Annotated in this window: 110 protein-coding genes, 1 tRNA gene and 1 riboswitch (2 of these 112 running past the window's edge); of the genes, 51 read left to right on the forward strand and 60 right to left on the reverse strand. The window is 72.5% G+C overall.

Annotated elements, in window-relative coordinates; genetic code table 11:
* Both ACE1OA_RS15510 and ACE1OA_RS15515 read left to right on the forward strand, forming a co-directional pair.
* Positions 1–671, forward strand: partial view of a heavy metal translocating P-type ATPase gene (locus tag ACE1OA_RS15510; RefSeq protein WP_432752918.1) — the end only. Its footprint begins 1603 nt before the window's first position; only the last 671 of its 2274 coding nucleotides appear in the window; the start codon falls outside the window, past its left edge; its stop codon occupies positions 669–671.
* 1282 nt (positions 672–1953) lie between these two features.
* Positions 1954–2313 (forward strand): hypothetical protein, encoded by a 360-nt coding sequence (locus ACE1OA_RS15515; protein ID WP_384874188.1) that lies wholly within the window; start codon positions 1954–1956, stop codon positions 2311–2313.
* A gap of 110 nt (positions 2314–2423) precedes the next feature.
* Here ACE1OA_RS15515 and ACE1OA_RS15520 read toward each other — a convergent pair whose 3' ends face one another.
* Positions 2424–3050 carry a LysE/ArgO family amino acid transporter gene (locus ACE1OA_RS15520; protein ID WP_386541312.1) on the reverse strand — a complete coding sequence of 209 codons (627 nt, stop codon included), beginning with the start codon at positions 3048–3050 and terminating at the stop codon, positions 2424–2426.
* Entirely contained in the window at positions 3047–3358 is a 312-nt protein-coding gene (locus tag ACE1OA_RS15525; RefSeq protein WP_356780850.1) for a DUF2087 domain-containing protein, read from the reverse strand. Before ACE1OA_RS15525 ends, ACE1OA_RS15520 begins: the two co-directional genes overlap by 4 nt.
* A 272-nt stretch (positions 3359–3630) precedes the next feature.
* On the opposite strand from ACE1OA_RS15525, the gene ACE1OA_RS15530 reads away from it, so the two are divergent.
* Positions 3631–4305, forward strand: coding sequence for an HD domain-containing protein (locus ACE1OA_RS15530; RefSeq protein WP_356609914.1), 675 nt, complete (start codon positions 3631–3633; stop codon positions 4303–4305).
* Positions 4306–4475: 170 nt separating this feature from the next.
* Positions 4476–5696, forward strand: a complete 1221-nt coding sequence (locus ACE1OA_RS15535) for a Cmx/CmrA family chloramphenicol efflux MFS transporter (protein ID WP_432754068.1) — start codon at positions 4476–4478, stop codon at positions 5694–5696.
* Between the two features lie 77 nt (positions 5697–5773).
* On the opposite strand, the gene ACE1OA_RS15540 is transcribed toward ACE1OA_RS15535, so the two are convergent.
* Together ACE1OA_RS15540 and ACE1OA_RS15545 are read right to left on the reverse strand one after the other, a co-directional pair.
* On the reverse strand, positions 5774–6070 hold the full coding sequence (locus ACE1OA_RS15540) for a DUF4031 domain-containing protein (RefSeq protein ID WP_356609912.1): 297 nt from the start codon (positions 6068–6070) through the stop codon (positions 5774–5776).
* Positions 6067–6423 (reverse strand): hypothetical protein, encoded by a 357-nt coding sequence (locus tag ACE1OA_RS15545; protein ID WP_356609910.1) that lies wholly within the window; start codon positions 6421–6423, stop codon positions 6067–6069. Before ACE1OA_RS15545 ends, ACE1OA_RS15540 begins: the two co-directional genes overlap by 4 nt.
* A gap of 125 nt (positions 6424–6548) precedes the next feature.
* Between ACE1OA_RS15545 and ACE1OA_RS15550 the strand changes: the two genes are divergently transcribed.
* The 3 genes from ACE1OA_RS15550 to ACE1OA_RS15560 all read left to right on the forward strand — a co-directional run bounded on the left by ACE1OA_RS15550 (position 6549) and on the right by ACE1OA_RS15560 (position 10085).
* Positions 6549–7502, forward strand: coding sequence for a MurR/RpiR family transcriptional regulator (locus ACE1OA_RS15550; protein ID WP_432752919.1), 954 nt, complete (start codon positions 6549–6551; stop codon positions 7500–7502).
* Positions 7503–7602: 100 nt separating this feature from the next.
* A complete protein-coding gene (gene murQ / locus ACE1OA_RS15555) occupies positions 7603–8535 on the forward strand; it encodes an N-acetylmuramic acid 6-phosphate etherase (RefSeq protein WP_384874201.1) in 933 nt (310 codons plus the stop codon).
* A gap of 38 nt (positions 8536–8573) precedes the next feature.
* Positions 8574–10085 (forward strand): PTS transporter subunit EIIC, encoded by a 1512-nt coding sequence (locus ACE1OA_RS15560; protein WP_432752920.1) that lies wholly within the window; start codon positions 8574–8576, stop codon positions 10083–10085.
* Between the two features lie 129 nt (positions 10086–10214).
* Here ACE1OA_RS15560 and ACE1OA_RS15565 read toward each other — a convergent pair whose 3' ends face one another.
* Complete coding sequence (locus ACE1OA_RS15565) at positions 10215–11702, reverse strand: alpha/beta hydrolase (protein ID WP_432752921.1); 1488 nt, start codon at positions 11700–11702, stop codon at positions 10215–10217.
* Positions 11703–13163: 1461 nt separating this feature from the next.
* The gene (locus tag ACE1OA_RS15570; protein ID WP_432752922.1) at positions 13164–13634 is read right to left on the reverse strand and encodes an SRPBCC family protein; all 471 of its coding nucleotides are present in this window, start codon (positions 13632–13634) and stop codon (positions 13164–13166) included.
* Between the two features lie 178 nt (positions 13635–13812).
* Here ACE1OA_RS15570 and ACE1OA_RS15575 point away from each other — a divergent pair, with 178 nt between their 5' ends.
* Both ACE1OA_RS15575 and ACE1OA_RS15580 read left to right on the forward strand, forming a co-directional pair.
* Positions 13813–15489: a hypothetical protein gene (locus ACE1OA_RS15575; protein WP_432752923.1), complete on the forward strand. Its 1677-nt coding sequence runs from the start codon at positions 13813–13815 to the stop codon at positions 15487–15489.
* Entirely contained in the window at positions 15479–17152 is a 1674-nt protein-coding gene (locus tag ACE1OA_RS15580) for a hypothetical protein (RefSeq protein WP_356609876.1), read from the forward strand. The genes ACE1OA_RS15575 and ACE1OA_RS15580 overlap by 11 nt, the downstream gene beginning before the upstream one ends.
* Before the next feature lie 87 nt (positions 17153–17239).
* On the opposite strand, the gene groL is transcribed toward ACE1OA_RS15580, so the two are convergent.
* The 4 genes from groL to thrC all read right to left on the reverse strand — a co-directional run bounded on the left by groL (position 17240) and on the right by thrC (position 21563).
* Entirely contained in the window at positions 17240–18868 is a 1629-nt protein-coding gene (gene groL / locus ACE1OA_RS15585; protein ID WP_147978538.1) for a chaperonin GroEL, read from the reverse strand.
* Positions 18869–19346: 478 nt separating this feature from the next.
* Positions 19347–19550 carry a cold-shock protein gene (locus ACE1OA_RS15590; RefSeq protein ID WP_005315736.1) on the reverse strand — a complete coding sequence of 68 codons (204 nt, stop codon included), beginning with the start codon at positions 19548–19550 and terminating at the stop codon, positions 19347–19349.
* Positions 19551–19944: 394 nt separating this feature from the next.
* Complete coding sequence (locus ACE1OA_RS15595; protein ID WP_147978539.1) at positions 19945–20223, reverse strand: MoaD/ThiS family protein; 279 nt, start codon at positions 20221–20223, stop codon at positions 19945–19947.
* A gap of 29 nt (positions 20224–20252) precedes the next feature.
* Complete coding sequence (gene thrC, locus ACE1OA_RS15600) at positions 20253–21563, reverse strand: threonine synthase (RefSeq protein ID WP_356609882.1); 1311 nt, start codon at positions 21561–21563, stop codon at positions 20253–20255.
* Positions 21557–21713: riboswitch (SAM riboswitch) on the reverse strand. It overlaps the preceding gene by 7 nt.
* Positions 21714–21872: 159 nt before the next feature.
* On the opposite strand from thrC, the gene ACE1OA_RS15605 reads away from it, so the two are divergent.
* From ACE1OA_RS15605 to ACE1OA_RS15620, 4 genes are all read left to right on the forward strand, one after another.
* Complete coding sequence (locus tag ACE1OA_RS15605) at positions 21873–22838, forward strand: glucosyl-3-phosphoglycerate synthase (protein ID WP_356609873.1); 966 nt, start codon at positions 21873–21875, stop codon at positions 22836–22838.
* 38 nt (positions 22839–22876) lie between these two features.
* On the forward strand, positions 22877–23239 hold the full coding sequence (locus ACE1OA_RS15610; protein ID WP_384870319.1) for a hypothetical protein: 363 nt from the start codon (positions 22877–22879) through the stop codon (positions 23237–23239).
* A gap of 68 nt (positions 23240–23307) precedes the next feature.
* Entirely contained in the window at positions 23308–24684 is a 1377-nt protein-coding gene (locus ACE1OA_RS15615; RefSeq protein ID WP_384870317.1) for an alpha,alpha-trehalose-phosphate synthase (UDP-forming), read from the forward strand.
* 101 nt (positions 24685–24785) lie between these two features.
* Entirely contained in the window at positions 24786–25739 is a 954-nt protein-coding gene (locus ACE1OA_RS15620; RefSeq protein ID WP_432752924.1) for an IS481 family transposase, read from the forward strand.
* A 209-nt stretch (positions 25740–25948) separates the two neighbouring features.
* Here ACE1OA_RS15620 and otsB read toward each other — a convergent pair whose 3' ends face one another.
* From otsB to ACE1OA_RS15635, 3 genes are all read right to left on the reverse strand, one after another.
* A complete protein-coding gene (gene otsB, locus ACE1OA_RS15625) occupies positions 25949–26791 on the reverse strand; it encodes a trehalose-phosphatase (RefSeq protein WP_356778664.1) in 843 nt (280 codons plus the stop codon).
* An 83-nt stretch (positions 26792–26874) separates the two neighbouring features.
* Positions 26875–27126, reverse strand: a complete 252-nt coding sequence (locus tag ACE1OA_RS15630; RefSeq protein WP_147978544.1) for a DUF3263 domain-containing protein — start codon at positions 27124–27126, stop codon at positions 26875–26877.
* Between the two features lie 114 nt (positions 27127–27240).
* Entirely contained in the window at positions 27241–28545 is a 1305-nt protein-coding gene (locus ACE1OA_RS15635) for an ABC transporter substrate-binding protein (protein WP_432752925.1), read from the reverse strand.
* Between the two features lie 218 nt (positions 28546–28763).
* Between ACE1OA_RS15635 and ACE1OA_RS15640 the strand changes: the two genes are divergently transcribed.
* The 3 genes from ACE1OA_RS15640 (at position 28764) to ACE1OA_RS15650 (ending at position 31955) form a co-directional block, all read left to right on the forward strand.
* Positions 28764–29756: an ROK family protein gene (locus ACE1OA_RS15640; RefSeq protein ID WP_386543212.1), complete on the forward strand. Its 993-nt coding sequence runs from the start codon at positions 28764–28766 to the stop codon at positions 29754–29756.
* Entirely contained in the window at positions 29756–30901 is a 1146-nt protein-coding gene (gene nagA / locus ACE1OA_RS15645; protein WP_356607082.1) for an N-acetylglucosamine-6-phosphate deacetylase, read from the forward strand. Before ACE1OA_RS15640 ends, nagA begins: the two co-directional genes overlap by 1 nt.
* Positions 30902–31028: 127 nt before the next feature.
* Entirely contained in the window at positions 31029–31955 is a 927-nt protein-coding gene (locus tag ACE1OA_RS15650) for a 1-phosphofructokinase family hexose kinase (protein WP_432752926.1), read from the forward strand.
* A 187-nt stretch (positions 31956–32142) separates the two neighbouring features.
* Here the strand turns inward: ACE1OA_RS15650 and ACE1OA_RS15655 are convergent, their stop codons facing one another.
* A complete protein-coding gene (locus ACE1OA_RS15655; RefSeq protein ID WP_356607086.1) occupies positions 32143–33114 on the reverse strand; it encodes a CBM35 domain-containing protein in 972 nt (323 codons plus the stop codon).
* Positions 33115–33221: 107 nt separating this feature from the next.
* Positions 33222–34865, reverse strand: coding sequence for a diguanylate cyclase CdgB (gene cdgB / locus ACE1OA_RS15660; RefSeq protein ID WP_356607088.1), 1644 nt, complete (start codon positions 34863–34865; stop codon positions 33222–33224).
* Between the two features lie 326 nt (positions 34866–35191).
* Here cdgB and ACE1OA_RS15665 point away from each other — a divergent pair, with 326 nt between their 5' ends.
* Entirely contained in the window at positions 35192–35758 is a 567-nt protein-coding gene (locus tag ACE1OA_RS15665) for a flavin reductase family protein (RefSeq protein WP_356607090.1), read from the forward strand.
* Positions 35759–35813: 55 nt separating this feature from the next.
* On the opposite strand, the gene arfB is transcribed toward ACE1OA_RS15665, so the two are convergent.
* Positions 35814–36278, reverse strand: a complete 465-nt coding sequence (gene arfB, locus ACE1OA_RS15670; RefSeq protein WP_147978551.1) for an alternative ribosome rescue aminoacyl-tRNA hydrolase ArfB — start codon at positions 36276–36278, stop codon at positions 35814–35816.
* A 150-nt stretch (positions 36279–36428) separates the two neighbouring features.
* Here arfB and ACE1OA_RS15675 point away from each other — a divergent pair, with 150 nt between their 5' ends.
* Both ACE1OA_RS15675 and ACE1OA_RS15680 read left to right on the forward strand, forming a co-directional pair.
* Positions 36429–37004: a TerD family protein gene (locus ACE1OA_RS15675; RefSeq protein WP_356607092.1), complete on the forward strand. Its 576-nt coding sequence runs from the start codon at positions 36429–36431 to the stop codon at positions 37002–37004.
* Between the two features lie 208 nt (positions 37005–37212).
* A complete protein-coding gene (locus tag ACE1OA_RS15680) occupies positions 37213–37725 on the forward strand; it encodes a GNAT family N-acetyltransferase (RefSeq protein WP_356607094.1) in 513 nt (170 codons plus the stop codon).
* 22 nt (positions 37726–37747) lie between these two features.
* Here the strand turns inward: ACE1OA_RS15680 and ACE1OA_RS15685 are convergent, their stop codons facing one another.
* On the reverse strand, positions 37748–39154 hold the full coding sequence (locus ACE1OA_RS15685) for a M1 family metallopeptidase (RefSeq protein WP_432752927.1): 1407 nt from the start codon (positions 39152–39154) through the stop codon (positions 37748–37750).
* Between the two features lie 289 nt (positions 39155–39443).
* Positions 39444–39983, reverse strand: a complete 540-nt coding sequence (locus ACE1OA_RS15690) for a GlcG/HbpS family heme-binding protein (protein WP_356607098.1) — start codon at positions 39981–39983, stop codon at positions 39444–39446.
* A gap of 165 nt (positions 39984–40148) precedes the next feature.
* Here ACE1OA_RS15690 and ACE1OA_RS15695 point away from each other — a divergent pair, with 165 nt between their 5' ends.
* The 4 genes from ACE1OA_RS15695 (at position 40149) to ACE1OA_RS15710 (ending at position 43924) form a co-directional block, all read left to right on the forward strand.
* The gene (locus ACE1OA_RS15695; RefSeq protein WP_432752928.1) at positions 40149–41378 is read left to right on the forward strand and encodes a sensor histidine kinase; all 1230 of its coding nucleotides are present in this window, start codon (positions 40149–40151) and stop codon (positions 41376–41378) included.
* Entirely contained in the window at positions 41375–41995 is a 621-nt protein-coding gene (locus tag ACE1OA_RS15700; protein ID WP_356607102.1) for a response regulator transcription factor, read from the forward strand. The genes ACE1OA_RS15695 and ACE1OA_RS15700 overlap by 4 nt, the downstream gene beginning before the upstream one ends.
* A gap of 66 nt (positions 41996–42061) precedes the next feature.
* Positions 42062–43273: an FAD-dependent monooxygenase gene (locus ACE1OA_RS15705; RefSeq protein WP_356607104.1), complete on the forward strand. Its 1212-nt coding sequence runs from the start codon at positions 42062–42064 to the stop codon at positions 43271–43273.
* A 150-nt stretch (positions 43274–43423) separates the two neighbouring features.
* Positions 43424–43924 carry a hypothetical protein gene (locus tag ACE1OA_RS15710; RefSeq protein WP_356778655.1) on the forward strand — a complete coding sequence of 167 codons (501 nt, stop codon included), beginning with the start codon at positions 43424–43426 and terminating at the stop codon, positions 43922–43924.
* Between the two features lie 209 nt (positions 43925–44133).
* Here the strand turns inward: ACE1OA_RS15710 and ACE1OA_RS15715 are convergent, their stop codons facing one another.
* Positions 44134–44799, reverse strand: coding sequence for a pentapeptide repeat-containing protein (locus tag ACE1OA_RS15715; protein WP_356607108.1), 666 nt, complete (start codon positions 44797–44799; stop codon positions 44134–44136).
* 97 nt (positions 44800–44896) lie between these two features.
* On the opposite strand from ACE1OA_RS15715, the gene ACE1OA_RS15720 reads away from it, so the two are divergent.
* Together ACE1OA_RS15720 and ACE1OA_RS15725 are read left to right on the forward strand one after the other, a co-directional pair.
* Positions 44897–46060 carry an NAD(P)-binding protein gene (locus tag ACE1OA_RS15720; protein ID WP_384870300.1) on the forward strand — a complete coding sequence of 388 codons (1164 nt, stop codon included), beginning with the start codon at positions 44897–44899 and terminating at the stop codon, positions 46058–46060.
* A 57-nt stretch (positions 46061–46117) separates the two neighbouring features.
* Complete coding sequence (locus ACE1OA_RS15725) at positions 46118–47122, forward strand: zinc-binding dehydrogenase (protein WP_432752929.1); 1005 nt, start codon at positions 46118–46120, stop codon at positions 47120–47122.
* A 151-nt stretch (positions 47123–47273) separates the two neighbouring features.
* On the opposite strand, the gene ACE1OA_RS15730 is transcribed toward ACE1OA_RS15725, so the two are convergent.
* Positions 47274–47750: a GNAT family N-acetyltransferase gene (locus ACE1OA_RS15730; RefSeq protein ID WP_356607114.1), complete on the reverse strand. Its 477-nt coding sequence runs from the start codon at positions 47748–47750 to the stop codon at positions 47274–47276.
* 269 nt (positions 47751–48019) lie between these two features.
* Here ACE1OA_RS15730 and ACE1OA_RS15735 point away from each other — a divergent pair, with 269 nt between their 5' ends.
* Together ACE1OA_RS15735 and ACE1OA_RS15740 are read left to right on the forward strand one after the other, a co-directional pair.
* A complete protein-coding gene (locus tag ACE1OA_RS15735) occupies positions 48020–49411 on the forward strand; it encodes an NAD(P)/FAD-dependent oxidoreductase (protein WP_432752930.1) in 1392 nt (463 codons plus the stop codon).
* A 264-nt stretch (positions 49412–49675) separates the two neighbouring features.
* Positions 49676–49804, forward strand: coding sequence for a hypothetical protein (locus ACE1OA_RS15740; protein ID WP_432752931.1), 129 nt, complete (start codon positions 49676–49678; stop codon positions 49802–49804).
* A 371-nt stretch (positions 49805–50175) separates the two neighbouring features.
* On the opposite strand, the gene ACE1OA_RS15745 is transcribed toward ACE1OA_RS15740, so the two are convergent.
* Positions 50176–50249 (reverse strand) — tRNA-Thr (locus ACE1OA_RS15745).
* 181 nt (positions 50250–50430) lie between these two features.
* On the opposite strand from ACE1OA_RS15745, the gene ACE1OA_RS15750 reads away from it, so the two are divergent.
* The 3 genes from ACE1OA_RS15750 to ACE1OA_RS15760 all read left to right on the forward strand — a co-directional run bounded on the left by ACE1OA_RS15750 (position 50431) and on the right by ACE1OA_RS15760 (position 52941).
* Complete coding sequence (locus ACE1OA_RS15750) at positions 50431–51528, forward strand: ABC transporter ATP-binding protein (protein WP_356607118.1); 1098 nt, start codon at positions 50431–50433, stop codon at positions 51526–51528.
* Positions 51529–51753: 225 nt separating this feature from the next.
* Positions 51754–52167 carry a hypothetical protein gene (locus ACE1OA_RS15755; RefSeq protein ID WP_147978565.1) on the forward strand — a complete coding sequence of 138 codons (414 nt, stop codon included), beginning with the start codon at positions 51754–51756 and terminating at the stop codon, positions 52165–52167.
* 57 nt (positions 52168–52224) lie between these two features.
* Positions 52225–52941: a nucleotidyltransferase family protein gene (locus ACE1OA_RS15760; protein ID WP_356607121.1), complete on the forward strand. Its 717-nt coding sequence runs from the start codon at positions 52225–52227 to the stop codon at positions 52939–52941.
* 194 nt (positions 52942–53135) lie between these two features.
* Here the strand turns inward: ACE1OA_RS15760 and ACE1OA_RS15765 are convergent, their stop codons facing one another.
* The 6 genes from ACE1OA_RS15765 to ACE1OA_RS15790 form a co-directional block, all read right to left on the reverse strand.
* A complete protein-coding gene (locus ACE1OA_RS15765; protein WP_356778643.1) occupies positions 53136–54740 on the reverse strand; it encodes a DoxX family membrane protein in 1605 nt (534 codons plus the stop codon).
* A 147-nt stretch (positions 54741–54887) separates the two neighbouring features.
* A complete protein-coding gene (gene rlmB / locus ACE1OA_RS15770; protein ID WP_356607125.1) occupies positions 54888–55847 on the reverse strand; it encodes a 23S rRNA (guanosine(2251)-2'-O)-methyltransferase RlmB in 960 nt (319 codons plus the stop codon).
* 76 nt (positions 55848–55923) lie between these two features.
* Complete coding sequence (gene cysS / locus ACE1OA_RS15775) at positions 55924–57321, reverse strand: cysteine--tRNA ligase (RefSeq protein ID WP_432752932.1); 1398 nt, start codon at positions 57319–57321, stop codon at positions 55924–55926.
* A gap of 198 nt (positions 57322–57519) precedes the next feature.
* Positions 57520–58044, reverse strand: a complete 525-nt coding sequence (gene ispF, locus ACE1OA_RS15780; protein WP_432752933.1) for a 2-C-methyl-D-erythritol 2,4-cyclodiphosphate synthase — start codon at positions 58042–58044, stop codon at positions 57520–57522.
* On the reverse strand, positions 58034–58783 hold the full coding sequence (gene ispD, locus ACE1OA_RS15785) for a 2-C-methyl-D-erythritol 4-phosphate cytidylyltransferase (protein WP_356607131.1): 750 nt from the start codon (positions 58781–58783) through the stop codon (positions 58034–58036). The genes ispF and ispD overlap by 11 nt, the downstream gene beginning before the upstream one ends.
* A gap of 357 nt (positions 58784–59140) precedes the next feature.
* Positions 59141–59623 carry a CarD family transcriptional regulator gene (locus ACE1OA_RS15790; RefSeq protein ID WP_003953493.1) on the reverse strand — a complete coding sequence of 161 codons (483 nt, stop codon included), beginning with the start codon at positions 59621–59623 and terminating at the stop codon, positions 59141–59143.
* 617 nt (positions 59624–60240) lie between these two features.
* Between ACE1OA_RS15790 and ACE1OA_RS15795 the strand changes: the two genes are divergently transcribed.
* A complete protein-coding gene (locus ACE1OA_RS15795) occupies positions 60241–60885 on the forward strand; it encodes a DUF461 domain-containing protein (RefSeq protein ID WP_356607133.1) in 645 nt (214 codons plus the stop codon).
* A gap of 78 nt (positions 60886–60963) precedes the next feature.
* Here ACE1OA_RS15795 and ACE1OA_RS15800 read toward each other — a convergent pair whose 3' ends face one another.
* Together ACE1OA_RS15800 and ACE1OA_RS15805 are read right to left on the reverse strand one after the other, a co-directional pair.
* Positions 60964–61644 (reverse strand): response regulator transcription factor, encoded by a 681-nt coding sequence (locus ACE1OA_RS15800; RefSeq protein WP_017242433.1) that lies wholly within the window; start codon positions 61642–61644, stop codon positions 60964–60966.
* A complete protein-coding gene (locus ACE1OA_RS15805) occupies positions 61641–62870 on the reverse strand; it encodes a sensor histidine kinase (protein WP_356607135.1) in 1230 nt (409 codons plus the stop codon). Before ACE1OA_RS15805 ends, ACE1OA_RS15800 begins: the two co-directional genes overlap by 4 nt.
* A gap of 265 nt (positions 62871–63135) precedes the next feature.
* Here ACE1OA_RS15805 and phoU point away from each other — a divergent pair, with 265 nt between their 5' ends.
* Positions 63136–63816, forward strand: coding sequence for a phosphate signaling complex protein PhoU (phoU, locus tag ACE1OA_RS15810; RefSeq protein WP_356607137.1), 681 nt, complete (start codon positions 63136–63138; stop codon positions 63814–63816).
* A gap of 524 nt (positions 63817–64340) precedes the next feature.
* On the opposite strand, the gene ACE1OA_RS15815 is transcribed toward phoU, so the two are convergent.
* Complete coding sequence (locus tag ACE1OA_RS15815; protein WP_384870287.1) at positions 64341–64811, reverse strand: GNAT family N-acetyltransferase; 471 nt, start codon at positions 64809–64811, stop codon at positions 64341–64343.
* 189 nt (positions 64812–65000) lie between these two features.
* On the opposite strand from ACE1OA_RS15815, the gene ACE1OA_RS15820 reads away from it, so the two are divergent.
* Positions 65001–65243 carry a hypothetical protein gene (locus ACE1OA_RS15820; protein WP_432752934.1) on the forward strand — a complete coding sequence of 81 codons (243 nt, stop codon included), beginning with the start codon at positions 65001–65003 and terminating at the stop codon, positions 65241–65243.
* 195 nt (positions 65244–65438) lie between these two features.
* On the opposite strand, the gene ACE1OA_RS15825 is transcribed toward ACE1OA_RS15820, so the two are convergent.
* The 3 genes from ACE1OA_RS15825 to ACE1OA_RS15835 form a co-directional block, all read right to left on the reverse strand.
* Positions 65439–65915, reverse strand: a complete 477-nt coding sequence (locus ACE1OA_RS15825) for a lamin tail domain-containing protein (protein WP_384870283.1) — start codon at positions 65913–65915, stop codon at positions 65439–65441.
* Between the two features lie 604 nt (positions 65916–66519).
* Positions 66520–67281, reverse strand: coding sequence for a MerR family transcriptional regulator (locus ACE1OA_RS15830; protein WP_432752935.1), 762 nt, complete (start codon positions 67279–67281; stop codon positions 66520–66522).
* A gap of 248 nt (positions 67282–67529) precedes the next feature.
* Complete coding sequence (locus ACE1OA_RS15835; RefSeq protein WP_147978577.1) at positions 67530–68288, reverse strand: phosphoglyceromutase; 759 nt, start codon at positions 68286–68288, stop codon at positions 67530–67532.
* A gap of 125 nt (positions 68289–68413) precedes the next feature.
* Here ACE1OA_RS15835 and ACE1OA_RS15840 point away from each other — a divergent pair, with 125 nt between their 5' ends.
* Complete coding sequence (locus ACE1OA_RS15840; RefSeq protein ID WP_432752936.1) at positions 68414–69868, forward strand: MDR family MFS transporter; 1455 nt, start codon at positions 68414–68416, stop codon at positions 69866–69868.
* Here ACE1OA_RS15840 and ACE1OA_RS15845 read toward each other — a convergent pair.
* The 3 genes from ACE1OA_RS15845 to mshA all read right to left on the reverse strand — a co-directional run bounded on the left by ACE1OA_RS15845 (position 69858) and on the right by mshA (position 73621).
* A complete protein-coding gene (locus tag ACE1OA_RS15845) occupies positions 69858–71543 on the reverse strand; it encodes a glycosyl hydrolase family 28-related protein (RefSeq protein WP_432752937.1) in 1686 nt (561 codons plus the stop codon). The two genes, ACE1OA_RS15840 and ACE1OA_RS15845, sit on opposite strands and share 11 nt — an antisense overlap.
* 232 nt (positions 71544–71775) lie before the next feature.
* Positions 71776–72285 carry a YbjN domain-containing protein gene (locus ACE1OA_RS15850; RefSeq protein WP_356607152.1) on the reverse strand — a complete coding sequence of 170 codons (510 nt, stop codon included), beginning with the start codon at positions 72283–72285 and terminating at the stop codon, positions 71776–71778.
* Positions 72278–73621 carry a D-inositol-3-phosphate glycosyltransferase gene (gene mshA, locus ACE1OA_RS15855; RefSeq protein WP_356607154.1) on the reverse strand — a complete coding sequence of 448 codons (1344 nt, stop codon included), beginning with the start codon at positions 73619–73621 and terminating at the stop codon, positions 72278–72280. Before mshA ends, ACE1OA_RS15850 begins: the two co-directional genes overlap by 8 nt.
* Positions 73622–73784: 163 nt before the next feature.
* Here mshA and ACE1OA_RS15860 point away from each other — a divergent pair, with 163 nt between their 5' ends.
* The 3 genes from ACE1OA_RS15860 to ACE1OA_RS15870 all read left to right on the forward strand — a co-directional run bounded on the left by ACE1OA_RS15860 (position 73785) and on the right by ACE1OA_RS15870 (position 77557).
* Positions 73785–74579, forward strand: a complete 795-nt coding sequence (locus ACE1OA_RS15860) for a class I SAM-dependent methyltransferase (protein ID WP_384870276.1) — start codon at positions 73785–73787, stop codon at positions 74577–74579.
* Between the two features lie 195 nt (positions 74580–74774).
* Entirely contained in the window at positions 74775–75857 is a 1083-nt protein-coding gene (locus ACE1OA_RS15865) for a C40 family peptidase (RefSeq protein WP_384870274.1), read from the forward strand.
* 455 nt (positions 75858–76312) lie between these two features.
* Entirely contained in the window at positions 76313–77557 is a 1245-nt protein-coding gene (locus ACE1OA_RS15870) for a PP2C family protein-serine/threonine phosphatase (protein ID WP_356607160.1), read from the forward strand.
* Positions 77558–77639: 82 nt separating this feature from the next.
* Here the strand turns inward: ACE1OA_RS15870 and ACE1OA_RS15875 are convergent, their stop codons facing one another.
* The 3 genes from ACE1OA_RS15875 to ACE1OA_RS15885 all read right to left on the reverse strand — a co-directional run bounded on the left by ACE1OA_RS15875 (position 77640) and on the right by ACE1OA_RS15885 (position 79161).
* Complete coding sequence (locus ACE1OA_RS15875) at positions 77640–77984, reverse strand: DUF2516 family protein (RefSeq protein ID WP_356607279.1); 345 nt, start codon at positions 77982–77984, stop codon at positions 77640–77642.
* An 87-nt stretch (positions 77985–78071) separates the two neighbouring features.
* Positions 78072–78632, reverse strand: a complete 561-nt coding sequence (locus ACE1OA_RS15880; protein ID WP_384870273.1) for a hypothetical protein — start codon at positions 78630–78632, stop codon at positions 78072–78074.
* A gap of 49 nt (positions 78633–78681) precedes the next feature.
* Positions 78682–79161: a helix-turn-helix domain-containing protein gene (locus ACE1OA_RS15885; RefSeq protein ID WP_356778632.1), complete on the reverse strand. Its 480-nt coding sequence runs from the start codon at positions 79159–79161 to the stop codon at positions 78682–78684.
* Between the two features lie 381 nt (positions 79162–79542).
* Between ACE1OA_RS15885 and ACE1OA_RS15890 the strand changes: the two genes are divergently transcribed.
* From ACE1OA_RS15890 to ACE1OA_RS15900, 3 genes are read left to right on the forward strand one after another with little or no spacing between them, the layout of a single operon-like run.
* A complete protein-coding gene (locus ACE1OA_RS15890) occupies positions 79543–80214 on the forward strand; it encodes a DUF4097 family beta strand repeat-containing protein (protein ID WP_384870272.1) in 672 nt (223 codons plus the stop codon).
* Positions 80215–80233: 19 nt separating this feature from the next.
* Positions 80234–81199, forward strand: coding sequence for an ATP-binding cassette domain-containing protein (locus tag ACE1OA_RS15895; RefSeq protein WP_356778631.1), 966 nt, complete (start codon positions 80234–80236; stop codon positions 81197–81199).
* A complete protein-coding gene (locus tag ACE1OA_RS15900; protein ID WP_356607170.1) occupies positions 81196–82008 on the forward strand; it encodes an ABC transporter permease in 813 nt (270 codons plus the stop codon). The genes ACE1OA_RS15895 and ACE1OA_RS15900 overlap by 4 nt, the downstream gene beginning before the upstream one ends.
* A 211-nt stretch (positions 82009–82219) precedes the next feature.
* Here the strand turns inward: ACE1OA_RS15900 and ACE1OA_RS15905 are convergent, their stop codons facing one another.
* Positions 82220–82714, reverse strand: a complete 495-nt coding sequence (locus ACE1OA_RS15905) for a hypothetical protein (RefSeq protein ID WP_432752938.1) — start codon at positions 82712–82714, stop codon at positions 82220–82222.
* Positions 82715–82849: 135 nt separating this feature from the next.
* Entirely contained in the window at positions 82850–84352 is a 1503-nt protein-coding gene (locus ACE1OA_RS15910; RefSeq protein WP_432752939.1) for an MFS transporter, read from the reverse strand.
* Between the two features lie 128 nt (positions 84353–84480).
* Between ACE1OA_RS15910 and ACE1OA_RS15915 the strand changes: the two genes are divergently transcribed.
* The 3 genes from ACE1OA_RS15915 to ACE1OA_RS15925 all read left to right on the forward strand — a co-directional run bounded on the left by ACE1OA_RS15915 (position 84481) and on the right by ACE1OA_RS15925 (position 87411).
* Positions 84481–85215: a TetR/AcrR family transcriptional regulator C-terminal domain-containing protein gene (locus ACE1OA_RS15915; protein WP_356607176.1), complete on the forward strand. Its 735-nt coding sequence runs from the start codon at positions 84481–84483 to the stop codon at positions 85213–85215.
* 123 nt (positions 85216–85338) lie between these two features.
* Positions 85339–85824, forward strand: coding sequence for a MarR family winged helix-turn-helix transcriptional regulator (locus tag ACE1OA_RS15920; protein WP_356607178.1), 486 nt, complete (start codon positions 85339–85341; stop codon positions 85822–85824).
* Positions 85825–85935: 111 nt separating this feature from the next.
* Positions 85936–87411, forward strand: coding sequence for a DHA2 family efflux MFS transporter permease subunit (locus tag ACE1OA_RS15925; RefSeq protein WP_432752940.1), 1476 nt, complete (start codon positions 85936–85938; stop codon positions 87409–87411).
* Positions 87412–87540: 129 nt separating this feature from the next.
* On the opposite strand, the gene ACE1OA_RS15930 is transcribed toward ACE1OA_RS15925, so the two are convergent.
* Positions 87541–88206 carry a TIGR03086 family metal-binding protein gene (locus ACE1OA_RS15930; RefSeq protein ID WP_432752941.1) on the reverse strand — a complete coding sequence of 222 codons (666 nt, stop codon included), beginning with the start codon at positions 88204–88206 and terminating at the stop codon, positions 87541–87543.
* 63 nt (positions 88207–88269) lie between these two features.
* On the opposite strand from ACE1OA_RS15930, the gene ACE1OA_RS15935 reads away from it, so the two are divergent.
* On the forward strand, positions 88270–89253 hold the full coding sequence (locus ACE1OA_RS15935; protein WP_432752942.1) for a helix-turn-helix transcriptional regulator: 984 nt from the start codon (positions 88270–88272) through the stop codon (positions 89251–89253).
* A gap of 86 nt (positions 89254–89339) precedes the next feature.
* Here ACE1OA_RS15935 and ACE1OA_RS15940 read toward each other — a convergent pair whose 3' ends face one another.
* Positions 89340–90380 carry a DMT family transporter gene (locus tag ACE1OA_RS15940; RefSeq protein WP_432752943.1) on the reverse strand — a complete coding sequence of 347 codons (1041 nt, stop codon included), beginning with the start codon at positions 90378–90380 and terminating at the stop codon, positions 89340–89342.
* 71 nt (positions 90381–90451) lie between these two features.
* Here ACE1OA_RS15940 and ACE1OA_RS15945 point away from each other — a divergent pair, with 71 nt between their 5' ends.
* Positions 90452–91351 (forward strand): LysR family transcriptional regulator, encoded by a 900-nt coding sequence (locus ACE1OA_RS15945; RefSeq protein ID WP_356607188.1) that lies wholly within the window; start codon positions 90452–90454, stop codon positions 91349–91351.
* A 113-nt stretch (positions 91352–91464) separates the two neighbouring features.
* Here the strand turns inward: ACE1OA_RS15945 and ACE1OA_RS15950 are convergent, their stop codons facing one another.
* The 3 genes from ACE1OA_RS15950 to ACE1OA_RS15960 all read right to left on the reverse strand — a co-directional run bounded on the left by ACE1OA_RS15950 (position 91465) and on the right by ACE1OA_RS15960 (position 94434).
* The gene (locus tag ACE1OA_RS15950; protein ID WP_361315195.1) at positions 91465–92709 is read right to left on the reverse strand and encodes a GNAT family N-acetyltransferase; all 1245 of its coding nucleotides are present in this window, start codon (positions 92707–92709) and stop codon (positions 91465–91467) included.
* Positions 92710–92807: 98 nt separating this feature from the next.
* Positions 92808–93794: an asparaginase gene (locus ACE1OA_RS15955; protein WP_384870257.1), complete on the reverse strand. Its 987-nt coding sequence runs from the start codon at positions 93792–93794 to the stop codon at positions 92808–92810.
* A gap of 46 nt (positions 93795–93840) precedes the next feature.
* Entirely contained in the window at positions 93841–94434 is a 594-nt protein-coding gene (locus ACE1OA_RS15960) for an ABC transporter substrate-binding protein (protein ID WP_356607194.1), read from the reverse strand.
* 122 nt (positions 94435–94556) lie between these two features.
* Here ACE1OA_RS15960 and dtd point away from each other — a divergent pair, with 122 nt between their 5' ends.
* Positions 94557–94982, forward strand: a complete 426-nt coding sequence (dtd, locus tag ACE1OA_RS15965; RefSeq protein WP_356607196.1) for a D-aminoacyl-tRNA deacylase — start codon at positions 94557–94559, stop codon at positions 94980–94982.
* A 52-nt stretch (positions 94983–95034) separates the two neighbouring features.
* On the opposite strand, the gene ACE1OA_RS15970 is transcribed toward dtd, so the two are convergent.
* The 6 genes from ACE1OA_RS15970 to ACE1OA_RS15995 all read right to left on the reverse strand — a co-directional run bounded on the left by ACE1OA_RS15970 (position 95035) and on the right by ACE1OA_RS15995 (position 100123).
* Positions 95035–96015 (reverse strand): YgfZ/GcvT domain-containing protein, encoded by a 981-nt coding sequence (locus ACE1OA_RS15970; protein ID WP_356778622.1) that lies wholly within the window; start codon positions 96013–96015, stop codon positions 95035–95037.
* 10 nt (positions 96016–96025) lie between these two features.
* A complete protein-coding gene (locus tag ACE1OA_RS15975; RefSeq protein WP_356607200.1) occupies positions 96026–96463 on the reverse strand; it encodes a Fur family transcriptional regulator in 438 nt (145 codons plus the stop codon).
* A 47-nt stretch (positions 96464–96510) separates the two neighbouring features.
* Entirely contained in the window at positions 96511–97083 is a 573-nt protein-coding gene (locus ACE1OA_RS15980; protein ID WP_356607202.1) for an FABP family protein, read from the reverse strand.
* Positions 97084–97317: 234 nt separating this feature from the next.
* Positions 97318–98337, reverse strand: coding sequence for a hypothetical protein (locus ACE1OA_RS15985; protein WP_432752944.1), 1020 nt, complete (start codon positions 98335–98337; stop codon positions 97318–97320).
* Positions 98334–99230: a hypothetical protein gene (locus tag ACE1OA_RS15990; RefSeq protein WP_432752945.1), complete on the reverse strand. Its 897-nt coding sequence runs from the start codon at positions 99228–99230 to the stop codon at positions 98334–98336. The genes ACE1OA_RS15985 and ACE1OA_RS15990 overlap by 4 nt, the downstream gene beginning before the upstream one ends.
* A 17-nt stretch (positions 99231–99247) precedes the next feature.
* Entirely contained in the window at positions 99248–100123 is an 876-nt protein-coding gene (locus ACE1OA_RS15995) for a hypothetical protein (protein WP_432752946.1), read from the reverse strand.
* A 105-nt stretch (positions 100124–100228) separates the two neighbouring features.
* On the opposite strand from ACE1OA_RS15995, the gene ACE1OA_RS16000 reads away from it, so the two are divergent.
* Positions 100229–100591, forward strand: a complete 363-nt coding sequence (locus tag ACE1OA_RS16000) for a DsrE family protein (protein WP_147978600.1) — start codon at positions 100229–100231, stop codon at positions 100589–100591.
* Positions 100592–100666: 75 nt separating this feature from the next.
* On the opposite strand, the gene ACE1OA_RS16005 is transcribed toward ACE1OA_RS16000, so the two are convergent.
* The 8 genes from ACE1OA_RS16005 to ACE1OA_RS16040 form a co-directional block, all read right to left on the reverse strand.
* Positions 100667–100930, reverse strand: a complete 264-nt coding sequence (locus tag ACE1OA_RS16005; RefSeq protein ID WP_356607211.1) for a DUF3099 domain-containing protein — start codon at positions 100928–100930, stop codon at positions 100667–100669.
* Positions 100931–101038: 108 nt separating this feature from the next.
* Complete coding sequence (locus ACE1OA_RS16010; RefSeq protein WP_356607213.1) at positions 101039–101326, reverse strand: DUF1416 domain-containing protein; 288 nt, start codon at positions 101324–101326, stop codon at positions 101039–101041.
* A 49-nt stretch (positions 101327–101375) separates the two neighbouring features.
* Positions 101376–102215 (reverse strand): sulfurtransferase, encoded by an 840-nt coding sequence (locus tag ACE1OA_RS16015; RefSeq protein ID WP_356607215.1) that lies wholly within the window; start codon positions 102213–102215, stop codon positions 101376–101378.
* Positions 102216–102362: 147 nt separating this feature from the next.
* Positions 102363–102443 (reverse strand): putative leader peptide, encoded by an 81-nt coding sequence (locus ACE1OA_RS16020; protein WP_350497993.1) that lies wholly within the window; start codon positions 102441–102443, stop codon positions 102363–102365.
* 194 nt (positions 102444–102637) lie between these two features.
* Positions 102638–103327, reverse strand: a complete 690-nt coding sequence (locus ACE1OA_RS16025; RefSeq protein ID WP_356607217.1) for an LmeA family phospholipid-binding protein — start codon at positions 103325–103327, stop codon at positions 102638–102640.
* Between the two features lie 92 nt (positions 103328–103419).
* Positions 103420–104655: a hypothetical protein gene (locus ACE1OA_RS16030; RefSeq protein WP_432752947.1), complete on the reverse strand. Its 1236-nt coding sequence runs from the start codon at positions 104653–104655 to the stop codon at positions 103420–103422.
* 10 nt (positions 104656–104665) lie between these two features.
* Complete coding sequence (locus tag ACE1OA_RS16035) at positions 104666–104920, reverse strand: MoaD/ThiS family protein (RefSeq protein WP_384870245.1); 255 nt, start codon at positions 104918–104920, stop codon at positions 104666–104668.
* A 45-nt stretch (positions 104921–104965) separates the two neighbouring features.
* On the reverse strand, positions 104966–105772 hold the full coding sequence (locus ACE1OA_RS16040; RefSeq protein WP_356778614.1) for an alpha/beta hydrolase: 807 nt from the start codon (positions 105770–105772) through the stop codon (positions 104966–104968).
* 260 nt (positions 105773–106032) lie between these two features.
* Here ACE1OA_RS16040 and ACE1OA_RS16045 point away from each other — a divergent pair, with 260 nt between their 5' ends.
* The 4 genes from ACE1OA_RS16045 to ACE1OA_RS16060 form a co-directional block, all read left to right on the forward strand.
* Positions 106033–106833, forward strand: a complete 801-nt coding sequence (locus ACE1OA_RS16045; protein WP_356607225.1) for a response regulator transcription factor — start codon at positions 106033–106035, stop codon at positions 106831–106833.
* Positions 106834–106857: 24 nt separating this feature from the next.
* Positions 106858–107880 carry a LacI family DNA-binding transcriptional regulator gene (locus ACE1OA_RS16050; protein ID WP_356607227.1) on the forward strand — a complete coding sequence of 341 codons (1023 nt, stop codon included), beginning with the start codon at positions 106858–106860 and terminating at the stop codon, positions 107878–107880.
* Between the two features lie 153 nt (positions 107881–108033).
* Positions 108034–109101: a S1C family serine protease gene (locus ACE1OA_RS16055; RefSeq protein WP_432752948.1), complete on the forward strand. Its 1068-nt coding sequence runs from the start codon at positions 108034–108036 to the stop codon at positions 109099–109101.
* A 71-nt stretch (positions 109102–109172) separates the two neighbouring features.
* Positions 109173–109572: the 5' portion of a response regulator transcription factor gene (locus tag ACE1OA_RS16060; protein ID WP_432752949.1), read on the forward strand. It continues 314 nt past the right edge of the window; only the first 400 of its 714 coding nucleotides appear in the window; it begins with the start codon at positions 109173–109175; its stop codon lies off the right edge, out of view.

The following is a 109572-nucleotide window of genomic DNA, read 5'->3' on the forward strand; positions in this document are numbered from 1 at the left end:
TGCTCGCCGACTGGGCGATGGAACTGCCCCCGGCCCTCAAGTCCGCCAAGGACGAGGCCGAGCAGGCGGGCCGGACCGCCATCGCGGTCGCCTGGGACGGTCGGGCCCGCGCGGTCCTGGAGGTCGCCGACGCCGTCAAGGAGACGAGCGCCGAGGCGATCCGCCGACTGCGCGCGCTGGGCCTGAAGCCGATCCTCCTCACCGGCGACAACGAGGCCGTCGCCCGGGCCGTCGCCGCCGAGGTCGGCATCGGCGAGGTGATCGCCGAGGTCATGCCCCAGGACAAGGTCGACGTCGTCAAGAGGCTCCAGTCCGAGGGCCGCAGCGTGGCCATGGTCGGCGACGGCGTCAACGACGCGGCCGCACTCGCCCAGGCCGACCTGGGCCTGGCGATGGGCACGGGCACGGACGCCGCCATCGAGGCCGGCGACCTGACGCTCGTACGGGGCGACCTGCGGGCCGCGGCCGACGCCATCCGCCTCTCCCGCCGGACCCTCGGGACGATCCGCTCCAACCTCTTCTGGGCCTTCGCCTACAACATCGCCGCCCTGCCACTCGCCGCGGCCGGCCTGCTCAACCCGATGATCGCGGGCGCCGCCATGGCCTTCTCCTCGGTCTTCGTGGTCGGCAACAGCCTGCGCCTGCGCGGCTTCCAGCCCACGGACAGGTGAGCGGGGGGGTGGGGGGAGGTGAGGGGGGCCTCGGGGTGTCTCGGGGTGGGGGTCTTCGGCGGGGGGCCCGGGGTGGGGGTGCTTGGGCGTCGAGCGTCACCTGGGGCGGGCGGACAGGATGGGGGTCTTCGCGCCGGGGGCCTGAGAGGGGGCGGGGACTTGGCGGGGGCGCTTGGTGTCGTCCGGTCTCCGTTTGTTTCTGGTGGTTGGCCGCCCTCTCTCCGAGTGTGGCGGGTTACGGCGCCGCATCAAGGGCGCTCCTTCGTCGCGTCGCTGCGCGATGGGCTGCGCCCACCCTTGACCCGTCACCTCCACCCGCCTTTTCACACTCGGAGGGCGGCCCGGGGAAGGGGCATCCGCTCCGGGGCCCGGTCCCTCTCGGGCGCCGTCGGCGGCCATCGGGCCCGGGGGTGGTTCCCGCACCCATTGAATGGGGTGACCCGGCACGGCTTAGCGGCAATCCCTCGCCCATTGGCTGGGATTCATGCCCCGCTGGTCACTCTCCGGGGGTGGGTGAAGCCGAATCCGGAGCCAGCGCCGCCAGTTCGGGTCAGGGGGCACGGGTCGCGTGGGGCGGCGGGCCGTAAGGATCCCATCCGCCCCACCCATCCCATCGCCAGTCCGGGATCGGCTGCTCACTGACGCTACGGCGTACATTAAGCCCCCCGAGAGTCCGATATGCCCGTGAAGTCCCTTATCCCGTCCCGGTTACCGCAAGTAATGTACGCCGTAGCGTCATTCGGGAGTCCCACTCGCCGGCGAGGGGTCGAGACCGGACTGGAGGGGGGCCGGCGCGCCCCATGCCCCCTGGCCCGAGCCGGCGATGCTGGCTCCGGATTCGGCTTCACCCACCACCGGGAATGACCAGCGGGGCATGAATCCCAGCCGAGAAACGAGCGGCATCCGCTAAGCGCCGCCGCGTCACCCCATTCAATGACTGCGGGAAGCCACCCCGAAAGCTGTCGGCCGCCTACGGCGCCCGAGGCACCCCGAACCCCCCGCCTGGCCCCTCCCCCAGGCCGCCCTCCGAGTGTGAAAAGGCAGCCGGGACCGGGCGGTCAAGGGTGGGCGCAGCCCATCGCGCAGCGACGCGACGAAGGAGCGCCCTTGAGGGCACGGACCCGGCTGCCACACTCGGAGAGAGGGCGGCCAACCACCAGAAGCCACCCAAGACCGGACGACACCAAGCGCCAGGCCCCCACCCCCCAAGCCCCGACAACACCAAGACCCAACCCCCAGACCCCCGCCCCCAGCCCCCCCCCTTCCTGCTTACGATCCCCCCATGCGCCCGAGCCAGCAGACCGACTCGCCCCTCTCGTCCCTCTCCCCCTCGTCCCTCTCCCTCTGGTCGAGGGACTCCGTGCTCTCCGTCGGGTCCGTGGGCTCCGTGCTCTCCGTCGGGTCCGTCGGGTCGGTCCTGTCCATCGGGTCCGTCGGCAGCGCCCTGTCCGTGGGCTCGATCGGCTCCGCTCTCTCGTTCGCCTCGGCCGGTTCCTGGCTGAGCGTCGGTTCCGTCCTGTCCGCGCAGTCGCGCTGGTCCGTCCTGTCCTATCGATCCCGGCAGGGCCTCATGGCCGCGGGCGCGATGGCGGCCGTCGCCGGCGTCGTACTGCTCACCACCCGCGAACGCGGAGCGCGCTAGGGGGCGTCCTGCCGATCTTGCCGGGCTCGCGGGGTCCTGCGACTCCGCGCCGGCCTGATCGACAAGACGCCCCCTGGGGGTTCCTTCAGCCCTCGCCGCTGCCACCCCGCCTACACCACCAGCGCGACCGCCAGTCCCGCGATCAGTGCGCTCGACAGCAGGGCCGTCACCAGTCGGCCCCGTGGTCCCGTGAGGCCTCGCCCCAGGAGCGCGCCACCGCCGGCCAGGAAGAGCTGCCAGCTCGCCGAGGCGGTGACCGCGGCCAGCACGAAGGCCGTCTGGTCCACCGCGGTGGTCGGGGCGCCGGGGCCGGTGGCCAGGATCAGGGCCACGAAGTAGATCACCGTCATCGGGTTCAGGACCGTGATGCCGAGGAAGGTCAGATAGGCGCGCAGCGGGGTGAGCGGATCCTTGCCGTCGTCCCTGGTCGCGCCGTCACGGATCCGGTAGGCGCGCAGCGCCGTCCACGCGGCACGGGCCGCCAGGGTCACGAGGACCACGGCCGACACCCAGCGCAGCGGGGTCATGACGGGCGTGAGCAGCGGCACGAGGGCCGAGCCGCCGAGGACCGCGACGAGTGCGTACAGCCCGTCGGCCGTGGCGACGCCGAGTGCCGCCCCCGCACCCGTACGCCAGCCGGTGCGGGCGGTGACGGCCACGAGGTAGGCGCCGACCGCGCCGACCGGGATCGCGATGCCGTAGCCGGCCACCAGGCCGGCCACGAGCGCGCCGGTCACGCGACGGAGCGGATCGCGCCTTCGGGGGAGCCGGTCTGCTGCTGTCGGCGGTAGGCCGAGCCGTCCTTCGTACGGGCCAGTTGGCCGCCGATCACGAGGTAGCGGCGCAGGGCCGGGAAGTCGCCGTGGACGGTGAGGAGGGCCTCGTTGACCTCGCGCTCGGTGTAGGAGCGGGCCGGCTCGAAGAGCGACTCGGCGAGATGGTCGAGGAGCTGCTCGCGTCGGGCGGGCTTGCGGGGGATGGCCTTCAGGCGTCCGTCGGCGGCGAAGAGGTCGGCGACGAGGCGCGGTGCGGGTGGGGTGTCCATGGGCGGAAGACTGGCGTCCGGCGCCCGGTTCCGGCAACGGGTTTTCGGTCGGTCCGCCACGGCTCGCGGTCCCGCGGCCCCGGACGACCTGCGCGGCGGCAGTGCGGGCGGATCCGGACGCCGGCGGCGGCGCACCGTCGTCCCCGGGCCGGGAGGTCGTCCTGCCCCGCACGGGAAGGGCTTTCATACCGGTGCGGGGTAGGGAGGGGGCAGGCTCGGGGAAGGGCCTCGGAAGCCGCGCTCACGCGCGCGGGAGCGGCAGAATGCTCCCCATGACCGCCGATGAAGAGCACGCACACGACCCCGAGCTGCTCCAGCGCTGGACCTCGACGCTGCGCGCCGCGCGGGCCGGCCGCGAGGGGCCGGACCCTCTCCCGTACGGCCGGAACCTGCTGGCCCGCTGGGCCGAGCCGCAGCGGAGGTACCACACGGTGGACCACCTGCGGGCGGTCCTGGACCGCATCGACGAGCTGGCCGATCTCGGGGGCGAGGGCGGGGAGTTGGAGCTCATCAGGCTGGCCGCCTGGTTCCACGACGCGGTCTACCGCCCGGACCGCTCCGAGAACGAGGAACGCTCGGCGGTGCTGGCCGAGAAGGCCCTGACCGAGGCGGGTCTCACGGTGCACGAGGTCGCGGAGGTGGCCCGCCTTGTGCGGCTGACCGTCAGCCACGACCCGGCCGACGGGGACATCAACGGCGAGGCCCTGTGCGACGCGGACCTGGCGATCCTGGCGAGCGCCCCGGACACCTACGCGAGGTACACCGCCGCGGTCCGCGAAGAGTACGCGTTCGTCCCGGAGGACGCCTTCCGCGAGGGCCGCGCCGCGGTCCTTCGCCACCTGCTGTCGCTGCCCCGGCTCTTCCGTACGCCCTACGGTGCGGCCGCCTGGGAGTCGGCGGCGCGCGGCAACATGGAGCGCGAGCTCAAGGCGCTGACGACTCCCTGATCCCGTCCCCCTGCCCCGCCCGGTGCCGGGCGGGGCAGGGGGACGCCACGGCTGTCCGCATGCCAAGACACCTTCGGCCCGGGGGAATGACAGGCACAAACACCCGGTTGACCCATGTCATGCCGTCTTTGCCTGCCGAGCCCGCCGCCGCCCCGGCTGCCGCCACCCGCATGCCCTTGGCCGTCTACATCCTCGGCCTCTCCGTCTTCGCGCTCGGCACGAGCGAGTTCATGCTGTCCGGCCTGCTGCAGCCCATCGCCGACGACATGAACGTCTCGATCCCCCGCGCCGGCCTGCTCATCTCCGCCTTCGCCATCGGCATGGTCGTCGGCGCCCCGCTCCTCGCCGGCGCGACCCTCCGTCTCCCCCGCAAGACGACGCTCATCGCCCTGATCAGCGTCTTCGGGCTCGGCCAGGTCGCCGGCGCGCTCGCCCCGAACTACGCCGTCCTCTTCGCGTCCCGGGTGGTGAGCGCCCTCGCCTGCGCCGGGTTCTGGGCGCTCGGCGCCGCCGTCGCCATCGCGATGGTCCCGGTCGGCGCCCGGGCCAAGGCGATGGCGGTCATGATCGGCGGTCTGTCGATCGCCAACGTCCTGGGCGTCCCGGCGGGCGCCTTCCTCGGCGAGCACCTCGGCTGGCGCTCCGCGTTCTGGGCGGTGGCGCTCGCCTCCGCGATCGCGCTGGTCGGCGTGGTCACCCGGATCCCGCACATCCCGCTGCCCGAGACGAAGCCCGTGCTCCGCCGCGAGCTCGTCATCTACCGCGACCGTCAGGTGCTGCTCTCGATCCTCGTCACCGCGCTCGCCGCCGGTGGCGTCTTCTGCGCCTTCTCGTACCTCGCCCCGCTGCTCACCGAGGTCTCGGGGCTCGACGCTGGCTGGGTCTCCGGTGTCCTCGCGCTGTTCGGCGTCGGCGCGCTGGTCGGTACGTACATCGGCGGCCGGGTCGCCGACGCGCACCTCTTCGGGGTCCTGCTCAGCGGCATCACGGCCTCGACGGTCTTCCTGGCCGGCCTGGCCCTCCTGGCCTCCAGTCCGGTGGCCACGATCACGCTGACGTTCCTGCTCGGCGTCTCGTGCTTCTACACGGCCCCGGCGCTCAACGCCCGCATGTTCAACGTGGCGGGCGCCGCGCCGACCCTCGCGGGCGCCACGACCACGGCGGCGTTCAACCTCGGCAACACCGGCGGCCCCTGGCTCGGCGGCACGGTGATCGACGCGGACCTCGGCTTCGCGGCGACGGCGTGGGCGGGAGCGGCGATGACGGTCGCGGCGCTCGGCACGGCCGTCGTGGCCCTGCGCCTGCACCGCCGGACCTCGACCAGCCACATCGTGGCCGCCTCGGCGTCCCGGCCGGAGGACCGCACCCCGTCCGCTTCCGCCTCCCACTGAGCCGGACCGCGCCCGCGCGTACACCGCCGGGCGCCGCAGCCCGGGTCGACAGGCACCGGCCGCCGGGCCGCCCGGGCCTACACGTCCTGACGCGGCAGCGTCTCGCCGGGCGCCGGACGGCCCTTCGGGCGCCGCAGCCCCGCCTCGGTGATCCGGCGGACCAGCTCCTTCGAGCCGATCTCGACCGCGCCGGCCGCGACGGCGTCCGCGTACCGCTCCGACGGGATGTCGTAGTGGTCGCGTTCGAAGGCGCGGGGCGGGGCGCCGATCGAGGCGGCGAAGGCGTGCAGTTCCTCGTGGGAGACGTCGCTGACCAGGTGCGACCACATGCGCCCGTGCCCGGGCCAGGTCGGCGGGTCGATGAAGAGCGTCACGTCAGTCCGCCGACCGGGGCGACGACCACGCCCGCCTTGCCGCAGACCCAGTGCGGGTCCGGGCCGAGCTCCGGTTCGACGTCCAGGGCGTGCGGGTCGCCGGCGGAGCAGACCGGGCACAGCGGCCAGCGGCCGTAGCGCTCCAGCAGGGCGTCCTGGACGTCCTGGGCGACGAGACCGGCGACGTACGTGACGCCCTCGGGCCACTGCTCGGCCCACCAACGGCGGTGCGTGACCGAGTCCTCCACCATCGAGACGACCTCGGCCGCGGCCACGTCGCGAGCCGCCAGATCGGCGAGGACCAGGGCGCGGGCGGTATGGAGAGCCTGCTCCAGGGGGTCGATGTCGTCCATGCAGTCATTGTCTCCCCACTCGCCCCGGGGACGAAGGCCGTCTCCGGGTCCGAGGACGAAGGCCCGGCCGCATCCGGGCCCGAAGAGGTCTTGACGCTCCCGGCTCCCGAAAATATCTTTCAAGAGTGACCAATGACGTGAAGGAAATTTTCACCGGGGTGGACGGCAGACCCGGTACCGCCGCCGGGGCCGGCAGCGCCCCGCCCGCGCCGGCCGCCCTCGCGGCCAAGGTGCGCACCCTCGCCCCGTCCATGACCCGCTCGATGCAGCGGGTCGCGGAAGCCGTCGCCGGCGACCCGGCCGGCTGCGCCGCCCTCACGGTCACCGGTCTCGCCGAACTCACCGGCACCAGCGAGGCGACCGTCGTCCGTACGGCCCGCCTCCTCGGGTACCCCGGCTACCGCGACCTGCGGCTCGCCCTGGCCGGCCTCGCCGCCCAGCAGCAGTCCGGCCGCGCTCCCTCCGTCACCGCCGACATCGCCGTCGACGACCCGGTCGCCGACGTGGTCGCCAAGCTCGCCTACGACGAGCAGCAGACCCTCGCCGACACGGCCGCCGGACTCGACACCGTCCAGCTCGGTGCCGCCGTCGCCGCGCTGGCGACCGCCCGCCGCATCGACATCTACGGCGTCGGGGCCTCCGGCCTCGTCGCCCAGGACCTCGGCCAGAAGCTGCTGCGCATCGGCCTGCTCGCGCACGCCCACAGCGACCCGCACCTCGCCGTCACCAACGCCGTACAGCTCCGCTCCGGCGACGTCGCCATCGCCATCACCCACTCCGGCTCGACCGGCGACGTCATAGAACCGCTGCGGGTCGCCTTCGACCACGGCGCCACCACGGTCGCGATCACCGGCCGCCCGGACGGGCCGGTCACGCAGTACGCCGACCACATCCTCACCACCTCCACGGCCCGCGAGAGCGAGCTGCGCCCGGCGGCCATGTCGTCCCGGACCAGCCAGCTGCTCGTCGTGGACTGCCTGTTCACCTGCGTCACCCAACGCACGTACGAGACGGCGGCCCCTGCCCTCGCGGCCTCGTACGAAGCCCTGGCCCACCGGCACTCACCGCGCACCCGCTGACGCCCCTCCCGCCGGATCCCGCACCCCGCACGAGACACACCCGCTGAACCCGCCGACGGCGTCAACGACGACGCCGAAGCACCGAAAGAGCCGCACCCCGATGACTTCCACGTACAGCCACCTCCAGGCGCAGCTGGCCACGCTCGCCACCGAGGCATTCCGCCCCGAGCTGGCCGACATCGACCGGCTGCCCACCGCCGAGATCGCCGCCCTGATGAACGCCGAGGACGCCGCCGTCCCCGCCGCGGTCGCCGCCCGGCTGCCGGAGATCGCCGCCGCGATCGACGCCACCGCCGCCCGCATGGCCCACGGCGGACGGCTCGTCTACGCCGGCGCCGGCACCGCCGGCCGGCTCGGCGTCCTCGACGCGAGCGAGTGCCCGCCGACGTTCAACACCGACCCCTCCGAGGTCGTCGGCCTGATCGCGGGCGGCCCGTCGGCGATGGTGAAGGCGGTCGAGGGCGCGGAGGACTCCAAGGAGCTCGCCGCCGAGGACCTCACCGCGCTCGGCCTGACCGAGCACGACACCGTGGTCGGCATCTCCGCCTCCGGCCGCACCCCGTACGCCATCGGCGCCGTGGAGCACGCCCGCGCCGCCGGGGCGCTCACGATCGGCCTGTCGTGCAACGCGGACAGCGCGCTGGCCGCCGCTGCCGAGCACGGGATCGAGGTCGTCACCGGCCCCGAGCTGCTCACCGGGTCGACCCGGCTGAAGGCCGGTACGGCGCAGAAGCTGGTCCTCAACATGATCTCGACGATCACGATGATCCGGCTCGGGAAGACGTACGGGAACCTCATGGTCGACGTCCGCGCCTCCAACGAGAAGCTCCGGGCCCGCTCGCGGCGGATCGTCTCCCTCGCCACCGGCGCCCCCGACGAGCAGATCGAGACCGCCCTGGCCGCCGCGGACGGCGAGGTGAAGACGGCGATCCTGATGCTCCTCGCCGACATCGATGCCAAGGCCGCCGACCAGCGCCTCACCGACTCGCAGGGCCACCTGCGCGCCGCCCTGCACGCCGACGGCGCGCGCTGAACGTCCCCCACCCCCGCACAGCGAGGCACCACCGCACCATGAGCACAGACGACAAGAACCGCGCCATCGCCGCCGCGATCCTCCCGCTCGTCGGCGGCGCGCAGAACATCGACTCCGTGGCCCACTGCATGACCCGGCTCCGGCTGGGGCTGCGCGACCGCTCGCTCGTCCAGGACGAGGCCCTCAGGGCCCTGCCGTCCGTGATGGGTGTGGTGGAGGACGACACGTACCAGATCGTCCTCGGCCCCGGGACCGTCGCCCGCGTGACCCCGGAGTTCGAGGCCCTGGTCGCCGCCGCCCCGGCCCCGTCCCCCGCGCAGGCGACCGTCGGCGCCGCGGCACACGGAGCGGACGGCCTCGCCGCACAGGGCGCGGCCCTGAAGGCGGCCCGGAAGCAGCGGAACGCCACCCCCTTCAAGCTCTTCCTCCGCCGGATCGCGAACATCTTCGTCCCGCTGATCCCCGCCCTCATCGGCTGCGGCATCATCGCCGGCCTCAACGGCCTGCTGGTCAACCTCGCCTGGCTGCCCTCCGTGACCCCCGCCCTCGCCGCGATGGCGAGCGGATTCATGGCACTGATCGCGGTCTTCGTCGGCTACAACACCGCCAAGGAGTTCGGCGGCACGCCGATCCTGGGCGGCGCGGTCGCGGCGATCATCGTCTTCCCCGGCGTCGCGAAGATCGACGCCTTCGGCCAGACGCTCTCGCCCGGCCAGGGCGGTGTGCTGGGCGCGCTCGGCGCCGCGGTGCTCGCGGTGCACGTCGAGAAATGGTGCCGCCGCTGGGTGCCGGAGTCCCTCGACGTCCTGGTGACCCCGACCCTCACCGTGCTCCTCTCGGGCCTGGTCACGATCTTCGGCCTGATGTTCGTCGCCGGCGAGATCTCGACCGCCATCGGCGACTTCGCGGACTGGCTGCTGGCGAACGCCGGCGCGGGCGCCGGCTTCGTCCTCGGCGGCCTGTTCCTGCCGCTCGTGATGCTGGGCCTGCACCAGGCCCTCATCCCCATCCACACCACGCTGATCGAACAGCAGGGGTACACCGTCCTGCTGCCGATCCTGGCGATGGCCGGCGCCGGCCAGGTCGGCGCGGCCATGGCCGTCTACCTCCGGCTGCCGCGCAACGGCTCGATCCGCCGCACCATCAAGTCGGCGCTCCCCGCGGGCTTCCTGGGCGTGGGCGAGCCGCTGATCTACGGCGTCTCCCTCCCGCTGGGCCGCCCGTTCGTGACGGCCTGCGTCGGCGGCGCCTTCGGCGGCGGCTTCGTCGGCCTGTTCAACATGCTCGGCGAGAAGGTCGGCTCCACGGCCATCGGCCCCTCGGGCTGGGCGCTCTTCCCGCTCCTCGACGGCAACAAGGGCCTCGGCGCGACGATCGCGATCTACGCCGGCGGCCTGCTGGTCGGCTACGTGGCGGGCTTCCTCGCGACGTACTTCTTCGGCTTCGGCAAGGCCCTCCTGGAGGAGTTCAACGTGGACACGGACCCGGAGACCGTCCCCGTCGCCTCCAACGCCCCGGCCGCGGACACACCCGAACCCGCGAAGGTCTGACACGGACACACGAGGGCCGCCCCCGGTACGCCACCGGGGGCGGCCCTCGGCCACGTCACCGGGCACGGCATCACGTTCCCCGGGGGCGAACACGGCGCACGTCACCGGCAGAAGACGCCCCCGCGCACATCACCGGCAGGTGACGTCGGCGGCCGGGCGCTCCCCGGTGCGGAGGAAGTCCGTCACCGCACGGTCCCCGCAGGCGTTGCCGTTGCCCAGGTACATGCCGTGGCCGCCGTGGTCCACCGAGACGAGACGGGCCCGGTCGCCCAGCGCCGCCCGCATCCTCAGGCCGGCGGCGTGGGGGGTCGCCGGGTCCCGCAGGCCCTGGACCATCAGGATGTTCGACGGGCCGCGGTCGGTGATCCGGACCGGCTTCTCCGCGGGCGCCTTCCAGAAGGAACACGGGGTGATGTTGGCCGGCATCCCCGCCGTGAGCGGATGCCGGACCCGGTCCGCGGCGACGGCCCGGCGATGGGCCGGGACGGACCCGGGCCACTTCACGTCGTTGCAGATGACGCCGATCGTGAGGGCCGCGTCCCGGTCGGTCAGCGCCGAGTCCAGACCCGGCGGGATCACCGGCTTCACCTTCGGGTCCCGCGCCGACGCGTCCAGGACCAGCCGGGCGAACGCCGGGAACGCGGCGTCACCGTAGAGGGCGTTCTGCAGCGCCTGCCGGAACACGTTGCCGGTCAGCGGCACGCCCGGGGTCGTGGACTCCCGCGGCTCCCGGTCGAGCCGCGCCGCGAGATCCAGGACCAGCGGCCTGACCTCCTCGGCACGCTCGGCCAGACGGAGCCGCTGGTCCGGCCGGTCCCGGTCCGGGTGCACCGCCCAGGCGGCGAATTCCGGGAACCGGTCCTCGGCCCCCTCCGCCATGTACTCCAGCCAGCCCCGCGCGACCCGCTTCGGGTCGGGGTCGCTGCTGCTGTCGAGAACCAGACGGTCGGTGCGCTGCGGGTACTTCTGCGCGTACACGGCAGCGACGTACGTCCCGTACGAGACGCCCCACGCCGAGATCCGCTCCTCACCCAGTGCCTGCCGCAGCCGGTCCAGGTCCCGCGCCTGGTTCTCCGTGGTGAAGCTGCGCAGCCGGGCGCCGCCGTTGCGCGCGCACGCCTCCGCGGTCCGGCGGGCACGGGCCACGTTCTCCTCGATCCCGCCGTCCGCCGCCGGCCAGCCGCGCAGGGTCACCAGCCACCGGTCGCCCTCGTCGAGCCCACAGCTCGCCGTCGAACTGCCACCGACCCCCCGCGGATCGAAGGCCACCAGGTCGTACGTGCCGCCGAGCTGCTCCCGCAGCGCCGCGCCCTTCTGCGACAGCCGCTTGACCCCGGAGCTGCCGGGGCCGCCGGGGATCACCATCAGGGTGCCGCGGCGTGCCGCCGGCTCCTGGCTGCGGATCCGGGACACGGCGAGGGAGAGCGTCGGGCCGCCGGGATCGGCGTGGTCCTGGGGGACGGAGAGGGTGGCGCACTCCTGGCCGAGACCCTCGGGCCCGCAGGACACCCAGTCGAGCCCGCCGACGGGGGCGGCGGCCCGGGCCACGGTGAGGGAGGCGGCAACGGCGGCTGCGGAGAGGGCGAGAACCAGGCTGGTACGAGCGTAAGTCGTCATGGGCCAAGCCTTGTTGACGAACACTCACGTTCCCATCCGGCAGCCGGTACGGCCCCGGGTGGGGGTATCCCCCGGGGGGCCTCGACTGGGGAGCTTGGGGGGCGGGTCCTGGCGCTTGGGGGGCGGGTCCTGGCGCTTGGGGGGCGGGTCCTGGCGCTTGGGGGGCGGGTCCTGGCGCTTGGGGGGCGGGTCCTGGCGCTTGGGGGGCGGGTCCTGGCGCTTGGGGGGCGGGTCCTGGCGCTTGGGGGGCGGGTCCTGGCGCTTGGGGGGCGGGTCCTGGCGCTTGGGGTGGGCCGGTCTTGGCGCTTGGGGTGGGCCGGTCTTGGCGCTTGGGGTGGGCCGGTCTTGGCGCTTGGGGTGGGCCGGTCTTGGCGCTTGGGGTGGGCCGGTCTTGGCGCTTGGGGTGGGCCGGTCTTGGGTGGCTTCTGGTGGTTGGCCGCCCTCTCTCCGAGTGTGGCGGGTTACGGCGCCGCTTCAAGGGCGCTCCTCGTTCCTCGTCGCGTCGCTGCGCGATGACCTTCGGCCACCCTTGACCCGTCGCCTCCACCCGCCTTTTCACACTCGGAGGGCGGCCCGGGGAAGGGGCATCCGCTCCGGGGCCCGGTGGGCCCCGGGCGCCGTCGGCGGCCATCGGCTTTCGGGGTGGCTTCCCGCACCCATTGAATGGGGCGGCTAGGCACGGCTTAGCGGATGCCGCTCGTCTCGCGGCTGGGATTCATGCCCCGCTGGTCATTCCCGGTGGTGGGTGAAGCCGTATCCGAGAGCCCTTGGAAAAGTCGACGCACCAGGCCGGCTGCCCTCTGGTCCGGTCTCGATCCTTCGCCGGCAGTGGGACTCCCGAATGACGCTACGGCGTACATTACTTGCGGTAACCCGGACGGCATAATGGTCTTCACGGGCATATCGGACTCTCGGGGGGCTTAATGTACGCCGTAGCGTCATTGACCAGCCGATCCCGGATTGCCGATGGGACTGCTGGGGCGGATGGGATCCGCGCGACCCGCCGCCCCGCGCGACCCGCGCCCCCTGACCCGAGCCGGCGATGCTGGCTCCGGATTCGGCTGCACCCCCCACCGGGAATGACCAGCGGGGCATGAAGCTCCGCCAAGACACGACGGATCGACGCTAAGCGCCGCCGGGTCACCCCATTCAATGGGTGCGGGAAGCCACCCCCGGAGCCGACGGACGCCGACGGCGCCCGAGAGGCACCGGGCCCCCGAGCGGATGCCCCTCCCCGGGCCGCCCTCCGAGTGTGAAAAGGCAGCCGGGGCCGGGCGGTCAAGGGTGGGCGCAGCCCATCGCGCAGCGACGCGACGAAGGAGCGCCCTTGAGGGCACGGCCCCGGCTGCCACACTCGGAGAGAGGGCGGCCAACCACCAGAAGCCACCCAAGACCGGCCCACCCCAAGAGCCAGGCCCCCCACCCCAAGCCCCCGAACCCCCACCCCCCAAGCGCCCCCCCTCACATCCGCGCCAAGTACCCCTCCAGGCGGTCGTACTCCTCCCTCACCCCCGCCTCCATGCCCGCCGCAAGCGCTTGGTCCCGGATCTCGGTCGTCGGCCAGTACGAGGTGCTCGTCAGTGCCGTGCCCCCGTCGGGTGTCGCGTCGAAGGCCAGGGTGACCAGGACCGGGTCCGCGTCCGGCATCTGCTCGAAGATCTCCGTGTAGACGAGGCGTTCGGCCGGGACGATCTCCTCGTACGTGCCGGAGAAGACGATCTGCTGCCCGTCCGGCGCGGTCTGGCCCCAGCGCCAGGCCCCGCCCGCCCGCAGGTCGATGTCGCAGACCGTGGTGGTCAGCCCGGCGGCCCCGTACCACCGGCGTACGTGTTCGGGCCGCGTCCACGCCTCCCAGACGCGTCCGACCGGGGCATCGAAGGTGCGGGTGACGACGACTTCCCGGTCCGCCGGTGTCGTCAGCAGAGTGATCATGGAACGCTCCCGTCCTGCCCGTCCCCCACCCGGTCGCCCCCTCCCAGGATCACCCCTCGCGGCGCCGGAATCACCTCGGCGAAACCCAGTGAACACGTTCAACCAGAAGGCGCTATCGTGCAGGCACGCGGCTGCGGTTCACCATGCGCCGCCTTCTGACCTGTGGGGGGTCCCTTTGATGCGCTCCACGCGCACGCTTCCGCGCGCCTTCGTGCGCGCGGCGGCAGTCTTCGCACTTTCGGCAGGTGTCACCCTGCCCGCCGTCGTCGCGGCCCCGTCCGCGTACGCGGCGACCGTCAGCCAGACCGTGACCCAGGACGACGGCCGGCTCACCCTGGGGCTCCCAAGCTACGCGCTCTGGGTGAAGGTGAGCGTGCTCGCCTCCACCGCCCCCGATGCCGCGGTCCTCGCCTCGACCGACGAGCTGACCTCGACGGGCTCCAACGCCTGGACCACCGACGCGCCGATCCGGCTCCCGGAGGGCACCGCGTTCGGCGACTACCCGCTGGCGGTGGACTTCCGTCTGCCCGGCGGTGTCGTCGAGCACTGGACCGGCGGCACGTTCGGCTACAAGCTGCACACCGGTGTCGGCACCGTCTCCTTCGACCGCAAGACCACCAGCTACGACCGGCGGGACGTCGTCCTGTCCGGCACGGCCACCACCTGGAACCCGGCGACCGGGGAGCGTACGCCCGCCGCCGAGGGCACCTCGGTGAGGGTCACGCTGAACCTGCGCGACGCCTACTCCGCGACGAGGACCGCCACGGCCCTCGCCACCACCGGCACCGACGGCGCGTTCTCGCTGCCGTTCACGCCGGACGCCGAGGTCACCGGCGGTACCGCGGTGGTCGACCCGGCCGCCGGTGTCGACCCCGACGCCGCACGTCAACTCCCCGCCGTGGGCGTGGAGAAGCTGACGTACCGGATCACCTCGGACACCGACAGGTTCCGTGTCCTCGCGGGCACCGACGTCCGGGTGACCGGACGGGTCGAGCGGCTGACCGGGGACGGCTGGCAGTCGTTCGCGGGCGCCCCGGTGGTCTCCACCGGCAGCGAGCCGCTGTCGTACGACACCGCGCTGCGCAACGAGATCGGCTCCGGCACCTCGCTGCCCGACGGTTCCTTCACCTACCAGGCGCGGGTCCAGTACACGACCGGCGCCGTCTACACCGGGCTGCGTCCTTCCGTCTACTACGGCAAGGGCAACGACCGTCCGTACGACGTGGCCGCCATCGCGGTCCCGCAGCAGTTCGCGTACACCCAGTACCGGATGAGCCTGGACGAGTTCGGCAAGGTCACCGCCTACGGGCAGCTGGGTGACGGCACCACCTACTGCGCCACCAAGCGCGACTGGGTCGCGCTCCAGGTGTCGCTGGACAACGGGCGCACCTGGGGCCAGCTGAAGTCCGCTCCGGTCGGCGACTACTGCACCTACTCGTTCGACGTCTGGGGCTACACGGACGGCCTCTACCGGATCTACCACCCGGAGACCGACCGCTTCGTCTCGAAGACGAGCACCCCGGTGCGTCTCGCCCGCAACCCGACCCGGATCGTCAACGTCACGATCAGCCCGTCGCGGCCGCGGACGAACACGCAGATGACGGTCAAGGGTCTCGTGCAGCAGAAGGTGAACGGGGTCTGGAAGGCCATGCCGGGCGCCAAGCTGACGCTGGTCTTCAAGCCCAAGGGCGACCCGAACTGGTACTGGGCCAAGAAGGACGTGGCGACGAACAGCTACGGCAACTTCAGCTTCGGCACCACCAATTACGGCGACGGCACGTGGGCCCTGTTCCTGCAGTCCAAGTCCGGTTACTTCTACAGCGAGTCGAGGACCATCTATGTCGATGCGCTCTGACCTCCGGTTCTCCGCCGTCTCCCTCGTCACCGCGCTCGCCATCGGCGCGGGGGCCGCTCCGGCCCTCGCCGACGAGACGCCCGGTGCGCCGGCCCCCGTGGGCATCGGGCGGGCCGTCACCGACGCCGACCAGCGCGGTGTCTTCCGGGTGACCGCGTGGACGGACGCGCCGCAGGCGGCCGTCACCTCGGTGTCCGCGAAGGTCCGGCAGGGCGACACCGTCCTCGCCGACGTGCCGGCGCTCGTCGAGCAGACGAAGGGCACGTTCGCCCTTCCCTCGGAGGCCACGCTCAAGCTGGCCGAGGACGGCGGGTCGATCCCGGCGCTCGGCAAGTACGCGATCGACGTGACGGCCACGGACTCGCTGGGCAACACGGTGACCCGTACGAACGCGGGCACGCTGGACTTCACGCTGCGGCCGCTGCTCACCTTCGCCGTCGGCGTGCCCGGGTGGAACGACCCGAACATCCGCCCGCAGGGCAAGCTGACGGGTGTCCAGCCCGGTTCGGGTGACGTGGTTCCGCTGCCGGGCCGCTCGGTCTCGTACCAGCGCTCGACGCCGGACGAGGGCCCGGTGCTGTCCGCGGTCACGACGGACGGCGGCGAGTTCTCCGGCGACCCGATCCCGGCGACGCGGCAGTACGAGTCCTACAAGGCCACGTTCAGCGAGGACAGTTCCGAGGTGCACGGCAGCACCTACGACTGGCGGTGGTTCTCGGAGTGGCAGGCCCGCAGGATGACGGTGACCGCCTCCGCCGACAAGACCCGTGCGGTCAGCGGTGAGGTCGTCACGATCACCGGCCGGGTCACCGACCCGGAGAACGGTGGGGCGCCGCTGGCCGACCAGCCGGTGCGGGTGGCCCTGGGCGCGCCGCACGACTACTACCACGAGGCCACGCCGTTCCCGCAGACGGTGCGGACCGACGCGGAGGGCGGCTTCACGGCGAAGCTGGTCGCCGCTCCAGGCCCGAACGCGGAGGGCTGGACGGTCTCTTCGGCCGACCTGTTCCAGGCGTTCTCGCCGGTGCAGGGCCGTCTGGTGATGCCGCTGGACTCGCGTACGGACGTCCTGAACTACTCGCTGGCGACCGACGCGCGCCTGACGGTGTGGGGAACGTTCCGTTCGACGTACGAGCGGTGGTCGGGCACCTCGTCGAACCAGACGGTGGTCCTGGAGCAGTCGCCCGACGGGCGGACCGGCTGGAAGAAGATCGGTTCGACCGACTTCTACTCCTCGGTCCGGGTGCCGTTCGGCATCGGCGCGTGGAACACGGGCGGCTGGTTCCGGGTCAGGCACCTGATCTCGGACCAGTACGCGGAGTCCGTGAGCAAGCCGTTCTACATCGTCCGCACGCCGACCCGGGTGCAGAGCGTGAACGCGGCTCCGGAGCCGGTCCGCAAGGGCGCGACGATCACGGTGACGGCTTCGCTCCAGCACGACAGCAGCGGCTGGCGGGCTCTCGGGGCCCAGCCGGTGAGCGTGTGGTTCCGGCCGTGGGGGCAGAGCACCTGGAAGAAGGTGGCGTCCGGCACGTCGGCTTCGAACGGCGCGGTCTCCCTGAAGACCACGGCGTCCGTCGACGGCTGGTACACGGTCCGCTACTACGGTGACGGGACGCACTTCCAGGCGTTCGGCGGCGAGGACTGGGTCGACGTGCGCTGACCGTACGCGGCAACGCGAGAGGGCTGCACCCCCGTGACGGGGGTGCAGCCCTCTTTCGCGTTCAGCGAGGAACTACCGAGCCGGGGCTCAGAAGTCCATGTCACCGCCCGGCATGCCGCCCGGAGCGCCGGCAGCGGCCTTCTCCGGCTTGTCGGCGATGACGGCCTCGGTGGTGAGGAACAGCGCGGCGATCGACGCGGCGTTCTGCAGCGCGGAGCGCGTGACCTTCGCCGGGTCGATGATGCCCTCGGCGATGAGGTCGACGTACTCGTTGGTCGCGGCGTTGAGGCCGTGGCCGACGGGCAGGTTGCGGACCTTCTCCGCCACGACGCCGCCCTCGAGGCCGGCGTTGACGGCGATCTGCTTCAGCGGGGCCTCGAGGGCCAGCTTCACGATCGCGGCACCCGTGGCCTCGTCGCCCGTGAGGTCGCCCTCGAGCTTCTCGAAGACCGAGGAGGCCTGCAGCAGGGCCACGCCACCACCGGCGACGATGCCCTCCTCGACGGCCGCCTTGGCGTTGCGCACGGCGTCCTCGATGCGGTGCTTGCGCTCCTTGAGCTCGACCTCGGTCGCGGCGCCGGCCTTGATGACGGCCACGCCGCCGGCCAGCTTCGCGAGGCGCTCCTGGAGCTTCTCGCGGTCGTAGTCCGAGTCGGAGTTCTCGATCTCGGCACGGATCTGGTTGACGCGACCGGCAACCTGGTCGCTCTCGCCGGAGCCGTCGACGATCGTGGTCTCGTCCTTGGTGATGACGACCTTGCGGGCGCGGCCCAGCAGGTCCAGGCCGGCGTTCTCGAGCTTGAGGCCGACCTCCTCGGAGATGACCGTGCCGCCCGTGAGGATGGCGATGTCGTTCAGCATGGCCTTGCGGCGGTCGCCGAAGCCCGGGGCCTTGACGGCGACGGACTTGAAGGTGCCGCGGATCTTGTTGACGACCAGGGTCGACAGGGCCTCGCCCTCGACGTCCTCGGCGATGATCAGCAGGGGCTTGCCCGACTGCATGACCTTCTCCAGGAGCGGGAGCAGGTCCTTCACGGAGGAGATCTTGGAGTTGACGATCAGGATGTACGGGTCGTCCAGGGACGCCTCCATACGCTCCATGTCGGTGGCGAAGTACGCCGAGATGTAGCCCTTGTCGAAGCGCATACCCTCGGTGAGCTCCAGCTCCAGACCGAAGGTCTGGGACTCCTCGACGGTGATGACGCCTTCCTTGCCGACCTTGTCCATGGCCTCGGCGATGAGCTCGCCGATCTGGGTGTCGGCGGCGGAGATGGAGGCCGTGGAAGCGATCTGCTCCTTGGTCTCGACATCCTTGGCCTGCTCGAGCAGGGCGGCGGAGACGGCCTCGACGGCCTTCTCGATGCCGCGCTTGAGGGCCATCGGGTTGGCGCCGGCGGCGACGTTGCGCAGGCCTTCGCGGACGAGCGCCTGCGCGAGGACGGTCGCGGTGGTCGTACCGTCACCGGCGACGTCGTCCGTCTTCTTGGCGACTTCCTTGACCAGCTCGGCGCCGATCTTCTCGTACGGGTCCTCGAGCTCGATCTCCTTGGCGATGGAGACACCATCGTTGGTGATCGTGGGGGCGCCCCACTTCTTCTCGAGGACGACGTTGCGACCCTTCGGGCCGAGGGTGACCTTGACGGCGTCAGCGAGCTGGTTCATGCCGCGCTCGAGACCGCGCCGGGCCTCCTCGTCGAACGCGATGATCTTGGCCATGTGAAGTGGTCCTCCCGGACATGGGGTGGATAACGCTCCAGGACCGCGCCGACGCCCGCGACGGACGGCCTGCGTGCCCGGCGGTTCCTTGCCCCACCTGGCCAGCGGGCCTCGTCTGCCCGATCCTCGTAAGCACTCTCACCTTCAGAGTGCTAACGCCAATGATTAGCACTCGACCCAGGAGAGTGCAAGGCCGTCCCATCGGTACGTCGATGCGGGGCGGCGGTCGGGTGACGGGCGGGGGCAAGCGCCACTCGGGGATCGGGCGGCTCGGCGGGGCGCGACGGGCGTGCGGGCGCCTCCCTGGGCCGGGCGGGGCGCGACGGGCGCGCGGGCCGGGCGCCGGCGCGGCTCCGGCGTGGCGGGGGAGGCGGGGACGCCGGGCGGGGCGTGGGCGGAGACGCACGAGGGGTCCGCATCCGGTCAGGATGCGGACCCCTCGGCGTGAGTGCGTATGTGGTGGCCGATCGCGCCGCGTTCAGACGGCGAGCTTGACCATGTCCGCCTGCGGACCCTTCTGGCCCTGCGAGATCTCGAACTCGACTCGCTGACCCTCTTCAAGGGTGCGGTAGCCGTCCATCTGGATCGCGCTGTAGTGGACGAAAACATCCGCACCACCGTCGACCGCGATGAAGCCGTAGCCCTTCTCCGCGTTGAACCACTTGACGGTGCCCTGAGCCATGCCTAACTCCCCTATTACTGGCCCTTGCGCGGGACCGCACTTCGCGACCCCGGGTCAGACCCTGCGCCGGAACGCGTCGACCGCGGCTGAATGTATCTGCCCAACTGCCCTCTGCAACAGGTCAATCGGACGAGAATTCTGGGCATGCAGGAAAGGAGAATTGCGGAGAATTCGCTGAATTACGGGGCAAGTCGGGCCCGGCAAAGTGGGCAGAAGGTACACAAGACTCGAACACTTTGGCTGCTTCTTGTCAGGTCCGGGCGCATTCTCATATGCGCCTGGCATGAGCAGCGGAGGGGACTTCCCCAACTCTATCGCGTTCAACCATGCAGAATTGCCCCCTCCGTTTCTCGACGGAAGGGGCAATTCAGGTGACTGCGGGTAACCCCTGGGCTCAGCAGCCCCCGGCGACGGCCGGGATGATGGACACGCCGGCGCCGTCCGGCGTCGCCGTCTCAAGGCCCTGCTCGAAGCGCACGTCGTCGTCGTTGACGTACACGTTCACGAAGCGGCGCAGCTTGCCCTGGTCGTCCAGGACGCGGGCGGCGATGCCCGTGTGGTTCTTCTCCAGGTCGGCGATGACCTCGGAGAGGGTGGTGCCCTCCGCCGGAACCTCGGCCTGACCGCCCGTGTAGGTGCGGAGGATGGTGGGGATGCGGACCTTGACGCTCATGGGGGTGCTGCCTTCCGTGACGGGGGTGGTCAGTGGGCCAGGCCGGCGTCGCGGAACGCGTCCAGGCTCGGGCGGATGGTGGCGGTCGCCTGGGAGGTATCGGCCACCGCGTCCAGGGTCTTGAGTCCGTCACCGGTGTTCAGGACGACGGTGGTCAGGCTCGGGTCGATGAGGCCCGCCTCGATCAGCTTCTTCGTGACGCCGACGGTCACGCCGCCCGCCGTCTCGGCGAAGATGCCCTCGGTCTGCGCGAGCAGCTTGATCGCGTCGACGACCTGCTCGTCGTTCACGTCCTCCACCGCGCCGCCCGTGCGGCGCGCGATGTCCAGGACGTAGGGGCCGTCGGCCGGGTTGCCGATCGCCAGGGACTTGGCGATCGTGTTCGGCTTCTGCGGGCGCACGACGTCGTGGCCGGCCTTGAAGGCCGCCGACACCGGGGAGCAGCCCTCCGCCTGGGCGCCGAAGATCTTGTAGGGCCGGTCCTCGACGAGGCCGAGCTTCACGAGCTCCTGCAGACCCTTGTCGATCTTCGTGAGCTGGGAGCCGGAGGCGATCGGGATGACGAGCTGGTCGGGCAGCCGCCAGCCGAGCTGCTCGCAGATCTCGTAGGCGAGCGTCTTGGAGCCCTCGCCGTAGTACGGGCGCAGGTTGACGTTGACGAAGCCCCAGCCCTCGCCGAGCGGGTCGCCGATGAGCTCGGAGCAGAAGCGGTTGACGTCGTCGTAGTTGCCCTCGATGCCGACGAGGTCGCCGCCGTACACCGCGGCCATGACGACCTTGCCCTGCTCCAGGTCGTGCGGGATGAACACGCAGGAGCGGAAGCCGGCGCGCGCGGCGGCGGCGCCGACGGCGCCGGCCAGGTTGCCGGTGGAGGAGCAGGACAGGGTGGTGAAGCCGAAGGCGCGGGCGGCCTCGAGGGCCTGGGCGACGACGCGGTCCTTGAAGGAGTGCGTCGGGTTGCCGGAGTCGTCCTTGACGAAGAGCTTGCCGGGCTCGACGCCGAGCTCGCGGGCGAGGTTGTCGGCCTGGACGAGCTTGGTCCAGCCGGGGTTCAGGTTCGGCTTCTCGGCGACGTCGGCCGGGACGGGCAGCAGCGGGGCGTAGCGCCAGATGTTGGCGGGGCCGGCCTCGATCCGCTTGCGCAGCGATTCGGGGTCGCCGAGGGGGAGGTCGTACGCGACTTCGAGGGGGCCGAAACACAGCTCACAGGCGAAAATCGGGCCGAGGGGGAAAACTTCGCCACATTCCCGACAGGAAAGCCCGGAAGCGGGACCGAGGTCGACCGTGGAAGCGGTGGAAACAGTCTGTACAGCCATGGAGGCGAGGCCCTTTCTCCTCATCTTTCCCATGGCGGACGTCGCCATGAGACGGATTTGGCACCTTCCCTAGCCGGGAGCCTCGCGGGCGCAGTGCGACGACTGCGGACGAGACCGACTGGAGGGTTGCCGGGGCTTCAACGGGCCGTTTCCCTCTGCCCCTCTGGATGAGCGGTATTCGATTGGGTGGTGCGGTTGTGTGGACGCCGGCGGCACCCCGACGTGCGTCGGACCTCGGCGTTGTTCAAGACTGTAACCGAAGGCGCGGACTGTTGAGATAGTCGTCCGAACCGCGAGATGGATCACACAAACGGCAACTGGGGAGTAACGGACGTGCTGGATGAAGTGGAGCGCTGGCTGGCCCGGCGGTCCTGGTCCGTGACAGACCGTCCGCTGGAGCAGCTCCTGGCCGCGAAGCGTGGCACGCGGGTCAGCGTCGTGCTGCCCGCGCTGAACGAGGAGGCGACGGTCGGGGACATCGTCGCGGTGATCCGGCGGGAGCTGATGTCGCGGGCGGTCCCGCTCGTGGACGAGCTGGTGGTGGTCGACTCGGGGTCCACCGACCGCACGGCCGAGGTGGCGGCGGCGGCCGGTGCCCGGGTCGTGGCGCGGGACGCGATCCTGCCGCGGATACCCGCCCTGCCCGGCAAGGGCGAGGTGCTGTGGCGGTCCCTGCTGGCGACGGACGGGGACGTCGTCTGCTTCGTGGACGCCGATCTGCGGGACTTCTCGGCGGACTTCGTGTCGGGGATCGTCGGCCCGCTCCTGACCGATCCGGGCGTCGACTTCGTCAAGGCGATGTACGACCGGCCGCTCGGGGACGCGCCCGGCCAGGGGGGCCGGGTGACCGAGCTGGTGGCCCGCCCGCTGCTGAACCTGCACTGGCCGCGGCTGGCCGGCTTCGTGCAGCCGCTTGGCGGCGAGTACGCGGTGCGGCGCTCGCTGCTGGAGCGGCTGCCCTTCCCGGTCGGCTACGGCGTGGAGCTGGGGCTGCTGGTCGACGCGCTGCACGCGGCGGGCCTGGACGCGCTCGCCCAGGTCGACGTGGGAGTGCGCAAGCACCGCCACCAGGACGAGCAGGCTCTCGGCCGGATGGCGGCGGCGATCTACCGGACGGCGCAGCTGCGGCTGTCCCGCGGGCATCTGGTGCGGCCCTGGCTGACGCAGTTCGAGCGGGCCGACGGGGGCGACGGGCCGGGCGCGCAGGGGGGCTTCGTGCCGCGGACGTACCCGGTGGACACGGAGGAGCGTCCGCCGATGGTCGAGATCGCGGAGTACGCGCGGCGCCGCGTGGCGTAACACCACCCGATGATCGGTTTTGCCTACATTTCGCTGTTATGCGACACACCTCTCACCTGGGCAGAACGGCGGTGGCCGGCGTGCTGACGGCGGCCGCACTCCTCCTCGCGGCGGCCGGTCCCGCCGCCGCGGACACGGCGGTGCCCGCCGCCGGGCCGTCCGTGGTCTCCGCGGACGAGCCCCGGTCGGCTGCCGGGCCCGCCGGGGACCGGCGGACGGAGGCCCGTCCCGCGGCGCGGACCCCCGGGCGGGCACCGGCCGCCGCGCACGGGTCCGGCGGCCGGATGCCGGGCACCGGGGCCGGCGACGCGCGGCTGTGGCTGCTCGGCGGTCTCGTCCTGGCCCTGGCGGCGACGGGCGCGGTGGCACGTGCGGCCCTGCGCGAGCGCGTCGATCACTGACCGTGGCCGAACACGGCTGTCTTGTATACGTACGTTTGAGCGTTTCCGGGACGGGCTAGGTTCGCCACATGGCTTCTGTGCTGGTGGCTTCCAACCGAGGACCCGTCTCGTACGCCGTGGGCGAGGACGGCGCGCTCGACGCCCGGCGGGGCGGTGGCGGTCTGGTCTCCGGGCTGAGCGCCGTGTCGTCCGAGGACAGCGTGTGGGTGTGCGCGGCACTCGGCGACGGCGACCGGGAGGCGGTCCGGCGCGGGATCGGCGAGCCGGGCGTACGGATGCTCGGCATCGACCCCGACGTCCACGCCGACGCGTACAACGGCATCGCGAACTCGGTGCTCTGGTTCGTCCACCACATGCTCTACCAGACCCCGCTGGAGCCGGTCTTCGACGCGGAGTTCCGGCGCCGGTGGGCGTCGTACGAGACGTACAACCGCGCCTTCGCCCGGGCGCTGGCGGACGAGGCGGACGACGGCGCCTGCGTCCTGGTGCAGGACTACCACCTGGCGCTGGTGCCGGGGATGCTCCGCGAACTCCGCCCCGACCTGCGCATCGCGCACTTCTCGCACACGCCCTGGGCGCCGCCGGAGTACTTCCGGATGCTGCCGGACGACATCGCGCGGCAGCTCCTGCGGGGGATGCTGGGCGCCGACCGGCTGGGCTTCCTGACCCGGCGCTGGGCGGACGCCTTCGCGGCCTGCTGCGCGGCGGAGGTGGGCGGCACGGGTGACACGCGGCTCGGGGTGTACGGGCTCGGCGCGGACGCGGACTTCCTGCGGGAGCGGTCCCGGCGGCCGGACGTGGAGGAACGCCTCGCGGCGCTGCGGGAGCAGGTCGGACCCGGTCGCCGGGTGATCCTCCGGGTGGACCGGACGGAGCTGTCGAAGAACATCGTGCGGGGTATGCACGCCTACCGGACGCTCCTGGAGGAGCATCCCGAGTGGCACGGCCGGGTGGTGCACGTGGCCTTCGCCTACCCCTCCCGGCAGGACCTGGCGGTCTACCGCGCCTACACCGAGGAGGTCGGCCGGGTCGCCGCCGTGGTCAACGCCCGTTACGGGACGGACGACTGGACCCCGGTCGTCCTGCACGTGAAGGACGACTTCGCCCGCTCGCTCGCCGCGTACCGCTTGGCGGACGTGGCCCTGGTCAACCCCATCCGGGACGGCATGAACCTGGTCGCGAAGGAGGTCCCGGTCGTCTCCGACGAGGGCTGCGCGCTGGTCCTGTCCCGGGAGGCGGGTGCCCACGAGGAGCTGGGCGAGGACGCGATCACGGTCAACCCGTACGACGTGACGGGCACGGCGCACGCCCTGCACGAGGCCCTGACGATGGGCGGTCCGGAGCGGGCGGAGCGCACCAAGCGCCTGGCCGCCGCGGCGACGGCCCTGCCGCCGCAGCAGTGGTTCCTGACGCAGCTGGAAGCGCTGCGGGCCGACAGGACCTAGGTGTATTGATCACGGACGTTGTTGACACGGTTGGGTCTTGAACATGGCGAAGGCCCCCGTGTGTGGTGGAGGTGTCGAATCTTCACCGCACGGAGGCCTTCGTGTCCCACCGTAATGCCCGACTGACCGTCTTCGGGAGACGACTGCTGGTCGAACGTGTCGAATCGGGCCGTCCGGTCGCTCATGTCGCGGCCGAGATGGGCATCTCCCGGGCCACCGCCCACAAATGGATCCGCCGTTGGCGAGCCGAGGGACAGGCCGGGCTGCACGACCGTTCCAGCCGCCCGCACTCGACACCGCACCGGACCCCGCCGGCGATCGAGGCCCGGGTCTGCGACCTGCGCCGGGACCGCAAACTCGGACCCGCCCGGATCGGCCCGATCCTGGGCCTGCCCGCCTCCACCGTCCACCGCATCCTCACCCGCTACCACCTGCACCGGCTCACATGGCTGGACCGGCCGACCGGCACGGTGATCCGCCGATACGAACGCGACCGGCCCGGCGAACTGATCCACGTGGACGTGAAGAAACTCGGCCGGATCCCCGACGGCGGCGGCCACAAGACCAACGGCCGCGAGGCCGGCCGGCCGATCCGCGGCATGGGCTTCGACTACGTGCACTCCGCCGTCGACGACCACTCCCGCCTCGCCTACAGCGAGATCCACAGCGACGAGAAGGTCGCGACCTGCGCAGGCTTCCTGACCCGCGCGGCCGCCTTCTTCCACAGCCACGGCATCGACCACATCGAGCGGGTCCTGACCGACAACGCCTGGGCCTACCGCAAGGGCCTGGCCTGGAAAAACGCCCTCGCCGAGCTCGGTGCGACCGGAAAGCTGACCCGTGCCTACCGGCCGCAGACCAACGGCAAGGTCGAACGCTTCAACCGCACCCTGCTCGACGAATGGGCCTACCTGAAGCCCTACACCTCAAACAACGAGCGCACCGAAGCCCTGGCAGACTTCCTCCACACCTACAACCACCACCGCTGCCACACCGCACTCGGCGGCAAACCGCCCATCACCCGTGTGAACAACCCTGCGAGTCAATACACCTAGGTCCTGTCCGGGCGATCTTCGAGGACCGGCCGCGGCGTCGGATGTGGTGTATCGCAAGGCGGAGGATCGCCCTCGTACTGGGCGTACTCGGGCGACTCCGACAACGCCGCGAGACGCCGCAGCCGTCGTCGCGGGCCCGAGAAGATCGCCCTGACAGGACCTAGGCGCCGGCCGCCCGGTGGGATCCCGGGCGGCCGTGAGCCGGGTGCTCAGCGGGCGTCCCGGACCGCCTGCGCGAGGTCCGTCAGGAAGCCGACGACGGCCGCCGGGCCGGGGACCGAGAGGTCGGCGCGCTCGGACAGTTCCGGGACCTCCGCCGAGCCGCTGCAGACCAGCAGGCCGGGCGTGCCGTTCGAGCGGAGCTTCTCCACGGCCGCGTAGGCCGGCAGGTCACCGAGGTCGTCGCCCGCGTACAGGACGGACTCGGCGCCCACCTCCCGGACGTACTCCGCGAGGGCGACGCCCTTGTCCATGCCCGGGGGGCGCAGTTCCAGCACCATGCGGCCCGGTTCGAGGACCAGGCCGTGCTGGGCGGCGAGGTCGCCGAGCGGGGCCTTGAGCGCCTCGAACGCGGCCTGCGGGTCGGTGGAGCGGCGGGTGTGGACGGCGACGGCGCGCCCCTTCTCCTCGATCCAGGTGCCGGGCCAGGCGCCGATGCCGTCCAGGAAGCCGGGGAGTTCGGCGCGGACGGCGGCCACTCCGGGGTGCGGGGCGGAGGCGTGGACGGTGCCGGTGACGGCGTCCCAGCGTTCGGCGCCGTAGTGGCCGAGGACCACGAGGTGTTCCAGTCCGGGGACCCCGGCGAAACCGCCGTAGCGCACCGCCACGCCCGCGGGGCGGCCGGTGACCACCGCGACGGAGGCGACGCGGGGGGCCAGGGCGGAGAGGGCGGGCACGGCGCCGGGGTGGGCGCGGGCCTGTTCGGGGTCGGGGACGATCTCGGCGAGCGTCCCGTCGAAGTCGAGGGCGACGACGGCTTTCTCGGGCCGCGCGAGGAGCGCGGCGAGGCCGTCGCGGCCGGCGGGTGTGGTCGGGTGCGGAAGGCTGACCATAGGACGACCCTACCGAGGGAGCGCGCCCGGGGCGACGGTGTCGGCAAGAGCCGCGGGCTTCCGGCCGGGTCGGGCCCGCCGGCTCAGCGGCGCTGCTCCTTCTCCGCGCGGACCCGGCGCAGGCGGTTGACCGTCACCGGGTCGTGGGCCAGGGCGCGCGGGTCGTCCAGGAGGGCGTTGAGGAGCTGGTAGTAGCGCGTGGGCGACAGGCCGAGCTGTTCGCGCACGGCCCTTTCCTTGGCGCCGGGGCCGGGCCAGGAGCGGCGTTCCACGGCGAGGACGGCGCGCTCGCGCTCTCCGAGGCCGCCGGGCTCGGCTCCGTCATCGATGGTCATACGACCCAACTTATGCGGTCGCCGCCCGGCCCGGCTCCCCCGGTCGTGGGACCGGGACCCGCAGGGGCCAGGGCCCCCGGGACGGGACCGCCCGGCCCGGGGGCAGGGCCGCCGCTACTCCGCGCTCTCCGCCGTCGACGCGTCCTGCGCGATCTTCCCGAGGACCTCCGAGGGGGTGTGCCCCGGCGCGACGGCCTTGCCGATGTTCTTCTTGACGCTGTCGCTGACCTTCGCCCAGGAGGTCTTGCCGACCGGCGGGAGCTGCGAGTCCGGCAGCTCCTTCAGGAACTCCCGCAGGCTCTCGTGCTCGGGGGACTCCTGCATCGCCGCGGACGCGCTGACGGTGACGGGCAGCAGATCGTTGTCACCCGCGAACTTCAGGACGTTCGCGTCGCTGAAGACGAAGTTCAGGAAGTTGCCGATCTCCTTGCGGTGACCGTTCTGCTTGAAGCCCATGATCCAGTCGGCGACGCCCATGGACGCCTTGGACTTCCCCTCGATGCCGGGCAGCGCGACCTTGCCGACCTTGACGCCCTTCTTCTCGGCCTCCTGCATCAGCGAGGGGTGGCCGTTGAGCATGCCGACCTCGCCGCGGGTGAAGGCGGCGAACGCCTGCTTGCGGTTCAGCTTGGCGGGGGCGATCGGGCCGGTCAGGTCCTTCTCGACCAGGTTCTCCTTGAGCCACTCGAAGGTGTGGACGTTCTGCTCGGAGTCGATCTTGTAGTGGTCGGTGAGGTCGGTGTAGCCCGCGCCACCGCTGAGCATCCACATCATCGACTCGGCCTGCGCCTCCTCCGGGCCGAGCGGCAGCGCGAAGGGGTACGGGACGTCGTCGTCCTTCAGCTTCTCGGCGTCGGCGGCGAGTTCGGCCCAGCTCGCCGGCGGCCTGGTGATGCCGGCCTTCTCGAAGAGGGTCCGGTTGTAGAAGAGCAGGCGGGTGGAGGCGACGAACGGCATGCCGTACTGGATGCGCTTCATCTCGCCGGCGTCGACGAGCGGGGCGAGGAAGTTCGCCTGGACGGGGATGGAGAGCAGCTCGTCCGCCGAGTAGAGCTCACCGGCGTCCGCGTAGTCGGCGTAGCCGCCGATCTGGGCGATGTCGGGGGCGTCGTCCGCGGCGACCATCTCGGCGACCTTGCGGTCGATGTCGTCCCAGGACTCGACCCGGACGTCGATCTTCACGCCCGGGTGCGCGGCCTCGTACGCCTTGGCGAGTCCGGCCCAGTACTGCTTGGTGGTGTCGCCGCCGTTGAGGTCGTAGTCGGCGGCGACGAGCTTGAGGGTCACGTCGCCGGCGGCCTCGCCGCCGTCGATGAGACCGCAGCCGGACAGCACGGCGCTCAGGCCGAGTGCGGCGACGGTCGCGGTCAGTCCAAGGTATCGCCGCTGCACAGCTCTGCCCCACCCTCTGCTCGTCATCGAGGTGCGATCTTCTCCCGGAAAAAGGCATGAGGTCTACACCACTCGGGTATCGCTTTCGCAACGCGCGCACCTACGGAAGCAGGCGCCCGACCGGCGGGTGGACGCCGCCGGCCGGCCGTCGGGGCGCCCCGCTCCGCATGAATTTGTATGCTCGCGCAACAATCTTCACCCAGTGGACTAGACCTTTATGCGGTTCACGCGCGAGACTGTCCCGCGTGAGACACGTCATCGCCCTCGATGTGGGCGGCACCGGCATGAAGGCCGCCCTCGTCGGGGCGGACGGCACACTGCTCCACGAGGCACGCCGCGCCACCGGGCGCGAGCGCGGCCCCGAGGCCGTGGTGGAGACGATCCTCGGCTTCGCGGCGGAGCTGCGGGCCCACGGCCTGGAGCGGTACGGACAGCCCGCCGCCGCCGCGGGCGTCGCCGTCCCCGGCATCGTCGACGCCGAGAACGGCATCGCCGTCTACGCCGCCAACCTCGGCTGGCGGGACGTCCCGATGCGTGCCCTGCTCAGCGACCGCCTCGACGGAGCCCCCGTGGCCCTCGGTCACGACGTCCGCACCGGCGGCCTCGCCGAGGGCCGGATCGGCGCGGGCAACGGCGCCGACCGCTTCCTCTTCGTGCCCCTCGGCACGGGCATCGCCGGCGCCATCGGCATCGGCGGCGCCATCGAGGCCGGCGCCCACGGCTACGCCGGCGAGATCGGCCACATCGTCGTGCGCCCCGGCGGCACCGACTGCGGCTGCGGCCAGCGCGGCTGCCTGGAGCGCTACGCCTCCGCCTCCGCCGTCTCCCTCGCCTGGGCCGAGGCATCCGGCGACCCCGAGGCGGACGCCGCCGACTGCGCCAAGGCGGTCGAGTCCGGCGACGCGACCGCCGTACGGGTGTGGCAGGACGCCGTCGACGCGCTCGCCGACGGACTGGTCACCGCCCTCACCCTGCTGGACCCCCGCACGCTCATCATCGGTGGCGGTCTCGCCGAGGCCGGGGAAACCTTGTTCACACCCCTGCGGGCCGCGGTGGAGGAACGCGTCACCTTCCAGAAGCTGCCCGCCATCGTGCCGGCGGCCCTCGGAGACACCGCCGGCTGCCTCGGCGCGGGCCTGCTCGCCTGGGACCTGCTCGCCGACCGGGGCCCCCTCGCCGAGGGGCCCGCCCACCAGCGCTCCACCCACAACGAGTCCGACTCGGAGGTATCCGCCTGATGGCCGATCGCAAGGTTCTCGCCGGCGCCCGCGTGGTGCTGCCGACCGGGATCGTCGAGAACGGACGCGTGATCGTCGAGAACGGCCGCATCGCGGGCAGCACCCCCGCCGAGACGCCCTCCGTCGACCTGAGCGGCCACTGGGTCGTCCCCGGCTTCGTCGACATGCACAACCACGGCGGCGGCGGCACCTCCTTCACCTCGGGCACGGTCGACGAGGTCCTCCACGGCGTCCACACCCACCGCCTGCACGGCACCACCACCGTCGTCGCCTCCTTCGTCACGGGCGACATGGACTTCCTCGGCCGCCGGGCCGGCCTGCTCTCCGAACTGGCGGAGCAGGGCGAGATCGCCGGCCTGCACTTCGAGGGCCCGTTCATCTCGCCGTGCCGCAAGGGCGCCCACGACGAGACGCTGCTGCGCGACCCCGACCCGGCCGAGGTGCGCAAGCTGATCGACGCGGCCCGCGGCCAGGCCCGGATGGTGACGCTCGCGACCGAGCTGCCCGGCGGCATCGACTCCGTACGGCTGCTCGCCGAGCACGGCGTGATCGCCGCCATCGGCCACACCGACGCGACGTACGAGCAGACGCGTGCGGCCATCGACGCGGGCGCGACCGTGGCGACCCACCTCTTCAACGCGATGCCCGCCCTCGGCCACCGCGCGCCCGGCCCGATCGCCGCGCTGCTGGAGGACGAGCGGATCACGGTCGAGCTCATCAACGACGGCACGCACCTGCACCCCGCGGCGCTGGAACTGGCGTTCCATCACGCGGGCGCGGGTCGCGTCGCGTTCATCACCGACGCGATGGACGCGGCGGGCTTCGGCGACGGGCGCTACTCCCTCGGCCCGATGGCCGTCGAGGTGAAGGACGGGGTCGCGCGGCTCGTCGAGGGCGGCTCCATCGCGGGCTCGACCCTCACCCTGGACCGGGCCTTCAAGCGGGCGGTCACCATCGACGGCCTGCCGGTCGAAGCCGTCGTGGAGGCCATCTCCGCGAACCCCGCGCGCCTGCTCGGAGTCGACGACAGGGTCGGCTCACTGGAGCCCGGCAAGGACGCCGACCTGGTGGTCCTCGACGGGAACTTCGACCTCAAGGGCGTCATGCGCAAGGGCGCCTGGGTGGTTGAACCCCAAGTGGGCTGATTTTGCCACGAATTGTTTCAAGCCGAACGAAAGGCGGTAGGCCCGAGGACTGGGCCTACCGCCTTCCGTTTGGCATGATCGGGGCGCGAACGGCAGGCGTTTGACACGGCGTACGGGGGGTGAACAGGTGATTCTCACGGTCACCCTCAACACGGCACTGGATCTCACGTACCGGGTGCCCGCCCTGACCCCGCACGCCTCGCACCGCGTCACCCAGGTCATCGAACGGCCCGGCGGCAAGGGCCTCAACGTCGCCCGCGTCCTCGCCGCCCTCGGGCACGAGACGGTCGTCACCGGCTTCGCGGGCGGCGCCACCGGCGACATGCTCCGGGCCCACCTCGCCGGCGGCCGGGTCCGCGACGAACTCGTCCCGATCGCCGGACCCACCCGCCGCACCGTCGCCATCGTCGACACCGCGTCCGGCGACACCACCCAGCTCAACGAGCCGGGGCCCACCATCACCGCCACCGAGTGGTCGGTCTTCACCGGCCGCTACGCGCAGCTGCTCACCGGCGCCTCGGCGGTCGCCCTGTGCGGCAGCCTGCCGCCCGGCATCCACGTCGGCGCGTACGCGGAACTCGTCCGCCTCGCCCGCGGCGCCGGCGTCCCGGTCCTCCTCGACACCAGCGGCGAACCGCTGCGGCGTGGCATCGCCGCCCGCCCGGACCTGGTCAAGCCGAACGCCGACGAGCTCGCGGCGCTCACCGGCTCACGCGAACCGCACCGGGCCACCCGCGACGCCCGCCGCCGCGGAGCGCACGCGGTGGTGTCCTCGCTCGGCCCCGACGGCATGCTCGCGGCCACCGGGGACGGCCTGTGGCGGGCGGCGCCCCCGGCCACGGTGAAGGGCAATCCCACCGGCGCGGGCGACTCGGCCGTCGCGGGTCTGCTCTCCGGTCTGGTCGACGGCCTCGACTGGCCGGAACGGCTGGCGCGCGCGGTGGCGCTGTCGGCGGCGACGGTCCTGTCGCCGGTCGCGGGCGAGTTCGACCGGGGCGCGTACGAGGAGATACTCCCCCGGGTCACGGTGACGGAGCAGGCCGCGGCGGCATGACCCCGTGATCGTGGCCGGAGGTCGTGGCCCCGGTGGGGTGACGGCCGGGTCCTTACGGGTGGCCCGCACACGGCGGGCGGGACGACCCGCGACGGGCGCCCGCATGCGGAGGACCACATGACGAAGGCCCCCGCGGAACCGTGTTCCGGGGGGCCGTTCGTCGGACGGAAGCCGGCGGGGGCGCCTGTCAGGCGCCCGACTCCGGTGTGATCTTCAGCCAGTCGAAGACCGCGTCGCACTGGTTGCCCTGCTCACACGCCAGCTTGATCGTGTTCGTGCCCTCCTTGAGGGTCACCGGCGCCCAGGTGGTCTGCCAGTTCTTCTCCAGGTTCGGGTCCGTGGAGTGGATGAAGTTCTTGAGGCCGATCGGGGAGCTGTTCGCCTTGTCGTTGACGACCAGGGTCGCGTTGGCGTCCACGGCCGGGATCGCGTAGCGGACGTACAGGCGGTACTTCCCCGCCTCGGCGACGTCGGCCTGCCAGGTCACTGAGGAACCGACGGCGTTGAAGCCCGTCACGTAGGCGCCGTCCGCGCCCTCCGCGCCCTTGATGTCCTTGGCGAGGAGCGCCGTGCCGCCCAGCTTGAGGGTGGCCGCGTCCTGCTGGGGCAGCTCCGCCTGGCTGGGCTTCGCGCTGGGCTGGGTGCTCGGGGTCTCCGTGACCTGCGACGCACCGTCGCTCGGCTTGCCGCCCGCGACGCCGCCGTTGTCCTCGTCGCCCCCGCTGTTGTTGATGACGGCGGCGGTGATGCCGATCACGACGACCGCGACGACCGCGATCGCGCCGATCAGCAGCCCCTTGGTGTTGGGGCCGCGGCCGCGCTGGGGCGGCAGCGGGGCCTGGCGGGTCCGCTCGCTGCCGGGGTAGGTCTCGGGCGCCGCGTAGGGGGCGTTCGACTGGCCGTACTGCTGCTGGCCGCCGTAGTTCGCCTGCTGCGGCACATGGGCGCCCGGCTGTCCGCCGCCGTACTGGCGCTCGCCGACCGTCCTGACCTGGTTGTACGACGTTCTGGGGACACCCGGCTGCGCGGCCGGTCCGGGGTAGCCGTAGCCGCCGGCCTGGCCGGGGTGCTGGGCGCCCGCCGCCTGGCCGTCCGCGTACAGGTAGCCGAACGGATCGTCGTTCTCGGGCGTGTTCGCGCCGTCGTTACCGGCAGCCATCCGGGTCACTCCTATCCATGCTCGCCAGCCGTCGCCGACCGGCCGAGCCTACCCCGAACGGGGAAGCGGACGATCCGGTCCTTGACATCCGGGCCTGGATCGGCGCGCTATCCGGCGCGGCGGTGGATCTTGGAGCGGGAGCGCTTCTCGATGTACATCCGCTGGTCGGCGGAGTTCAGGACCTCTTCGACGGTCATTCCGCACTCGGCCCAGCCGATGCCGAAACTCGCTCCCACCCGGACGGCCCGCCCGTCGACCCGGATCGGCGGGATGATCGCGTTCCGCAGGCGTACGGCCAGGTCGGCGGCGTCCGCCGCGCCGAGGCCGTCGGCGAGGACGACGAACTCGTCTCCGCCGAGCCGGGCGACGGTGTCGCCGTCGCGCACGCCGGTGGTGAGGCGGCGGGCGACCTCGATGAGGACGGCGTCACCGGTGTGGTGGCCGAAGCGGTCGTTGATCGACTTGAAGCCGTCGAGGTCGCAGAAGAGGACGGCGAGCCCCTTGGTGCCGTCGTCGACCTCGCCGCCGGAGGGGGCGACGATGTGGACGTGGTGGTCGTACGGGCCGCCGGCCCCGGCCGCCGCGCCGAATCCGAACCCGTGCTCGTGGCCGTAGGGCGCGTCGTAGCCGGCGTCGAGATACTCCGCCTCGGTGGCCCGGGCGGCGTTCGGGCGCTCGCAGATCCGGGCGCTGAGTCGGGAGCGCAGTTCGGCGCTGTTGGGCAGTCCGGTGAGGGCGTCGTGCGAGGCGCGGTGGGCGAGCTGGAGCTCGTGGCGCTTGCGCTCCTCGATGTCCTCGACGTGGGTGAGCAGGAAGCGGGGGCCGTCGGCGGTGTCGGCGACGACGGAGTTGCGCAGGGAGACCCAGACGAAGGTGCCGTCGCGGCGGCCGAGGCGCAGCTCGGCGCGCCCGCCTTCGGCGGAGGTCCGCAGCAGGGTCCCGATGTCCTCGGGGTGGACCAGGTCGGCGAAGGAGTAGCGGCGCATGATCGACGCCGGGCGGCCGAGGAGCCGGCAGAGGGCGTCGTTGGTGCGGAGCAGGCGGCCGTGCTGGTCGCCGCCCATCTCGGCGATGGCCATGCCGGAGGGGGCGTACTCGAAGGCCTGCCGGAAGGATTCCTCGCTGGCGCGCAGGGCCTGCTGTTCGCGCTCCAGGCGGACGAGGGCGCGCTGCATGTTGGCCCGCAGTCGGGCGTTGCTGATCGCGATCGCCGACTGGGAGGCGTACATCTGGAGGGCTTCCTGGCCCCAGGGGCCGGGGTGCCTGCCGTTGCGGGGCCGGTCGACGGAGATCACGCCGAGGAGCTCGCGGCCGGAGCCGGAGGCGTACATGGGGGCGTAGAGGCGGTCGTGCGGGTGCCACTCGTCCTCGAAGCGCGGGGCGGGGCCCTCGGTGTGCCACTGCGGGACGTCGTCCTCGATGAGGACCCAGCCCTCGGTGTGGGGTATGAAGCGCAGGTCGCCCCAGGCGACGCCCATCGACAGGCGGCGTTCCCAGGAGGCGCGGGAGCCGACGCGTCCGGTGATCAGGGCTTCGGCGGCGGGGCTGCCGGCGAAGGCGGCGACGACGAGGTCTCCGTCGGGGCGCACGAGGTTGACGCAGGCCAGCTCATAGTTGAGGCCGGCCACGATGCCGTCGGCGACGGTCTGCAGGGTGTCCGCCAGGCTGCGGGCTGTATTGAGGTCGGCGACGACCTGATGCAACTGCCGCAGAGTCGCAAGACGGACGTAGGGCTCCGACTCGGTCTCCATCGCTCGCTCTCCCCGAGACCTCGACAGCAACTCCAGGGTTCTCATCGGCACTCGTGCTGCATTGTCTCCGCCACTGAATCACAGCGAGCTGTGCACCCGGTACACAGGGTCAACAAATACTGGGCTCTGTGACTCAAGTCACAAAGGGTGGTGTGGGGTTGCGGGGGCGCGGAACGGGCGCCCGGGGAGGTGTCGGGGGCGCCCGGAACGGGGCGGTCTGACAGGCCCCGGGGCGGGGACCGGGGCGGGTCCTAGGACCCGCGAGGGGCCCGGGCTGGTCCCACGGCCCGATGTGGCACGCGCGGTCGGCGGACTAGCGTGCGAATGTGCTGCAGAAGACCATCCCCACCTCGCCCCCCGTCTCGGATCTGGCCATCCCTCATGCTGAGGGGGTGAGCAACGACGAGTTCCGGGCGGCGATGTCCCGCCTCGCGGCGGGCGTGGTGCTGGTGACGGCCCACGACCCGGACGACGGCCCGCGCGGCGAGGACGTCGGCATGACGGCGACCGCCTTCCTGTCGGTCTCCCTGGACCCGCCGCTGGTCCTGGTCAGCCTCCGCAACGACTCCCGCATGGACGACCTGCTGGCCGAGGTCCCGGTCTGGGCGGTGTCGGTCCTCACGGACGGCCAGCGGCACATCGCGGGCCGCTTCGCGATGAAGGGCCGGATCAGCGACCGCCTCCTCTTCGAGGACGTCGCGTACACCCGGGGCGAGGAGAGCGGCGCGCCCCTGATCGGCGGCGCGCTGGCCACCCTGGAGTGCCGTACGGAGTCCCGCGTGGTCGCCGGCGACCACACCCTGGTGGTCGCCCGCGTCCTGACGGCCGCGCTTCCCTCCTCGGAGGCGGGCCCGCTCACGTACTTCCGCGGCAAGTACCGCCGGCTGGACTGAGGCCGGGACGGAGGAGGCCCGGGTGCGGGCCTCGGCGGCGCCGCGGCGGACCGGGTCAGGACCAGTCGCGGCCCTGGCGGCCCCGCTTCGTCTCCGCACGCTGCTTCTTCACGCGCAGCCGGCGTTCGTTGATCCCGCGCGGGATCTTCGTCGCACGCCGGGGCTTGGGGGGCGGGGCCGTGGCCTCGGCCAGGAGCGCGGCGAGCCGGACCGCCGCCGTCTCGCGGTTGCGCCACTGCGAACGGTGGTCCGACGCCCGGACCGTCAGCACCCCGCCGACCAGCCGTGACGCCAGCCGCTCCAGCGCCCGCGCCTTCCAGACCTCCGGCAGCGCCTCCGTACGCGCCAGGTCGAAGCGGAGCTCCACCTGCGAGTCGCTCGTGTTCACGTGCTGCCCGCCCGGCCCCGACGACCGCGAGAAACGCCACATGAGCTCGGCCTCGGGCAGCGAGACGGAGCCGCGGATGAGGTGCTTCCCCGGGGGGCGCGCCCCGGGCCCCCGTACTTCGGTACCGGACATGTCATCCATGTTCCCCGCGGCGGGTCCCTCACGTCATCCTCTTTTCATGCCGTGCCCCCCGGATGGAACCGGCACGGCACCGTCCGCGTTATCCCGTGTGACGACACCACCCGTCACGAAGCATGAAGAACACGAAGAAAGGGACTTCCCATGGCTGTAAGCCTGTCCAAGGGCGGCAATGTCTCGCTGACCAAGGAGGCTCCGGGCCTGACCGCCGTCACCGTGGGCCTCGGCTGGGACGTCCGCACGACCACCGGCACGGACTTCGACCTCGACGCCTCCGCGATCGGCGTGGACCCGGCGGGCAAGGTCGCCTCCGACGCCCACTTCGTCTTCTTCAACAACAAGTCGACGCCGGACCAGACGATCGTCCACACCGGTGACAACCGCACCGGCGAGGGCGGCGGCGACGACGAGCAGATCAACGTCAACCTGGCCGGCCTCCCCGCGAACGTCGACAAGATCGTCTTCCCGGTCTCCATCTACGACGCGGTCAACCGCTCGCAGAACTTCGGCCAGGTCCGCAACGCCTACATCCGCATCGTCAACCAGGCCGGCGGCGCCGAGATCGCGCGCTACGACCTCTCCGAGGACGCCGCCGTCGAGACCGCCATGGTCTTCGGCGAGCTCTACCGCAACGGCGCGGAGTGGAAGTTCCGCGCGGTCGGCCAGGGCTACGCCTCCGGCCTCGAGGGCATCGCCCGCGACTTCGGCGTCAGCATCTGACGCACGCGTCCCGCGACCCACGGGTCGCGCGGCGTGCGCGTCGCCGCGGGCGCACCGCCGGCGCCCGACTCCTGACGTCGGGCGTCGGGCGTCGGGCGTCGGGCGTCGGGCGTCGGGCGGCGGGCGTCGGCTCGCCGCCGCCCGCCGCGACGCACCAGCGGCATGAGGAGAGCCCCGGCAGGAACGCCGGGGCCCTACCCTGTCCCGGATGATCGTCGAAGCGCTCACCCCCGGCGAGGCCCACGCCCTCCCCGGCCCGCTGCTCACCGAACTCACCGCGCTCTACGTGTCGAACCGCGCGTTCCAGGAGCTCAGCGGGGACTTCCCGGACCCCGACGACATCCGCCCCGAGCAGGTCGCCGCCTCCCTGGCCGACGAGCTGGCGCAGCCCGGCACCGAGGTCCTGCTCGCCCGTTCCGAGGGCCGCCTCGTCGGGATCGCCGTCACCCTCGCCACGCACCCCGACCCCGCCCGGCCGGATCCGTGGATCGGGCTCCTGATGGTCGACGCCCGCGCCCACCGCAGCGGTCACGGCAGCCGGCTCGCCGCCTTCGTCGAGGACCGTTTCCGCGCCGCCGGCCGCACGGGCCTGTGCCTCGCCGTCCTGGAGAACAACTCCCGGGCCCTCGCCTTCTGGACCTCCCTCGGCTATCGGGAGACCGACCGGCGCCGGGACCTCGCGCACGGCCGTCCTTGCGTCGTGCTGCGCAAGGCGCTCTGACGGGCCGGGGTCCGCGCCGCCCTCAGGGCTTGTCCGGCTTGTCGTCCCCGTACAGCCACACGTCCCACAGATCGCTCAGGTCCTCCCCCGCCACGTCCTCCACGTAGGTCGTGAAGTCCTCGGTGGAGGCGTTGCCGTGCCGGTGCTTCGCAGGCCAGCCCGCGAGGATCTCGTAGAACGTGTCGTCCCCGACCGTCTGCCGGATCTTGTGCAGGACCATCGCGCCCCGCTGGTACACGGGCGGCGCGAACAGGTCGCCTGCCGTCGGCGGTTCGGCGGGCGGGAACGCCCAGTTCGCGTCCTCGGCGAAGGCCTTCTCGAAGCTGCGCTGCGCCGGGGTGTCCTCGAAGTCCTCCCCGTACAGCCACTCCGCGTACGTCGCGAAGCTCTCGTTCAGCCACATGTCCTTCCAGGTGGCGGGCGAGACGGAGTTGCCGTACCACTGGTGCGCCATCTCGTGGACCAGCGTCCCGACGTCGAAGGAGCCCTGCGGGAAGACCGGCCGGGTCTGGGTCTCCAGGGCGTAGCCGGCGTCACCGTCCTGCTCGACGATCGCGCCGGTCGACGAGAACGGGTACGGGCCGAAGTTCTCCTGCTCCCAGGCGAGGAGTTCGGGGATGCGGCCCATGAGCCCGGCGCTCCCGGCGGCGACCGCGGGGTCGGCGGCGGTCAGCACGGGGATGCCGGAGGGGGTCGTCGAGGTCGTCGTCGTCCAGCGGCCGACGGCCACCGTCGCGAGGTAGCTCGCCATCGGCTGCGCCGAGTGCCAGACGGCGGTGGTGCGGCCGTCCACGGTCCGCTCCGAGGTCCGCACGCCGTTGGAGAAGGCCCGCAGCCCCTCGGGGACGGTGAGGGTGATGTCGTAGGTCGCCTTGTCGGAGGGGTGGTGGTTGCCGGGGAACCAGGCCATGGAGCCGATCGGTTCGCCGAGCGCGAGCGCCCCGTCCTTCGTCTTCAGCCAGCCCTCGGCGGAGCCGTCCGCGTCGGTCATCTTCCGCGGGGTGCCGGAGTACGTGACGACGGTCCGGAAGACCTCGCCCCGGTCGATGCCGTCGCGGGGCCGGAGGGTCAGCTCGTCGCCGGCCCGGTCGGCGGCGGCCTCGGCGCCGTCGACGGTGGCGCGGCGCACGGTGAGACCGGTCAGGTCGAGGTTGAAGGCGCTGAGGTCCTGCGTGGCCTGGGCGGTGATCTCGGCGGTGGCGTCGAGATGGTTACGCGCGGGGTCGTAGTCGAGGGTCAGGGCGTAGTGCCGGACGTCGTAGCCGCCGTTGCCGATGCGCGGGAAGTACGGGTCGCGCAGTCCCGCGGCGCCCGGGGTGCCGTGCCCGCTGCCGTGCCCGTCCTCCGCGCCGGTGCAGCCGGTGAGCGGGATCAGCAGGGCCGCCGCCGCGGCGAACGGGGCGATGCGGGCTCGGCTTCGGTGTCTCACCCACCGATCCTATGCAGCGACCTGGGCGCCGGCGCGGCGCCGACGTCCGTGTACGAACGGAGGCACCGGCTCCGCGCGCGGGGCGGTGTGACGGCGCTGCGGGCCGGGGTGGTGACGGCGGTACGGGCCGGGGCGCCGCGCCCGGCGGGCGGTACGGGCCGGGGCGCCGCGCCCGGCGGGCGGCCGGCGGGGAGCGGCCGCCCGGTGCCGTGCGGCCCACGTGCCCGGTGGCGCCCGGCGGGGATCCGGGGCGCCACCGGCGGGCAGGGGTGACGAGCACCCCTGGCGCCTACTGGTCCAGGGCCGCGACGCCCGCCTGTGCGAACTTCTCGTCCAGGTCGCCGCTCGGCGCACCCGCGACGCCGATGCCGGCGATCGGGGCGCCCTTGGCGGTGACGGGGGCGCCACCGGCGAGGAAGAGGGTGCCGGGGATGTCCTTCAGCTGGGGCGCCTGGGCGAGGCGGCCGGCCAGCACCGAGGTCGGCGCGTTCCAGGAGACCGCGGTGAACGCCTTGCGCTCGGCCGACTCGTAGGACTGCGGGCCGGCGCCGTCGCCGCGGAGGGTGACGACGGTGTTGCCGTTGCGGTCGACGACGGCGACGGACACCCGCTGGCCGGCGTCCTCGGCGGCGTCGAGGGTGGCCTGCGCGGCCTTCGTCGCGGCCTCGATCGTCAGGTGCGTGGACTGCTGCAGGTTCTTGTTCGCGGCGTCGGCCTTGACGGCGGCGGCGGGCGCGGCGGCCGGGGCGGAGGCGTTGGCGGAGACGGCGCCGAAGGTACCGGCGGCGACGACGGCGGCGGTGGCGGCACCGATCAGGATCTTCTTCATGGGGTGTTCCTCCAGGCTGGGCTTCGGGGGTCCTTCGCTCTGCCATCGATCCTCCGGCCGGATCCGGACCCCCACGGTCGACGGAGCGGATGCCTCCGCCGCGCGGTACGGGCGACACGCCTGTCAGCCGATCGGTTGATGCCGCGGTGGTCCACCAGGGCCACCATGGATACGTACACCCAGGTCAGGACCGTTCTCGAAGGGCACGTGATGGAGCAGGACCCGGACGCCCGCTGGCTGGCGCGGGTCATGCACGTCGCCTTCTTCCTCCTGCTGGGCGCGTCCCTCGCGCGGTTCCTGCTGCGTCACCCGTGGGAGGACCGCAGCCCCTGGATCGTCGCGCTGTCCGGCGCGCTCGCCGCCCTCTACCTCCTGGGACCGGTCCTCGGCACCCGTGCCACCCCGCGCCGGATCGCCTGGCTCTTCACCGTCGTCGCCGTCTGGATGGTCCTGGTCGTCCTCGCGCCCAGCTTCGCCTGGTGCGCCGTGCCGCTCTTCTACACCGGTCTGCGCACCCTGCCGCCGCGCGCCGCCCTGGTCCTGGTCACGCTGCTCACCGTCTTCGTCGTGGCCGCGCAGGTCCAGCTCTCGCACGGCGGCTGGGACCCGAACCTGATCGTCGCCCCGCCGGCCGTCGCCGCGATCGCCACCGCGGTCTTCGTCCACGCGCAGCGCCAGGCCGACCGCCAGCGGGCGCTGATCGACGACCTGATCCGCACCCGGCGCGAACTGGCCGCCACCGAACGCCGCGAGGGCACGCTCGCCGAACGCCAGCGCCTGTCGATGGAGATCCACGACACCCTCGCCCAGGGCCTGTCCAGCCAGCAGATGCTGCTCCAGGCAGCCGACCGCACGTGGGACGGCGACCCGGCGACCGCCCGCCGCCACGTGCGTACCGCCGAGTCGATCGCCGAGCGCAACCTGGCCGAGGCCCGGCGCTTCGTCCACGACCTCGCGCCCGCCGACCTCGCCGAGGGCGGCGGTCTGGAGCAGGCGCTGCGCGCGCTCGCGGACCGGGAGTTCGCCGCGTTCCGAGTCGACGGCGCTCCGGTGCCGCTGCCCGACCGGGTGCAGTCCGCGCTGCTGCGGATCGCCCAGGGCGCCCTCGCCAACGTCCGCGAGCACGCCGGCGCCGCGTCCGCCGCGCTGACCCTGACCTACCTCGACGACCAGGTCGTCCTCGACATCGCCGACGACGGCCGCGGATTCGACCCCGGGGCCGCCCGCGGCCCCGACACGCCGGGCGAGGCGGGCGGTGCCCGGGGCGTGCGCGGTCACGGCCTGCCCGCGATGCGGGTACGGGCCCGGCAGCTCGGCGGCACCCTCACCATCGAGTCCACCCCCGGCGAGGGCACCGTGCTCTCGGCCGCGATCCCCCTGGAGGCCGCGCCGTGACGGTACGGATCCTGCTCTGCGACGACCACGCCGTCGTCCGCGCCGGGCTGCTCGCGCTGCTCGGCAGCGAACCGGACATCGAGGTCGTCGGCGAGGCGGGCAGCGGCGAGGAGGCGGTCGCGATGGCCGCCAAGCTGCGCCCCGACGTCGTACTGATGGACCTCCAGCTGGGCGCGGGCATCGACGGAGTGGAGGCCACCCGCCGCATCACCTCCCCCGACGTGCACGTCCTCGTCCTCACCACCTACGACACGGACGCGGACATCACCCGCGCCATCGAGGCGGGCGCCACCGGTTACCTGCTGAAGGCGGAACGCCCCGAGGAGCTGTTCGCCGCGATCCACTCCGCCGCCCAGGGCCGCACCACCCTGTCCCCGCCGGTCGCCAGCCGGGTCATGGACCGGATGCGCGGCGCGGCCCGGCCGGCCCTCACCGACCGCGAACGGGACATCCTCGGCCAGCTCGCGCACGGCCTCGGAAACCGCGAGATCGCCCGCGCGCTGTTCATCAGCGAGGCGACCGTGAAGACCCACCTCGGCCGGATCTACGCCAAGCTCGGCGTCGACACCCGCGCCGGCGCCGTCGCGGTGGCCAAGGAACAGCGACTGCTCCCCTGACCCCTCTCACGCTGCTACCCTGCGTTGCCTGTCCATCGCAAGGTGTAACACCCCCGTGGAGCGCGCGTGAAGATCGCCTGCGTCGGAGGCGGGCCCGCGGGCCTGTACTTCGCGATCCTGATGAAGCGGCAGGACCCGTCCCACGAGATCACCGTCTACGAGAAAAACCCGGCCGGCTCCACCTACGGCTGGGGCGTCACCTACTGGGCCGGCCTGCTCGACAAGCTGCGGGACGGCGACCCGGAATCCGCCGAGGCGATCAGCGCGGCGTCGGTCACCTGGACCGACGGCGTCGCCATCGTCCGCGAGGAACGCACGGTGCACCGCGGCGACGCGGGCTTCGGCATCGGCCGCCGCACCATGCTGGCCCTGCTCACCGAGCGGGCCGAATCCCTGGGCGTACGGGTCGAGTTCGAGCACGAGATCACCGATCCGGCCGACGAGCTCGCCGACGCCGACCTGGTCGTCGCGGGCGACGGGGTGAACAGCGTGCTGCGCGAGCGCCACGCCGCCCACTTCGGCTCGGAGACCGTCCTCGGCCGCAACCAGTACATCTGGCTCGGCACCACCAAGGTCTTCGACTCCTTCACCTTCTCCTTCGTGGAGACGGACCACGGCTGGATCTGGTGCTACGCCTACGGCTTCAGCGGGGAGCAGTCGACCTGCGTCGTGGAGTGCTCGCCGGAGACCTGGACCGGGCTCGGACTCGACCGGCTCGACGAGGCGGACAGCCTGGCGCTGCTCGAGAAGCTCTTCGTCGGCCTCCTGGAGGGCCACGAGCTGATCGGCCGCGCGCAGGCCGGCGGCAGCGCGCAGTGGCTGAACTTCCGCACGCTGACGAACCGCTCCTGGCACCACGGCAACCTGGTGCTGCTCGGCGACGCCGCCCACACCACGCACTACTCGATCGGCGCGGGCACCACGCTGGCCCTGGAGGACGCCCTCGCCCTCGCCGAGGCGCTGCGCGAGGACACCGCGGACCTCGACGCGGCCCTGAGCCGCTACGGGCGCCGCCGCCGCGCCGAACTCCTCTCCGCGCAGAGCGCGGCCCGCTACAGCGCCCGCTGGTACGAGAACCTGCCGCGCTACATGCGGCTGGCCCCGGTCCAGATGTTCGCGCTCCTCGGCCAGCGGCACTCCCCGCTGCTCCCGCACATCCCGCCGCAGCTCTACTACCGGATCGACAAGGCGGCCGACCAGCTGGAGCCGCTGCGCCGTCTCAAGCGCTGGCTGGGCCCGCGGGTGGCCCGGACCCTGCACGCCCGCACGCGCGGCTGAACCGGGAGCGGGCACGGAGGCGGCGGCCGGGCCGGATCCGGACGGAGGGCGGGAGCCTCGGCCGGGGGCCGGTCTCCGCGCCGTGCCGCCCGGGCCGGGATCCCCGGGCGGGCGGAGGTCGCCCTCCGCCCGCCGTGGGACCATCGATCCGTGCTCGACATCGGCTACTCCCTCTCCCGACGCTTCCCCGACCCCCCGCAGACCGACTACCGCCGCGCGGACGTCCACGCCCTGCGCCACGACCTCTTCTGCGGGGACGTCTACCTCGCCGACCCCAAGGCCGACCGCGAGGTGTCCACAGCCTGGGGATGGGTGCCGGTCCTCGACTTCGCGTGGGCGCTGTGCGACATCGTCGAGCGGCTCGACCGCGACCCGCGCGGTAGCCGGGCCGCGAAGCCGCAGTACGCCGAGCTCGACTTCACCGAGTCCTCCGACCTCATGCTCTTCGAGCGCCGGTTCGGCTGGGTGGACGTCGAGGCCGACTGGATGCCGGGCGACGAGCCCCCGCTCACCTTCGGCCACGCCGAACTGCGCCGCGAGGCGCGCGACTTCCTGCACGACCTGATCGCCGACCTCACCGACATGCACGAGGGCCTCGGCGACAACCCCGCGGTCTGGGACCTCCAGGCCCGCTTCCCCCGGATCGCGTAGGTGCTGTCCGGGCGGCCCCCGAGCACGGCAGCCGGTACCGCACCCCACGGAGGCCGGCCGGGCCTTCGGCGTACCCGCGCCACGCGGTCGTGGACGTCGTGGACGTCGTGGCGCGCCGCCCGCCCGGACCTCAGCCGAAGCCTCGAAGCGGATCGCCGAGGCCCTGCCGGCGCCGGGCGGCGACACGGACCCCCGCACCGGTCACCCGGTCAGTCCTCCACCCGCACCCCCAGCTGCGCCGCGAACACCGGCGCCAGGTCCAGCAGCTGGGCCGTACTGATCACCGCGCCCGCGAGGGAGTCCACCCCGCGCGCGATCTCCAGCCGCTGCACCGTCCGCAGGTCCACGTCCTTCAGCCGGGCCGCGCCGAAGTCCACCCCCGTCAGGACGCAGTCGCGGAACTCCACCCGCTCCAGCGACGCGCCGCCGAAGTCCGGCTCGCTCAGCACGCACCCTTCGAAGACGACGTCCTTCAGCTTCGCCGCCCGCAGGTTCAGGTAGTCGATCTTCCCGCCCCGCACCAGCACCCGCTCCAGCACCGCCCCGTGCAGCTGCGCCCCACCGAGCCGCGCGTCGACGACCTCGACGTCACGCAGCGACGCCCCCACCAGGTCCGTCCCCACCCCGCGGATCCCGGTCAGCACCGAATCCAGCACCCGCGCGCCGGTGAGCCGCGTCCCGTCCACGGCGCACTCGCGCACCGCGCAGTCCAGGAACCGCGCCCCCGGCCCGTCCTGCTCCGACAGGTCGAGCCCGGCGAACTCCAGCCCGTCGTAGTCCCCGTCCGGCTCCAACGCGCCCTCGTACGCCGTCAGCGGCGGCAGCCGCACCTCCGGGCGCCGCACGACCGCCACCTTCTTCTTCCTCGCCACCATGCCCTCATTGTGAGGTGCGCCACCGACAGCGCCCCGATGTCACGAACCGCGCCACCGCCACCGTCCCCCCTGTGAGACCGACACCAGGGAGCGGCACATGAAGCACATCACCGTCGTCGGAGGCGGGTTCGCCGGGCTCACTGCGGCTGTCACCGCGGCCGAGGCGGGGGCCAGGGTCACCCTCCACGAGGCTCACCACACCCTCGGAGGCCGGGCCCGCACCGCCGAGGGCCCGTACCTCACCAACGAGGGGCCGCACGCCCTCTACCGCGGCGGACCGCACTGGACCTGGCTGAAGCAGCGCGACCTCCTCGGCCCGCTCGCGCCACTGCCCCTCCGCGAAGCGGCCCGCTTCCGCTTCCACCGCGCCGGGGCCCTGCGCCGCACCCCGCCGCTCGGCTTCCTGCGTCACACCCTCCGCACGGCCGACCGGGCTCCCGTCGACACCGACTTCCTCACCTGGGCCACCCGTGTCGCCGGCCCCACCGCCGCCCGCACCGCCGCCGCCTTCAGCGCCGTCGCCCTCTTCCACCACGACCCCGGCTCCCTCTCCGCCCGCTTCGTCCAGGAGCGCCTGCACCGGGCCGCCGCCGTGCCGCCCGAGGCCCACTACCTCCGCGGCGGCTGGGGACAGCTCGTGGACCGGATGGCCGCCCGTGCCTGGGATCTCGGCGTACGCATCGAGACCTCCTCCCGCCTCGACGAGCTGCCGCTCGGCGACGGCCCCGTCGTCGTCGCCACCTCCCTGCCCGCCGCCGCCCGCCTCCTCGGCGACCCCGACCTGACCTGGGACAGCGGCCGCACCGTCTTGTTCGACCTCGCCCTGCGCACCCGCGCCGGCGATCCCTTCGTCGTCTCCGACCTGGACGCCCCCGGCTGGATCGAGCGCTTCACCGCCCAGGACCCCTCCCTCGCCCCGGCCGGCCAACAGCTCCTCCAAGCCCAACTCCCGATCGCCCCCGGCCAGTCCAAGGCCGACGGCGTCGCCCACGCCGAACGCCTCCTCGACCTCGCCTTCCCCCACTGGCGCGAGCGCACCGTCTGGCGCCGCGAGGCCGTCAGCACCGGCCGTACCGGAGCCGTCGACCGCCCCGGCACCACCTGGCGCGACCGCCCCGCGATCGACCGCGGCGACGGGGTCTACCTCGTCGGCGACCAGGTCGCCGCACCCGGCGTGCTGTCCGAGGTCTCCTTCACCAGCGCCGTCGAAGCGGTGTCCCTGGCCCTGCGCGCCCACCGCCTTGACCTCAAGCGCGCTTGAGATTGAAAGCTGGGCTCACCGACGGACCACAGCACCACCGGAACAGGGGAGCCCGCCATGCACGCCATGCGCCTCCACGCCTTCGGCCCCGCCGAGAACCTCGTCCACGAGGAGACCGCCGATCCCGTACCCGGCCCGGGCCAGGTCCGGATCGCGGTCGCCGCGGCCGGTGTCCACCTCCTCGACACCGCCCTGCGCGAGGGCATGACCGGCCCCTTCCCCGCCCCCGCCGAACTCCCCACCATCCCGGGCCGCGAGGTCGCCGGCACCGTCGACGCCCTCGGCGAAGGCACCGACCCGAGCTGGCTCGGCCGGCGCGTCGTCGCCCACCTCGGCCTCGCCCCCGGCGGCTACGCCGAACTCGCCGTCGTCGACGCCACCCGGCTCCACGCCCTGCCCGACACCCTCGGCGAGGCGGAGGCCGTCGCCATGGTCGGCACCGGCCGCACGACCCTCGGCATCCTCCAGTTCACCACCCTCGGCCCCGAATCCGTCGCCGTCGTCCCCGCCGCCGCGGGCGGCATCGGCACCCTCCTCGTCCAGTACGCGAAGAACGCCGGCGCCACCGTCATCGGCCTCGCCGGCGGCCCCGAGAAGGTCGCCCGCGTCCGGGAGAACGGCGCCGACCTCGCCGTCGACTACACCCGCCCCGACTGGGCCGCACAGGTCCGCGCCCACCTCGACGCCCTCGGCAAGGACGCCACCGTCGTCTTCGACTCCGTCGGAGGCGACACCGGCCGCGCCGCCGTCGACCTCCTCGGCAAGGGCGGACAGCACCTCGTCTTCGGCTGGTCGGGCCAAGGCATCCACGACGGCGAACCCCTCAGCTTCACCGAGGAGGAACTCGCCGCCCGCGGCATCACCTCGGAAGGCGTCCTCGGCCCCGTCATGATCCGGAAGGCCGGCGGCGACGTCCGTGCCCTCGAACTCGCCTCCCTCGCCGAAGCGGCCGCCGGCCGCCTCCGCCCCGCCGTCCACCGCTTCCCCCTGGCCGAGGCCGCCGCCGCCCACCGCGCCCTGGAGAACCGGGGCACCATCGGCAAGGTCGTCCTCGTCCCGTAGTCGTCCCGCCCGCACCCGCACCCGCACCGGCACCGGCACCGGCACCGACCCACCGGCACGAACCCGGCGGCGCCGGTGCCCGCGCGCCCCCGAACCCGGCGGGCCGCGGCGCGCCCGGCCGCCCACCCGCCACCCGCGCCGACCCCTCCCCCTACCCCTCCGCGCCCAACGCCGCCAACGCCCCGTCGGTCAGCCGGTAGACCTCCCACTCCTCCTGGGGCCGCGCGCCCAACGACTCGTAGAACGCGATCGACGGAGCGTTCCACCGCAGCACCGACCACTCCAGGCGCTCGTAACCCCGCTCCACGCACGTCCGCGCCAACTCCCGCAGCAGCGCCTTGCCGTACCCACCGCCCCGCACCCCCGGCCGCACGTACAGATCCTCCAGGTGGATCCCGTGCACCCCACGCCACGTCGAGAAACTCAGGAACCACAGACTGAAGCCCACGACCTCGCCCTCGTCGGTCTCCGCGATGTGCGCGAACACCGCCGGGCACTCCCCGAACAACGCCTCACGCAACTGCTCCCGGGTCGCACGCACCTCGTGCAACGCCTTCTCGTAGTCGGCCAGCTCACGGACCATCGCGTGGAGCACGGGGACATCGGCGGGAGTGGCGGCACGAATCATGCGACCAGCCTGCACCGGATCACCGCGCACGGGAAAACGGCGTCCGGGCGATGGACACCTGGTCCGCGGCCGGCGCCTCCTCCCCGTCCGGCCCCACCCCGTCGAACCGGATGCGAGAAGCGGACAGTTCCTCCGGAATACGGATCACAGGCCGAGTACCGGCACCACCCGGCGCCGAGATGCGACGAAATCCGCAGGCCCACGCCCCGCGCCCATCCAGTAACCTCCGGCCCACGCACCCCAGAGGCCCCACAGGGACAGAGGACACCATGAGCAGCACGGTCAACGGCGGTATCTCGTTCTGGTACGCGCAGGAAGGCGCCCCCGCCCCCCGCGAACCGCTGCCCGGAGACACCACCGCCGACGTCTGCATCGTCGGCGGCGGCTACACCGGCCTCTGGACCGCCTACTACCTCAAGAAGGCCGTCCCCTTCCTCAACATCACCGTCCTCGAAGCCAAGTTCTGCGGCTACGGCGCCTCGGGACGCAACGGCGGCTGGCTCTACAACGGCATCGCCGGCCGCGACCGCTACGCCGCACTCCACGGCCACGAGGCCGCCGTCCGACTCCAGCAGGCCATGAACGCCACCGTCGACGAGGTGATCGACGTCTGCCGGACCGAGAACATCGACGCCGACATCCACCGCGGCGGCGTCCTCGAAGTCGCCCACACCCCCGCCCAGCTCTCCCGCCTCAAGGACTTCCACGCCGTCGAACTCGCCTTCGGCGAGAAGGACCGCGAACTCTACGGAGCCCGCGAGACCGCCGGCCGCATCCGCGTCGCCGGCGCCGTCGGCTCCACCTGGACCCCGCACGGCGCCCGCCTCCACCCCGTCAAGCTCGTCCAGGGCCTCGCCGCTGCCGTCGAAGCCCTCGGCGTCACCGTCCACGAGTCCACCCCCGTCACGGAGATCAAGCCCAAGCACGCGATCACCCCGTACGGCACCGTCCGCGCGCCCTACGTCCTGCGCTGCACCGAAGGGTTCACGGCCTCCCTCGCCGGCCAGCGCCGCACCTGGCTCCCCATGAACTCCTCCATGATCGCCACCGAGCCCCTCAGCGACGCCCAGTGGGACACCATCGGCTGGAACGGTCTCGAAACGCTCGGCGACATGGCCCACGCCTACATGTACGCCCAGCGCACCGCGGACGGCCGCATCGCCCTCGGCGGCCGGGGCGTCCCCTACCGCTACGGCTCCCGGACCGACAACGACGGCCGCACCCAGCCGCAGACCGTCGAAGCCCTCCGCGAGATCCTCATCCGCTTCTTCCCGTCCCTCGCCGGCCTCGGCATCGCCCACGCCTGGTCCGGCGTCCTCGGCGTCCCCCGCGACTGGTGCGCCACCGTCACGCTGGACCGCTCCACGGGCCTCGGCTGGGCCGGCGGCTACGTCGGCTCAGGCGTCGCCACGACGAACCTCGCGGCCCGCACCCTCCGCGACCTGATCCAGCAGGACTCGGGCCAGTCGGGCCCCACCGAACTGACGACGCTCCCCTGGGTCGACCACAAGGTCCGCAAGTGGGAGCCGGAACCGCTGCGCTGGCTCGGCGTCCAGACGATGTACGCGGCCTACCGCACGGCCGACCGCCGCGAGGCGGCGACCCACACGGCGACGACGGACCGCATCGCCACCCTGGCCGACCGCCTTTCGGGCCGCTGACCGCCGCGTGACCCACGAGTGCCCCGGACCAGGAGAGTCCGGGGCACATTCCGATTCACCGTGGGTTCAAATCCCACGCCCACCGCGGGTGAACGGCCCCTGACCAGCCAGTCTGGTCGGGGGCCCGTCCTGTTCACGTGACTGCTGAATACCGTGTTTCCCCGCGGCTTCCCGACTGATCGGGCACGGTAGGGGCACGACAGGAACAAGATCGAGGGGGACGGGATGGATGAAGATCAGATAGCGCGTGCAGTTGCTCGGGGCATGCACCAGTACGAGGCGGATCAGAGAGCAGCCGAGAGGCGCCGGGTCCAGAAGCTGGGCATTTTCGTATTTATCGCCGCGCCGGTGGTTGGACTCCTGATCCTCGCGTCTTTCGGCAAGCTCGGCTGAACGACACGCTCCCAAGCCACGACGAGACCGGTACCGACGCGGAGCGACCCCACCAGCAGGCACCACATCGCGGCAGCAGCTGCTCCCCGGCCGCCCATTCCCGGTGGTGCGTTCGCCTCACACTCCCGTCATCCGTGACGGCGGGGGTACGGCGCCCCGCCCTACTCAGGCCCGGCAGTCGATCGGCCGTGCGCAAGAGGCCTGATCCGTCAGCACATGACGAGTGACCGTGATCAGCACATCGCGGGGAAGCTCGGGATGATCCGCCAAGCCCGTAAGGGCGGACCTTCTGGCACGCAGGTGGCACGGCCGTGATCATGCGAAAGGGCCGGCGCCGGGGAATCATGCCCCTGCGCCGGCCCTCTGTCTTGAGCCCCCTGTCGGGTTCGAACCGACGACCCCCGCTTTACAAGAGCGGTGCTCTGGCCAGCTGAGCTAAGGAGGCAGCGAGTGCAGTGTATCCAACGCCCGTCGCGCGCCGGTCGGAAATATCACTGGCCTTCGAGTACTGACAGATCAGCCCTCGCCAGGTAGCGTCACCCGAGGTTCACTCCGGTGGACTAGACCCATCCTTCCTTCCACTCGGATCGTCCGGCACGTTCCTGCCGGTGAAGGGACACATCACCATGGCTTCCGTCACTTTCGACAAGGCGACCCGGCTCTACCCGGGTTCCGACAAGCCCGCCGTCGACCAGCTCGAGATCGAGATCGCGGACGGCGAGTTCCTCGTCCTCGTCGGTCCCTCGGGTTGTGGCAAGTCCACCTCCCTGCGCATGCTCGCCGGCCTGGAGGACGTCAACGGCGGCTCCATCCGCATCGGTGACCGTGACGTCACCCACCTGCCGCCCAAGGACCGGGACATCGCGATGGTGTTCCAGAACTACGCGCTGTACCCGCACATGACGGTCGCCGACAACATGGGCTTCGCGCTCAAGATCGCCGGCGTCAACAAGAGCGAGATCCGCGCCAAGGTCGAAGAGGCCGCGAAGATCCTCGACCTCACGCCGTACCTGGACCGCAAGCCCAAGGCGCTCTCCGGCGGTCAGCGCCAGCGTGTCGCCATGGGTCGCGCCATCGTGCGTGAGCCGCAGGTGTTCCTCATGGACGAGCCGCTGTCGAACCTCGACGCCAAGCTCCGCGTCTCCACCCGTACGCAGATCGCGAGCCTGCAGCGCCGGCTCGGCATCACGACGGTGTACGTGACGCACGACCAGGTCGAGGCCCTGACCATGGGCGACCGTGTCGCCGTGCTCAAGGACGGTCTGCTCCAGCAGGTCGACTCGCCGCGCAACATGTACGACCGTCCCGCCAACCTCTTCGTCGCCGGCTTCATCGGCTCCCCGGCCATGAACCTGGTCGAGGTCCCGATCACCGACGGTGGCGTGCGGTTCGGCAACAGCGTCGTGCCGGTCTCCCGCGAGGCGCTGTCCGCCGCGTCCGCCAAGGGCGACACGACGGTGACCGTCGGCATCCGCCCCGAGCACTTCGACGTCTCGGGCGCCGACAGCGGCTTCGGTCTGGCCGTCTCCGTGAACGTCGTCGAGGAGCTCGGCGCCGACGGTTACGTCTACGGCTCCGCGCGCGTCGGCGGCGAGGACAAGGACCTGGTCGTCCGCGTCGGCGGCCGCGCCGTGCCGCAGAAGGGCTCCGTGCTGCACGTGGTGCCGCGCGCCGACGAGCTGCACGTCTTCTCCACCTCGACGGGCGAGCGCCTCTCCGGCTGACCCGGAAGCCACCGCCGTACGGCCTCGCATCGGTTGCCGATGCGGGGCCGTTCGCGTACACCAGCGGCGCTCGCACCTATGTCGACAAATACCCTGACACTACGGGCAATTCGGGCGCCACTTCCGCCCCGGCGTCAACACGGGATTCGAAAAGCCGCTTCGAACCATCCCTCGCGAGAGTGACTAAATGTCGCCAAATCATCACCGCCCGCTACGCTCGCCTGCGTGACGCACACTGCCCGCCGTATCGGCCGCTCTCTCGCACTCGTCCTGCCCGTCGTCCTGGTGCTCTCCGGAACGCTCGCGGTGTCCGCCGTTCCGTGGGCCGGCCAGAGCTCCGGGACCCAGATGCTCACCGCATCCTCCGAGGACGTCTCCGTCCCCGCCAAGTCCCGTGCCCCGCAGGATATTCTGCGCGACCGGCTCCTCGCAGAGCTTCAGGAGAAGGACCCCGGGACGGCTCTCACCCACCTCCAGCGCGAGGTCGAGAACCGCCCGTCGCTCGCCAAGCACTGCATGTCCATCGCCAAGGCCCTCGGCCGCGCCGCCGTGCAGCACTACGGCCCCGCCCGCGCCCAGTCCTTCTCCCGCCCGGTCTGCGACACCTCGTTCGCGACCGGTGTGATGTACGCGAGCTGAGCGCCGCCACGCCGGTCGACCCGACCGGCCCCAGGGAGGGCGCCTATCGTTCGCGGTATGCAGACCTCCCCGACGCAGGCCGTGATCCTGGCGGGTGGCCAGGGTTCGCGCCTGCGCCCGTACACCGACGACCGCCCCAAGCCGATGGTCGAGATCCCGGGCACCGGGACCCCGATCATCGGCCATCAGCTGTCCTGGCTCGCCTCCGAGGGCGTGACGGACGCCGTGGTCTCCTGCGGTCATCTGGCCGAGGTGCTCCAGGACTGGCTGAAGCAGGCCGCCCTGCCCCTCCGGGTGACGACCGTCGTCGAGCCGGAGCCGCTCGGCCGCGGCGGCGGGCTGAAGTACGCCGCCGCGCACCTGCCCGAGCCCGGACGGCCCTGGTACGCCACGAACGGCGACATCTGGACCCGGTTCTCCCTGCGTGAGATGGCCTCGTTCCACGACGAGCGGGACGCCACGGCGACCCTCGCCCTGGCCCGCCCCCGCATCCCGTGGGGCGCCGTCGAGACCGACACCTTCGGGCACATCACCGACTTCATCGAGTCGCCGCCGTCGCCGTATCTCATCAACGCCGGCGTGTACGTCTTCTCCCCCGCCTTCACGGACCTCCTGCCCGACCGGGGCGACCACGAGCGGACCACGTTCCCCCGCCTGGCCCGGGAGCGCCGTCTGGCCGGCTTCCCGCTGCCCCAGGGGGCCTACTGGCGGGCGATCGACACCGCGAAGGACCTGACCGAGGCGGCGAAGGAGCTGGCCTCCCAGGGCACCTGACAGCCCCGGTGCATCCCGGCGGCCCGGGGAGCGCCTCGCCGGGTCCCAGTGCTCCCGGAGGGCCGCCGGAAGCACCGCCGGCCCGGGGCGACCCCGCAGGCCGCCGCAGCGGCCGTTCCCCCGCCCACACGACAGACGCCGAAGGGCGGCACCGCTTCCGCGCGGTGCCGCCCTTCGGCGTCTGCCGGGGAGGCTCAGCCCAGCAGGCCGCCGATGGGGTTGCGGTTGCCTCCGTCGGTGGACCCGCCGTCGGTGGAGCCGCCGTCGCTGCCGCCGGAGCTGCCGCCGCTGCTCGATCCGCCGCTCGTACCGCCCGAGCCGGAGCCCGTGGACGGCGGGGGCGCCGGCCGGGACTGGGTCGGGCTGCTGTCGGAGCCGCGGGTGGCCGTGGGGCGGCTCTCCCGGATCCGGCCGGTCTCGCGGACGGTCTCGCTGGGTTCGGCCGTCTTCTTCTCCTCGTCGCGCTTGCCGTCGGCGCCGGCGGACTCGGAGGGCTTGGGCTTGGTGGTGGCGGAGCGGGACGGGGTGCTCGTACCGGGCTCCTGGGGGAGGCCCCGGCCGGGCAGGTGGTTCATCGGGTCGTCGTTGGGGCCGGGGACGGTGACCATCTCGGTGGACCGTACGGCTCCGCCGAGCATGGAGCCGACGAGGAGCGTGAGGCCGACGACGACCGCGGCGACGACGGTGCCGCGGCGCAGGACCCGGCGGCGCAGGTCCCAGATCTCGGAGCGGGGGCCGAGGGTGCGCCAGGCTTCGCCGGCGAGGCGTCCGTCGATGGAGTAGACGGGGGCGCCGGCGATGACCAGCGGGGACCAGGCGGCGAGGAAGATGATGTCGGGCGCGTCGTAGACGGGGACGGTCTTCCAGCTGACGGTGAGGATCATCGCGGCGGAGAGCAGGGCGCCGACGACGGCGGCGACGCGCTGCCAGAGGCCGAGGACGGTGAGGACGCCGACGACGACCTGGAGGAAGGCGACGGTCAGGCCGGCGCCGACGGGGTGATGGAGGGCGAAGTCGCGCAGGGGTTCGGCGAGGGCCCAGGGGTGGAGCGAGTTCAGCCACCTGACCATGGAGCCGCGCTCGCCGCCGTCGAAGTAGACGGGGTCGCAGAGCTTGCCCATGCCGGCGTAGATGCAGATGAAGCCGAGGAGGAGGCGGAGCGGGAGGAGCACCACCCCGAGGTTCATCCGGCGCCCGGGGTAGTAGGCGTGGCGGACGCCCGCGGTGGCGGCGTTCTCGGCCCAGCCGGCGCCGTGGCGGGGCGGCCTGCCGCGTCGGCCGTCGCCGTGCCGGCCGGTGACGTCGTCGTCGTGGGCCCGGTCGCGGTCGCGGGAGGTGTCGTACGGGGGCTCGTAGGCGTGGTCGTAGGCACCTTCGGCGCGCCGCATGGGGGGCAGCAGCGGTGGGGCGTCGGCGGGGACGACGGGGGTGGGCATGGTGTCGTCGATGCGCGGGATGGCCTGGGTGGCGCCGGCGTCGAGGCGGGCGGGGGGCTCCAGGGTGGAGACGGAGGACTCGCGCATGGCCTGGAGCAGTCCGGTCGCGCCGGGGTCGCCGGGCGCGGACTTTCCGGTCCACACGACGGGGCGGCGGCGGCCCGCGGCTGCGCCCGCGGGGGCTCCGCCGAGGCTGGAGATCCGGGGGGCGGCGGCGAACTTCGGCTGGTGGGCCGGTGCGAGCCGCACACGGAAGCTGGCGTGGTTCACGATGACCTGCGCGGGATCGGAATCCACTTTGAGCATGCTCAGCGCGGGCTGATCGTCGAACCCCGGCCGGGGCGTTCTGGTGTCCACACTCATCTAACCGAGTGACGCGGGGTTAGGACACTGCCTTGACGGGCTCGGAATGTCCGAGACCCGTCAAGATCGCCCGCTGTGGGAAAGGGCCCAGCTCAGGGAGCTGGGCCCGTTCCGGTACGGCGTGTGCGCGGGGCGCGCGGGGGTGCGTCAGTGGGCGCGGCGGCGGGCGACCTCGTAGAGGACGATGCCCGCGGCGACACCGGCGTTCAGCGACTCGGCGCCGCCGGGCATGGAGATCCGGACGCGGTAGTCGCAGGTCTCGCCGACGAGGCGGCCGAGGCCCTTGCCCTCGCTGCCGATGACGATGACGACGGGGCCGTCGAGCGCTTCGAGGTCCTCGACGGTGTGTTCGCCGTCGGCGGCGAGGCCGACGACGGTCAGGCCTTCCTTCTGGTAGCCCTCGAGGGCCCGGGTCAGGTTGGTGACGCGGGAGACGGGGGTGCGGGCGGCGGTGCCGGCGGAGGACTTCCAGGCGCCGGCGGTCATGCCGGCGGCGCGGCGCTCGGGGACGACGACGCCGTGGCCGCCGAAGGCGGAGACGGAACGGACGATGGCGCCGAGGTTGCGCGGGTCGGTGACGCCGTCGAGGGCGACGATCAGCGGGTCCTCGTGGTTGTCGTACGCGGCGGCGGTGAGGTCCTCGGGGTGCGCGTACTCGTACGGCGGGACCTGGAGGACGACGCCCTGGTGGTTGAGCCCGTTGGTCATCCGGTCGAGCTCGGCGCGGGGGGCTTCCATCAGGTTGATGTTGCCGCGGTCGCCGGCGAGCTTGAGGACGTCGCGGACGCGCTCGTCGTTGTCGATGTACTGCTGGACGAAGAGCGTGGTGGCGGGGACGCCGTCGCGGAGCGCCTCGAAGACCGGGTTGCGGCCGACGACCATCTCGGAGGTGCCCTTGGGACCGCCGCGGCGGGGTGCGGGGCGGCGGGCGGCGGCGTGCCTGGCCTGGGCGTTGGCGACGCGGTTCTTCTTGTGACCCTTGCGGGCGGAGGCGGGCGGCGTGGGACCCTTGCCCTCGAGGCCCTTGCGCCGCTGGCCACCGCTGCCGACCGTCGCGCCCTTCTTGTTGGACGTACGGCGGTTCCTGCGCTGGCTGTTCCCGGCCATGACTACCTAATCCTCGGTGTTGCGTACATAGGTCTGTAAGTGAAGTGTGCCGCCCGGCTCCCCGAGCGGCACATCATCAGCGGTTGCCCAGCGTCCAGCGGGGGCCGTCCGGGCTGTCCTCGATGGCGAGGCCGGACTGCGTGAGCTGGTCGCGGATGGCGTCGGCGGTCGTCCAGTCCTTGCGTTCCCGGGCCGACTCGCGCTGCTGGAGCACGAGGCGCACGAGGGTGTCGACGACGCCGTGGAGTTCCTCGCCGCGGTCGGTCTCCTCGGCCCAGTGGGGGTCGAGGGGGTCCAGGCCCAGGACGCCGAGCATGGCGCGGACCTCGGCGAGGCGGGCGATGGCCTCGTCCTTGTCGTCGGCGGCGAGGGCGCTGTTGCCCTGCCGGACGGTGGTGTGGATGATCGCGAGCGCGTGCGGCACGCCGAGGTCGTCGTCCATGGCCTCGGCGAAGGCGGGGGGCACGTCGGCGGCGGGCGGCACGGTCTTGCCGGCCTTCTCGGTGACGCGCTGGACGAAGCCCTCGATGCGCGCGAACGCGGACTCGGCCTCGCGCAGTGAGTCCTCGCTGTACTCGATCATCGAGCGGTAGTGCGGGGTGCCGAGGTAGTAGCGCAGGACGATGGGGCGCCAGTTCTTGACCATCTCGGACACGAGGACCGAGTTGCCGAGCGACTTCGACATCTTCTCGCCGCTCATGGTGACCCAGGCGTTGTGCACCCAGTACGAGGCGAAGGCGTCGCCGAAGGCCTTGGCCTGGGCGATCTCGTTCTCGTGGTGGGGGAAGATCAGGTCGAGGCCGCCGCCGTGGATGTCGAAGGCGGAGCCCAGGTACTTGTGGGCCATGGCCGAGCACTCCAGGTGCCAGCCGGGGCGGCCGCGGCCCCAGGGGGTCTCCCAGTCGGGCTCGCCCGGCTTGGTGGCCTTCCACATGGCGAAGTCGCGCGGGTCGCGCTTGCCGGCGACGCCCTCGTCGGGCTGGCGCAGGTCGTCGATGTCCTGGTTGGAGAGTTCGAGGTAGCCCGGGAAGGAGCGCACGTCGAAGTAGACGCTGCCGTCGGCCTCGTAGGCGTGGCCGCGCTCGATGAGGCCGCGCATCATCTCGATCATCTCGGGGACGTGCCCGGTGGCGCGCGGCTCGTAGGTGGGCGGCAGGCAACCGAGGGCGTCGTAGCCGTCGTTGAAGGCGCGCTCGTTCTCGTAGCCGATGGACCACCAGGGGCGGCCCTGGTCGGCGGCCTTGGCGATGATCTTGTCGTCGATGTCGGTGACGTTGCGGATGAACGTGACGTCGTAGCCGCGGCACTCGAACCAGCGGCGCATGATGTCGAAGTTCAGCCCCGAGCGGATGTGGCCGATGTGCGGGGCCGCCTGGACGGTGGCACCACAGAGGTAGATCGAGACACAGCCCGGTGTGAGGGGGTTGAAGTCACGGATCTGCCGGGCGTTGGTGTCGTACAGGCGAATGGTCACCACACCAGGGTAGTGGGCGTGTGGTAGTGCCCCGCGACCGATTCCCGGCCCCGGGGGGTCTTTTTCGCGGCGGGCGGGCCGGGATGCGGCGCGGGCGTGCCCGTACGGCTCCGTGGCGCGGTTCCCCTTCGGGGGTCCGCGCCACGGTCCGTCGCGGCGCCGGGCGGCGCTTCGGCGGGGGGTGTCCTCAGACAGGTCCTAGCGGACGCGGACCACGAGGGCGGTGGCGAGGGCGGCGAGTCCTTCGGCGCGACCGGTGAGGCCGAGGCCGTCGGTGGTGGTGCCGGAGACGGAGACCGGGGCGCCGATCGCCTCGCTCAGGACCTTCTGGGCCTCGTCGCGGCGCTTGCCGACCTTGGGGCGGACGCCGATCACCTGCACGGCGACGTTGCCGATCTCGTAGCCCTCGGCGCGGACGATGCGGGCGGCCTCGGTGAGCAGGGTGACGCCGGATGCGCCGGACCACTCGGGGCGGGAGGTGCCGAAGTGGGCGCCGAGGTCACCGATGCCGGCCGCGGAGAAGAGGGCGTCGCAGGCGGCGTGGGCGGCGACGTCGCCGTCCGAATGGCCGGCGAGGCCGTACCCGTGGCTGTCGGAGTCCTCCCAGAGGAGACCGGCGCACCACAGGGGGCGGCCCTGCTCGAAGGCGTGGACGTCGGTGCCGATGCCGGTGCGCGGCAGCGGCACGTTGAGCATCGGCGTCGGCGTCGGCTCAGAAGCCATCGTTGGCCCTCCTGCGGGCGAGTACGGCCTCGGCGAGGACGAGGTCGAGGGGGCGGGTCACCTTGAACGCCTCTTCGTGGCCGGGGACGACCACGACGGGGGCGCCGAGGCGTTCGACCATGCCGGCGTCGTCGGTGGCGCCGTCGCCGGTGAGGGCGACGGTGGCGTGGGCGTTGACGAGCGTGTCGCGGTCGAAGCCCTGCGGGGTCTGCACGGCGCGCAGCCGGGAGCGCTCGGGGGTGGCGACGACGTGTTCGGGCCGGCCCTTCTCCTCGGCGGGTTCGACCTCCTTGACGGTGTCGGCGACCGGCAGGGCGGGGACGACGGCGACGGCTCCGTCGCGGACGGCCTCGACGACGGCGTCGACCGTGTCGACGGGGACGAGCGGGCGGGCCGCGTCGTGGACGAGGACGGTGCCGATGCCCTCGGGGAGTGCTTCGAGGCCGAGGCGCACGGACTCCTGGCGGGTCTCGCCGCCGGGGACGACGAGGTAGTCGGTCCGTTCCGGCAGGGCGTGGGCGTCGAGGAGGTTCTTGACCTCCGCGGCTCCGTCGGAGGGCGCCACCACGACGACCAGGGAGACGGCGCGGGAGGCGGCCATCGCCCGGACGGCGTGGATGAGCATGGGGGTGCCGTTCAGCGTGCGGAGCGCCTTGGGGGCGCCCGGGCCGAGCCGTACGCCCCGGCCCGCCGCGGGGATCACCGCGGCGGTTCGCGCGGGACGCGTCTGGTCTGTCATCGGTTCCACTCCGGCAGGTTTGTTTCCGCGGCCGACATGGGTATGGCCCTCAGGGCAACCCCGGCCATGGGCCGGGGAGTACCGACGCGACGCCTCGACCGGGCCCTTTCCGTGACGACGGTCGGAGGCGTACCGCGCGGACACAGGGGACGACGGCGCGAGGGGACGGGGATCAGGGGACTGGGGTTACGTCGGCACCGACGGTGAGGTCGGGTGCCTGGATCGACCGGCTTCGGCGGTGGCGACATGGGTCACCGGCACGCCGTGCGACGAAGAGACGCGGACATGCCGCAGCGCCCGGCGACGGCACTGTGATCTTCACAGCACGTCAGCGGGCACCGCGGCATCGCTTCTTGATCAGGACGCGAGGACCTCGTCGAGGAGAGCCTCGGCCTTGTCCTCGTTGGTGTTCTCCGCGAGCGCGAGCTCGCTCACCAGGATCTGCCGCGCCTTGGCGAGCATGCGCTTCTCGCCTGCGGAGAGACCGCGCTCCCGCTCCCGGCGCCACAGGTCACGCACTACTTCGGCGACCTTGATGACATCGCCGGAGGCGAGCTTCTCGAGGTTCGCCTTGTAGCGACGGGACCAGTTGGTGGGCTCTTCGGCGTACGGTGCACGCAGCACCTCGAAGACCCGGTCCAGCCCATCCTGACCGACAACATCGCGAACACCGACGAACTCCGCATTGTCCGCCGGCACACGAACCGTCAGGTCGCCCTGGGCGACCTTGAGCACCAAGTAGGTCTTGTCCACGCCTTTGATCTGGCGAGTTTCGATGGCCTCGATCAGCGCGGCCCCGTGATGGGGATAGACCACGGTGTCGCCAACCTTGAACGTCATGTGACAGGTACCCCTTCCGTGGCTATCCAGGGTAACACGGATACGGCTTCTTCTGAATGGCGTTTTCGCAGGTCAGGGCATATCTCGGGGCTTGACAACAGCGACACGATCGTGCTGCGAAGAGCTTCCGGAAGGCGGTATTCGCAGGTCGGAGCGGCTGCGTGGACGCAGAGAAACGCGCACGTTACACCCGTCCGGGCACCCTGACGAGAGGGAGGATGTCCCGTTTTGCCGGTTTCGCGGCGGGCATCTCCAGGTACTCCGTTCGAGGATCGGTCACTCGTACGGATGCAACCCGGATCGAATCCCGAATTGATCAACGGGTGAGCCGAGCGGGATTTCCCGGGGTACCGGTGGCGGAATGCGCGGACGGCCGCCGAATTGATCAAGGCGGTTTTGTGAACGACAGGTCAATGGGTCGTATCCGGCCATCCGGAGGGCCCCGAGCGAGCAGGACGAGGCTCGAAGGGGCGGGTCGGGTGCGGGACGGAGAGTGCGGCTCGGTAACCTAAGCGCGCTGACACACCCTTAGCTCGACCTCCGTCCGCTGCCGGTCCCCGGGCCCGCGCAGCAGGCAGTCCACTGTCTGTCCGTACGTCCTAGGAGATGCCGCCGCCGTGAGCCGCAGCCTTCGACGCGGCGCCCTCGCCGCTACCGCCATCGTGTTCTCGATCGCCGCACTGTCCGCGTGTGGCGCGGGCAATGACGCGCAGACCCTCGAGGTGCGGCCCGACAACGCCGCCGTCACCGTCGAGGACATCAAGGTCCAGAACGCCGTGGTCATCACGCAGCCCGGGCTCACCACCGCGGGTCCGGCCGTCGTCTCGGCCATGGTCTTCAACAACGGCAGCACCCAGCAGACCCTCGACGCGATCACCCTGCCGGGCTCCTCGGCGACGGTGAAGCTCAAGGCCGCCGAAGGCGCCGGCCCGATCACGATCCCCGCGGGCGGTTCCGTCCTCCTCGGCGGCGCGGGCAACGCCTCCGCCGTGATCGAGAACGGCCACGAGGCCGTGAAGGACGGCGACTCGCAGCCGGTCGTCTTCAAGCTGAGCCAGACCGGCGAGGTGGCCCTGAGCGCCTTCGTCGTGCCCGCGACCAGCTACTTCAAGGAGTACGGCCCGAGCGAGCTCCCGAAGCCGCCGGTCACCGCGCCGACCACCACGCCGTCGGGCACCCCCTCGGGCACGCCGTCGGGCACGCCTTCGGGCTCCCCGTCCGGCGAGCCGTCGGGCGAGGCCAGCCACGCGGCCGGTCACTGAGACACGCACAGAAGGGGCGCCCCGCCGGAGGAATCCGGTGGGGCGCCCCTTCTTCGTGCGTCCGTGGCGGCGCCGGGTCTACGGCTCGAACTTGTAGCCGAGTCCGCGGACCGTGACCAGGTAGCGCGGCGCGCCGGGGTCGGGCTCGATCTTCGCCCGCAGGCGCTTGACGTGGACGTCGAGGGTCTTGGTGTCGCCGACGTAGTCCGCGCCCCAGACCCGGTCGATCAGCTGCATGCGGGTCAGCACGCGGCCCGCGTTCCGCAGCAGCATCTCCAGCAGGTCGAACTCCTTCAGCGGGAGGTCGACCTTGCCGCCGGAGACCGTGACGACGTGCCGGTCCACGTCCATCCGGACCGGGCCGGCCTCCAGGGCCGCCGGGGTGACCTCCTCCGGCTCGCCGCGGCGGCGCAGGACGGCGCGGATGCGCGCGACCAGCTCCCGCGAGGAGAACGGCTTGGTCACGTAGTCGTCGGCTCCTATCTCCAGGCCGACGACCTTGTCGATCTCGCTGTCCTTGGCGGTCACCATGATCACCGGGACGTTCGAGCGGCCGCGCAGCTGGCGGCACACCTCGGTACCGGGCAGACCCGGCAGCATCAGGTCGAGGAGGACGAGGTCCGCTCCGTTGCGCTCGAACTCGTCGAGTCCGTCGGGCCCGGTCGCGGCGACCGCGACCTCGAAGCCTTCCTTGCGGAGCATGTACGACAGGGCGTCGCTGAAGGATTCCTCATCCTCGACGACGAGCACTCGGGTCACGGAAGGACCTCCGGGGCAGGGAGCGGTTCGGTCATGAGATCGGGGGTGGGTGAGTCGGGCGCGCGGCGGTCCCGTGGGGAGCCCGCCTCGGGCAGCCGCAGGGTGAAGGTGGAGCCCTGGCCTTCGGTGCTCCAGACGGTGACCTCACCGCCGTGCGAGGCGGCCACGTGCTTGACGATGGCCAGGCCGAGGCCCGTACCGCCGGTGGCACGGGAGCGGGCCGGGTCGACGCGGTAGAAGCGCTCGAAGATGCGCTCCTTGTCCTTGTCGGGGATGCCGATGCCCTGGTCGGTGACGGCTATCTCGATCAGGTCGCCGCCGGGCGCGGCGATCTTGCGGGCCGCGACACCCACGCGGGTGTGGGCCGGCGAGTAGTTGACGGCGTTCTCGACGAGGTTGCCGAGGGCGGCGGCCAGCTGGCCGCGGCTGCCCCAGACGCGCAGGTCGGCGGTGCCGCCGGAGGCCATGGTGATCTGCTTGGTGGAGGCCGTGTGGCGGGAGCGGTCGATGGCCTCGGCGACCAGCTCGTCGACCCGTACCGGCTCCGAGTCCTCCAGCGGGTCGTCGTTCTGCACCCGCGAGAGGTCGATGAGCTCCTGTACGAGGTTGGTCAGGCGGGTCGCCTCGATCTGCATCCGGCCGGCGAAGCGGGTGACCGCCTCGGGGTCGTCCGAGGCGTCCATGACGGCCTCGGAGAGCAGGGACAGCGCGCCGGTCGGGGTCTTGAGCTCGTGGCTGACGTTGGCGACGAAGTCGCGCCGCACCGCCTCGATGCGGCGGGCCTCGGTCAGGTCCTCCACCAGCAGCAGCACCAGGCGGGAGCCGAGGGGCGCCACCCGGGCGGAGACCGCGAGGGCCTCGACACGGCTGGTGCCGCGCCGTGGCAGATCCAGCTCGACCTGGCGTATCTCCCCGTCACGGCGGGTGTCCCGGGCCATGTTGAGCATCGGCTCGACGGCCAGCTTCCCGCCGCGGACCAGGCCGAGGGCGTACGCCGCCGAGCTGGCCTTGACCACCGAGTCGCTCTCGTCGAGCACCACCGCGGAGGAGCGCAGCACGGACAGCACCGTGTCCACTCCGGGCGGCAGCACGGCGTCGGTGTGCAGGGAGGTCCGGGTGGGTCGCGCCTGGTCGCGTTCGCTCCAGCGGAACGCCAGCATGGCGATCACGCCGGTGCACACCCCGGCGATCGCAGCCAATGCGGCGACCGCCGCGTTCACGTCCATGCCATCCAGGTTATGCGGGCTGAGGGACACTCTCCCAGCCGTCCGAGTGGCTGCTCGAACAGTCGTCGCCCAGAGTTCACCGTGGGGACGGTGCCGGTTCATGTGACCTGGGGGAAGGGGCGGCGCGCGTCGCCCAGAGTTCACCGGGGGTAAAGGGCCGGTTCACATGAGCGGGAGGAGCCGGACGCGTACGGGTCGGAACGTGGGAGCGTGGGGTCTGAGCCCCACCCGGACCCAGGACTGCCGCGGAGAAAGAGGGACACCCATGCGGGACGCGTACCACGAGGAACTCGACTCGATCGGAGAGAGCCTGGTCGAGATGGCCCGCCTCGTCGGGTCGGCGATCGGACGCGCCACGACGGCGATGCTCGACGCGGACCTGAAGCTCGCCGAGAGCGTCATCGCGGCCGACCAGAAGGTCGACGACCTCCAGCACGACCTGGAGGCCCGGGCGATAGCCCTGCTCGCGCGGCAGCAGCCGGTGGCGACGGACCTGCGGATCGTGGTCACCTCGCTGCGGATGAGCGCCGACCTGGAGCGGTCGGGCGACCTGGCCCAGCACGTCGCGAAGCTCGCGCGGCTGCGCTTCCCGGACACGGCCGTGCCGCGGGACCTGCACGCCACGATCCTGGAGATGGGGCAGCTGGCGCAGCGCCTGATGGCGAAGGCGGCGGAGGTCATCATCACGAAGGACGTCGACCTGGCGCTCCAGCTGGAGCAGGACGACGACGAGATGGACCTGCTGCACCGGACGCTCTTCCAGCACCTGATGGACGACCGCTGGAAGCACGGCATCGAGACGGCCGTGGACGTGACGCTGCTGGGCCGCTACTACGAGCGGTTCGCGGACCACGCGGTGTCGGTCGCGAAGCGCGTGGTGTACCTGGTGACGGGCGAGCACGCGGACGAGCTGCAGCAGTCGGACGCCCCGGTCGAGGGCGCGTAACGGCACGGGGAGCTGGGCGGGCTCCCCGGGGTCCGGGGATGCCGGCCCGGGCCGATCACCGGACCGGTCACCGGCCCGTTTCCCGGCCTGTTTCCCGGACCGTATCCCGGCCGCCGCAGGGCGCCCGGAGGCGATGCGGGGACGGGGTCGCACCTCAGTGCGCCGTTGATGCGCCCGGTTCGATGGGCATGCAATGGGAAGAGGCGACCTACGCCTTCGAGGAGGGACCCATGGCCGAATCCCCGACCACAGACCCCCGGCAGGAGCCGCGCGACCCGGTGCGCCTGCCCGTTCTCGGCGCCTGCGGGTGCGGCTCGGGCTGCGGCTGCGGCTGCCAGTCCGGCGCGCCGTGCCAGTGCGGGGGCTGCTCCGGCTAGATCCCGGAGCGGCACAAGGACGGAAGGGCCCCGACCGGGTATCTGACGAACCGGGCGGGGCCCTTCTCCTGCTCGGGTCGGGTCGGGGTCCGGTCGGGTCGGGGTCCGGTCGGGTCGGTTGGTTCAGTGCAGGACAGATCGGTCAGGTCAGGTCAGGTCGAGGACGCCGACCGTCTGGCCCCCGGCGGATTCGCCCGTCGTGCGGAATCCGAGCTTCAGGTAGAAGTCCCCGGGCCCCTGCTCCCCCGGCTCCCAGGTGACGTACATCCTGTCGCCGCCGGTGCGGACGATCTCCTCCCCGACCGCGTCCACGGCGAAGCGCCCGTAACCGCGGCCCTGCCGGCCGGCCGCGATGTTGAGCCGCCACAGGCCGCTGCGCCGGTCGTCGGGGTCCTTCTCGGCGTCCCACGTGATGCCGACGAAGGCCATGACGAAGCCGACGAGCTCGTCACCGTCGAGGATCAGCCGCGGCCAGGCGGTGGGGCCGTACGCGTACGCCTCGGCGAGCGACTTCACCACCGGAGCGACGTTCTTCTCCTGATCGGGCCGGACCCGCAGCTCCAGGGCGGCGCCCACGTTGGCGGGCGTGATCTTCTCCAGGCGGAGTGTGGAAGTCATGCGCGGACGATATCGACCGTTCGTGTCGACCGCCCAGGCAATTGTTCGCCCCTCGGCAGCGACGATCCGCGAACGGCGATACCGACTGGTTCGTCCGGTTCGCCAGACTTGACCGGAATGGCTTGACAGGTGGAGCGCGGCGCGAGAAGCGTGGGCAGCGGGTACCGCACCCGAGGAGCCGAGGACGACATGACCAGGACCACGACGACGAAGAGGATAGGTGCCGCGCTCGCCGCGACGGCGGCGGCCTTCGCACTCGGTATCGGCGGCGCCTCGATCGCGGACGCCAAGATCGCGCCGGTGGACATCTCCTGCACCAACAACGGCGGCCACCAGCCCGGCGGCCAGCAGCCGAGCTGCAAGGGCAGTTCCCTGACCCAGGAGACCGAGAACCAGAACCCCGCCGGCCACGCGCCTCGCGGACACAACTAGCCACCACCCCCCTTCGGCCCCTTCTCCCGCCCTCGAGCGCGAGGAGGGGCTTCGTACGTGCCGACGGCTCCGCGGGCGGATGCACGACGAGAAGCCCCCCACCCGCCGTTTCGGCGGATGGGGGGCTTTCGTCGGGCGCCGTCCGGATCAGCGCTTCCCGGTCAAGGGAGGGACGAGGTCATCGAGGAGAAGGGGTCAGCGACGGTGGTGGTGGCGGTTGTTCCAGGACTTGGTGTCCACGGTGCGGCCGTGCTCGTCGCGCAGGGTCGCCTTGTCGGCACGGTCGTCCCACACGTAGTCGTGGCGGTCCTGGAAGACGTCGGTGCGGGTGTCGCGGCCGACACCGGTGTGGACCCGGACGGTGGCGCGGCCGGCGAGACGGAAGTCGTCGAAGCGGTAGCGGTTGCCGTCCCTGTCCCGCAGGGTCCAGCCACGGAGGTTCACCCCGTGGCGGGTGTTGTTGGTGATCTCGACCCATTCGCCGTTCAGCGACCGGTTGGACCGGTTGTCACGTCCGGGGCTGTCGGCCTGGACGCGGCTGATCTCGACCCGCGGCTGGTGGCGGTGACGGTCGCCGTCGTGGGCGGCGGCCGGCAGGGCGACGGCGGAGACGATGGCGCCGGCGGCGAGGGCGGTCGCCGCGACGCGGCGGGCGGTCGAAGAAGCAGACATGGGTGATGTCCCCTCAAGAACAGTGCCCCACAAGCCGATACAGGCTGGTGAGAGCGGTGCGGGTCTCGGTCCGGTGCGGGCCGAGGACCCAAACTCTGCGGCCTCCCCGGGCCGTCCGTCGGGCCGGCCGGGGCCCGTTACGCAGTACGGACATTTCCGTAACTGTCGCCTGCATCGGACACGTATGGGCGACGGGCGTGGCCCTGACATTCACTGACAGCTACACCGACCCGTTCCATGGTCACCAGCAAGCCCTTACCGGCTCCGGCGCGCCACCGGTCGCGCCACCCGGCGCATTGAGCCAAACGCCGGATACATCCGGGTAACGACTGTTCTGCACGTTTCTTCGCACATCTGCGAAGCCCTCGCACACGAAGACGACCTGACGGGTCGCCGAGTCCACCCCCGGACCGCGCACACCCCGCCCGACCGGCGACGAAACGTGCCGCCGCACGCCCTCGACCCGGGGCGGGTACCCCGCCGGGGCGCTCGGAAGCCCCCTCCCTCGCCGGAATCGGCAGAAAGGGGAGGGGGCTTCCGGGGAGGGGCTTCTTCCGGGACCGAGCGCCGCGGCCGGCCCCCGCCCGGCGGGTCCGCCCCGGGGTCAGCTCAGCCGGGAGGCGGCGTACGCCTCGACGGCGTCCCGCTGGTAGGCCGCCAGGCCCGGGGCGATCGCCTCGTACGCGGCGCGCCAGGCCGCGTTGTCGACGCAGGAGCGGCCGAGGGCGCGGTACTCCTCGGCGGACACCGGCCGCAGCTCGGCCAGGGCCCGGTACTGGGCGTCGACCTCGGCCTGCACCGGGCCGGCGTCGGCCGGGGTGCCCGCGGTCATGAGCTCGGCGAGCCGGATCATCTGCGCGGTGCGCTCGCGCTGCCCGGCCTCGACGTCCTGCGGGCTCATCCCGGCGACCCGGCGGGCGACTTCCTCGGCGTGCTCGGGGAAGTCGCGCAGGCTCTCCTCGTACTGGGCGGGCTGGACGCCCTCGAACAGGTTCTCCGGTCGGTTGACTGCGGTCATTCCCGTCCCGTCCTTCCTCGACTGCTCCAGGTCGGCGATCGTGCGGGAGACGGTGCCGGCGAGGGTGTCGAGCCGGTCCCGCTCCGCCAGGAGCCGACGGCGGTGGCCGCGCAGGGCCTCCACCTCGTCGACCTGATCGGCCAGGATCCGGCCGATCTCCGGAAGCCCGAGTCCCAGCGCCCGCAGTACGAGGATCTGCTGCAGCAGCAGGAGCTGGCGCTCCTCGTAGAAACGGCGGCCGTTGCCGGCGACCCGGGCCGGCGGCAGGAGACCGGTCTCGTCGTAGTGGCGCAGTGTCCGGGCTGTCACGCCCGACATCCGCGCCACCTCCGCGATCGGCCACTCCATCGCCGTCTCCCTCACGAAAGCGTCACAGGGCCGGCGTCTCCGGCCCTGTCCAGGACGGTACGAGCTGCCGCAACGGCAGCTTCAACCCCGGGAGCCAGGGTCTCCCGACATCCCTCGGCGACGCGGCGGGATCCGGGGCCCCTGCCCACCGCCCGGCCAAGGCGGGCGGCGGGCAGGGGCCCATCGGGCACGAAGAAGCCCCCTCCCCGCGAGTTCCTCGCAGGTCGGGGGCTTCTCGTGCGTCAGGGTTACTTCTTGCCCTGGTTCTTCACGGCCTCGATCGCCGCCGCCGCCGCCTCGGGGTCCAGGTAGGTGCCGCCCGGCTTGAGGGGCTTGAAGTTCTCGTCCAGCTCGTAGGCCAGCGGGATGCCCGTCGGGATGTTCAGGCCCGCGATCGCCTCGTCCGAGATGCCGTCCAGGTGCTTGACCAGGGCGCGCAGGCTGTTGCCGTGGGCCGCGATCAGGACCGTGCGGCCGGCCAGCAGGTCCGGGACGATGCCGTCGTACCAGTACGGCAGCATGCGGTCGACGACGTCCTTCAGGCACTCCGTCCGCGGGCGCAGCTCCGGCGGGATGGTGGCGTAGCGGGGGTCGTCGGACTGCGAGAACTCCGTGCCGTCCTCGAGCGGCGGCGGCGGGGTGTCGTACGAGCGGCGCCAGAGCATGAACTGCTCCTCGCCGAACTCGGCGAGCGTCTGCGCCTTGTCCTTGCCCTGGAGAGCGCCGTAGTGGCGCTCGTTCAGGCGCCAGCTGCGGTGGACCGGGATCCAGTGGCGGTCCGCGGACTCCAGCGCGAGCTGCGCGGTGCGGATGGCGCGCTTCTGGAGCGAGGTGTGCAGTACGTCGGGCAGCAGGCCGGCGTCCTTGAGCAGCTCACCGCCGCGGACCGCCTCCTTCTCGCCCTTCTCGGTGAGGTTGACGTCCACCCAGCCGGTGAACAGGTTCTTGGCGTTCCACTCGCTCTCGCCGTGGCGGAGGAGGATCAGCTTGTACGGTGCGTCGGCCATGCGTCCGAGCCTAATCGACGCCTGACGCTTGACGCTCACCGTCAATTCGCTGGCGTCCGACACCTGAGATGCGTAAGTTACGAGAACCGCCAGAGGGACTTACACACGCTAGGGGCCGGCCACACATGTCCATCGACTCGCTCAGACGATCAGCTCGCGCGACCGTCTCCGGCCTTCCAGGTGGCTTCTGGTGGCTCTGGTTGTCCACCCTGGTCAACCGGACGGGCGCCTTCGTCCTCACCTTCCTGTCCCTCTACCTCACCCAGGAGCTCGGCCACTCGGCCTGGTTCGCCGGACTCGTCGTGGCCCTCCACGGCCTCGGCGGCGTCGCGGGCTCCCCCCTCGGCGGCATGCTCACCGACCGCTGGGGCCGGCGCCCCACCATGGTCACGATGCACCTGGCCGCCGCGACCTGCGCCGCCGCGCTCGCCGTCGTGCGCGACGCCTGGGCCATCGCCGCCGTCGTGCTGCTGATGGGCGTCGCCATGCAGGGCGTCCGGCCGTCCATCAACGCCACCATCGCGGACATGGTCCCCGAGTCCGACCTGCGCCGGGCCTACGCGCTCAACTACTGGGCCCTGAACCTCGGCTTCGCCATCGCCGCGTTCGGCGGCGGCGCCGCGGTCTTCCTCGGCTACCGCACGCTGTTCGTCGTCGACGCCGCGGCCACCGCCCTGTGCGCCCTGATCGTCTTCCTCCGCCTCCCGGAGACCCGGCCCGAAGCGCGCCGCGACACCGCCGGCGAGGTCGTCACGGAGGACCGCGTCAGCGTCCTCGACGTCCTGCGCGACGCGCCCTTCCGCACGCTGGTCCTGCTCAACCTCCTGGTCTGCCTGGTCTTCACCGCCCCGTGGATCGGTCTGCCGCTGACCATGGCCGGGCAGGGCCTGTCCACCGCCTCGTACGGCGCGGTCATCGCGGTCAACGGCGTCGTGATCGTCGGCTTCCAGCTGCTGGTCAACAAGGTCACCGACAAGCGGTCGCCGGCCGCGCTGCTCGCGGTCTCCTCGCTGCTGTTCGCCGTCGGCACCGGCGCCACGGCGCTGGCCGGCAGCCCGGTGGCCTTCGCCGTGACCGTGGTCGTCTGGACCGTCGGCGAGATGGTCCACGTCCCGACGAACGCCGCCGCCACCGCCAAGCTCGCCCCGGAGCACGCCCGGGGCCGCTACCAGGGCGTGATGGGCATGTCCTGGGCCGTGGCGGGGTTCGTCGCCCCGATCCTCGCCGGCTGGGTCGTCGACGGGCCCGGCCCCGATGTCCTCTGGGCGGCCTGCGCCGTGATCGGTGCCGTCTCGGCGGTCGGCTATCTGACCCGGCTGCGCCGGGCCCTCGCGGACGACGCTCCGGCCGGGGCGAAGGCCGCCCCCGCCACCGGGGCCGCCGGTCCCGCGCCTTCGGCCGAACCCGCGCAGCCGGTCGAGCCGGCCGTGTCCGGCCTGCCCGTCCCCGAGCCCGCCGCCGGCACCACCCTCCCCGAGCCCGCCCTCGCCGGCGCCGAACCGGTCCGCCCCGCCGAGGCCGGGCGGACGGCCGGGCAGGGCGCGCCCGCCGACCCGCCCGGACCCGCCGTCAGCGCCTGACCTCCGGTCGGCGCCGGACCTTCCGCTGGGCCTCGTACAGGTTCCGGGGGCGCACCGCCCCCGGAGCCCCGTACGCCTCCAGGCGCGTGTGGAGGTCGCCCGCGAAGTCGGGGACGTCGATCTGGTCGAACTCCCGCACCTCGCTGATGCCGACCGTCGCGCTGTACGGCGCGATCGTGTCGATCCGGACGAGACCGGCCCGCCCGTTGGTGACGGTCACGTTCCAGTGGGTGAAGCGGGCGCCGTAGAGCGGTCCCGCCGAGGCGTCCCCGCCGTGCCGCCCGTCGTTCTCGACGGTGATCTCCGTCCGCACGTTGCCGAACGGCATGCCCCGGTGCGTGTCGAAGGTGCCGGCCTCCATCACCCCGCGCGACCAGACGTTGTGGCTGGACAGGCCCTCGACGTTGATGCCGTGGAGCTGGGTGCCGGGCGGCGCCGGGACCGTGCGGGCCGCGATGCGGAAGTCCTCGACGAGGTTGTCGTGCGAACCCTCGCGGCAGAAGTACGGGTGGTGCGAGCCGCGGCCCTCCACCCGGGTGCGGCGCAGCGTGCAGGCGGAGGCGGCGACGAGGCCGAAGCCGTTGTCGACGTTCCGGACGACGACGTCGTCCGCCCAGCAGTCGTACGCGCACTGGAAGGTGACGCCGTTGAAGCCCTTGTCCAGCAGGTGCGGGGACTGCGGCGTCTCGACGGCCTCCAGCGTGATCCCCTCCACGCCCGAACCGGTCAGCGCCGCCACGTGCGTGGTCAGGCGCGGATCCCACTCCGGGCGGACGTCGAGGGGCAGCGGGCGTTCGAAGGTGACCCGGCGCCCCTGGACCCGGGTGATCCGCACCGGCCACTCGTGGGGGACGTAGCTGGTGAGCTTGGTCTTGTCGTCCCAGACGTACGCCCGGGCGCCCGGGCCGTCGCCCGCCATGTGCTCCAGGAGCGTGTGGTCCGCGTCGTCCGCGAGGCGGAGCAGCACCAGTTGCCCGCGGTGCAGTGCGGAGGCGTCCTCGACGGTCACGGACCAGTCGCCGCGGCGGGCCGGGCGGACGGTCGTGAGGGAGGTCCACTCGTCGCGCCGGTTGCCGGTCCAGCCCTCGAAGGGCCAGGACCGTTCCCGTATGGCGGCGAGGAGGGAGGCGTGGCGGGCGTGCGGGCTGAGCCAGATGAGTCCGCCGGCCCAGGACCAGGAGGACTTGTCGCCGCCGTAGCGGGAGCCGTACGGGCCGACGAGCTCGGTGAGGCTCCTGGTGGCGCGCAGTGTGGTGCGGCCGGAGCCGGCGCCGCGCAGCACGACCCCGCTGTGGCCGATGTGGATCAGGCCGTCGATCCGGTACGTGCCGGGCGGGACGAGGACCGTGCCGCCGCCCCGCTCCCCTGTCGCGGCGAGGGCGCGGCCGATGGCCGGGGCCGAGTCGGTCGAGCCGTCCGGGGTCGCTCCGTGGTCGAGGACGTTCGCCACGACGCGGGGGCGGGCGAGCCGGGTGGCGCCGAGCCGCGCACCGGCGCGGCCGACGTAGGGGATCTGGGGGTGGGTGTACGGCGCCTCGGCGAACTCCTGCCACAGGGCGGAGGGCGGGACGGGCGCGGAGAGGGGGAGTTGTGTGGCGGGGGCGAACCCCGTCGTGGCCGCCGCCCCGGCCACCGCGACCGCGCCTCCGAGGAAGCCTCGTCTGCTGATTCCCATGAGCCGCCTTTCATGTATGTGAACAACATTCACGTGTGCGACGGCGGTGAGCATGGCACGGCCCGAGCGGGTGCGGAAGGGTGCGCGCAGGGCAGAAGTCGCGGGACCGTGGCGGCGATCGGACCCGGGGTCGCAGGGCGCGGCAGGGTCCCGCGCCACGATCAGGGGCGCGTACGCGTGCGGACGCGCGGTCGGGGCGCGACGGGCCCCGACCGCGCCGAGGCGAGGTGCCTCAGGGGGCCGGGTTCTCGGGGGCCGGGCGACGGGTCAGATGCGTGAACGCGTCGAGGTTGCGGGTCGACTCGCCGCGCGACACCCGCCACTCGTACTCCCGGCGGATCGCACCGGCGAACCCGAGCTCCAGGAGCGTGTTGAAGGAGCCGTCCGCTGCTTCGAGCACCGACCCGAGCAGCCGGTCCAGCTCCTCCGGGGTGACGGCGGCGAGCGGGAGCTTGCCGGCGAGGTAGATGTCGCCGAGGCCGTCGACCGCGTAACTCACTCCGTAGAGCTTGAGGTTGCGCTCGAGCAGCCAGCGGTGGACGCCCGCCTCGTTCTCGTCCGGGTGACGGATGACGAAGGCGTTGAGGGACAGCGAGTGGCGGCCCACACGCAGCGAGAGCGTGGTGAACAGCTTGCGCGTGCCGGGGAGTTTGACGACGTACGAGCCCGGCTCGGGCGACTCCCACTCCAGCTCGGCGTCCTTGAAGGTGTCCTCGATGACCTGCCGCACGTCCTCAGCCATGGTGCGAGCGTACGCGACGGCGATGATCGTGCATCGCGGCCGTGTAGACGTCCGCCGTGCCGGAGGCCGCCGTGTCCCAGCCGAAGGACTCCGCGTGCCGGGCCGCCGCGGCGCCCATCCGGGCGGACAGGGACGGATCGTCGACGAAGCGCCCGAGCGCGCGGGCGTAGTCGGCCGGGTCGTGCCCCTGGACCAGGAAGCCGGTGGTGTCGTCCCGTACCGCGACCGGGAGGCCGCCCACCGCCGCCGCGACGACGGGCGTGCCGGCGGCCTGCGCCTCGATGGCGACGAGCCCGAAGGACTCGCTGTAGGAGGGCATGACCAGGACCGACGCCGCCCGGAACCAGTCGGCGAGCCGGTCCTGCCCGACCGGCGGGTGGAACTGGACGAGGTCGGCGATGCCGAGCCGGGCGGCCAGCTTCTGCAGCCCCTCGGGCTTGGCCAGGCCGCTGCCGCTCGGCCCGCCGACGACCGGCACGACCATGCGCGAGCGCAGCGAGGGGTCCCGGTCGAGGAGCCGGGCCGCGGCGCGCAGCAGGATGTCCGGGGCCTTGAGCGGCTGGATGCGGCCGGCGAAGACGGGGATGAAGGCGTCCGGCGGCAGGCCGAGGCGGGCCCGGGCCGCGGCGCGGCCGTCCGCGGGGCGGAAGTGGTCGAGGTTCACGCCGGGGTGGACGACGGCGACCTTGCCGGGCTCGGCCTCGTAGAAGCGGACGAGTTCGTCGGCCTCCTCCGCGGTGTTGGCGATCAGCCGGTCGGCGGCGCGGACGATCTGCGTCTCGCCGATCACCCGGGCCGCGGGCTCGGGGGTGTCGCCGTCGGCGAGCGCCGCGTTCTTGACCTTCGCCATGGTGTGCATGGCGTGGACGAGCGGCACGCCCCAGCGTTCGGCCGCGAGCCAGCCGACGTGGCCGGAGAGCCAGTAGTGGGAGTGCACGAGGTCGTAGTGGCCGGGGCGGTGGCCCGCCCACGCCTGCATCACGCCGTGCGTGAAGGCGCAGAGCTGGGCGGGCAGCTCCTCCTTCGCCAGGCCCTCGTAGGGCCCCGCGTCCACGTGCCGGACGAGGACGCCGGGGGCGAGTTCGACGACGGGTGCCAGGCCGCCGGTGGTGGCCCGGGTGAAGATCTCGACCTCGATGTTGATCGCCGCGAGCCGCTTGGCCAGTTCGACGATGTAGACGTTCATCCCGCCTGCGTCGCCCGTGCCGGGCTGGTGGAGGGGCGACGTGTGGACGCTGAGCATGGCCACCCGGCGGGGATGCCGGTGGCGGCCGGGAAGCCGGAGCCTGGGCGGTGTCGCCAGGGAGCCGGCGAGCCGGGACACGTACTGGCTCACGTCGACGGTCCTTCCGCTCGGAGCGAGGGCATAGCGGGCACGGCAAAAAGGAGGTCGCAGAGCGCCCTCCAAGCGGCACAACACCGGAACGGCGCCATCCATTTCCGTTTTGCCAATTCATTGCCGTGCGGATGCGGCGTGGCGCACGGCTTACGCTCGTTCCATGGCCCCGCGCACCACCCGCCCCGTCGGCACGACGACCCGCGGGACCACCAACCCCAACCGGCTGCGGCGCATGGACCGCTGGATCGCCGCCGTGCACGGCCCGGCGCTGCGCCGGTCCGCCACGCCACCGGTCGCCGTCGACCTGGGCTACGGCGCCGCCCCGTGGACCGCCGTCGAACTCCTCGCCCGGCTGCGCACCGCCGACCCGCGCGCCGAGGTCGTGGGCATCGAGATCGAGCCCGGCCGGGTCGCCGCCGCCCGCCCCTACGAGCGGGAGGGCCTCCGCTTCCTGCACGGCGGCTTCGAGGTCCCGGTGCCCGGCGAGGCCGCCCTGATCCGCGCCGCGAACGTGCTGCGGCAGTACGACGAGGGCGAGGTCGCCGCGGTCTGGGCGCGTCTGTGCGGTCGCCTGGCACCCGGCGGGCTGCTCGTCGAGGGGACCTGCGACGAGATCGGGCGCCGCCACGTGTGGGTGGCGCTCGACCGGTCCGGGCCGCGGACGGTGACCTTCGCGACCCGGCTCGGCTCGCTGGAGCGCCCCTCCGACCTCGCGGAACGGCTGCCGAAGGCCCTCATCCACCGCAACGTGCCCGGAGAGCCGGTGCACGCGTTCCTGCGCGACTTCGACCGGGCGTGGGCGGCGGCGGCGCCGTACGCCTCGCTCGGCGCACGGCAGCGCTGGATCCGGGCCGTACACGATCTGGCGGCGGACTGGCCGCTGACGGACGGCCACCGGCGCTGGCGCCAGGGCGAGGTGACCGTGCGCTGGGAGGCGCTGGCACCGGCGGGATGAGCGGACTTCCCGTCACATCCCGGTGCATTCGGCCCCCGTCGGGAACGTGACGCGCCGATCACACGTCCCCGTGGGGGGAAGTCGGCCCGCACGTCCCGGTTTCCCCTGTTGCTTTCACGTTTCGCATGGCACTATCGCCAAGGTCACGAGGAAGTTACTGACGGTAAATCAGATGGGGCCGTCCGAGGGGGAGCTTTGAACCGACGCCGCTGGACCACCGCCACGCTCACCGTGGTCTGCGCCCTGACGGTGCTTGCCTCACCGGCGCTGACGCTCCAGGCGAGCGCGGCACCGCTGCCGCCGACCCCCCGCCCGGGGTCCACACAGACCGCGCCCCGGCTCCCCGAGAAGACCCTCGAGGAGGTCCGCGCCGAGATCGACGGCCTGTACCGCCAGGCCGCCGCCGCCACCGACGCCTACAACCTCGCCGAGGAGCAGGCCGACGAGCAGTCGGCCGAGATCGTGAAACTGGCGCAGATGATCGTCGCCGGCCGCGAGAAGATCGACCGCCTCAAGGCCCAGGCGGGCGCGGCCGCCCGCGCCCAGTACCGCAACGGCGGGCTGCCCGACGGCGCCCAGTTCGTCCTCACCGACGACCCCCAGCTCTTCCTCGACCACGCGGGACGGCTACAGCAGGGCGCCAAGGCCACCAGGGACCTGCTGGCGGAGATGGCGCAGACCCAGGTCGAACTCACCACCTACGCCAACGACGCCAGCACCAACTGGACCAAGCTGGAGGCCAACCGCCTCAAGCAGGCCAAGGCAAAGAAGGACATCGACGCCAAGATCGAGGCGGCCAAGAAGCTCGAGTCCGAGCTGGCCGCCGAGGAGCGCGCCCGCCTGCGCCGGCTCGAGGAGCAGGCGCAGTACCGGGCGCAGACCGCGTGGCTGAACTCCGGCATCCTCAAGGGCCTGGACGGCAAGGCGACCGAGCAGGGCAAGAAGGCGGTCAGGTTCGCCACCGCGCAGATCGGCAAGCCGTACGTGTGGGGCGCCGAAGGACCGGGCTCGTACGACTGCTCCGGGCTGACCCAGAGCGCCTGGATCGCGGCGGGCCGCCCCATCCCGCGCACCTCGCAGGAGCAGTGGCGCCTGCTGCCGCACGTGGACATCAAGGACATGCGGCCCGGCGACCTGATCGTCTACTTCAAGGACGCCAGCCACATCGGGATGTACGTCGGCGACGGCGCGATCGTGCACGCGCCGCGCCCGGGCCGGGACGTGACGATCGCGGGCGCGGGCTCGATGGAGATCCTGGGAGTGGTCCGCCCCGGCTGACGGGAGCGGTCCGCCCCGACCGGCGGGGGCGGGACCGGAGTCACGGGGTCCCGGCACCGCGGGCGGCGGGCGCGGCACCCCGCCGCGGGAGACCCGGCGGGCGACACGCCGCGGGAAGCCCGGAGGGCCATGTGCCGCCGGTCACCGGCAGCCGGTCCGTGCTGACCGGGATCTCCCGGTTCGGCATGCGCGTCACGCCCCCGCACCTCCCCGAACGCCTCCGGCGAGGCGTCCGTGGCCCCGGTCACGCTCGCCGGCGGCCGGCCCGCCACGTGATGTTCGTCATGGCTTCGCGGGCAACAACCTCCCCATGCGCGGCATATGCCATCCGCTCCCCGATGCCCGTACCGTGATCACCATTCCGCTGCCCGCCGGGGTACCGCTATGGTCCCGGTCTGGCGGGTCGTCGTTCGGCACCCGCCGCGCCCTCGGGGGGAGGGAAGGAACCAGGACCGATGTCCGTACCCGTACCGCGACAGAGAACCGACTCTGCTGCGGCGACCGGCGCTGCCACCGCCGCGGCAGGCACCGACCTCACCCTCCTGGTCGTCGAGGACGACCCGGCGGGTGCCCTTGCCGTACCCGAACTGCTGGACGCGGACGGCACTCGCGTCCGCATCCGCACCGCCCGCAACCTCACCGAGGCCGAGCGGCTGCTCACCGACGACGTGCACTGCGTCCTGGTCGACCTCGCGCTGCCCGGGCCGCGTGCCGCCGGTGACGACCCGCTGGCGCCACTGCGGCACCTCCTGCGGCTCGCGCCCCGGCACGCCGTCCTGGCGCTCGCCGCGTCGGCCGACGCAGAGTTGGCGGCGGAGGCGGTCCGCGTGGGTGCCCAGGACCACCTCTTCCGCGAGGAGCTGGACGGACGGCTGCTGAGCCGGGCCATCCGCTACGCGGTCGAGCGCAAGCGGGCGGACGCGGTGCAGGTCAAGCTGGCCGAGTCACGGCTGCGGGCCCAGGAGAACGCCCGGCTGGAGCGCGGACTGCTGCCCACCCCGCTGCTTGAGGGCTCCGACCTGCGGTTCGCGGCCCGCTACCGGCCCGGACGCTCCCGCGCCCTGCTCGGCGGCGACTTCTACGACACCGTCCGCACCCCGGACGGCACGGTCCACGCGATGATCGGCGACGTCTGCGGGCACGGCCCGGACGAGGCGGCGCTCGGCGTCGAGCTGCGGATCGCGTGGCGGGCGCTGACCTTCGCCGGCCTCTGCGGGGACGAGCTGCTCTCGACGATGCAGCAGGTCCTGGAGCACGAGCGGGAGAGCGACGAGATCTTCGCGACGCTGTGCACGGTCGACATCGCCCCGGACGGCCGCCGTGCGGGCCTCTGCCTGGCCGGACACCCCGCGCCGCTGATCGCCCGCAAGGACCGGCCGGCCCGCCTGCTGCCGTACGAGGACGGCGGCCCGGCCCTCGGGCTGCTGCCGCGCGCCCGCTGGCCGCGGCGGCAGGTGGAACTGGGCGCGTCCTGGAGCCTGCTGATGTACACCGACGGCCTGATCGAGGGCCGCTCGGCGGGCCCCGGCTCGCCGCGGCTCGGCCAGGACGGGATGGTCGAGATGATCAACCGGCAGCTGGCCGGGGGCCTGCGGGGCGAGGAGCTCCTGGACGCGGCGGTCACCGAGGTGCGCGCGCTGAACGGCGGGGAACTGACCGACGACGTGGCGGTCCTGGCACTGGAAAGGGCCCGGGGCTGACCCCCGGGCCCTGCTTCCCACCTGTGTCGCGGCCGGCGGGGACGGCACCCGCCGCTGTCCCGCGCTCCGTGACCGCGGAGGGCTACCGTCCGCCGTTGTAGGGGCCGTACGGTCCGTCGCTGCTGGAGCCGCCGCGCCGACCGCCCCCGCCGCCGGAGATCTGCCGGACCGCGGGCCGCACGTCCACCATGAAGACGATGGCCGCGATGAGACCCGCGATCTGCAGGAACAGCATCCCCGGCAGCAGCAGGTTCAGGGCGAGGTTGATGCCCAGCAGGATCAGCCAGAACTTCTTGGTCTGCTTCTCCGCGGCGCGGTAGGCGTCCTCGCGCACGGTCGCCGCGATCGCGAACGAGGCCACGGCGAAGCCGATGAAGACCAGCCAGATCACCAGCGAGAGGATGGAATCGAACCCGTCGCGCAACATACTGAGCACCGCCTCGTGAATGGTTGGAGCGCCTCGCGGTCAAGGTACCCGGTACAACGCACCGGGCACCTCGATTGGTGCCCCGCCTTACTGCTCCGTGGCGTCGGCGGTCTTCTTGGCCGTCGACTTGCGGGCGGGCGCCTTGCGCGCGGCGGGCGTCTTCTTGGCGGCGGGCTCCTCGGCGGCGGCCTTCGTCTCCGGCTCCTTCACCGCGTCCGGCTCGACGACGACGGCGATCTCGGTGAGCTCCTCGGCGGCCTCGCCGCGCCAGGCACGGACGGCCTCCTCGCCGTGCGCGGCGACCTCCTCGTACTTCTCACGGGCCTTCACCGCGTACTCCGCGGCGACGCCGACCCCGCGCAGCGCCAGGTCCTGGGCGGTCTCGCCCAGCTTCTTCAGGTCGGTGTCGAGGGTGCCGACGACCTCCGCGAGCTTCGACGTGACGGTGGCCTGCGCCTCCTTGGCGCCGGCGGACACCTTCTCCTGCACGGCCTTCGGGTCGGTCTTGCGCACGGCCTCGATGCGGGCCGGGGCCTCGGCGGCGATCTGCTCGATCAGCCCGGGCACCTTCTTGGCCTGCTGGACGGCGAGGTCGGCGGTGCCGGCGGCGAAGTAGAGGGGGGTACGCAGTTCTTCGATGATGGCCATGGGTGTGGTCCTCCCGGATGGGTACGTACTGCGACGACGACTGCTGGAGCTACGGCTGGGTCGAGGTCGAGGGTCGTTCGGCCTCGGGCGGTTCGGGGGCGTCGACGGCGTCGGAGGTGCCGGCGGCCCGGTGGGCCCCGGTCGCTCCGTCGGCGGAATCCGTGACCGTCGTCGCCGCGGCATCGGCGGCGTTCTCCTTGCGGAAGGAGTCGTAGATCTGGAGCAGCACCTGCTTCTGCCGCTCGTTGATCGAGGGATCGGCGAGTATGACGGCCCGCGTCTCCAGCTCCTCCCGCTCCTTCTCGTCGAGGATCCCGGCCCGCACGTACAGCGTCTCGGCGGAGATCCGCAGGGCCTTGGCGACCTGCTGCAGCACCTCGGCGCTGGGCTTGCGCAGACCGCGTTCGATCTGACTCAGGTACGGATTCGACACCCCGGCGGCATCGGCGAGCTGCCGCAGGGACAGCTGCGCGGAGCGCCGCTGCTCGCGGAGGTACTCGCCGAGATTGCCGACGTTCAGTGATGCCATGCTCCGACGATGCCACCCTCCGCTAACTATTGCAAGCACCTGCTTGCAATAGTGCGCCGCGTCACGGGGGTGGGCGGGAGCGGTCGAGCGCGGGCAGGCCCACGCTTCCGCCGCCGCACCCCTCCCCCCACCGCCAGGGATCCCGCCCTGACGCCCCCCGGCATCCCCGCGTAGCGTTCACTCCCCATTCATTGCAATGAGCCACGGCGAGGTCGTTGCATTGAAATCAGAACCGTTGCAACGAATTTGCCACTCTGAGCTGCAGCGATGCCATTGCATCGCAACGAACTTGTTGCCACTTCCTTGAATGCAACGTAGCGTTTCCGTCATCAGAAAGAGCGCGGGACCACACAGCGCACGACGCGGAAGCAGGAGATCACGATGCAGAAGTTCGACACCCCCAGCCCGGTGACCGCCGTCCTCGACATCCCCGGGGGCCGCATCCGGTTCATCGCCGCCGACCGGGCCGACACCACGGTCGAGATCCTGCCCGCCGACGCCTCGAAGGGCCGGGACGTGAAGGTCGCGGAGCAGACCGAGGTCGTCTACGGCGACGGCGTCCTGCGCATCGAGGTCCCGCCGGCGAAGAACAGGTTCCTCGGGCACTCCGGGGCCATCGAGGTGACCGTCCAGCTGCCCACCGGCTCCCGTGTCGAGGCGAAGGCGGCCGCCGCGGAGTTCCGCGGTGTCGGACGGCTCGGCGACGTCGCCTTCGCGGGCGGCTACCGCTCCGTCAAGCTCGACGAGGCCGCGAGTGCCCGCCTCACCGCCCACGACGGCGACGTCTCGGTCGGCCGGCTCGGCGGCCCCGCGGAGATCAGCACCCAGCGGGGCGCCATCCGGATCACCGAGGCGCTGCGCGGCGCGGTGACGCTCCGCACCGAGCAGGGCGACATCTCGGTCGGCGCCGCCCGCGGCGTCTCCGCCTCCCTGGACGCGGGCACCGGCCACGGCCGGATCGACAACGCGCTCCGGAACACCGACGGCGCCGACGCCGGCCTGAACATCCACGCGACCACGTCCTACGGCGACATCACCGCCCGCAGCCTCTGATCTTCGAAGGAGCCTTCTCATGACCGACCTGGCCATCGCGGCGAACGGGCTGCGCAAGTCCTACGGCGACAAGACCGTCCTCGACGGCATCGACCTCGCCGTCGCCGAAGGAACGATCTTCTCCCTGCTCGGCCCGAACGGCGCCGGCAAGACCACCGCCGTCAAGATCCTCTCCACCCTCATCTCGCCCGACCCCGCGAGCGGCTCGATCCGCGTCGGCGGCCACGACCTCGCCACCGACCCGCAGTCCGTGCGTGCCTCGATCGGCGTCACCGGACAGTTCTCCGCCGTCGACGGCCTGATCACCGGCGAGGAGAACATGCTCCTCATGGCGGACCTGCAGCACCTGTCCAAGCGGGAGGGGCGGCGGGTCACCGCCGAACTCCTGGAGCGCTTCGACCTCACCGAGGCCGCCAGGAAGCCCGCGTCCACCTACTCCGGCGGCATGAAGCGCCGTCTCGACATCGCCATGACCCTGGTCGGCGACCCGCGGATCATCTTCCTCGACGAGCCGACCACTGGCCTCGACCCGCGCTCCCGGCACAACATGTGGCAGATCATCCGCGAACTCGTCACCGGCGGCGTCACCGTCTTCCTCACCACCCAGTACCTGGAGGAGGCCGACGAACTCGCCGACCGCATCGCGGTGCTGAACGACGGCAGGATCGCCGCCGAAGGCACCGCCAAGGAACTGAAGCGGCTCGTCCCCGGCGGGCACATCCGCCTCCGCTTCACCGACCCGGCCGCGTACCGGAACGCCTCCTCCTCGCTGGGCGAGGCGGCGGCCCGCGACGACGACGCGCTGTCCCTGCAGATCCCCAGCGACGGCAGCCAGCGCGAACTGCGCACGGTCCTCGACCGGCTCGACACCGCCGGCATCGAGGCGGACGAACTGACCGTCCACACCCCCGACCTCGACGACGTGTTCTTCGCCCTGACCGGCGGATCCGCCGTCCCCCACCAGTCCAAGGAGACCGTCCGATGAGCACCGCCCTGGCTCCCGCCCGCCCGTCCCGGCTCTCCCTCGCCGTGCGCGACAGCGCCACGATGCTGCGCCGCAACCTCCTGCACGCCCGGCGCTACCCGTCCCTCACGCTGAACCTGCTGCTCACCCCGGTGATGCTGCTGCTGCTCTTCGTCTACATCTTCGGCGACACCATGAGCGCGGGGATCGGCGGCGGAGACCGCTCCGCCTACATCGCCTACCTCGTGCCCGGCATCCTGCTCATGACCATCGGCTCCACCACGATCGGCACCGCCGTCTCCGTCTCCACCGACATGAACGAGGGCATCATCGCCCGCTTCCGCACCATGGCCATCCACCGCGGGTCCGTGCTCTTCGGGCACGTCGTCGGCAGCGTGCTGCAGGCGATCATCAGCGTCGTCCTGGTCGGCGCCGTCGGGGTGGCCATGGGCTTCCGCTCCACCGATGCGAGCGTCCTGGAGTGGGTCGCGGCGTTCGGACTGCTCGCCCTGGTCTCGCTGGCCTTCACCTGGATCGCGGTCGGGATGGGCATGGGCGCCCCCAACGCCGAGGCCGCCAGCAACAACGCGATGCCGCTGATCCTCCTGCCCCTCATCTCCAGCGCCTTCGTCCCGCTCGACTCGATGCCGGGCTGGTTCCAGCCGATCGCCGAGTACCAGCCCTTCACCCCCGCCATCGAGACCCTGCGCGGCCTGCTGCTCGGCACCGAGATCGGCAACAACGGCTGGATCGCCGTCGCCTGGTGCGTCGGCCTCACGGTGCTCGGCTACTTCTGGTCGACCTCGAAGTTCAACAGCGACCCGAGCTGACCGCCATGACCGTGCGGGCCTCGTCCCGCGACCCGTCCGACCCCCCGGGGCGGCGTGCACCGACATCGCGTCGGCGCCCGCCGCCCCGTTCCGCGTGCGGGGCCGGGGCGGCGGGAGCGAGGAAGCGGGCGGGAGAGCGGAACGGCCGGCACGCGCGAAGGGGACGCCCGATGAGCGGGCGTCCCCTTCGCGCGTGGAGCGGGTGGTGCGGTCAGATCGAGGAGTCGTCGAACGGCGCATGCATCACCGAGGAGGCGTGGCAGGTCGTCACGACACCCGTGCTCACCTTGATCTTGCAGACCTCGAAGTAGGCGAGGCTGATGTAGCCGCCGGGCGCCGCGTACGTCGTCCAGGTCGCCGTGTCACGGCCCGTCGGGATCGTCCGCATCCGCCACTCGATCCGGCCGTTCTCGCCGTTCGTGATGAGGCGGATGCCGATGGCGTAGCCGTCGGTCGCCGTGTCCTTCAGGGTGATGTTGACGGGGTCGAGCCGGTACGGGCGGCCCCGCCAGCCGATGTCCATCCGGCCGTAGTACGAGAAGTCCGTCGCGGTCACGCTGTCGGAGGTCGTGAGCGGGGCGGCCGCGGCGGGCGTGGCGGCCAGCGGGCCGAGCACGGCGGCCAGGGCTGTGGCACAGGTGGCCACGGTGTACTTGAAGCGCATGAATCCCCCGGTGAGAGAGCAGAGTTGGTCGAAGATGATCACTCTAGCGGGGATCCTGGTCACGCTTTCCGCAGCTCGCGGCGGGGTGACGGTGGAGATGAGCCGCGAAGCGGTACGCGGAAGGCCGGCGCCCCCGGGTGGGGTGCCGGCCTTCCGCGTCGGGACGGAGGTGGCGGGTCAGGCGACGAGCTCGGTGTCCTCGTGGGCCGAGGGCTCCTCGGCGGCCGGGGCCGGCTTCTTGTCGCGCATGACCAGTGCGGCGAGGACCGCGGCGGCCAGGACGCCGACGGCGCTGACGGTGAAGGTGGTCGACATCGAGGAGGCGAAGGCCTCCCGGGCAGCGGCCACCAGGCCGGGGTCGCCGCCGGCGACCGCCCCGCCGATCGACTGCCGGGCCGCCTCGGGGGCGTCGGCGGGCATCTCGGCGGTGTAGTTGGCGGTCAGCAGCGAGCCGAGGATCGCGATGCCGAGCGCGGTGCCGGCCTGCTGGATGGTGTCGTTCAGGGCCGAGCCGACGCCCGCCTTCTCCTCCGGGATCGTGCCCATCAGGGCGCCGACCGCGGCCGGCATCGCGAGGCCGGCACCGAGGCCGAGCAGACCGAGCGCGATCGCCGGGAGGGTGAAGCCCGAGTCGGCGGTGACCGTGGTCAGCAGGGCGAAGGACGAGGCCATGACGAGCATGCCGGCCAGGATCAGGAGGCGGTGGCCGATCTTCGCGGCCAGGCCGGCACCGGCACCGTTGCCGATGAGGGCGGCGACGGCCAGCGGGACGAAGGCGAGCCCGGCCTTGATCGGCGAGTAGCCGAGGACGAACTGCAGGTACTGGGTGAGGACGAGCAGCAGGCCGCCGTTGCCGATCTGCACCAGGGTCAGGGAGAGCGAACCGCCGCTGAAGTTGCGGTGCTTGAAGAGGACCAGCGGGACCATCGGCGAGTCGGTGACGTTCTCCCAGATCACGAAGCCGGCCAGGGAGACCGCGGCGACGACGAGGGTGATCGCCGACCGGCCGCCGAAGACGCCGTGCTGCGGGATCTCGATGATCCACCAGATCAGCGCGGTCATGCCGGCCACGGAGAGCACCGCGCCGAGCGGGTCCGGCTTCTGCCACGGGCCCTTGGACTCCGGCATGAGGGTGAGCGCGGCGAGCACGGCCAGGGCCACGACCGGGACGTTGATGAAGAAGATCGAGTGCCAGGAGAAGTGGTCGATCAGCACGCCGCCGAGCACCGGGCTGCCGACCAGGCCGAGCATGGACACCGAGCCCCACGCCGCCATCGCCTTGGGCCGCTCGTCCTCGTCGAAGACGGTGATGAGGATGGACAGGGTCGAGGGCATGATCAGAGCGCCGCCGACCCCCATCGTGATCCGTGCCGCGATCACCTCGGCGGGACTGGTACAGACCGTCGCCGCCAGCGAGGCCAGCCCGAACAGGAGCAGGCCGAGGACCATCACCTTCCGGCGCCCGAACCGGTCTCCGAGGCTTCCGGAGGTCAGCAGCAGGCCGGCGAACACCAGGATGTAGGAGTCGAGGATCCACTGGATGTCCTGGGCGCTCGCGCCGATGTCCTCGGTCATCGAGGGCACCGCGACCGTCAGCGCCATGCTGTCGACCACCAGGACCAGCGTGCTGAGGCACAGCACGACGAGGATCCACCAGCGGCGTGGATTGCGGGTTTCCATGGGGTTTCCTCTCGACCTGCGTACGTCGTTCCTTCGTTGCGAACACTGTACGCAGCTGCGAGCACCGTACGCAAGACTCGTTTCCCGTACGCTGGATGCGAACGTCGTACGCAACCTCAGGAGGCTCCATGGCCGCCAAGAGCAACCCGATCCCGTCCGTGTGGGCGAGGCAGCAGCGCGAGCCCGACCAACCCGCGCTCAGCAGGGCGTCGATCGTCCGTGAGGCGATCGTGATGCTGGACGCCGACGGCATCGAGGCGCTGAGCATGCGCAAGCTCGGCGCGCGGCTGAACGCCGGCGCGACCTCCCTCTACCGGCACGTGGCCACCAAGGACGAGCTGATGGAGCTCGCGGTGGACGAGGTCGCGGCGGAGATCACGGTCCCGCCGGCCGGCGGCCCCGACTGGCGCGCCGCCGCCACCGAGGCCGCCGCGTCCTTCCGCGCGACGGCCCTCCGCCACCCCTGGCTCTCCTCGGTCCTCGGCCAGGCCGGGCTCGCCTACCTGGGCCCCAACCTCATGGCGTACTCCGAGCGGCTGGCCGCCCTGTTCACCTCGGCGGGCTTCCCCGAGCCGAGCCGGGCGATCGACACCGTGCTCTCGTACGTCATCGGCATGAGCACCACCGAGGCCGCGTGGCTCACCACGGTCGCCCGCTCCGGCGAGACCGAGGCCGACTTCATCGCCCGGCTGATGCCGGCCGCCCAGCAGGCCGCGGCCGGGCACGACCACCTCACCGACGCCTACGCGGACGCGGGGGTCCACGCGATCGTCGACCCGGTGGAGATCCGCGACAACAAGTTCGCGTACGGCCTGGAGGTCGTCCTCGACGGCCTCGCCCTGCGCCTCGCGGACGCGCCCTGACCCGGGGGCGCCCGGTCCGGACCGGCGGGCGGGGGCACCCGCCCGCGCCCCCGCCCGCCGGTCGCCCCGGTCTTCCAGTTGCGGATAATCCGCGACGGACCGGCTTTCGTTACCCTGGCGAGCATGACCGCCATGGCGCCCACGCGCACCGAACCGGACCTGTCCTTCCTCCTCGACCACACGAGCCACGTCCTGCGGACCCGGATGAGCGCCCGGCTCGGCGAGATCGGACTGACCCCGCGGATGCACTGCGTCCTCGTCCACGCCCTGGAGGAGGAGCGCACGCAGGCCCAGCTCGCCGAGATCGGCGACATGGACAAGACCACGATGGTGGTGACCGTCGACGCCCTGGAGAAGGCCGGCCTCGCGGAGCGCAGGCCCTCCAGCACCGACCGGCGTGCGCGGATCATCGCGGTGACCGAGGAGGGGGCGAAGGTCGCCGTGGAGAGCCAGAAGATCGTCGACGACGTCCATCAGCAGGCCCTCGGCTCGCTGCCCGCCGACGAGCGCGAGGCCCTGCTCCGCGCACTGAACCGGCTGGTCAAGGGCCACCTGGAGACCCCGGTCGAGGGGCCGCGGCCGGCCCGGAGGGCGCGCCAGAAGGGATAGCCGCCGGAGCCGCGCGACGCGGCCGCACAGCCAGGTTCCGTAAAAGATAGTCTGCAACAAAACTATCTGCTACGGTCTTTCTTGTTGCTCCCGACGACAGGAGAGACCCCGATGTCCGCCACCGCCGCACCCTCCCCCCGGACCCGCTCCCGCCGGCTCGCCCTCGGCGTCCTGGCCACCGGGATGCTGATGACGATCCTCGACGGCAGCATCGTCACCGTCGCCATGCCGGCCATCCAGAGCGACCTCGGTTTCACCCCGGCCGGTCTGACCTGGGTCGTCAACGCCTACCTCATCGCCTTCGGCTCGCTGCTCCTGCTCGCCGGCCGCCTCGGCGACCTGATCGGCCGCAAACGGATGTTCCTCGCGGGGACGGGGGTCTTCACCGCCGCGTCCCTGCTGGCCGGCGTCGCCGCCTCCCCCGGGGTCCTGATCGCCGCCCGCTTCCTGCAGGGCGTCGGCAGCGCGATGGCGTCCGCGGTGGGCCTCGGCATCCTCGTCACGCTGTTCACCGAGCCGCGCGAACGGGCCAGGGCCATCGCCGTGTTCAGCTTCACGGGCGCCGCCGGCGCCTCGATCGGACAGGTCCTGGGCGGCGTCCTCACCGACGCGCTCGCCTGGAACTGGATCTTCTTCATCAACCTGCCGATCGGCATCGCCACCGTGCTCGTCGCCGTCCCCGCCCTCCCGGCCGACAGCGGGCTCGGCCTGAAGGCGGGCGCGGACGCCCTCGGCGCGCTGCTCGTCACCGCCGGCCTCATGACCGGGATCTACGCGGTCGTCAAGGTCGAGACGTACGGCGCCACTTCGGCCCACACCCTCGGCCTCGGCACCCTCGCCCTGCTCCTGATCGCCGGCTTCCTGGTCCGCCAGGCCACGGCGAGGAACCCGCTGATGCCCCTGCGGATCCTCCGCTCGCGCAGCGTCGCCGGCGCCAACCTGGTCCAGATGCTGATGGTCGCCGCCCTGTTCTCCTTCCAGGTCCTCGTCGCGCTCTACCTGCAGAACGTGCTCGGCTACGGCGCGGCCCGGACCGGCCTCGCGATGCTGCCGGCCGCGGCCGTCATCGGCGCCGTGTCGCTGGGCGTCTCGGCCCGGCTCAACGCCCGCTTCGGCGAACGCAACGTGCTGCTGGCCGGCCTGGTGCTGCTCATCGGCGTCCTCGGCCTGCTGACCCGGGTGCCCGGCAGCGCCGAGCAGGCGAACTACCTCACCGACCTGCTGCCGGTGATGCTCCTCGCGGCCGGCTTCGGCCTCGCGCTCCCCGCCCTGACCTCGCTGGGCATGTCCGGCGCGAAGGCGGAGGACGCGGGCCTGGCCTCCGGTCTCTTCAACACCACCCAGCAGATCGGCATGGCCCTCGGCGTCGCGGTCCTCTCCACGCTGGCCGCCTCCCGCACCGAGTCGCTGACCGCGGCCGGCCGTCCGGCCGCCGAGGCCCTGACCGGCGGATTCCACCTGGCGTTCGGGGTCGGCGCCGGCCTCCTCACCGCCGCGCTGGTGGTCGCCTTCGCCGTCCTGCGCCGCCCGGAGGAGACGGGGCAGGCCGCTCCCGCCGAGCGGGAGGCCCACCCGGCCGCCGTCTGAGCGGCCTGCCGCGCCCCGCACCACGACGCGGACCGGAAACGCGGCGCGCGGCCGAGGCCGCTTCGGACCCACCCCGCGGTGGTCGAAGCGGCCTCGGCCTCGTCGTCCGGCGGTCCGGGACCCGGCGGCTCAGGGGCGACGTCCGTACCAGGCCACCAGGCGGTCGACGGCCGGCGCGTCGGGGGCGGTCTCGACGACCGGGCCGAACGGGACCCCCTCGCCCCGGCGTTCCGCCGGCAGCGCGCGCTCCATCGCCTGCAGCGACGCCGCCAGGACGGCCGGATCCCAGGCGGGCGACTGACCGGTCGCGACCGCCACGTCCCAGGTGTGCACGGTGAACTCGCCCGCGTACGCCACCAGCGCGGCGGCACCCGGCAGCGTGCCGAACGGCAGGGTCACCGGCCTGTCGAGCAGCCCGGGATCAGCGGTCCAGACCGCCCTCGCCTCGTCGGCCGCCTCGTGCCACGAGCCGTCCGCGACGTGCGGCAGGGCCATCGGGTCGCCGCCGCGCCCGACCAGGGCGAACCGCCGCAGGACGGCGACGATGTGCCGGGCCAGCTCCCGCACGTCGTACTCCTCGCACGGCGTCGGCAGGTCGTACTGGTCGGGGCGTACGGCGTCCAGCGTGGCCGCGGCGAGGGCGACCGCGCCGAGGAAGGCGCTCAACGGATCGGCGGCGGACGGCGAGGCGGAGCCGGCGGCGGGAGCGGACGGGACGGACGGGGAAGCGGGGGTGGACGGGGGAGCGGGGGTGGACGGGGAAGCGGTCTGGTGGCGCGTCGTCGACTGGGTCATGCACGGCACTCTGCTCGCATAACCGGTCATCCTCTGACCGGTTTCTCCGCGAGAATCCCGCACATGAGAGCCGACCGACTCGTCGCCGCCCTGCTCTTCCTCCAGACCCGGGGCCGCGTCACGGCCGCCGAGGTGGCCGCCGAACTGGAGGTGTCCGAGCGGACCGCCCGCCGGGACCTCGAAGCCCTGGCCACCGCGGGCATCCCGGTGTACGCGCAGGCCGGGCGCGGCGGCGGGTGGGCTCTGGTCGGCGGCGCGCGCACCGACCTGAGCGGGCTGACCGAGAGCGAGATCCGCGCACTGTTCCTGCTCGCCGGACCGAGCGCCACCAGTCCCGAACTGCGGGTCGTCCTGCGCAAGCTCGTCCGGGCGCTGCCGGCACCCCTGCGGGAGGGCGCCGAGGCGGCCTCCCGCGCCGGGGTCGACGACGGCACGGACTGGTCCGGGACCGAGGCGGGCGAACCCCGGCTCCCCGCGCTCCAGCGGGCCGTGGTCGAGGGGCACAGGCTCCGGATCGGCTACGCCCGCCCCGGCGAGGAGCCCCGTGAGCGGACCGTGCACCCCCTGGGCGTCGCGGCCAAGGCCGGGGTCCGCTACCTGGTGGCGGACACGGACGCGGGCCTGCGCACCTTCCGCGTCAGCCGGATCGTCTCCGTCGTGGAGACGGGCGAACCGGCCGTACGGCCCGCGGGGTTCGACCTCGCCGCCACCTGGCGCACGCTCGCCGCCCGCATGGAGGACCGGATGGTCGCCGCGACCGTGCGGGGCCGCGCCGCGCCCGGCACGGCGGCGGTCCTGGACCGGCTCCTGGGCGGGCGGCTGCGGTACACCGGGCGGGACGAGGACGGCTGGTCGGCCATCGAGGTGGACGGCCCCACCCCGGAGGTGGTGGCCGCCCAGCTCGCCGGTCTGGGCGCCCGTGTCGAGGTCCTCGAACCCCCCGAGGCCCGCGCCCACCTGGCCCGCCTCGGTGCCGAACTGGCCCGGGTGTACGCCGGCTCCACACCGTCCGCGCCCCCGGGCGCCGCCCGGTCGGGCCCGGCCTGAGCGACGGGCCCTCGGCGACGTCCGGAGGACCCTCCCGGCAATCCCGCCGCGCGCGGGGCCCGAAGGCGGCCGGCGCGGCCTCCCGTTCAGCGGGGCGCGCCGGTCTCCTCCGCGGCGGCCGGCGCCGGCACCTCCCGGGCGGGGCGCTCCGTACCGCGCGTCTCCGTACCGCGCGCCTCCGTACCGCGCCCCTGCGGAACCGCGTCCGCCGCCTCCGGGACCGGCGCCGCCCCCTGCCCGGCCGCCCCGCCCCCGGCCGCAGCGACGCCCGTCGTCCACCGGGTCAGCGCCACCCCGACCAGTACGACCGCCATGCCCGTCACGACCCGCGCGCTCAGGGGTTCGTCGAGGACGAGGGCGCCCAGCGCCACGGACACCACCGGCAGGAGATAGCCGACCGTGGCCGCGCTCGTCGGCCCCTCCTCCGCGATCATCCGGTAGTTCAGATGGAAGGTGAGGCCGGTCGCGAAGACCCCGAGCACGACGACCGCGAGCACTCCCGCCCAGGTGACCCCCGCCGAACCGCCGGCCGCCAGGGCCGGCACGCTCAGCCCGGTCGCCGTGAGCAGCTGGGCCGCGGAGAGCGCCAGCGGCGCGGTGCCCCGCCCGGTGAGCCGGCGGGCCATGTACGCGAAGGCCACCGCGTAGCTCGCGGAGGCACCCAGCAGGGCGAGCGCGCCGAGGCTCATCAGGCCGGAGCCCGCGCTCCAGGGCGCGAAGATCAGCAGGACACCGGCGAAGCCGAGCACCAGCCCGCCGAGCCGGGCGGGGTGGAGCGGCCGGTCCGTGCCCGTGCCCAGTCCGATGAGGAGGGCCCAGAGGGGGGTGGTGGCGTTGAGCACGCCCGCCACCCCGCTGTCGACGGTCTGCTCGCCGACCGAGAAGAGCAGGAAGGGCAGCGCGTTGCAGAAGAAGGCCGCGACGGCCAGCCGCCGCCAGGTCGTGCCATCCCGCGGCAGCCGCTGCCCCGTCCCGTACGCGAGCGCGAGGAGCACCGCCGCCCCGAGGAGACACCGGACGAAGGTGATCCACCCCGGCGTCAGGCCCTGTTGGAGGGAGATCTTGATCCAGAGAAAGCCCGAGCCCCAGAGCAGGGCCAGCACGCCCATGCGTGTCGCCGATGTCATGGCTCCACCGTCCTCCGCCTCACCCGACAGGACAAGCGAAGAATCATGCATCCAGCGTTAAGCTCTCCTACATGCTCGATGTGAGACGTCTGCAGGTGCTCCGGTCCGTCGTCACGAGCGGCTCGGTCACCGCCGCCGCCGCGCACCTCGGCTACACCCCCTCGGCGGTGAGCCAGCAGATCACCGTGCTGGAGCGGGAGGCGGGCATCGAACTGCTAGAACGCTTCGGCCGGGGCGTGCGGCCGACCGCCGCCGGGCGGCTGCTCACCGAGTACGCCGCCGTCATCGGCCGCCAGGTCGCCGAGGCCGAGACCGCGCTGGCCGACCTGCGGGCGGGCCGCACCGGCCGGATCGCGGTCCGCTACTTCGCCACGGCGGGGGCCGACCTCGTGGCCCCGGCCCTGGCCCGCTTCCGCGCCGAACACCCGGGGATCCGGGTCGACCTGAGGATCGCCGACGGCGCGACCGACCCGGAGGCGGACCTCACGCTCCTGGTCCGGCCGCGGGACGGCGGAGCGGGCACGTCCGGCGACGGTCTGCGGCTGGTCCCGCTGGTCGACGACCCGTACCGGGTCGTCCTGCCCAAGGGCCACCCGCTGGCCGGCCGCCGCGGCGCCGTCGAGCTGGCCGATCTCGCGACCGAGCCCTGGGTCGGCAGCGAGCGGCCCGGACCCTGTCTCGACGCGGTCCTGGACGCGTGCGCGGCGGCCGGGTTCACCCCGGACATCGCGGTCGAGTGCGAGGAGTACGGGGCGGCGCAGGGCTTCGTCGCGGCCGGGCTCGGCATCAGCCTGATCCCTCTGATGGGGCTGGGCAGCCGCCACCCGAACGTGGTCGTCCGCAAGATCCGGGGCCCGGAGCCGGTCCGCTCGATCCACGCGGCGGTACGGGAGTCCTCGCTGAGCCTGCCCGCCGTGCGCGACCTGCTGACGGCACTTCAGGAGGCCCGGCCGGAGCGCCGGTCGGCCTGAAGGTCCGGCGCGCACCGCGCCCGGAACCGTGCCACCCGCGATCGCGCGGGGCGGCCGTCGGCCGTCCCCGGCCCGTCCGCCGACGACCACCGGCCGGCCTCGCCCGTCCCGGCTCAGAAGACGTCGAAGCACCAGGGCCGGCGGGACGCCCGCAGCAGGGTGTCCGCGAGGGCGGCGGCGCCCGTGGCGAGCTCCTCGACCCGGCCCAGGTCGGCGAGCCGGACCACCGACTCGTCGCCCAGCGACAGCGTGCCCAACTCGGCGACGTCGAGCGCCAGATCGGCGGACTCGGTGGTCCGCGTGCAGGAGGCGCCCTGGGGCGAGGCGTCCAGCCGGTAGCGCCCGCCGGCCGGACCACCGGTGTCCCGCACGTCGAGGACGAGGCTGCCGGCGGCGGCGTACGTCCGGGTCTCCAGGACCTTGGCGACGTCGAGGACCCGGACCCAGAGCATGTCGGCGTGCGTCGTCGCCCTGGCCGCCCGCGGGTCGGGCAGCAGGAGCGGGAGGAGGTCGTCGGGGGCGCGGTATCCGGACTTGACGCCGGTCACCCAGTCGATGGAGCAGAGGAACCGCCACAGGGCACGCTCGGCGGCCGGGGTGACGGCGATCAGCTCCTTCACGGTGGCCGTGTTCAGCGGCTGCTTGCCGTCCTCCCACCGGTCGTCGCAGGTGTAGGCGACATAGCCCTCGACCTCGCCGGACTCGGAGCGGTAGATGCCGTAGAAGGGTTCGGTCCACGGATCCTGGTGGAAGCAGCGTCCGGTGACGACGTCCCAGCCCCGGGTGTCCCGCCCGACGACGCCGGCGCGGACCCCGGCCAGCCGGCGGTGCAGCGGCGGGCCGATCCGGCGGATCTCCTCGCCGTCGGCGAAGTCGATCCGCCCGCCGTCCTCGGGGCGGCCGGAACGGCGCGGGTCGAGACCGGCACGCCGGACGTCGACGGTCCACTCGGTGGTCCAGGTGGCGGGGCCGAAGCCGAAGCGTCCGTAGATCGGGTACTCGGCGGCGATCAGCGTCGCGACCGCGTCACCCCGCTCGGCCGCCGCGGCCAGGTCGTCCCCCATCATGCGGCTGAGCAGCCCGCGGCGGCGGTGGGTCGCGGAGACGGTGACGCCGCTGACGGCGTCGGCGACGAGCGTGCCGCCGCCGACCGTGCTCAGTTCCTGGGTGAACGAGCGGAAGGTGGCGACGACCTTCCCCTGGTCGAAGACGCCGTACACGCGGGAGAGGTCGGTGTGCGGCAGCCGGTCGGCGACCTCCGCGTCGGTGACGACCGGGGGCCGCAGGAAGCCGGCGTGGAGCGCCCGCAGCCAGTCGGGGTACTCGGACTCGGAGACGGGCCGCACCTCGGAACTCATTCTCCGAGGTTATGCGGGCTCACCGACCGCCCGCACGCGAGTTACCGCCGGTGGGGTCCGCCCCGCACGCGAGTACCGCGGCGGCGGACACCCCCCGGTCAGAACGCCGCGCGGATCCCTCCGACCACCGTCGGGCCGCCCAGCAGGGGCACGGCGCCGATCCGGTCGAGGACCGGGTTCACCACACCCATCAGGGCGAGGGTCCTGGCCAGTACCGGGCCCAGCGCGCGGGTGGCACCGTCGTCGATCTTGAAGGCGAGGGCGCGGCCGTCCGGCAGGGCGACCGCCTGCACGGCCTCGGCGCCCATCTTCGACAGCGCTCCCGGTATCTCCCGCATCAGCCAGGTGTCCGGCCGCCGGGTGCCCGCCACGTACTCCGGGTGCGCCCGCATCGCGTCCGCCACCCGCCGCCGCGGCGTTCCCGGCCGGGCGAGGACGAAGGCGCGGAAGGCCCGCGCCAGGCCCGTCAGGCTGAGTGCCATCAGGGGAGCCCCGCAGCCGTCCGTACCGAGCGCGGCCACCGGCTCGCCCGCCGCGGACTCGACCTCCTCGCGCACCAGCACCTGGAGCGGGTGGTCCGGGTCGAGGTACGAGGCGAGGTCCCAGCCGTTCCGCGCGCACGCCGCCAGCATCGCCGCGTGCTTGCCCGAGCAGTTCATGGTGACCCGTGCGCGCCCGTGGCCACCGGCCAGGTAGCTCTCCGCCTCGACGGGGTCCAGCGGCAGGTCGGGCGGGGTCTGGAGGTCGTCCTCGGTGAGGCCGTGCTCGCCGAGCATGATGCGCACCAGATCGAGGTGGAACGTTTCGCCAGAGTGGCTCGCCGCCGCCAGCGCCAGTCGTTCGCCCGCGAGGTCCAGGCCGGCGCGCAGCAGCGCGGAGGCCTGCATCGGCTTGTTCGAGGACCGTGGGAAGACGGGTGCGGCCGGGTCTCCCCAGGCCCGCTCCACCGAGCCGTCGGCCGCCAGCACCACCAGCGAACCCCGGTGGACCCCCTCGACGAATCCCGAGCGGACGACCTCGGCGAGGACCGGCGACCGGCCCGAGGACAGATCCCCGGACGGAGCCGTGGACAGGGCGATGGACATGACGGTCGGCCTTCCGGGGCGGGCGACCCGCCCCGGAGGGATCGCCTCAGATCAGCAGGTCGTCTACTTGCGCTTCCCCTTCACGGTACCTGCGGGCGATCTCCGCGCTGCAGTCGTCCGCGGTCCGCTGCAGTTGCTGACGCCGCCGGGAGACCTGCTGCTCGTAGCCCGCGAGCCGCCCCATGGCCGTGTGCAGCTCCTCGTCCGTGCGGGCCGCCAGGTCCGACAGCTCGACCTCCGAGAGCATCTCGGCCGCCAGCCGCCGGTACTCCTCGCTGCGCGGCGTCGACAGCGTCACGTGCCGGGCCGAGGTCCGCAGCCGCGAGGGCGCGTCCGCGAGGATCTCCGAGAGCCGGTCGAGGACCGGCGTCTCGGGATCCGCACGCCGGGCCAGTTCGGCCCGCAGGATGTCGATCCGGCCCTGCAGCATCCTGCGGACGTAGCTGAGGTCGGCCTCGTCGCCCTGCGCGTCGCGGCGCAGCGCGCGCAACTCGGTCAGCCGCAGGGCGGTGATGTCGGGTGTGGGCCGTTCCGGCAGGGCGGTCTCGGCCGTCCGCTGCACAGGTGGTCGTCCGGCCGCGCCGATCCGGGTCAGCCGTACGGGACCGGACGGCGTCTGCCCGGCGCCAGATGCACTCATGTGATTCCCCTCGACCGGTGCGCATCGCACCGCCTGAAAGGCATCGTGCCACTCTGCACGTGCACGTGCAGGCGCTCTGCACCCGTTCGGCCCCAGACGAGTCGGTCGGTAGGTTGGTCCGTATGCGTGCAGTGGTACAGAGGGTCGACGGCGCGAAGGTCGTCGTCGCAGGGGAAACGGTCGGCGAGATCGTCGGCGAGGGTCTGTGTGTGCTGGTGGGGGTCACCCACGACGACACCCCGGAGAAGGCCGCCCAGCTGGCCCGGAAGCTGTGGTCCGTCCGGATCCTCGAGGCGGAGAAATCCTGTTCGGACGTGAATGCCCCCTTGTTGGTGATTTCTCAGTTCACCCTCTACGGGGACGCCCGCAAGGGCCGCCGTCCCACCTGGAACGCGGCCGCGCCCGGCCCCGTCGCCGAACCCCTCGTCGACGAGGTCGTGGCGCAGCTGCGCGGCCTCGGCGCCCGCGTGGAGACGGGCCGGTTCGGAGCGGACATGCGGGTCTCGCTCACGAACCACGGCCCGTTCACGGTGATCGTGGAGGTCTGACGCCGGGGGGCCTGGCCGCCCCCGTGCGCCGTCCTGCCGTACGGGGCGCGCCCTACGGCTCGACGACCGTCTCCTGCGCCGCCGCCGTGTCCCCGGCGAGCAGCTTCGCGTCCACGGGGACGTTGCGCTTCACGATCGCCAGCGCGATCGGCCCCAGCTCGTGGTGGCGGGCCGAGGTCGTGATGAAGCCCAGCTGACGGCCGTCGGCCCCGTCGGAGGCGAGCCGGAGCGGCGTGCCGTGACCGGGCAGGTGGACCTCGCTGCCGTCCAGGTGCAGGAAGACGAGCCGGCGCGGCGGCTTCCCCAGGTTCTGGACCCGGGCCACGGTCTCCTGGCCGCGGTAGCAGCCCTTCTGGAGGTGCACGGCGCTGCCGATCCAGCCCAGCTCGTGCGGGATGGTCCGGTGGTCGGTCTCGAAGCCGAGCCGCGGCCGGTGCTCCTCGATCCGCAGCGCCTCGTACGCGAGGATGCCGGCGGCCGGCCCGTGCGCGGCGGCGAAGGACTCCAGGTCGGCGCGGGGCAGGAACACCTCGCGGCCGTGCGCGGTCTCCCGTACGACCACGCCCTGCGGGACCTCGGCGATCGAGCCGGCCGGCAGGTGGACGACGGCGAAGTCGTCCGTGCGGTCGGCGACCTCGACCCGGTAGAAGAACTTCATCGACTCCAGGTAGGCGAGGAGGTCCTCCTTCGTGCCCGGCTCGACGTGCGCCCAGACCGTCTCGCCGTCGTCGACGAGGTAGAGCGCGTGCTCGATGTGGCCGTTGGCGGAGAGGATCAGCGCCTCGGTGGCCTGGCCGGCCGGAAGGGAGCTCACGTGCTGGGTGAGCAGCAGGTGCAGCCAGCTCAGCCGGTCGTCGCCGGAGACGGTGATCACGCCGTGGTGGGAGAGGTCGACGAGGCCCTTGCCGTCGGCGAGCGCGCGCTGCTCGCGGAACAGGTCGCCGTAGTGCGCCGCGACGCCTTCGTCCCGGCCCTCGGCAGGGACGGCGCCGGGCAGGGACAGCAGGGGGCTGGGCGGAGTAGGTCGCTGCATGGCGTCCAGCCTACGACTCGGCCGCGGCCGCCTTGCGGGAGCAGCCCTCGCAGCGGCCGAAGATCGCGAAGTGCTTCATGTCGGTCTCGAAGCCGAAGGTCTCGCGGAGCTTGCCGGTGAAGTCGGCCGCGATCTCCACGTCGGCCTCGATCACCTCGGTGCAGTCCCGGCAGACCAGGTGCAGATGGTGGTGGCGGTCGGCGAGGTGGTACGTCGGCGCGCCGTGACCCAGATGGGCGTGGCTCACCAGGCCCAGCTCCTCCAGGAGCTCCAGCGTCCGGTAGACGGTGGAGATGTTCACACCGGAGGCGGTCTTGCGGACCTCCCCGAGGATGTCGTCCGGCGTCGCGTGCTCCAGCGCGTCCACCGCCTCCAGGACAAGCTGGCGCTGGGGCGTCAGCCGGTAGCCGCGCTGCCGCAGGTCGCTCTTCCAGTCGGTGCTCACCACGCCCCCCAGTGTAGGAGGGCGCGGCGCGGTACCGGGGGCTCCGGGGCCTACTTGAAGAAGGCGATGCCGTCGTCGGGCAGGTCACCGAGGCCGCGGGCCATCTCGGCGACCTCCTCGGGGCTGACGACCTTCTTCAGGTGGGCGGACATGTACGGCCGCAGCGGGACCTCGGGGGTGGCCTTCTCGCCCACCCACATCAGGTCGCCCTTGACGTAGCCGTAGAGCCGCTTGCCACCGCTGTACGGGCCGGACGCGGCCGTACGGGCCACGGCGTCCGTCACGAGGTCGATCTGCGGCTTCTGGTCGGCGAGCTCGCCGTACCAGATCTCCACGATGCCCTGGTCACGGACCATGACGACCTCGACCTTGCGGTCCTTGTCGATCCGCCAGTAGCCGCTCTCGCTCTCCAGCGGACGGACCTGCTTGCCGTCGTTGTCGAGGACCCAGGAGTGCGAGACGTACTCGATGAAGTCACGGCCGTCGTGGCTGAAGGTCACGGACTGGCCGAAGTTGCACTTCTCGGCACCGGGGAAGTCGGAGACGCCCGCTCCTTCCCACGTGCCGAGGAGGAACGCGAGGGGGAGGAGGTCCGGGTTGAGGTCGGACGGAATCTCGATCATGAGCAGCTCAGGCGATCTCTTGAGGGGGTTAGCGCTGGCCCTGGTACAGCTTCTTCACGGCCAGACCGGTGAAGGCGAGCACACCGACGCAGACCAGGACCAGAAGGGTTTCGAAGAAGATGATCACAGGTGCTCCTCGAATGAGCGTGAAGGCAGGACGGGCCGGACACCAGCTTAGTGGGCTGGTGTCCGGCGCCGCGTGTGAGGTGGGTCCGGTTGCGGTGACGCCGCCCGTCAGCCCAGCAGCTGGTTCTGGAGGGCGACCGTCTGCTGGAACGGCACGGTGAGCGCCTCGTCCTTGCGGGACTGGGTGATCAGGGCGAGGGTGTCGCCGGCCTGGATGTGCACCCACCGGGTCTGCTCGGGGCCGTACGGCTTCGTCTCCTCGAAGCCGTACAGCACGTTGAACGGCACGCGGATGTCGAGGGTCGAGTCGTCGATCACCGCGGACCCGACGCCGTTCGGGAAGTGGCCGTCCGACGAACCCGCGTTCAGGGCGTTGTCCTTGAAGTCCTCCGCGAAGGCCACCGACTTGAACCGCAGCAGGTGGATGCGGGTCGTCGTGCCGTCGGGCGTGGTCCAGCCCCGGGCGGCGATGTGCCGCAGGGCGGATTCGTCGAGGGCCTGCTTCAGGGCGACGCCGGCGTCCTTGTCGTACTGCGACAGGTACTCGTCCACGCTCACCCAGCCGCCGTTCAGCTTCGGGTCGACCGTGGCGCCCGCCGGCGCCGGGAGGAGGAGCTTGCGCAGGTCCGCGTAGTGGACCTCGCCCTCGTTGCCGTCGGTGTACGGGCGGGGGACGTCCTGCGGCAGAGCCGGGAGGCTGAGCTTCGGGTACTCCCACCGGCCGTCGTTCTCGGTCGCCAGACCGGGCACGTCGGTGCGCTCCATCGAGGTGATCCCGAGTGCCGTGCCCGTCCCGAGCCCGCCGCACACGACGACGGCGGCCGTCCAGCGGGCCACGGCCCACAGCACCCGCTTCGAGGGCCGGCGGGCGGGTGCCACGCGGGCGTCCGCGGCCTCGGCCTCGGTCTCGGGGGCGGCGGAGGCTTCGGGGGTCTCCGCCGCCGCGACGGCTACGGGCACCGCGACGGCCTCCGGGACCTCGGGGGTCTCAGCGGCCTCGGGGGCCTCAGCGGTCTCCGCAGCCTTCGGGACCTCGGGGGCCGCAGCGGTCTCGGGAGCCTCAGCGGTCTCCGGCACCACCGGCTTCTCGGTCTGGGCCGGGATCTTCGTGTCCGTCTGCTCGGTCATACGTACTCCCCCGGGGACTCGATGTGGTCCAGCTGCTTCTTCACCAACGCGGCCACCGCGGACCTGTCGAACGGCTTGGCGCCCGCGGCGGTGACGGTGACGTAGACATCGGAGTCGTAGGCGGCGCAGACCATCCCGTCCAGCTGGTCGGCCTGCTCCTTCTTGCTCAGCCCCTTCTCCTGCGGAACGAGGTGGCACATGGACGTCGCCTGCGCGTCGATCTTCGGGCCCTTCGGGAACTTGAGCAGCCCGGCGATCTCCTTGCGGAGCTCGAACATGTCCCGGATACGGCTCTTGTCCTTCATCCGCGTGATGTGCACGTACACCACGAGGTCCTCGTCGGACGAGACATAGGTGCGCACCGCGACGCCCTGGACGCCGAGGCGGTCGATCCGCTTCTCGTAGTCGCGGCGCTTCTTGCCCGAGAGGCCCTTGCCCTCCTGCTTCATGAGGGCGGCGGCCTCCCTCGCGCCCAGCTCGCCGTCGTTCCCGTACATCTCGACGTCGGGGCCGAGTTCGTAGCCGGACGGCACCGGCAGCAGGAGCTTGCTCAGCGGCGTCGACGCCCTGCCCCGCTCGAACCCCACGGCCGGGTCCTTGTCCGCGGCCGAGGCCTGCGTCTTCTCCCACACCACCGTCTCCGCCGCGCGGTCCGCGCCGGAGACGGTCACACCCGTGTAGGCGAGGCCTCCGCCGACGGCGCCGAGGACGAGGACGGCGGGCAGCACCACGGTCAGCAGCGTGCGAGCCCGCCCCTTCTTCCCCGGCGCGTCCGCGGCGGTCGTCCCGGCCACGTCCTCGGCCGGCGCCGAGTCCTCGGCCGTGTCGGGCACGCCGGCGGTGTCGGGCGCCTCGCGGTCCGCCGCGTCGGCCACGTCGGTCACATCGGTCACGTCGTTCCGGTCCTCGTTCACAGGCGCCCCAGCTGTCGTTCGGCCACCGAGGCGATGTCCTTCTTGGAGATCTTCTTGGTGTCGATCATGAAGATCTCCACGGCGACGTCCCCGCGGTGCAGGTAGGCCCTGGCCTCGTAGAGGTCCAGGTAGCCCGCCTCCTTGTGCACGGGGAAGACGTAGTAGCGGCCGTTCGCGGAGCTCTTGAGCGCGTCGCCCTCGTTGCCGGCGAATTCGTCGTCGCCCATGTACGACATCTGGTCCTCGGAGTGGTCCTTCGCACCGAGGAAGTCGCTGGGCCTGAACTGCACCAGCCGGATCTCGGTCACCCGGAACTCGCCCGTCCGCCACGACGTGGTCGCGACACGGCGGATCCCGTTCCCCAGCTCGTGACGGAGCGCCGGACCGGGCCGGTCGAACTCCGAGGCGTACTCGGGCACCGTCAGCCAGCCGTCGTCGTCCGCGAAGTCCGGCGTCTTCGCTCCCGCCGGCTTGGGCAGCAGCAGCTTGCGCAGATCGCCTTCCGTCTTCGCCCCGCGGTCCTCGGAGACCGGCAGCGGCTCGATCGTGCCGCCCTTCGGCAGCGGCTTCGGGTAGGCGAGGTCCGCCTGGTTCAGCGCGGGCAGCGGGGTCGGCTCCCGCTCGGCCTGGACGCCGTAGCCCACCGCCGTGCCGCCGACGATGCCGAGGACGGCGGCGACGGCGATCAGCGCGACGGTGCGCCCGGCCCGGCGGCCACGCGACGGCACGACGGCGGTCTCGGCCTCCGGGACGGCGGCGTCCGGCGTGACCGGCGCGGCGGCCTCCGGCGCCTGCGGCGCGGCCTGCCCTGTTGCGGAACGCTCCGGCGCGGCAGCGCTCTCGGCGTGTTCCGGTGTTTCTGTGGCTTCCAAAGGGGTCCCCCCACGAGACCTGAATCGCAGATTCCGTAACCTGCGCATCCCCCTGACTCGCGAGTGACGCATGAGGTTGCAGGGAGCCGCATTACAGTTCGGTACATGGCGAAGAAGCTCGTGATCAAGGTGACCGCAGGGGCCGACGCCCCCGAACGCTGCTCGCAGGCCTTCACGGTGGCCGCGGTGGCCGTCGCCAGCGGGGTCGAGGTCTCCCTGTGGCTGACGGGCGAGGCGTCGTGGTTCGCGCTCCCCGGTCGCGCGGCCGAGTTCGAGCTGCCGCACGCGGCGCCGCTGCCGGACCTCATCGACTCGATCCTGGCGGCCGGGCGCCTGACGCTCTGCACGCAGTGCGCGGCGCGGCGCGAGATCACGGAGGGGGACGTCCTGGAGGGCGTCCGCATCGCCGGCGCGCAGGTCTTCGTCCAGGAGGCCATGGCCGACGGTACGCAGGCGCTCGTCTACTGATCCCGGGGTCGTCCGCCTCCCCCACCCGATCGGCCCGGGTCGGGGCCCGGCCAGGCCGGGCCGCGGCCTGGCGCGTCAGGTCTCGCGGCGCTTCTTGCCGTCGAGCTCGTCCCACCACTCGTCCGACTTCGGGTCGCCGGAGGGGTCGTCCCACCAGCGGTCGTCGGGACCCCGCCGGTTCGCGATCATCGCGGCGAGCGGCGGGATCACCATGGCGACCACGCACATCCCGATGGCGATCGGCATGGAGAACAGGCGCACGACGGCCCAGGCGCCCACGAACAGCACCAGGCAGGCACCCATCATCCAGAAGTAGACGTGCCGACGGCGTGCGTACACACCTTCAGGGTACGACCGCGGGCACGCCTGAGGGCCGTGCCTCTCGTCCTGGTACAGGCGTCCAACCCCCCAGGAGGCACGGCCCTCAGGCCGTTCGGGCAACGCGGATCAGACCGCGATGGCGACCTCCGCGAGGCCACCCTGCTGCGCCACGACCTGACGGTCGGCGGTGCCGCCGGGGACCAGGGCACGGACGGTCCAGGTGCCCTCGGCCGCGTAGAAACGGAACTGGCCGGTGGCGGAGGTCGGGACCTCGGCCGTGAACTCGCCGGTCGAGTCCAGGAGGCGGACGTAACCGGTGACGGGCTCGCCGTCCTTGGTCACGAAGCCCTGGATGGTGGTCTCACCGGGCTTGATCGTCGAGGCGTCGGGGCCGCCGGGCTGCGCTCCACACATGATGTTCTGTCCTTACGGTCGAGGGGTCCGGAGAAGGGGGTCCGGGGTCTTACTTGTTGGCGCCGAGCTCGATCGGCACGCCGACGAGGGAGCCGTACTCGGTCCACGAGCCGTCGTAGTTCTTGACGTTCTCGACGCCCAGGAGCTCGTGCAGCACGAACCACGTCAGCGCGGAGCGCTCACCGATGCGGCAGTAGGCGATGGTGTCCTTCGCCAGGTCGACCTGCTCGTCCTCGTAGAGGGCCTTGAGCTCGTCGTCCGACTTGAAGGTGCCGTCGTCGTTGGCGTTCTTCGACCACGGGATGTTGCGGGCGCTCGGCACGTGGCCGGGACGCTGCGACTGCTCCTGCGGGAGGTGCGCCGGGGCGAGCAGCTTGCCGGAGAACTCGTCGGGCGAGCGGACGTCGACGAGGTTCTGGCTGCCGATCGCGGCCACGACGTCGTCGCGGAACGCGCGGATCGCGGTGTTCTGGGCCTTGGCCTTGTACTCGGTGGCCGGGCGGACCGGGACCTCGGCGACCAGGTCGCGGGAGTCGAGCTCCCACTTCTTGCGGCCGCCGTCGAGGAGCTTCACGTTCTCGTGGCCGTAGAGCTTGAAGTACCAGTACGCGTAGGAGGCGAACCAGTTGTTGTTGCCGCCGTAGAGGACCACGAGGGTGTCGTTCGCGATGCCCTTGGCCGACAGGAGCTTCTCGAAGCCCTCCTGGTCGACGAAGTCGCGGCGGACCGGGTCCTGGAGGTCCTTGGTCCAGTCGATCCGGATGGCGTTCTTGATGTGGTTCTTCTCGTACGCCGAGGTGTCCTCGTCGACCTCGACGATGGCGACCTTCGGGTCGTCGAGGTTGGCCTCGACCCAGTCGGCGTCTACCAGGACGTCGCTGCGGCTCATGTTGTTCTCCTCCGGGGCAGTCTTCGGCGGTGTGGTGCGGTGTGGCGCAGGATGGTGCGGGTACGCGTCATCGCGTGCGTACGGGCTACACGGTGACCCCGACGGTGCGTCAAAGGGTCTGAGGAATACGGGATTCGGACGTCCCGCTCAGACGGAGCGACAGAGCATGGCGGCGACGCGGCACAGGTCTACTGCCCGCCGCTTCGTGAGATCCGCCTGTCGCTTCATGCCCTCGATCGTAGGGACGGACAGGCGGCCGTGTCACCGCTGTGTCGTATTTTGAGACGCGATCGTCCGAGGAGTGGGACGCGTGTCCCCGGAAAGCACCGACGGACGCCCCGCGAGCGGGGCGTCCGTCCAGTGTTTCTACGGTTCGGACGGGGGCGTCTCACCATGTGGCACGCCGCCGTCTGCGGGCCGTCTCAGCCGGCGAGGACCACGTCCTTGCCGGTCACGGCGATGGCCACGCCGTCCTCGCGCGCCTCGACGCTCTCCAGCTTCATGCCCGCGGGCAGGCCGCCGATCTCCCGGTCGAAGTCGGTGCGCTGCCGGATCGCGTCCTCGATGCCGGGGATGCCTTCGAGCGGCACCTTGTCGGCCCGCACCCGGATCGTGTCCCCGTCGACCAGCGTCACCGTCGACACGACGCTGCGGGTGACCGTGCGGCCCAGGATCCGGACGCCGCCGGTGACCTTCAGCTTGCCGTTGCCGCCGTAGGCCACGACGACGTCGCGGTCGGCCGCGGCGGCCAGGTCCGCGTAGGAGATCAGCGCGGTGCCGGTGGCGGAGCCCGCCCGGGCGCTGGTGTAGTCGCCGTTCAGCGTCACGTCGCGGAGCGCGGCGGTCATCCGGCCGATCCGGATCTTCTTGCCGCCGGCCGTGGCCTCGACGCCGGTGAGTGTGACGTCGACCTCGTCGAAGCGCTTGTCCATGATCTGCGTCAGGAAGGGGAAGCCCTTGATGTCGACGTCCGTCGAGCCGGCCCGGGCGGGGCCGAGCCGGACGCGGTCGGCGGCCTCCGACTCGGCGTAGGACACGGCGAGGCGGTCCACACCGACGAGGATCCCGCCCAGCACGACGGCCATGATCAGCAATACGCGCAGTGCTCGCATGGCCTGTACGTCCCCCTCGAAGCTTCGCAAACGGATCCGGCCCCCCGACACGAAGATCGACGTGTCGGGGGGCCGGATGGTTCCCTCGGGGCTCAGAACAGGACGCGGCCGAGCAGGTGGACGGCCGGTGCGGCCAGCGCCAGCGGCAGCGCGACGCCCGCCGTCATGTGCACGAAGCGGGACGGGTAGTCGTAGCTGGCGACCCGCAGGCCGGCCAGCGCGCACACGCCGGCGCCGATGCCCAGCAGGGCGCCGGAGACGGCGTCCGGGCCGACGGCCCCGCCGGCGGCGATCCCGGCGCCCGCCGCCGCGAGGAGCGCCGCCACGAGGGAGGCCGGGCCCGGCAGCGGCAGCGCACGGGCGAGGACGGCGGCGGCGACCGCGAGCCCGCCGACGACCACGGCGTCCGGGGCGGAGCCGAGGTGCCCGGTGGCCACGATCGTCAGGGCCGCCGAGGTGACGGTGGCCATCAGGCCGTACATCCGCTCGTCCGGGTCGGCGTGGCTGCGCAGCTGGAGGACGAGGGTGAGCAGCACCCAGACGCCGAGGGTGCCGAGGATCGCGGCGGGCGCGTGCTCCCGGCCGGCGGCCAGCAGGACGACGTCGGCGACCAGGCCGCCCGCGAAGGCGAGGGCGATGCCCTGCCGGGCCGGCCACATGCCGTTGAGCCGGAACCAGCCGGCGGCGGTGACCGCCTGGAGCAGCACCACCGGCACGAGGAGCGCGTAGGACCCGACGGCCGCGCCGGCGGCGAGCAGACCGCCCAGGACCGCGGTGAGGGCGGCCGGCTGCATCCCCGGCGCGATGATCGGGGAACGCCCCTCGGCGCGGGCGCGCTGGGCGTCGGTGACCCGGGCGTTGCCGGTGGTGGTGGGCGCGGAGTAGGCGGGCCCGCCGGCCGCCGCGAGCGGGGCGCCGGGCGCCGCCGGCGTCTCGGCGGGGAGCGGCACGGCCTGGGTGCCGTAGGCGTTCGCGACGGGCCCGTACGGGTCGGCGGGCGGCTGGGGCGCCCCGTGCTGCGGCGCGAAGTGGGCCGTCCGGTCCGACGGGTGCGCCGGGTGGACCGGCTGCTGGGCCTGGGCCTGGTACGCCGCCGGGTGGGCCGGCTGCCGCCCGGCCTCGTGCGGCGCCGGGTGGGCAGGCTGCCCGGCGTGGTGCGCCGGAGGCTGCGGCGCCGGGTACGGCCGGACCACGGGCTGGTACTGCGTGTCCCAGGTCTGGCCCTCCCACGTCTGCGTGACGTCGGGGTCCTGGTACCCGTACCGCGGCTCCTGGTGCTGCTGTCCCGTGGCGTACGGATCGTACGGATGCTGCTGATCGCTGCTCATGCTGTGCGGTTCACCCTCCTGCGAACGGCGGGAGCACCTCGACCGTGCCGCCCTCGGCAAGGCGTACGGTCTCATGGCCGCGGGTCCCGACGGGGTCACCGTCGACGAGGAACGAACACCGCTGGAGTACCCGGACGAGCTCGCCCGGGTGCCTCTCGCGGGCCGCCTCCAGCGCCTGCGCCAGGTTCTCGGCGGTGTACGGCTCCTCGGCGACACCGGCGGCGGCCTTGGCCGCGGCCCAGTAGCGGATGGTCCCCGCTGCCATAGCGGCGCTCCCTTCGTTCGTGTGCGCGCCGCTCCCCATGATGGGCTATCCGTCCACGAGCCAGCCGCCGAGGCGGCCCAGCAGCTCGTCGTCCGCCGCGTTCTCCGCGTGGCCCATCCCCCGTTCCAGCCAGAGCTCGGCCTCACCCGCCGCCGCCAGCATGCGCGGATGGTCGACCGGGAAGTACGGGTCCCGGTCGCCGTGCACGATCAGCAGCGGGGTGGGGGCGATCAGCGGGACGGCCTCGACGGGCGACAGCGGCACCGGGTCCCACGGGCGGCGGTCGATCCGGGTGCCGAGCCCGTAGCGGCCGACGAGCCGGCCCACCGGCCGGGTGATCACCCAGTGGACCCGTCGCATCGACGGCGTCCCCCGGTAGTACCAACGGGCGGGGGCGCTCACGGCGGCCACCGCGTCGGTGTGCGCTCCCGTGAGCCCCCGTTCGAGCGCCGCGTGCCTCAACACCACCGAACCGCCCATCGAGAAGCCCAGCGTCACGACGCGCGCGTGCCCCAGCTCCCGGGCCCAGCGGACCGCCGCCGAGAGATCGAGGACCTCGCGGTCGCCGACCGTGGAGACCCCGGCCGACCTTCCGTGGCCACGGAAGGAGAAGGTCACGACCGCCGCCCGCCCGGCGAGGGCCCGCGCGGCCCGGCGCACGGAGGGCCGGTCGGCCGAGCCCGTGAACCCGTGCGCGACGACGACGGCCGTATCGGTGACACTCGTCGTACACGGTTCGTAAACCGCCTCGATACGGACACCGTCATCAGTGAGCAACATTGCGCGTCGAGGACCGGAAGTGATCGAGGAAACATCCACCATGTGAAATCGACCCTCTGCCTCGGAACTCATGTGAGCTATTCTGCTTGCCAGAGGATCCGGGCAACGCAGCCCCCGGGTCCTTTTGTGTTTCCCGACCGTTGTTACGGCCAGATGAACAAAGGCTCTCAGGGCGCGAGAGCCGAAGCAGTACCAGCCGTGATCAAGTGCCGCAGACGCCCCTCACGCCCGGCGTGGGGGGATCCCCTCTCGCAGGGACGAGGAGGACCCGACGTTATGGGCGAGCGAACCAAGCACGACCGACCGACGACGATCCAGGCAGGTGGGGCGCGATGAGTTCACTTCTGCTCCTGACGAACGCGCTGCAGCCCTCGACCGAGGTGCTCCCCGCACTCGGCCTCCTGCTGCACAACGTGCGCGTGGCCCCGGCCGAGGGGCCCGCACTGGTGGACACCCCCGGTGCCGACGTCATCCTCATCGACGGCCGCCGCGACCTCCCGCAGGTCCGCAGCCTCTGTCAGCTGCTCCGCTCCACCGGCCCCGGCTGTCCCCTGATCCTCGTCGTCACGGAGGGCGGCCTCGCGGCCGTCACCGCCGACTGGGGCATCGACGACGTGCTGCTCGACACCGCGGGCCCGGCCGAGGTCGAGGCCCGGCTGCGGCTGGCGATGGGCCGCCAGCAGATCGTCTCCGACGACTCCCCGATGGAGATCCGCAACGGGGACCTCTCGGTGGACGAGGCGACCTACAGCGCCAAGCTCAAGGGCCGGGTCCTGGACCTGACCTTCAAGGAGTTCGAGCTCCTGAAGTACCTCGCCCAGCACCCCGGCCGGGTCTTCACCCGCGCGCAGCTCCTCCAGGAGGTCTGGGGCTACGACTACTTCGGCGGCACCCGAACGGTCGACGTCCACGTACGGAGGCTGCGGGCCAAGCTCGGACCCGAGCACGAGTCCCTGATCGGCACCGTCCGCAACGTCGGCTACCGCTTCGTCACCCCGGAGAAGGTGGAGCGCGCCGCGGAGGAGGCCAGGGCCAAGGAAGAGGCCCGCGTCAAGGAGCCCGCGCGGGACGTCACTCCGACGGAGGACAGGGTCGACGTGGTGGAAGCCACAGTGCGACCTGCCGGTAGGTAGGTCACCCCGCGTAGACTGCCGCGCGTGGCCAAGGTGACGCGGGATGACGTAGCGAGACTTGCGGGTACTTCGACCGCCGTCGTGAGTTACGTCATCAACAACGGACCCCGGCCGGTCGCCCCGGCCACGCGCGAGCGTGTCCTCGCCGCCATCAAGGAGCTGGGCTACCGTCCGGACCGGGTGGCCCAGGCGATGGCCTCGCGGCGCACCGACCTCATAGGCATGATCGTCCCGGACGCTCGGCAGCCGTTCTTCGCCGAGATGGCGCACGCGGTCGAACAGGCCGCCGCCGAGCGCGGGAAGATGGTCCTCGTCGGGAACTCGGACTACCGCGACGAGCGCGAGATCCACTACCTCCGCGCCTTCCTCGGGATGCGGGTCTCCGGACTGATCCTCGTCAGCCAGGGCATGAGCGAGCGCGCCGCGAGCGAGATCGAGGCCTGGGACGCCCGCGTGGTGCTGCTGCACGAGCGGCCCGAGGCGCTCGACGACGTCGCCGTCGTCACGGACGACATCGGCGGCGCGCAGCTCGCCACCCGGCACCTCCTGGAGCACGGCCACCCGTACGTGGCCTGTCTCGGCGGCGTCCCCAACACCCCGGCCGTCGGCGACCCGGTCGCCGACCACGTCGAGGGCTGGCGGCGCGCGATGGTGGAGTCCGGGCGCTCGGTCGAGGGCCGGCTCTTCGAGGCCCCGTACAACCGCTACGACGCCTACCGGATCGCGCTGGACATCCTCTCCGGCCCGAACCGGCCGCCGGCCATCTTCTGCTCCACCGACGACCAGGCCTTCGGCGTGCTGCGGGCCGCCCGCGAGCTGCGGATCGACGTGCCGGGCGAACTGGCCGTGGCCGGCTTCGACGACGTGAAGGAAGCGGCGCTGACGGACCCGCCGCTGACGACCATCTCGTCCGACCGCCCGGCGATGGCCCGGGCGGCGGTCGATCTGGTCCTGGACGACTCGCTGCGGGTGACGGGATCGCGGCGCGAGCGGGTCAAGCAGTTCCCCTCGGCCCTGATCCTCCGCCGCAGCTGCGGCTGCGCGTAGGTCCCGTCCGGCGACGCCCCGTCCGCGGCCGCGGACGGGCGATCACGGCGGGCCCGTCCCACCACCGGTCTTTATTTCGGGCATACAGGGTTCTGCCGGGCTTCTCAGGACCTCCTCAGGAAGCTCTCATGAACCGCCCGCAGAGTCGTTGCCATGACGGACTACCCTCACCAGCCGCAGCAGCAGCCGTACTACCCGCCGCAGCCCCCGAGGCACCCGTACGACCCGGCGGAGCCCCTCGACACCGAGCCGGGCACGACGATCTGGCCCGTCGGCGGGTACGTCCCGCCGCCGGTCGCCCCCACCGCCGCCGGCCCCGCGCACGCCGCCCCCGAGCCGCGCCGCCGCGCCAAGCGGGGTGTCGGACTGCTCGTGGCCGTGGCGATCGCCGCGGCCGCGGTCGGTGGCGGCACCGCCACCCTCGTCCAGCAGCTCACCGCCGACGGCACCGCGAACGCGTCCGGCGGCGTCAACGGCACGAACGTCTCCGCGAGCAGCCGGGGCACCGTCGCCGGGGTCGCCGCGGCCGTCTCGCCCTCCATCGTGGAGATCTCCGCGAGCTCGACGTCCGGCAAGTCCACCGGATCCGGCGTGATCATCACCGGCGACGGCGAGATCGTCACCAACAACCACGTCATCTCCGGCGCCGACTCGATCAAGGTCCAGCTGTCGGACGGCACCTCCTACGACGCCGCGGTCGTCGGCACCGACCCCGACAAGGACCTGGCACTGATCAAGCTCCGGGGCGCGTCCGGACTGAAGGCGGCCACCCTCGGCGACTCGAGCAGGGTGAAGGTCGGCGACGAGGTCGTCGCGATCGGCTCCCCCGAGGGCCTGACCGGCACCGTCACCAGCGGCATCGTCTCTGCCCTCGACCGCGACGTCACCGTCGCCAAGGACGACGGCCAGGACCGGCAGCAGCCGCAGTACGACCCCCGGCAGGGCTGGCCCTTCGAGTTCGGCGGCCAGGAGTTCAACGGCGACACCGGCTCGTCGAAGACCACCTACAAGGCGCTCCAGACCGACGCCTCGCTCAACCCGGGGAATTCCGGCGGCGCGCTGATCAATTTGAACGGGGAGATCATCGGAATCAATTCGGCGATGTATTCGCCGAGCTCCTCGAACGGTTCTTCGGCCGGCAGCATCGGCCTCGGATTCGCCATCCCCGTCGACACCGTCAAGGCCGATCTGGAACAGCTCCGCTCGGGCGGCGCCAACTGAACGGCGACCCGCACGACCCCGCCGTGCGGAGCGATCCGTACGGCCCGAGCGACCCGTGGGACGCTGGGGCCATGACTGAAGGCGAGCGCATCCTCATCGTCGACGACGAGCCCGCGGTCCGGGAGGCGCTGCGACGCAGCCTGGCGTTCGAGGGCTACGGGACCGAGGTCGCCGTCGACGGCCTGGACGCCCTCGCCGCGCTGCAGTCGTACGCCCCCGACCTCGTCGTCCTCGATGTGCAGATGCCCCGGATGGACGGCCTGACCGCGGCCCGCCGCATCCGGTCGTCCGGCTCGACCGTGCCGATCCTGATGCTGACCGCCCGCGACACCGTCGGCGACCGGGTGACCGGCCTCGACGCGGGCGCGGACGACTACCTGGTGAAGCCCTTCGAGCTGGACGAGCTGTTCGCCCGGATCAGGGCCCTGCTGCGCCGCAGCTCGTACGCGGCAACGACCGGCGAGGCGCCCG

Source organism: Streptomyces sp. JL2001, assembly GCF_050917515.1.
In the GTDB taxonomy this organism is placed as follows: Bacteria; Actinomycetota; Actinomycetes; order Streptomycetales; family Streptomycetaceae; genus Streptomyces.

Excerpts from the sequence above, each read along its gene's own strand:
- ACE1OA_RS15515 (WP_384874188.1), top strand. The coding sequence starts at position 1,954 with ATGCGCCCGAGCCAGCAGACCGACTCGCCCCTCTCGTCCCTCTCCCCC.
- ACE1OA_RS15525 (WP_356780850.1), bottom strand. The coding sequence starts at position 3,358 with ATGGACACCCCACCCGCACCGCGCCTCGTCGCCGACCTCTTCGCCGCC.
- ACE1OA_RS15530 (WP_356609914.1), top strand. The coding sequence starts at position 3,631 with ATGACCGCCGATGAAGAGCACGCACACGACCCCGAGCTGCTCCAGCGC.
- ACE1OA_RS15535 (WP_432754068.1), top strand. The coding sequence starts at position 4,476 with ATGCCCTTGGCCGTCTACATCCTCGGCCTCTCCGTCTTCGCGCTCGGC.
- ACE1OA_RS15545 (WP_356609910.1), bottom strand. The coding sequence starts at position 6,423 with ATGGACGACATCGACCCCCTGGAGCAGGCTCTCCATACCGCCCGCGCC.
- murQ (WP_384874201.1), top strand. The coding sequence starts at position 7,603 with ATGACTTCCACGTACAGCCACCTCCAGGCGCAGCTGGCCACGCTCGCC.
- ACE1OA_RS15560 (WP_432752920.1), top strand. The coding sequence starts at position 8,574 with ATGAGCACAGACGACAAGAACCGCGCCATCGCCGCCGCGATCCTCCCG.
- ACE1OA_RS15565 (WP_432752921.1), bottom strand. The coding sequence starts at position 11,702 with ATGACGACTTACGCTCGTACCAGCCTGGTTCTCGCCCTCTCCGCAGCC.
- ACE1OA_RS15570 (WP_432752922.1), bottom strand. The coding sequence starts at position 13,634 with ATGATCACTCTGCTGACGACACCGGCGGACCGGGAAGTCGTCGTCACC.
- ACE1OA_RS15575 (WP_432752923.1), top strand. The coding sequence starts at position 13,813 with ATGCGCTCCACGCGCACGCTTCCGCGCGCCTTCGTGCGCGCGGCGGCA.
- ACE1OA_RS15580 (WP_356609876.1), top strand. The coding sequence starts at position 15,479 with ATGCGCTCTGACCTCCGGTTCTCCGCCGTCTCCCTCGTCACCGCGCTC.
- groL (WP_147978538.1), bottom strand. The coding sequence starts at position 18,868 with ATGGCCAAGATCATCGCGTTCGACGAGGAGGCCCGGCGCGGTCTCGAG.
- ACE1OA_RS15590 (WP_005315736.1), bottom strand. The coding sequence starts at position 19,550 with ATGGCTCAGGGCACCGTCAAGTGGTTCAACGCGGAGAAGGGCTACGGC.
- ACE1OA_RS15595 (WP_147978539.1), bottom strand. The coding sequence starts at position 20,223 with ATGAGCGTCAAGGTCCGCATCCCCACCATCCTCCGCACCTACACGGGC.
- thrC (WP_356609882.1), bottom strand. The coding sequence starts at position 21,563 with ATGAGGAGAAAGGGCCTCGCCTCCATGGCTGTACAGACTGTTTCCACC.
- ACE1OA_RS15610 (WP_384870319.1), top strand. The coding sequence starts at position 22,877 with ATGCGACACACCTCTCACCTGGGCAGAACGGCGGTGGCCGGCGTGCTG.
- ACE1OA_RS15615 (WP_384870317.1), top strand. The coding sequence starts at position 23,308 with ATGGCTTCTGTGCTGGTGGCTTCCAACCGAGGACCCGTCTCGTACGCC.
- otsB (WP_356778664.1), bottom strand. The coding sequence starts at position 26,791 with ATGGTCAGCCTTCCGCACCCGACCACACCCGCCGGCCGCGACGGCCTC.
- ACE1OA_RS15630 (WP_147978544.1), bottom strand. The coding sequence starts at position 27,126 with ATGACCATCGATGACGGAGCCGAGCCCGGCGGCCTCGGAGAGCGCGAG.
- ACE1OA_RS15635 (WP_432752925.1), bottom strand. The coding sequence starts at position 28,545 with ATGACGAGCAGAGGGTGGGGCAGAGCTGTGCAGCGGCGATACCTTGGA.
- nagA (WP_356607082.1), top strand. The coding sequence starts at position 29,756 with ATGGCCGATCGCAAGGTTCTCGCCGGCGCCCGCGTGGTGCTGCCGACC.
- ACE1OA_RS15655 (WP_356607086.1), bottom strand. The coding sequence starts at position 33,114 with ATGGCTGCCGGTAACGACGGCGCGAACACGCCCGAGAACGACGATCCG.
- cdgB (WP_356607088.1), bottom strand. The coding sequence starts at position 34,865 with ATGGAGACCGAGTCGGAGCCCTACGTCCGTCTTGCGACTCTGCGGCAG.
- arfB (WP_147978551.1), bottom strand. The coding sequence starts at position 36,278 with ATGTCCGGTACCGAAGTACGGGGGCCCGGGGCGCGCCCCCCGGGGAAG.
- ACE1OA_RS15675 (WP_356607092.1), top strand. The coding sequence starts at position 36,429 with ATGGCTGTAAGCCTGTCCAAGGGCGGCAATGTCTCGCTGACCAAGGAG.
- ACE1OA_RS15680 (WP_356607094.1), top strand. The coding sequence starts at position 37,213 with ATGATCGTCGAAGCGCTCACCCCCGGCGAGGCCCACGCCCTCCCCGGC.
- ACE1OA_RS15690 (WP_356607098.1), bottom strand. The coding sequence starts at position 39,983 with ATGAAGAAGATCCTGATCGGTGCCGCCACCGCCGCCGTCGTCGCCGCC.
- ACE1OA_RS15695 (WP_432752928.1), top strand. The coding sequence starts at position 40,149 with ATGGATACGTACACCCAGGTCAGGACCGTTCTCGAAGGGCACGTGATG.
- ACE1OA_RS15715 (WP_356607108.1), bottom strand. The coding sequence starts at position 44,799 with ATGGTGGCGAGGAAGAAGAAGGTGGCGGTCGTGCGGCGCCCGGAGGTG.
- ACE1OA_RS15720 (WP_384870300.1), top strand. The coding sequence starts at position 44,897 with ATGAAGCACATCACCGTCGTCGGAGGCGGGTTCGCCGGGCTCACTGCG.
- ACE1OA_RS15725 (WP_432752929.1), top strand. The coding sequence starts at position 46,118 with ATGCACGCCATGCGCCTCCACGCCTTCGGCCCCGCCGAGAACCTCGTC.
- ACE1OA_RS15730 (WP_356607114.1), bottom strand. The coding sequence starts at position 47,750 with ATGATTCGTGCCGCCACTCCCGCCGATGTCCCCGTGCTCCACGCGATG.
- ACE1OA_RS15735 (WP_432752930.1), top strand. The coding sequence starts at position 48,020 with ATGAGCAGCACGGTCAACGGCGGTATCTCGTTCTGGTACGCGCAGGAA.
- ACE1OA_RS15740 (WP_432752931.1), top strand. The coding sequence starts at position 49,676 with ATGCACCAGTACGAGGCGGATCAGAGAGCAGCCGAGAGGCGCCGGGTC.
- ACE1OA_RS15750 (WP_356607118.1), top strand. The coding sequence starts at position 50,431 with ATGGCTTCCGTCACTTTCGACAAGGCGACCCGGCTCTACCCGGGTTCC.
- ACE1OA_RS15760 (WP_356607121.1), top strand. The coding sequence starts at position 52,225 with ATGCAGACCTCCCCGACGCAGGCCGTGATCCTGGCGGGTGGCCAGGGT.
- ACE1OA_RS15765 (WP_356778643.1), bottom strand. The coding sequence starts at position 54,740 with ATGAGTGTGGACACCAGAACGCCCCGGCCGGGGTTCGACGATCAGCCC.
- rlmB (WP_356607125.1), bottom strand. The coding sequence starts at position 55,847 with ATGGCCGGGAACAGCCAGCGCAGGAACCGCCGTACGTCCAACAAGAAG.
- ispF (WP_432752933.1), bottom strand. The coding sequence starts at position 58,044 with ATGGCTTCTGAGCCGACGCCGACGCCGATGCTCAACGTGCCGCTGCCG.
- ispD (WP_356607131.1), bottom strand. The coding sequence starts at position 58,783 with ATGACAGACCAGACGCGTCCCGCGCGAACCGCCGCGGTGATCCCCGCG.
- ACE1OA_RS15790 (WP_003953493.1), bottom strand. The coding sequence starts at position 59,623 with ATGACGTTCAAGGTTGGCGACACCGTGGTCTATCCCCATCACGGGGCC.
- ACE1OA_RS15805 (WP_356607135.1), bottom strand. The coding sequence starts at position 62,870 with ATGGACGTGAACGCGGCGGTCGCCGCATTGGCTGCGATCGCCGGGGTG.
- phoU (WP_356607137.1), top strand. The coding sequence starts at position 63,136 with ATGCGGGACGCGTACCACGAGGAACTCGACTCGATCGGAGAGAGCCTG.
- ACE1OA_RS15815 (WP_384870287.1), bottom strand. The coding sequence starts at position 64,811 with ATGACTTCCACACTCCGCCTGGAGAAGATCACGCCCGCCAACGTGGGC.
- ACE1OA_RS15820 (WP_432752934.1), top strand. The coding sequence starts at position 65,001 with ATGACCAGGACCACGACGACGAAGAGGATAGGTGCCGCGCTCGCCGCG.
- ACE1OA_RS15825 (WP_384870283.1), bottom strand. The coding sequence starts at position 65,915 with ATGTCTGCTTCTTCGACCGCCCGCCGCGTCGCGGCGACCGCCCTCGCC.
- ACE1OA_RS15830 (WP_432752935.1), bottom strand. The coding sequence starts at position 67,281 with ATGGAGTGGCCGATCGCGGAGGTGGCGCGGATGTCGGGCGTGACAGCC.
- ACE1OA_RS15835 (WP_147978577.1), bottom strand. The coding sequence starts at position 68,288 with ATGGCCGACGCACCGTACAAGCTGATCCTCCTCCGCCACGGCGAGAGC.
- ACE1OA_RS15840 (WP_432752936.1), top strand. The coding sequence starts at position 68,414 with ATGTCCATCGACTCGCTCAGACGATCAGCTCGCGCGACCGTCTCCGGC.
- ACE1OA_RS15845 (WP_432752937.1), bottom strand. The coding sequence starts at position 71,543 with ATGGGAATCAGCAGACGAGGCTTCCTCGGAGGCGCGGTCGCGGTGGCC.
- ACE1OA_RS15850 (WP_356607152.1), bottom strand. The coding sequence starts at position 72,285 with ATGGCTGAGGACGTGCGGCAGGTCATCGAGGACACCTTCAAGGACGCC.
- ACE1OA_RS15860 (WP_384870276.1), top strand. The coding sequence starts at position 73,785 with ATGGCCCCGCGCACCACCCGCCCCGTCGGCACGACGACCCGCGGGACC.
- ACE1OA_RS15870 (WP_356607160.1), top strand. The coding sequence starts at position 76,313 with ATGTCCGTACCCGTACCGCGACAGAGAACCGACTCTGCTGCGGCGACC.
- ACE1OA_RS15875 (WP_356607279.1), bottom strand. The coding sequence starts at position 77,984 with ATGTTGCGCGACGGGTTCGATTCCATCCTCTCGCTGGTGATCTGGCTG.
- ACE1OA_RS15880 (WP_384870273.1), bottom strand. The coding sequence starts at position 78,632 with ATGGCCATCATCGAAGAACTGCGTACCCCCCTCTACTTCGCCGCCGGC.
- ACE1OA_RS15885 (WP_356778632.1), bottom strand. The coding sequence starts at position 79,161 with ATGGCATCACTGAACGTCGGCAATCTCGGCGAGTACCTCCGCGAGCAG.
- ACE1OA_RS15890 (WP_384870272.1), top strand. The coding sequence starts at position 79,543 with ATGCAGAAGTTCGACACCCCCAGCCCGGTGACCGCCGTCCTCGACATC.
- ACE1OA_RS15895 (WP_356778631.1), top strand. The coding sequence starts at position 80,234 with ATGACCGACCTGGCCATCGCGGCGAACGGGCTGCGCAAGTCCTACGGC.
- ACE1OA_RS15900 (WP_356607170.1), top strand. The coding sequence starts at position 81,196 with ATGAGCACCGCCCTGGCTCCCGCCCGCCCGTCCCGGCTCTCCCTCGCC.
- ACE1OA_RS15910 (WP_432752939.1), bottom strand. The coding sequence starts at position 84,352 with ATGGAAACCCGCAATCCACGCCGCTGGTGGATCCTCGTCGTGCTGTGC.
- ACE1OA_RS15915 (WP_356607176.1), top strand. The coding sequence starts at position 84,481 with ATGGCCGCCAAGAGCAACCCGATCCCGTCCGTGTGGGCGAGGCAGCAG.
- ACE1OA_RS15920 (WP_356607178.1), top strand. The coding sequence starts at position 85,339 with ATGACCGCCATGGCGCCCACGCGCACCGAACCGGACCTGTCCTTCCTC.
- ACE1OA_RS15925 (WP_432752940.1), top strand. The coding sequence starts at position 85,936 with ATGTCCGCCACCGCCGCACCCTCCCCCCGGACCCGCTCCCGCCGGCTC.
- ACE1OA_RS15930 (WP_432752941.1), bottom strand. The coding sequence starts at position 88,206 with ATGACCCAGTCGACGACGCGCCACCAGACCGCTTCCCCGTCCACCCCC.
- ACE1OA_RS15935 (WP_432752942.1), top strand. The coding sequence starts at position 88,270 with ATGAGAGCCGACCGACTCGTCGCCGCCCTGCTCTTCCTCCAGACCCGG.
- ACE1OA_RS15940 (WP_432752943.1), bottom strand. The coding sequence starts at position 90,380 with ATGACATCGGCGACACGCATGGGCGTGCTGGCCCTGCTCTGGGGCTCG.
- ACE1OA_RS15945 (WP_356607188.1), top strand. The coding sequence starts at position 90,452 with ATGCTCGATGTGAGACGTCTGCAGGTGCTCCGGTCCGTCGTCACGAGC.
- ACE1OA_RS15950 (WP_361315195.1), bottom strand. The coding sequence starts at position 92,709 with ATGAGTTCCGAGGTGCGGCCCGTCTCCGAGTCCGAGTACCCCGACTGG.
- ACE1OA_RS15955 (WP_384870257.1), bottom strand. The coding sequence starts at position 93,794 with ATGTCCATCGCCCTGTCCACGGCTCCGTCCGGGGATCTGTCCTCGGGC.
- ACE1OA_RS15960 (WP_356607194.1), bottom strand. The coding sequence starts at position 94,434 with ATGAGTGCATCTGGCGCCGGGCAGACGCCGTCCGGTCCCGTACGGCTG.
- dtd (WP_356607196.1), top strand. The coding sequence starts at position 94,557 with ATGCGTGCAGTGGTACAGAGGGTCGACGGCGCGAAGGTCGTCGTCGCA.
- ACE1OA_RS15970 (WP_356778622.1), bottom strand. The coding sequence starts at position 96,015 with ATGCAGCGACCTACTCCGCCCAGCCCCCTGCTGTCCCTGCCCGGCGCC.
- ACE1OA_RS15980 (WP_356607202.1), bottom strand. The coding sequence starts at position 97,083 with ATGATCGAGATTCCGTCCGACCTCAACCCGGACCTCCTCCCCCTCGCG.
- ACE1OA_RS15985 (WP_432752944.1), bottom strand. The coding sequence starts at position 98,337 with ATGACCGAGCAGACGGACACGAAGATCCCGGCCCAGACCGAGAAGCCG.
- ACE1OA_RS16000 (WP_147978600.1), top strand. The coding sequence starts at position 100,229 with ATGGCGAAGAAGCTCGTGATCAAGGTGACCGCAGGGGCCGACGCCCCC.
- ACE1OA_RS16010 (WP_356607213.1), bottom strand. The coding sequence starts at position 101,326 with ATGTGTGGAGCGCAGCCCGGCGGCCCCGACGCCTCGACGATCAAGCCC.
- ACE1OA_RS16015 (WP_356607215.1), bottom strand. The coding sequence starts at position 102,215 with ATGAGCCGCAGCGACGTCCTGGTAGACGCCGACTGGGTCGAGGCCAAC.
- ACE1OA_RS16020 (WP_350497993.1), bottom strand. The coding sequence starts at position 102,443 with ATGAAGCGACAGGCGGATCTCACGAAGCGGCGGGCAGTAGACCTGTGC.
- ACE1OA_RS16025 (WP_356607217.1), bottom strand. The coding sequence starts at position 103,327 with ATGCGAGCACTGCGCGTATTGCTGATCATGGCCGTCGTGCTGGGCGGG.
- ACE1OA_RS16030 (WP_432752947.1), bottom strand. The coding sequence starts at position 104,655 with ATGAGCAGCGATCAGCAGCATCCGTACGATCCGTACGCCACGGGACAG.
- ACE1OA_RS16035 (WP_384870245.1), bottom strand. The coding sequence starts at position 104,920 with ATGGCAGCGGGGACCATCCGCTACTGGGCCGCGGCCAAGGCCGCCGCC.
- ACE1OA_RS16040 (WP_356778614.1), bottom strand. The coding sequence starts at position 105,772 with ATGAGTTCCGAGGCAGAGGGTCGATTTCACATGGTGGATGTTTCCTCG.
- ACE1OA_RS16045 (WP_356607225.1), top strand. The coding sequence starts at position 106,033 with ATGAGTTCACTTCTGCTCCTGACGAACGCGCTGCAGCCCTCGACCGAG.
- ACE1OA_RS16055 (WP_432752948.1), top strand. The coding sequence starts at position 108,034 with ATGACGGACTACCCTCACCAGCCGCAGCAGCAGCCGTACTACCCGCCG.